At 63.4% G+C, this 113,564-nt stretch carries 108 protein-coding genes and 1 tRNA gene (2 of these 109 running past the window's edge); 54 read left to right on the forward strand and 55 right to left on the reverse strand.

The genetic code is table 11. The features are described from left to right. Positions 1–2,148, forward strand: partial view of a transcription-repair coupling factor gene (gene mfd, locus QA643_RS20015; RefSeq protein WP_283027636.1) — the 3' portion only. Its footprint begins 1,371 nt before the window's first position; 2,148 of the gene's 3,519 nt are visible here — the last part of the coding sequence; its start codon lies beyond the left edge, outside the window; its stop codon occupies positions 2,146–2,148. 145 nt (positions 2,149–2,293) lie between these two features. On the opposite strand, the gene QA643_RS20020 is transcribed toward mfd, so the two are convergent. From QA643_RS20020 to QA643_RS20030, 3 genes are all read right to left on the reverse strand, one after another. Further along, entirely contained in the window at positions 2,294–3,538 is a 1,245-nt protein-coding gene (locus QA643_RS20020; RefSeq protein WP_283027637.1) for a GGDEF domain-containing protein, read from the reverse strand. A gap of 92 nt (positions 3,539–3,630) precedes the next feature. Beyond that, a complete protein-coding gene (locus QA643_RS20025) occupies positions 3,631–5,136 on the reverse strand; it encodes a class I adenylate-forming enzyme family protein (protein WP_283027638.1) in 1,506 nt (501 codons plus the stop codon). Positions 5,137–5,178: 42 nt separating this feature from the next. Next, entirely contained in the window at positions 5,179–6,972 is a 1,794-nt protein-coding gene (locus QA643_RS20030; RefSeq protein ID WP_283027639.1) for an extracellular solute-binding protein, read from the reverse strand. Between the two features lie 293 nt (positions 6,973–7,265). Here QA643_RS20030 and QA643_RS20035 point away from each other — a divergent pair, with 293 nt between their 5' ends. Next, complete coding sequence (locus QA643_RS20035; RefSeq protein WP_283027640.1) at positions 7,266–8,039, forward strand: invasion associated locus B family protein; 774 nt, start codon at positions 7,266–7,268, stop codon at positions 8,037–8,039. A 70-nt stretch (positions 8,040–8,109) separates the two neighbouring features. Here the strand turns inward: QA643_RS20035 and hspQ are convergent, their stop codons facing one another. Continuing rightward, a complete protein-coding gene (gene hspQ, locus QA643_RS20040; protein WP_283027641.1) occupies positions 8,110–8,442 on the reverse strand; it encodes a heat shock protein HspQ in 333 nt (110 codons plus the stop codon). Positions 8,443–8,564: 122 nt separating this feature from the next. On the opposite strand from hspQ, the gene QA643_RS20045 reads away from it, so the two are divergent. Continuing rightward, on the forward strand, positions 8,565–9,518 hold the full coding sequence (locus QA643_RS20045; RefSeq protein ID WP_283027642.1) for an AEC family transporter: 954 nt from the start codon (positions 8,565–8,567) through the stop codon (positions 9,516–9,518). Positions 9,519–9,608: 90 nt separating this feature from the next. Here QA643_RS20045 and QA643_RS20050 read toward each other — a convergent pair whose 3' ends face one another. Then, positions 9,609–10,799 carry a UbiH/UbiF family hydroxylase gene (locus tag QA643_RS20050; protein ID WP_283027643.1) on the reverse strand — a complete coding sequence of 397 codons (1,191 nt, stop codon included), beginning with the start codon at positions 10,797–10,799 and terminating at the stop codon, positions 9,609–9,611. A gap of 179 nt (positions 10,800–10,978) precedes the next feature. Between QA643_RS20050 and pcsA the strand changes: the two genes are divergently transcribed. The 3 genes from pcsA (at position 10,979) to QA643_RS20065 (ending at position 13,450) form a co-directional block, all read left to right on the forward strand. Next, complete coding sequence (pcsA, locus tag QA643_RS20055; RefSeq protein WP_283027644.1) at positions 10,979–11,668, forward strand: phosphatidylcholine synthase; 690 nt, start codon at positions 10,979–10,981, stop codon at positions 11,666–11,668. Continuing rightward, positions 11,665–12,402 (forward strand): TerC family protein, encoded by a 738-nt coding sequence (locus QA643_RS20060; RefSeq protein WP_283027645.1) that lies wholly within the window; start codon positions 11,665–11,667, stop codon positions 12,400–12,402. The genes pcsA and QA643_RS20060 overlap by 4 nt, the downstream gene beginning before the upstream one ends. A 73-nt stretch (positions 12,403–12,475) precedes the next feature. Continuing rightward, complete coding sequence (locus QA643_RS20065; RefSeq protein ID WP_283027646.1) at positions 12,476–13,450, forward strand: quinone oxidoreductase; 975 nt, start codon at positions 12,476–12,478, stop codon at positions 13,448–13,450. Positions 13,451–13,554: 104 nt separating this feature from the next. Here the strand turns inward: QA643_RS20065 and QA643_RS20070 are convergent, their stop codons facing one another. From QA643_RS20070 to rimO, 3 genes are all read right to left on the reverse strand, one after another. Beyond that, positions 13,555–14,751, reverse strand: a complete 1,197-nt coding sequence (locus QA643_RS20070; RefSeq protein ID WP_283027647.1) for an acetylornithine transaminase — start codon at positions 14,749–14,751, stop codon at positions 13,555–13,557. A gap of 255 nt (positions 14,752–15,006) precedes the next feature. Continuing rightward, a complete protein-coding gene (locus tag QA643_RS20075; protein ID WP_283027648.1) occupies positions 15,007–16,278 on the reverse strand; it encodes a tetratricopeptide repeat protein in 1,272 nt (423 codons plus the stop codon). A gap of 153 nt (positions 16,279–16,431) precedes the next feature. After that, positions 16,432–17,757 carry a 30S ribosomal protein S12 methylthiotransferase RimO gene (gene rimO, locus QA643_RS20080; protein ID WP_283027649.1) on the reverse strand — a complete coding sequence of 442 codons (1,326 nt, stop codon included), beginning with the start codon at positions 17,755–17,757 and terminating at the stop codon, positions 16,432–16,434. A gap of 114 nt (positions 17,758–17,871) precedes the next feature. Between rimO and QA643_RS20085 the strand changes: the two genes are divergently transcribed. Next, positions 17,872–18,462 carry an ANTAR domain-containing protein gene (locus tag QA643_RS20085; RefSeq protein WP_283027650.1) on the forward strand — a complete coding sequence of 197 codons (591 nt, stop codon included), beginning with the start codon at positions 17,872–17,874 and terminating at the stop codon, positions 18,460–18,462. Next, positions 18,459–19,625 carry a CmpA/NrtA family ABC transporter substrate-binding protein gene (locus QA643_RS20090; RefSeq protein WP_283027651.1) on the forward strand — a complete coding sequence of 389 codons (1,167 nt, stop codon included), beginning with the start codon at positions 18,459–18,461 and terminating at the stop codon, positions 19,623–19,625. The genes QA643_RS20085 and QA643_RS20090 overlap by 4 nt, the downstream gene beginning before the upstream one ends. Positions 19,626–19,670: 45 nt before the next feature. Here the strand turns inward: QA643_RS20090 and QA643_RS20095 are convergent, their stop codons facing one another. Then, positions 19,671–19,979 (reverse strand): hypothetical protein, encoded by a 309-nt coding sequence (locus tag QA643_RS20095; protein WP_283027652.1) that lies wholly within the window; start codon positions 19,977–19,979, stop codon positions 19,671–19,673. Here QA643_RS20095 and QA643_RS20100 point away from each other — a divergent pair. The 3 genes from QA643_RS20100 (at position 19,978) to QA643_RS20110 (ending at position 23,689) form a co-directional block, all read left to right on the forward strand. Continuing rightward, positions 19,978–21,762 carry a NirA family protein gene (locus tag QA643_RS20100; protein ID WP_283027653.1) on the forward strand — a complete coding sequence of 595 codons (1,785 nt, stop codon included), beginning with the start codon at positions 19,978–19,980 and terminating at the stop codon, positions 21,760–21,762. The genes QA643_RS20095 and QA643_RS20100 overlap by 2 nt on opposite strands. Then, positions 21,759–23,357 carry a sulfite reductase subunit alpha gene (locus QA643_RS20105; RefSeq protein ID WP_283027654.1) on the forward strand — a complete coding sequence of 533 codons (1,599 nt, stop codon included), beginning with the start codon at positions 21,759–21,761 and terminating at the stop codon, positions 23,355–23,357. The genes QA643_RS20100 and QA643_RS20105 overlap by 4 nt, the downstream gene beginning before the upstream one ends. A gap of 179 nt (positions 23,358–23,536) precedes the next feature. Beyond that, on the forward strand, positions 23,537–23,689 hold the full coding sequence (locus tag QA643_RS20110) for a hypothetical protein (protein ID WP_247777853.1): 153 nt from the start codon (positions 23,537–23,539) through the stop codon (positions 23,687–23,689). Here the strand turns inward: QA643_RS20110 and QA643_RS20115 are convergent. Genes QA643_RS20115 through pxpB form a run of 3 tightly spaced genes read right to left on the reverse strand, consistent with a single transcriptional unit; the run spans position 23,686 to position 26,269 of the window. Continuing rightward, entirely contained in the window at positions 23,686–24,462 is a 777-nt protein-coding gene (locus QA643_RS20115) for a 5-oxoprolinase subunit PxpA (protein WP_283027655.1), read from the reverse strand. The genes QA643_RS20110 and QA643_RS20115 overlap by 4 nt on opposite strands. A gap of 29 nt (positions 24,463–24,491) precedes the next feature. Beyond that, positions 24,492–25,541 (reverse strand): biotin-dependent carboxyltransferase family protein, encoded by a 1,050-nt coding sequence (locus QA643_RS20120; RefSeq protein ID WP_283027656.1) that lies wholly within the window; start codon positions 25,539–25,541, stop codon positions 24,492–24,494. Further along, positions 25,538–26,269, reverse strand: coding sequence for a 5-oxoprolinase subunit PxpB (gene pxpB / locus QA643_RS20125; RefSeq protein ID WP_283027657.1), 732 nt, complete (start codon positions 26,267–26,269; stop codon positions 25,538–25,540). The genes QA643_RS20120 and pxpB overlap by 4 nt, the downstream gene beginning before the upstream one ends. Positions 26,270–26,497: 228 nt before the next feature. On the opposite strand from pxpB, the gene QA643_RS20130 reads away from it, so the two are divergent. Together QA643_RS20130 and QA643_RS20135 are read left to right on the forward strand one after the other, a co-directional pair. Beyond that, positions 26,498–27,196: a ribonuclease activity regulator RraA gene (locus QA643_RS20130; RefSeq protein ID WP_283027658.1), complete on the forward strand. Its 699-nt coding sequence runs from the start codon at positions 26,498–26,500 to the stop codon at positions 27,194–27,196. 23 nt (positions 27,197–27,219) lie between these two features. Beyond that, positions 27,220–27,624 carry a cupin domain-containing protein gene (locus tag QA643_RS20135; RefSeq protein WP_283027659.1) on the forward strand — a complete coding sequence of 135 codons (405 nt, stop codon included), beginning with the start codon at positions 27,220–27,222 and terminating at the stop codon, positions 27,622–27,624. A gap of 11 nt (positions 27,625–27,635) precedes the next feature. On the opposite strand, the gene QA643_RS20140 is transcribed toward QA643_RS20135, so the two are convergent. From QA643_RS20140 to QA643_RS20150, 3 genes are all read right to left on the reverse strand, one after another. Next, positions 27,636–28,013: a hypothetical protein gene (locus QA643_RS20140; RefSeq protein WP_283027660.1), complete on the reverse strand. Its 378-nt coding sequence runs from the start codon at positions 28,011–28,013 to the stop codon at positions 27,636–27,638. A gap of 104 nt (positions 28,014–28,117) precedes the next feature. After that, positions 28,118–28,951 (reverse strand): DUF2147 domain-containing protein, encoded by an 834-nt coding sequence (locus tag QA643_RS20145; RefSeq protein ID WP_283027661.1) that lies wholly within the window; start codon positions 28,949–28,951, stop codon positions 28,118–28,120. Positions 28,952–29,141: 190 nt separating this feature from the next. Then, positions 29,142–29,918, reverse strand: a complete 777-nt coding sequence (locus QA643_RS20150; RefSeq protein WP_283027662.1) for a transporter substrate-binding domain-containing protein — start codon at positions 29,916–29,918, stop codon at positions 29,142–29,144. 127 nt (positions 29,919–30,045) lie between these two features. Here QA643_RS20150 and QA643_RS20155 point away from each other — a divergent pair, with 127 nt between their 5' ends. Further along, entirely contained in the window at positions 30,046–30,558 is a 513-nt protein-coding gene (locus tag QA643_RS20155; RefSeq protein ID WP_283027663.1) for a DUF1993 domain-containing protein, read from the forward strand. Between the two features lie 15 nt (positions 30,559–30,573). On the opposite strand, the gene QA643_RS20160 is transcribed toward QA643_RS20155, so the two are convergent. The 7 genes from QA643_RS20160 to QA643_RS20190 all read right to left on the reverse strand — a co-directional run bounded on the left by QA643_RS20160 (position 30,574) and on the right by QA643_RS20190 (position 38,563). After that, a complete protein-coding gene (locus tag QA643_RS20160) occupies positions 30,574–30,981 on the reverse strand; it encodes a hypothetical protein (RefSeq protein ID WP_349253208.1) in 408 nt (135 codons plus the stop codon). A gap of 119 nt (positions 30,982–31,100) precedes the next feature. Further along, the gene (locus QA643_RS20165; protein ID WP_283027665.1) at positions 31,101–32,525 is read right to left on the reverse strand and encodes an amidase; all 1,425 of its coding nucleotides are present in this window, start codon (positions 32,523–32,525) and stop codon (positions 31,101–31,103) included. A gap of 621 nt (positions 32,526–33,146) precedes the next feature. Continuing rightward, positions 33,147–34,133, reverse strand: coding sequence for a hydroxyacid dehydrogenase (locus QA643_RS20170; protein ID WP_283027666.1), 987 nt, complete (start codon positions 34,131–34,133; stop codon positions 33,147–33,149). 28 nt (positions 34,134–34,161) lie between these two features. Then, positions 34,162–35,262, reverse strand: coding sequence for a sn-glycerol-3-phosphate ABC transporter ATP-binding protein UgpC (ugpC, locus tag QA643_RS20175; RefSeq protein ID WP_283027667.1), 1,101 nt, complete (start codon positions 35,260–35,262; stop codon positions 34,162–34,164). A gap of 4 nt (positions 35,263–35,266) precedes the next feature. Next, on the reverse strand, positions 35,267–36,178 hold the full coding sequence (locus QA643_RS20180) for a carbohydrate ABC transporter permease (RefSeq protein WP_283027668.1): 912 nt from the start codon (positions 36,176–36,178) through the stop codon (positions 35,267–35,269). Continuing rightward, positions 36,178–37,113 carry a sugar ABC transporter permease gene (locus QA643_RS20185; protein WP_283027669.1) on the reverse strand — a complete coding sequence of 312 codons (936 nt, stop codon included), beginning with the start codon at positions 37,111–37,113 and terminating at the stop codon, positions 36,178–36,180. Before QA643_RS20185 ends, QA643_RS20180 begins: the two co-directional genes overlap by 1 nt. Before the next feature lie 109 nt (positions 37,114–37,222). Continuing rightward, positions 37,223–38,563 carry an extracellular solute-binding protein gene (locus QA643_RS20190; protein WP_283027670.1) on the reverse strand — a complete coding sequence of 447 codons (1,341 nt, stop codon included), beginning with the start codon at positions 38,561–38,563 and terminating at the stop codon, positions 37,223–37,225. A gap of 461 nt (positions 38,564–39,024) precedes the next feature. On the opposite strand from QA643_RS20190, the gene QA643_RS20195 reads away from it, so the two are divergent. Continuing rightward, positions 39,025–39,819, forward strand: coding sequence for a Spy/CpxP family protein refolding chaperone (locus QA643_RS20195; RefSeq protein WP_283034859.1), 795 nt, complete (start codon positions 39,025–39,027; stop codon positions 39,817–39,819). Positions 39,820–40,115: 296 nt separating this feature from the next. Here QA643_RS20195 and QA643_RS20200 read toward each other — a convergent pair whose 3' ends face one another. After that, positions 40,116–40,517: a VOC family protein gene (locus QA643_RS20200; RefSeq protein ID WP_283027671.1), complete on the reverse strand. Its 402-nt coding sequence runs from the start codon at positions 40,515–40,517 to the stop codon at positions 40,116–40,118. 12 nt (positions 40,518–40,529) lie between these two features. Then, entirely contained in the window at positions 40,530–41,732 is a 1,203-nt protein-coding gene (locus QA643_RS20205; RefSeq protein WP_283027672.1) for an acyl-CoA dehydrogenase family protein, read from the reverse strand. Positions 41,733–41,948: 216 nt separating this feature from the next. On the opposite strand from QA643_RS20205, the gene QA643_RS20210 reads away from it, so the two are divergent. Beyond that, positions 41,949–42,236, forward strand: coding sequence for a PilZ domain-containing protein (locus tag QA643_RS20210; RefSeq protein WP_283027673.1), 288 nt, complete (start codon positions 41,949–41,951; stop codon positions 42,234–42,236). Between the two features lie 3 nt (positions 42,237–42,239). Here QA643_RS20210 and QA643_RS20215 read toward each other — a convergent pair whose 3' ends face one another. The 7 genes from QA643_RS20215 to fixL all read right to left on the reverse strand — a co-directional run bounded on the left by QA643_RS20215 (position 42,240) and on the right by fixL (position 48,126). Next, a complete protein-coding gene (locus QA643_RS20215) occupies positions 42,240–43,208 on the reverse strand; it encodes a tripartite tricarboxylate transporter substrate binding protein (RefSeq protein WP_283027674.1) in 969 nt (322 codons plus the stop codon). An 86-nt stretch (positions 43,209–43,294) separates the two neighbouring features. Then, positions 43,295–43,927, reverse strand: a complete 633-nt coding sequence (locus QA643_RS20220; RefSeq protein WP_283027675.1) for a thioredoxin domain-containing protein — start codon at positions 43,925–43,927, stop codon at positions 43,295–43,297. Positions 43,928–44,368: 441 nt separating this feature from the next. Then, complete coding sequence (locus QA643_RS20225) at positions 44,369–44,635, reverse strand: hypothetical protein (RefSeq protein ID WP_283027676.1); 267 nt, start codon at positions 44,633–44,635, stop codon at positions 44,369–44,371. 43 nt (positions 44,636–44,678) lie between these two features. Next, positions 44,679–45,389, reverse strand: a complete 711-nt coding sequence (locus QA643_RS20230; protein WP_283034860.1) for a helix-turn-helix domain-containing protein — start codon at positions 45,387–45,389, stop codon at positions 44,679–44,681. Between the two features lie 116 nt (positions 45,390–45,505). After that, the gene (locus QA643_RS20235) at positions 45,506–45,973 is read right to left on the reverse strand and encodes a response regulator (RefSeq protein WP_349253209.1); all 468 of its coding nucleotides are present in this window, start codon (positions 45,971–45,973) and stop codon (positions 45,506–45,508) included. A gap of 13 nt (positions 45,974–45,986) precedes the next feature. Next, the gene (fixJ, locus tag QA643_RS20240) at positions 45,987–46,601 is read right to left on the reverse strand and encodes a response regulator FixJ (protein ID WP_283027677.1); all 615 of its coding nucleotides are present in this window, start codon (positions 46,599–46,601) and stop codon (positions 45,987–45,989) included. After that, positions 46,588–48,126, reverse strand: a complete 1,539-nt coding sequence (gene fixL, locus QA643_RS20245; RefSeq protein WP_283027678.1) for a sensor protein FixL — start codon at positions 48,124–48,126, stop codon at positions 46,588–46,590. Before fixL ends, fixJ begins: the two co-directional genes overlap by 14 nt. Before the next feature lie 278 nt (positions 48,127–48,404). Between fixL and QA643_RS20250 the strand changes: the two genes are divergently transcribed. Beyond that, entirely contained in the window at positions 48,405–49,232 is an 828-nt protein-coding gene (locus QA643_RS20250) for a universal stress protein (RefSeq protein WP_283027679.1), read from the forward strand. A 26-nt stretch (positions 49,233–49,258) separates the two neighbouring features. Continuing rightward, on the forward strand, positions 49,259–49,684 hold the full coding sequence (locus QA643_RS20255) for a CBS domain-containing protein (protein ID WP_283027680.1): 426 nt from the start codon (positions 49,259–49,261) through the stop codon (positions 49,682–49,684). Positions 49,685–49,719: 35 nt separating this feature from the next. On the opposite strand, the gene QA643_RS20260 is transcribed toward QA643_RS20255, so the two are convergent. Continuing rightward, positions 49,720–50,442: a CBS domain-containing protein gene (locus QA643_RS20260; protein ID WP_283027681.1), complete on the reverse strand. Its 723-nt coding sequence runs from the start codon at positions 50,440–50,442 to the stop codon at positions 49,720–49,722. 172 nt (positions 50,443–50,614) lie between these two features. Here QA643_RS20260 and QA643_RS20265 point away from each other — a divergent pair, with 172 nt between their 5' ends. The 7 genes from QA643_RS20265 (at position 50,615) to QA643_RS20295 (ending at position 60,235) form a co-directional block, all read left to right on the forward strand. Beyond that, positions 50,615–51,598 (forward strand): zinc-dependent alcohol dehydrogenase family protein, encoded by a 984-nt coding sequence (locus QA643_RS20265; protein WP_283027682.1) that lies wholly within the window; start codon positions 50,615–50,617, stop codon positions 51,596–51,598. Then, a complete protein-coding gene (locus QA643_RS20270; RefSeq protein WP_283027683.1) occupies positions 51,595–53,166 on the forward strand; it encodes a bifunctional aminoglycoside phosphotransferase/ATP-binding protein in 1,572 nt (523 codons plus the stop codon). The genes QA643_RS20265 and QA643_RS20270 overlap by 4 nt, the downstream gene beginning before the upstream one ends. 2 nt (positions 53,167–53,168) lie before the next feature. Further along, entirely contained in the window at positions 53,169–54,068 is a 900-nt protein-coding gene (locus QA643_RS20275) for a CHAD domain-containing protein (RefSeq protein WP_283027684.1), read from the forward strand. Between the two features lie 123 nt (positions 54,069–54,191). Beyond that, on the forward strand, positions 54,192–55,025 hold the full coding sequence (locus QA643_RS20280) for a universal stress protein (RefSeq protein ID WP_283027685.1): 834 nt from the start codon (positions 54,192–54,194) through the stop codon (positions 55,023–55,025). Between the two features lie 157 nt (positions 55,026–55,182). Beyond that, a complete protein-coding gene (locus tag QA643_RS20285; protein ID WP_283027686.1) occupies positions 55,183–55,551 on the forward strand; it encodes a hypothetical protein in 369 nt (122 codons plus the stop codon). A gap of 186 nt (positions 55,552–55,737) precedes the next feature. Next, positions 55,738–57,414, forward strand: a complete 1,677-nt coding sequence (locus QA643_RS20290; protein WP_283034862.1) for an alpha/beta fold hydrolase — start codon at positions 55,738–55,740, stop codon at positions 57,412–57,414. Positions 57,415–57,541: 127 nt separating this feature from the next. Continuing rightward, positions 57,542–60,235, forward strand: a complete 2,694-nt coding sequence (locus QA643_RS20295; protein WP_283027687.1) for a bifunctional acetate--CoA ligase family protein/GNAT family N-acetyltransferase — start codon at positions 57,542–57,544, stop codon at positions 60,233–60,235. A gap of 58 nt (positions 60,236–60,293) precedes the next feature. Here the strand turns inward: QA643_RS20295 and QA643_RS20300 are convergent, their stop codons facing one another. The 5 genes from QA643_RS20300 to QA643_RS20320 are packed head-to-tail and all read right to left on the reverse strand — an operon-like array spanning position 60,294 to position 64,998. Further along, positions 60,294–61,133, reverse strand: coding sequence for a universal stress protein (locus tag QA643_RS20300; protein WP_283027688.1), 840 nt, complete (start codon positions 61,131–61,133; stop codon positions 60,294–60,296). Between the two features lie 25 nt (positions 61,134–61,158). Continuing rightward, complete coding sequence (locus tag QA643_RS20305) at positions 61,159–63,753, reverse strand: cation-translocating P-type ATPase (RefSeq protein ID WP_283027689.1); 2,595 nt, start codon at positions 63,751–63,753, stop codon at positions 61,159–61,161. Positions 63,754–63,756: 3 nt separating this feature from the next. After that, positions 63,757–64,182, reverse strand: coding sequence for a hypothetical protein (locus QA643_RS20310; RefSeq protein WP_283027690.1), 426 nt, complete (start codon positions 64,180–64,182; stop codon positions 63,757–63,759). Positions 64,183–64,229: 47 nt separating this feature from the next. Next, the gene (locus tag QA643_RS20315; RefSeq protein WP_283027691.1) at positions 64,230–64,721 is read right to left on the reverse strand and encodes a phage holin family protein; all 492 of its coding nucleotides are present in this window, start codon (positions 64,719–64,721) and stop codon (positions 64,230–64,232) included. 1 nt (position 64,722) lies between these two features. Then, positions 64,723–64,998 (reverse strand): hypothetical protein, encoded by a 276-nt coding sequence (locus tag QA643_RS20320; RefSeq protein ID WP_283027692.1) that lies wholly within the window; start codon positions 64,996–64,998, stop codon positions 64,723–64,725. Positions 64,999–65,175: 177 nt separating this feature from the next. On the opposite strand from QA643_RS20320, the gene QA643_RS20325 reads away from it, so the two are divergent. From QA643_RS20325 to QA643_RS20335, 3 genes are read left to right on the forward strand one after another with little or no spacing between them, the layout of a single operon-like run. Beyond that, on the forward strand, positions 65,176–66,312 hold the full coding sequence (locus QA643_RS20325) for an ABC transporter permease (RefSeq protein ID WP_283027693.1): 1,137 nt from the start codon (positions 65,176–65,178) through the stop codon (positions 66,310–66,312). Between the two features lie 2 nt (positions 66,313–66,314). Continuing rightward, complete coding sequence (locus tag QA643_RS20330; RefSeq protein WP_283027694.1) at positions 66,315–67,088, forward strand: ATP-binding cassette domain-containing protein; 774 nt, start codon at positions 66,315–66,317, stop codon at positions 67,086–67,088. A 3-nt stretch (positions 67,089–67,091) separates the two neighbouring features. Then, positions 67,092–68,195, forward strand: a complete 1,104-nt coding sequence (locus tag QA643_RS20335) for an MlaD family protein (protein WP_283027695.1) — start codon at positions 67,092–67,094, stop codon at positions 68,193–68,195. Positions 68,196–68,259: 64 nt separating this feature from the next. Here the strand turns inward: QA643_RS20335 and QA643_RS20340 are convergent, their stop codons facing one another. Continuing rightward, on the reverse strand, positions 68,260–68,577 hold the full coding sequence (locus QA643_RS20340) for a cytochrome c (protein WP_283027696.1): 318 nt from the start codon (positions 68,575–68,577) through the stop codon (positions 68,260–68,262). Between the two features lie 193 nt (positions 68,578–68,770). On the opposite strand from QA643_RS20340, the gene QA643_RS20345 reads away from it, so the two are divergent. From QA643_RS20345 to ccoS, 11 genes are all read left to right on the forward strand, one after another. Continuing rightward, positions 68,771–69,484 carry a helix-turn-helix domain-containing protein gene (locus tag QA643_RS20345; RefSeq protein ID WP_283034863.1) on the forward strand — a complete coding sequence of 238 codons (714 nt, stop codon included), beginning with the start codon at positions 68,771–68,773 and terminating at the stop codon, positions 69,482–69,484. A gap of 96 nt (positions 69,485–69,580) precedes the next feature. After that, on the forward strand, positions 69,581–69,721 hold the full coding sequence (locus QA643_RS20350) for a hypothetical protein (RefSeq protein WP_283027697.1): 141 nt from the start codon (positions 69,581–69,583) through the stop codon (positions 69,719–69,721). A 164-nt stretch (positions 69,722–69,885) separates the two neighbouring features. Then, on the forward strand, positions 69,886–70,134 hold the full coding sequence (locus QA643_RS20355) for a hypothetical protein (RefSeq protein WP_283027698.1): 249 nt from the start codon (positions 69,886–69,888) through the stop codon (positions 70,132–70,134). 153 nt (positions 70,135–70,287) lie between these two features. Then, positions 70,288–71,910: a cytochrome-c oxidase, cbb3-type subunit I gene (ccoN, locus tag QA643_RS20360; RefSeq protein WP_283034864.1), complete on the forward strand. Its 1,623-nt coding sequence runs from the start codon at positions 70,288–70,290 to the stop codon at positions 71,908–71,910. A gap of 12 nt (positions 71,911–71,922) precedes the next feature. Next, a complete protein-coding gene (gene ccoO / locus QA643_RS20365) occupies positions 71,923–72,657 on the forward strand; it encodes a cytochrome-c oxidase, cbb3-type subunit II (protein ID WP_283027699.1) in 735 nt (244 codons plus the stop codon). A 9-nt stretch (positions 72,658–72,666) separates the two neighbouring features. Next, positions 72,667–72,831 (forward strand): cbb3-type cytochrome c oxidase subunit 3, encoded by a 165-nt coding sequence (locus QA643_RS20370; protein WP_283027700.1) that lies wholly within the window; start codon positions 72,667–72,669, stop codon positions 72,829–72,831. A gap of 7 nt (positions 72,832–72,838) precedes the next feature. Then, positions 72,839–73,711 (forward strand): cytochrome-c oxidase, cbb3-type subunit III, encoded by an 873-nt coding sequence (gene ccoP, locus QA643_RS20375; RefSeq protein WP_283027701.1) that lies wholly within the window; start codon positions 72,839–72,841, stop codon positions 73,709–73,711. A 97-nt stretch (positions 73,712–73,808) separates the two neighbouring features. After that, a complete protein-coding gene (ccoG, locus tag QA643_RS20380; protein WP_283027702.1) occupies positions 73,809–75,272 on the forward strand; it encodes a cytochrome c oxidase accessory protein CcoG in 1,464 nt (487 codons plus the stop codon). Between the two features lie 20 nt (positions 75,273–75,292). Beyond that, positions 75,293–75,790: a FixH family protein gene (locus QA643_RS20385; RefSeq protein ID WP_283027703.1), complete on the forward strand. Its 498-nt coding sequence runs from the start codon at positions 75,293–75,295 to the stop codon at positions 75,788–75,790. Between the two features lie 12 nt (positions 75,791–75,802). Beyond that, entirely contained in the window at positions 75,803–77,995 is a 2,193-nt protein-coding gene (locus tag QA643_RS20390) for a heavy metal translocating P-type ATPase (RefSeq protein WP_283027704.1), read from the forward strand. Next, positions 77,995–78,195 (forward strand): cbb3-type cytochrome oxidase assembly protein CcoS, encoded by a 201-nt coding sequence (gene ccoS / locus QA643_RS20395; RefSeq protein ID WP_283027705.1) that lies wholly within the window; start codon positions 77,995–77,997, stop codon positions 78,193–78,195. The genes QA643_RS20390 and ccoS overlap by 1 nt, the downstream gene beginning before the upstream one ends. A 433-nt stretch (positions 78,196–78,628) precedes the next feature. On the opposite strand, the gene QA643_RS20400 is transcribed toward ccoS, so the two are convergent. Continuing rightward, complete coding sequence (locus tag QA643_RS20400; protein WP_283027706.1) at positions 78,629–78,919, reverse strand: hypothetical protein; 291 nt, start codon at positions 78,917–78,919, stop codon at positions 78,629–78,631. Between the two features lie 902 nt (positions 78,920–79,821). Between QA643_RS20400 and QA643_RS20405 the strand changes: the two genes are divergently transcribed. Beyond that, positions 79,822–80,010, forward strand: coding sequence for a hypothetical protein (locus QA643_RS20405; RefSeq protein ID WP_283027707.1), 189 nt, complete (start codon positions 79,822–79,824; stop codon positions 80,008–80,010). Positions 80,011–80,620: 610 nt separating this feature from the next. Here the strand turns inward: QA643_RS20405 and QA643_RS20410 are convergent. Beyond that, positions 80,621–80,710: transfer RNA gene (locus tag QA643_RS20410), tRNA-Ser, on the reverse strand. An 885-nt stretch (positions 80,711–81,595) separates the two neighbouring features. On the opposite strand from QA643_RS20410, the gene QA643_RS20415 reads away from it, so the two are divergent. After that, on the forward strand, positions 81,596–82,519 hold the full coding sequence (locus tag QA643_RS20415; protein ID WP_283027708.1) for a septal ring lytic transglycosylase RlpA family protein: 924 nt from the start codon (positions 81,596–81,598) through the stop codon (positions 82,517–82,519). An 86-nt stretch (positions 82,520–82,605) separates the two neighbouring features. On the opposite strand, the gene QA643_RS20420 is transcribed toward QA643_RS20415, so the two are convergent. Then, on the reverse strand, positions 82,606–83,550 hold the full coding sequence (locus tag QA643_RS20420) for an alpha/beta hydrolase (RefSeq protein ID WP_283027709.1): 945 nt from the start codon (positions 83,548–83,550) through the stop codon (positions 82,606–82,608). Positions 83,551–83,715: 165 nt separating this feature from the next. Here QA643_RS20420 and QA643_RS20425 point away from each other — a divergent pair, with 165 nt between their 5' ends. The 7 genes from QA643_RS20425 (at position 83,716) to QA643_RS20455 (ending at position 91,115) form a co-directional block, all read left to right on the forward strand. Continuing rightward, a complete protein-coding gene (locus QA643_RS20425; protein ID WP_283027710.1) occupies positions 83,716–84,978 on the forward strand; it encodes a D-alanyl-D-alanine carboxypeptidase family protein in 1,263 nt (420 codons plus the stop codon). 2 nt (positions 84,979–84,980) lie between these two features. Beyond that, entirely contained in the window at positions 84,981–85,667 is a 687-nt protein-coding gene (tmk, locus tag QA643_RS20430; RefSeq protein ID WP_283027711.1) for a dTMP kinase, read from the forward strand. Further along, entirely contained in the window at positions 85,664–86,704 is a 1,041-nt protein-coding gene (locus QA643_RS20435) for a DNA polymerase III subunit delta' (protein WP_283027712.1), read from the forward strand. Before tmk ends, QA643_RS20435 begins: the two co-directional genes overlap by 4 nt. A gap of 51 nt (positions 86,705–86,755) precedes the next feature. After that, positions 86,756–88,714 (forward strand): methionine--tRNA ligase, encoded by a 1,959-nt coding sequence (gene metG, locus QA643_RS20440; RefSeq protein WP_283027713.1) that lies wholly within the window; start codon positions 86,756–86,758, stop codon positions 88,712–88,714. 14 nt (positions 88,715–88,728) lie between these two features. Continuing rightward, complete coding sequence (locus tag QA643_RS20445) at positions 88,729–89,520, forward strand: TatD family hydrolase (protein ID WP_283034865.1); 792 nt, start codon at positions 88,729–88,731, stop codon at positions 89,518–89,520. Beyond that, the gene (locus QA643_RS20450; protein WP_283027714.1) at positions 89,517–90,314 is read left to right on the forward strand and encodes an MBL fold metallo-hydrolase; all 798 of its coding nucleotides are present in this window, start codon (positions 89,517–89,519) and stop codon (positions 90,312–90,314) included. The genes QA643_RS20445 and QA643_RS20450 overlap by 4 nt, the downstream gene beginning before the upstream one ends. 168 nt (positions 90,315–90,482) lie before the next feature. Next, positions 90,483–91,115 carry an antibiotic biosynthesis monooxygenase family protein gene (locus QA643_RS20455; RefSeq protein WP_283027715.1) on the forward strand — a complete coding sequence of 211 codons (633 nt, stop codon included), beginning with the start codon at positions 90,483–90,485 and terminating at the stop codon, positions 91,113–91,115. A 160-nt stretch (positions 91,116–91,275) separates the two neighbouring features. Here the strand turns inward: QA643_RS20455 and QA643_RS20460 are convergent, their stop codons facing one another. Genes QA643_RS20460 through QA643_RS20470 form a run of 3 tightly spaced genes read right to left on the reverse strand, consistent with a single transcriptional unit; the run spans position 91,276 to position 95,892 of the window. After that, positions 91,276–92,925 (reverse strand): acyl-CoA synthetase, encoded by a 1,650-nt coding sequence (locus tag QA643_RS20460; protein WP_283027716.1) that lies wholly within the window; start codon positions 92,923–92,925, stop codon positions 91,276–91,278. Between the two features lie 29 nt (positions 92,926–92,954). Further along, positions 92,955–94,853 (reverse strand): TRAP transporter large permease subunit, encoded by a 1,899-nt coding sequence (locus tag QA643_RS20465; RefSeq protein WP_283027717.1) that lies wholly within the window; start codon positions 94,851–94,853, stop codon positions 92,955–92,957. Positions 94,854–94,872: 19 nt separating this feature from the next. Continuing rightward, complete coding sequence (locus QA643_RS20470) at positions 94,873–95,892, reverse strand: TRAP transporter substrate-binding protein (protein ID WP_283027718.1); 1,020 nt, start codon at positions 95,890–95,892, stop codon at positions 94,873–94,875. A 429-nt stretch (positions 95,893–96,321) separates the two neighbouring features. On the opposite strand from QA643_RS20470, the gene QA643_RS20475 reads away from it, so the two are divergent. Beyond that, a complete protein-coding gene (locus QA643_RS20475) occupies positions 96,322–96,594 on the forward strand; it encodes a hypothetical protein (RefSeq protein ID WP_283027719.1) in 273 nt (90 codons plus the stop codon). Between the two features lie 3 nt (positions 96,595–96,597). Here QA643_RS20475 and QA643_RS20480 read toward each other — a convergent pair whose 3' ends face one another. Continuing rightward, positions 96,598–97,404 (reverse strand): enoyl-CoA hydratase/isomerase family protein, encoded by an 807-nt coding sequence (locus tag QA643_RS20480; protein ID WP_283027720.1) that lies wholly within the window; start codon positions 97,402–97,404, stop codon positions 96,598–96,600. A gap of 107 nt (positions 97,405–97,511) precedes the next feature. Then, positions 97,512–98,273: a hypothetical protein gene (locus QA643_RS20485; RefSeq protein WP_283027721.1), complete on the reverse strand. Its 762-nt coding sequence runs from the start codon at positions 98,271–98,273 to the stop codon at positions 97,512–97,514. 63 nt (positions 98,274–98,336) lie between these two features. Here QA643_RS20485 and nthA point away from each other — a divergent pair, with 63 nt between their 5' ends. From nthA to QA643_RS20500, 3 genes are read left to right on the forward strand one after another with little or no spacing between them, the layout of a single operon-like run. Continuing rightward, positions 98,337–98,984 carry a nitrile hydratase subunit alpha gene (gene nthA / locus QA643_RS20490; RefSeq protein WP_283027722.1) on the forward strand — a complete coding sequence of 216 codons (648 nt, stop codon included), beginning with the start codon at positions 98,337–98,339 and terminating at the stop codon, positions 98,982–98,984. Then, entirely contained in the window at positions 98,984–99,643 is a 660-nt protein-coding gene (gene nthB, locus QA643_RS20495) for a nitrile hydratase subunit beta (protein WP_283027723.1), read from the forward strand. Before nthA ends, nthB begins: the two co-directional genes overlap by 1 nt. Further along, complete coding sequence (locus tag QA643_RS20500; protein ID WP_283027724.1) at positions 99,643–100,026, forward strand: nitrile hydratase accessory protein; 384 nt, start codon at positions 99,643–99,645, stop codon at positions 100,024–100,026. Before nthB ends, QA643_RS20500 begins: the two co-directional genes overlap by 1 nt. A 31-nt stretch (positions 100,027–100,057) precedes the next feature. Here the strand turns inward: QA643_RS20500 and QA643_RS20505 are convergent, their stop codons facing one another. Together QA643_RS20505 and queC are read right to left on the reverse strand one after the other, a co-directional pair. Further along, entirely contained in the window at positions 100,058–100,555 is a 498-nt protein-coding gene (locus QA643_RS20505; protein ID WP_283027725.1) for a hypothetical protein, read from the reverse strand. A gap of 148 nt (positions 100,556–100,703) precedes the next feature. After that, on the reverse strand, positions 100,704–101,414 hold the full coding sequence (gene queC, locus QA643_RS20510) for a 7-cyano-7-deazaguanine synthase QueC (protein WP_283027726.1): 711 nt from the start codon (positions 101,412–101,414) through the stop codon (positions 100,704–100,706). 129 nt (positions 101,415–101,543) lie between these two features. Between queC and mazG the strand changes: the two genes are divergently transcribed. Next, positions 101,544–102,359, forward strand: a complete 816-nt coding sequence (gene mazG / locus QA643_RS20515) for a nucleoside triphosphate pyrophosphohydrolase (RefSeq protein ID WP_283027727.1) — start codon at positions 101,544–101,546, stop codon at positions 102,357–102,359. Positions 102,360–102,368: 9 nt separating this feature from the next. Here mazG and hflX read toward each other — a convergent pair whose 3' ends face one another. The 7 genes from hflX to dusB form a co-directional block, all read right to left on the reverse strand. After that, complete coding sequence (gene hflX, locus QA643_RS20520) at positions 102,369–103,745, reverse strand: GTPase HflX (protein ID WP_283027728.1); 1,377 nt, start codon at positions 103,743–103,745, stop codon at positions 102,369–102,371. A gap of 11 nt (positions 103,746–103,756) precedes the next feature. Further along, positions 103,757–104,005 (reverse strand): RNA chaperone Hfq, encoded by a 249-nt coding sequence (hfq, locus tag QA643_RS20525; protein ID WP_006020546.1) that lies wholly within the window; start codon positions 104,003–104,005, stop codon positions 103,757–103,759. A gap of 305 nt (positions 104,006–104,310) precedes the next feature. Next, positions 104,311–105,681 (reverse strand): sigma-54 dependent transcriptional regulator, encoded by a 1,371-nt coding sequence (locus QA643_RS20530; protein ID WP_283027730.1) that lies wholly within the window; start codon positions 105,679–105,681, stop codon positions 104,311–104,313. A 17-nt stretch (positions 105,682–105,698) separates the two neighbouring features. Then, complete coding sequence (locus tag QA643_RS20535) at positions 105,699–108,035, reverse strand: PAS domain-containing sensor histidine kinase (RefSeq protein WP_283027731.1); 2,337 nt, start codon at positions 108,033–108,035, stop codon at positions 105,699–105,701. Between the two features lie 457 nt (positions 108,036–108,492). Further along, entirely contained in the window at positions 108,493–109,935 is a 1,443-nt protein-coding gene (ntrC, locus tag QA643_RS20540) for a nitrogen regulation protein NR(I) (RefSeq protein WP_283027732.1), read from the reverse strand. Positions 109,936–109,944: 9 nt separating this feature from the next. After that, on the reverse strand, positions 109,945–111,120 hold the full coding sequence (locus QA643_RS20545) for a nitrogen regulation protein NR(II) (protein ID WP_283027733.1): 1,176 nt from the start codon (positions 111,118–111,120) through the stop codon (positions 109,945–109,947). Then, the gene (dusB, locus tag QA643_RS20550) at positions 111,117–112,118 is read right to left on the reverse strand and encodes a tRNA dihydrouridine synthase DusB (protein ID WP_283034866.1); all 1,002 of its coding nucleotides are present in this window, start codon (positions 112,116–112,118) and stop codon (positions 111,117–111,119) included. Before dusB ends, QA643_RS20545 begins: the two co-directional genes overlap by 4 nt. Before the next feature lie 285 nt (positions 112,119–112,403). Here dusB and QA643_RS20555 point away from each other — a divergent pair, with 285 nt between their 5' ends. Then, on the forward strand, positions 112,404–113,564 hold the 5' portion of the coding sequence (locus tag QA643_RS20555; protein ID WP_283027734.1) for a bifunctional 2-C-methyl-D-erythritol 4-phosphate cytidylyltransferase/2-C-methyl-D-erythritol 2,4-cyclodiphosphate synthase. Its footprint extends 36 nt past the window's final position; the window shows 1,161 of its 1,197 coding nt (coding positions 1–1,161); the start codon lies at positions 112,404–112,406; the stop codon falls past the right edge of the window.

The raw sequence follows: 113,564 nt of genomic DNA on the forward strand, positions 1-113,564 counted from the left end.
ATGGAGAGCGGTTTCGAAACCGACGAATTCGCCGTCATCAGCGAGCAGGACATTCTCGGCGACCGCCTGGTGCGGCCGCGCAAGGCGAGCCGCAAGCTCGAAAACTTCATCTCTGAGGTCACGAGCCTTGCGACCGGCGATCTCGTCGTGCATGTCGAGCACGGTATCGGCCGCTTCGTCGGCTTGCAGACGATCGAGGTCGGCGGCGCGCCGCATGACTGTCTCGAACTGCATTACGCCGCCGAAACAAAACTGTTTCTGCCCGTCGAGAATATCGAGCTTCTTTCGCGCTACGGTTCCGAGGGCACCACTGTCGAACTCGACCGTCTCGGCGGCAGCGGCTGGCAGGCCCGTAAGGCCAAGCTGAAGAACCGCATCCGCGAGATCGCGGGCGAACTGATCAAGATCGCCGCTGAGCGGCACCTGCACGAAGCGCCGAAAATGCCGGTGCAGCCGCATGTCTATGACGAGTTCTGCGCGCGCTTTCCCTATGAGGAGACCGAGGACCAGCTTGGGGCCATCACCTCGACGCTGAAGGACCTCGAAAGCGGCCGTCCCATGGACCGGCTGATCTGCGGCGACGTCGGCTTCGGCAAGACCGAGGTGGCGCTGCGTGCGGCATTCGCCGTCGCCCTCGAAGGCAAGCAAGTCGCGGTCGTGGTGCCGACCACGCTGCTGGCGCGCCAGCACAGCAGGAATTTTGCCGAGCGATTCCGCGGCTTCCCGGTCAATGTCGCGCAGGCTTCGCGCCTGATCCCGGCCAAAGAGCTGACGCAGGTCAAGAAGGGGCTGACGGACGGCAATGTCGATATCGTCATTGGCACCCATGCGCTGCTTGGCAAATCGATCAAGTTCAAGGACCTCGGGCTATTGATCGTCGACGAGGAACAGCATTTTGGCGTCAGCCACAAGGAGCGGCTGAAGCAGCTGCGGGCACAGGTCCATGTGCTGACGCTGAGCGCAACGCCAATTCCGCGCACCCTTCAACTAGCTTTGACCGGCGTGCGCGATCTCTCGATCATCGCCTCGCCTCCGGTCGATCGCCTCGCGGTACGCACCTTTGTGGCGCCGCATGATCCCCTGATGATCCGCGAGGCGCTGCTTCGCGAGCGCTACCGCGGCGGGCAGGCGTTCTACGTGGTGCCGCGCATCGAGGACCTCGCCAGCGTCAAGGACTTCCTCGACAAGAACGTGCCGGAGATGAAGGTCGCGGTTGCGCATGGCCAGATGCCGCCGACCGTGATCGAGGACATCATGTCGGCGTTCTACGACGGCAAATACGACGTCTTGCTCTCGACCACGATCGTCGAGTCCGGTCTCGACATCCCGAACGCCAACACGCTGATCGTGCACCGCGCCGACATGTTCGGCCTGGCGCAGCTCTATCAGCTGCGCGGCCGGGTCGGGCGCTCGAAGCTGCGGGCCTATGCGCTGTTCACGCTGCCGGCGCAGCAGAAGATCACTGCCCAGGCCGAACGGCGGCTGAAAGTGCTGCAGTCGCTGGAGACGCTGGGCGCCGGCTTTCAGCTCGCCTCGCACGACCTCGATATCCGCGGCGCCGGCAATCTGCTCGGCGAGGAGCAGTCCGGGCACATCAAGGAAGTCGGCTTCGAGCTCTATCAATCGATGCTGGAGGAGGCGATCCTCAACCTCAAGGCCGGCGTGGTCGAGCCCGCCGCCGATCGCTGGTCGCCGCAGATCACCATCGGCATGCCAGTCCTGATCCCCGAGGATTACGTCAACGACCTCGCGGTGCGGCTGTCGCTGTATCGCCGGCTCGCCGATCTCGAAACCGACGAGGAGATCGACAATTTCGCCGCCGAGATGCGCGACCGCTTCGGCGTGCTGCCGGACGAGGTCCGCTATCTCTTCAAGGTCGCGGCGATCAAGGCCTATTGCCGCAGGGCCAATGTCGAGAAGATCGACGCCGGGCCGAAGGGCGCGGTGATCACCTTCCGCGACAACAGCTTCGCCCAGCCGGACCGCCTCGTCGCCTTCATCCGCCAGCACGGCCAGGCCGCCAAGGTACGGCCCGACATGAAGGTGGTGTTCCTGCAGACCTGGAAGACGCCGGAGGAGCGGCTGATGGGCACGACCGAGATCATGCGCCAGCTCGCCAACCTCGCGGAAAGCAAGAAGGCGGCGTAGTTGGTCTTGTGTCCCGAACGCGGTGCGGCGCGAAGCGCTGCGCCGCAGAGCCGGGACTCACTTTCGGCTGCGGATGGACCCCGGATCAGCAGTCACCGCTGACGCGCTGCGCAGCGTCCGGGGAACGGTGCCGCCAGAGATAGGGCTACGACGCCACCCGGCGTCCATCCTCCTGCAGCCGCGACCGCAGCGATTTTGCGGAATCGTTCGGCAGCAGCGTTGCGACCGATACCGTTGGGTCCGAGGGCGTATCGCGCCTGCCGTGGCTGGTATGGCGCATCACGCTCGATAGGCGCCGCGCGATGGTATGGGCCGTCTTCAGGTCGGCCTCAGTGAACACCACGACCACGGAGCCGTCTTCCTGGGCGGCGCCAAAATCCATCCGCCGCATCAGGCGGCTGATGATCCGCGCGCCGTCGAATTGCGCGCGGGGATGGTCGGGATCGAACGCAAAGCGGGCGACTGACAATCCGCCGCCGCGTTGCTGGGTCTGGTAGACGGCGCTGGCGAAGTCGCGCTCGAAGGCCTCCACCGTGAGCAGTCCGGTCCGTGCGTCGATCAGGCCATCGGCATCGATGGCCTTCAATGTACGGGCGAGATGCGCCTCGAAGGCGTGCTGGCGGACCAGCGGCAGCGCCGTTGCCACCACGTTGGAGGCGTCGCCGGAGATCATTTCGAGGTTCGGCAGATCGTAGGTTGGCGCAAGGTCACCCACCGTCACCACGACCGGAAGGTTGCGGAAGCGGGCGTCCTCCGTCAGCACGGTCAGGAAGGCATCGATCACGCGAAGGCTGAAGCCTTCGCCGAGTACAATGCCGTCGATGTCGCGGGCGTTGAGATGTTTGGCCGCTGCTTCGATCGAGAGCGCGCCGACCACGCCGATGCGCTCGCCAAGCGCAACCGAAAGCGCGGGATAGGCGCCGCCGCGGCCCACCAGCAGCACCGTGGCGTCGCGCGCCGGGTCGATCTGCGACAGCGTCATCGGTGCCGCCGGGACGAGGCGGCGCATCACGGTCGCATGCAACGACCGTATGCGCAGCGCGGCGCGCAGGCGGCCCACCAGGCGGTCGATCCCGCCTTGTTGGGCTTGCGCGTCCTGGCTCTGAAAGAACGGAATGACATTGTCCGGAATGGCGGCCGGCGGGTCGACTGCGACCAGGGGCAGATAAGGCTGGCGCGCTGCGACCCGCGCTGCCAGCTCAGCCAGTTCGGCTTCGTTGGTGGCAGAGGGGGCGGCTAGCACGGCAGCGGGCTGCACCTGTTCGACGGCCCGCGCGGAATCCGTCCATTCGGTTTCGATCACCGGAAACAGCTTCGCGGCATCGAGCGCGGCGGCAAAAGGCGGCCGTCTCGCGGTCGACACGACGAGGATCGGGCCTTGCTGGGACATCTTGGAAACTCGGATCAGGCGCGGACTTGCGACCGCCCGATCCTAATTTGCGGCGCTTAATGCGCCGTCAACGGAGGACCATCAAAAGGTGCTCAGGCAGCGCTGCTCCGATCGCGAAAGGCTTCCACCATCAAGGGGTTAAGGCCTAGCTCTGTCAGCGCATCGCGAGCGCGGGCGTTGTCGAGCGCACGGCCGGCGAGGCGGTGGCCGCTCAGGCGGTCGGGCAGCGCGGTCAAGAGCGCCCCCTGGCCGAGCCGGCGCGCCCATTCCTGCAGGTCCTGGGCGAGGAAGCGGTAGCCGCCGACGGCCATCACGCCGGATGGCGGCGCGGTGATGTTGATCGCGCCGGTCACGCGGTCGAGCCGCGCCGCATAATCCGTATCGACATAGTCGCGCGGCGGCGCCGCGATCATGGAGTCGCTCGGCGGCGGAGGCGGCGCATAGGCCGCGACCGGCACCATCGGCCCGCGCAATCCCAGCGTTCCCCGCGTTGTCAGCAGGACTTCGCCCGCGATCGACGCCCCCGGCAAATCGCGTGGTGCGCCGTGGGGGCCGGGCTTAATCGGGGCCGGCGAGCCGTCTTCCGCGATCCGGCGTGCGCCGAACAGGCCGGCCTCGCCAAACAGATAGACGTCCGTCAGCGTCGCGTTTTTCGTCCCCCAGCCCGCGCTGGAGCCGACCTGCTCCGGCGTGCGCCACAGGCCGATGACATGGCGCAGGCTCGGCATCCGCGCGGCAAGGTCCATTTCGTCCAGCCGCAGCGCCAGCCCCGCCGGCGCAATCAGCGTGTCGCAACGCTGTTCGCTGACCTGCTGTTCGAGCACCTCGTCGTCGAACGGATGGTGCAGCACCAGCGTTCCGCCCGACAGCAGCCAAAGCGCCAGCGAGGAGGCGAGGCCGGCAAACGACATCGGCGAGAAGGCCGACAGTACGGTCGCGCCCTGCGGCACATCGCTTTCGAGTGAGATGGCAAGGCCGCCGGCAATCAGGCTGAGATGGGCGCGCGGCACCGGCCGGAAGCCGTCCGCGGTGACGTCGAAGGAAATCAGCGCCGGCTTGCGGCCGTCCTGGATCACGGCGCGCGCGGTCGGGGATTCCCGGAAGATCGCGTTATCGAGCGAGGCCATGCCTTCGGGCAGGTCGCTGCCGAAGCCGCAGACGTGGCGGATCGAGAACGCCTCGGCGGCGGCATTCATGGCGAGGTCCGAATAGATTACGCCGTCGACCTTGCCGATGGTCACGATCGCCCGCGCTGCGGTGCGATTGAGCGCCATGGTCAGTTCCGACTGCCGCCAGAGCAGCGGCAGCACCGCGACGACGAGGCCGGCGCGGAAGGCGGCAAGCACCGTGATCGCGAATTCGATGGTGTTCGGCAGCTGGACGGCGATCACCGAATTGGACGGCAGGCCGGATTCGATGAAATGCGCCGCGAGCGACGAAATCATGCGGTCGGCCTGCGCAAAGGTCAGGCGCTTCGGCGGCTGGCCGGTGATGCGCACCTTGTTGGGCGGATCGACCAGTGCCATCGCATCCGGCTGGCGTGCCAGATTCCGTTTGAACAGCGTATCGAGGGTTGGCGAAGCGGTGGGCTGGGTCACGGTGTTACGTCGGCTCTATGAGGGTTGCACCACGTGGTGAGTTCACTTCGCTTGCGGCTTGTGCCACCAAGTTTCCGGAAGGTAGCCGGATAGCGCAGTCGCTGCAGGAATTTCTATCCGATTCCACCGCGCAATCCATTGCTCCTGCACGTTAAACACAGGGATCGCGTAGAAACCTGAGATCAGGGCGCGGTCGAGCGCCCGCACGGCGGAAACGAAGGCGGGACGCTCGCGCGCCTCGAGCAGGGCTGCGATCATGGCGTCGATGGCGGGCTCTTTGGCGCCCATGTAGTTCCGCGTGCCCGTGATGTCGGCGGCTTGGCTGCCCCAATAGAAGGACTGCTCATTGCCGGGGGACAGCGACTGGTCCCAACGGTTCTGCAGCATGTCGAACTCGTAGCCGAGCCGGCGCTGGTCGAACTGCACGGGATCGACAGCGCGCACGCTGGCCTCGATGCCGGCGCGCTTGAGATCACGCTGATAGGCGAGCCCGATGCGCTCCTGGTCCCGCGTCGTCACCAGGATTTCGAAAGAGAGCGGCGTCTTGGTCGAACGCTGCCGCAGCACGGCCCCGTCGAGGTCATATCCGGCCTCCGACAACAGGCTCAGCGCCTGGCGCAGCGTCGTGCGATCGCGGCCCGACCCGTCGGTGACGGGCAGGCGATAGCTGCCATCGAGAATGTCGGGCCGGATGCGGTCGGCGAATGGCTTCAGCAGCTCGCGCTCGCGCTCGTCGGCAGGCCGGCCATAGGCGGACAGTTCGGATCCTGCAAAGAAGCCGGCTGAGCGGGCATACAGGCCGAAGAAATAGTTGCGGTTGATCCACTCGAAATCGAACAGCAGCGTCAGCGCCTGCCGGACGCGGATGTCCGAGAACATTGGCCGGCGGGTGTTGAACACCAGGAATTCCGACGGCTGCGGCATGCCGGTCTTGATGGTGTCGCGGATCAGATCGCCGCTTTTGGCCGCCGGAAAATCGTAGCCGTCGTGCCAGCGCAGCGGCTCGTACTCGACGCGAAAGTCATAGAGGCCGCGCTTGAACGCCTCGAACTGGCTGTTGGCCTCGCGGAAGTAATCGAGCCTGATCTCGTCGAAGTTCCAGAGGCCGCGGTTGACCGGTAGGTCGCGCCCCCAGTAATCGGGATTGCGGGTCAGCGTGACGCTGGCGCCGGGCTTGACGGCGGTGACGCGATAGGGGCCGGAACCGATCGGTCCGGTCATCGTGGTTTCCTCGAATGTCGCGGGATCGACCGCGTGCCGCGGCAGGACCGGCATCAGGCCAATGATCAGCGGCAGCTCGCGGTCGTTCGCACCGCCGAAATCGAACCGAACGGTGAGCGGATCGGTCGCCTCGGCTTTTGCGACTTTGGAATAATACTGGCGGTGGTTGGGGCGGCCCTTGTCGCGCAGCAGCGCCCAGGAAAACACGACGTCCTCGGCCGTCACCGGCTTGCCGTCGGAAAAGCGCGCCTTGGGGTCGAGATGGAAGGTGACGTAGCTGCGCGCATCGTCGGTCTCGACGCTCCTGGCCAAGAGGCCATAGAGCGTGAATGCCTCGTCATTGCCGCGCGTCATCAGGCTCTCGACCACAAAGCCCCGCATCTGCTGAACGGCGAGGCCGCGGACGATCTGGGGATTGAGGCTGTCGAAAGTTCCAAGAACGCCCCAGACCAGCCGCCCGCCCTTTGGCGCATCGGGATTGGCGTAAGGCATGTGCGTGAAACCGGCTGAGAGGGCAGGCTCGCCATGCATCGCGAGCGCGTGGCTTTCGGCCGCCTTCGCCGAACCAAGCGGCGCAAACAGGGTTACACCTAGCGCGAGGGCGCTCCACGCCACTACACGCAGCGGGATACGCCCGGAAGAGGGCACAGACAGGCGAAGATTTGATTCGAAAATTCGCACGAGGAAAGCTTTACCATAGGGCCGGCCCGGGCTTGCGAGGAACACCAAAGGAGCCTGTCGGCATTGATCTTTTCGCCCGCCGCTGTATTGAAGGCGGGCAGTTTGGCGGCGGGAGCGCCTGTCACGTATCCGCCTCAATTGCCAACGAGATAGCCGCCTCAGCGCGGGTAGAGGTGTCGGCGTCTGTAGCGGTTTCGGGCGCTCCGGTTCAGAAAGGGTTTTCCGCAATGAATTTCCGTATCTTGGCCGGGTCGGGCCAGCCGCGTGGGCAGTTTCTTTCCCTGTTGGCGGCTTCGGCACTCTCGGCAACGTTGATCGCTTCCGGCGCACAGGCCCAGCAGCCCGCGCCGGCCGCTCCGAAGGCGGCGCCGAAGGCAGCGCCCAAGGGTCCTGCACCCGCCCCGCAGCAAGCTCCGGCCGCCGGCGCGCCTGCCGCTGCTCCCCAGCCGCAGGAGCAGCAGGTCCAGCTGATCTACGCGCCCTGGACCAAGTTCTGCCTCAAGGGCCAGGAAGCTGGCGCCAAGCAGGTCTGCTTCACCGGTAAGGACGGCCGCATCGAATCAGGCCAGCCCGTCATTGCCGCCGTGATCATCGAGCCGGAAGGCGAGCCGAAGAAGCTGCTCCGCGTGACGCTGCCGCTCGGCATGCAGCTCGTGCACGGCACCCGGATCATCGTCGACAGCAACCCGCCGCAGCAGAGCCCCTATGTCATCTGCTTCCAGAACGGCTGCATGTCCGACTATGAAGCCACCCCCGAGCTGATTGCCAACCTGAAGAAGGGCCAGAACCTCGTTGTTCAGGCGATCAATTCCAACGGCGCGCCGCTGACGCTGCCGCTGCCGCTCGCCGGCGAATTCGCCAAGGCCTATGACGGCCCGCCGACCGATCCGAAGCAGTTCGAGGAAAACCAGAAGAAGCTGCAGGAAGAGCTGCAGAAGCGCGCCGAGGAGCAGCGCAAGAAGCTCGAAGGCGCGGGCGGCGCCAATCCGGCGGCGAAGTAAGCGCTGACAGCGATTCGCCAAACACAAAAGGCGCCCCGGTGGGCGCCTTTTTCGTTGCGGATATGGACGACTAATTCAGCGACGAGTTGCGCGGGCGGTAACCGCCGGACTTGTCCTTCACGAAAATCTCCGCGACCTGCGAATGCCGGATCGGCTCGCCGGAATCGTCCGGCAGCAGATTTTGTTCGGAGACATAGGCGACGTATTCGGACTCCGAGTTCTCCGCGAGCAAATGATAGAACGGCTGATCCTTGTGAGGGCGAACCTCCTCGGGGATCGACAACCACCATTCCTCTGTATTGTTGAATTCCGGATCGATATCGAAAATCACGCCGCGGAATGAGAACACCCGGTGGCGGACGATCTGGCCGATCTGGAATTTGGCGGTGCGCGCTTTGATCATGTTCCGTCGAATAGACCATGATTGTGGCCGATGCTAGGGGCAATAGGACGAATTAACCTTTACACAAGGTGGCGACTCTCGCCGCCATGCCCCCGAAATCACTGACGAAAAGACGTTTCGCGATGGCCGATATCCTCAACCTTGCGCTTCCCTATTTCGGCCTGATCTTCATCGGTTTCGCCTGCGGCAAGACAAAGGGGCTCCCGGAAGCGGGGCTTGCCTGGATGAATTTCTTCCTGCTCTACGTCTCGCTGCCGGCATTGCTGTTTCGCATCATGTCGGAAACCCCGTTTTCCGAGCTCAACAACCCACCGTTCCTGATCGCAACGACGCTGGCGACCGTGAGCGCCTTCGTGCTGGCGATGGTGGCGGGCCGCATCATCGGCGAGTTGTCGCTGCGCAAGGCGACCATCGCGGGCCTAGCCGGCGCTTATGGCAATATCGGTTACATGGGCCCAGGCCTCGCGCTGGCCGTGCTCGGCGCCAAGGCGGCGGCGCCGACCGCGCTGATCTTCTGCTGCGACAGCATCTTCCTGTTCACCATCGTGCCGCTGTTGATGGCGCTGACCGACCGCGAGCATAAGTCGTTCCTGCATGCCGTTGGCGTGGCCGTGCGGCAGATCGTGCTCAATCCGCTGATCATGTCGGCCGTTCTCGGTGCTCTCGTCGCCGCGTTCCACATTCCGTTGCCGACCGCGCTCGACCGGACGCTGCTGTTTCTGCAAAACGCCGCCGCGCCGACCGCGCTGTTCGTGCTGGGCGTTACGGTCGCGCTGCGGCCGTTCGACCGCGTGCCCTGGGAAGTGCCCGGCGTGATCGCGATCAAGCTTTTGATCCATCCGCTCATCGTGTTCGCCCTGATGCTGCTGTTCGGCCCGTTCGCGCAGCCTTGGGCCGCAACCGCGGTGCTGATGGCCGCGCTGCCGCCGGCGCTGAATGTCTTCGTGATGGCCCGGCAGAACAATACCTGGATCGAGCCGGCATCGGTCGCCGTCCTGATCGGGACCTTCGCCTCCGTCGTCACGCTGACCAGCGTGATGTGGTTCATCCAGAGCGGACGGCTGGCGTTTCCATAAAACGGGCGGCCGAAACACAAAATCGCGAAAACAACCCCATGCACAGTAGAGTTGGGCCGGGTTCGCAGCCCTCACGCGGGGCGGCCGGAGCTAGCTCACGCGCTTCCAGGTCGGCGCCAGCCCCTCGCGCATGGCAAGGCGCCGCAGCGGGCCGAACGAGCCGAGCAGGTGCATGCCCACCGCGCGCAGCGATTGCAGCCCTACGAAATCGCTGAGTAGTGAGCGGTTGGCGACATCGATGGCGATCAAGCGGCTGGCGACGTCGGCGCGGCGGGCGGACCGGTAACGCGCCAGCACCGACGACGATCCCGGATCTTCGCCGCGCGATAGCGCTTCGCCGGCGATGTCGGCGATATCGGCGGCATCGCGCAGTCCCATGTTGAGGCCTTGTGCGCCGATCGGCGGCACCACATGGGCGGACTCGCCGACCAGCGCGACGCGGTGGCTGGCGAACTGGTCGGGACGCTCGATCGTCAGCGGAAACAGGTTGCGTCCGGCCTCCACCTGGATGCGGCCGAGAATGGAGTGCGACTGCTTTTCTGCGGCTTCAGACAATTCGTCGTCGCTGAGCGACATCCGCCGCTCGGCTTCGCTGGTGGATGCGACCCACACCACACTGCAACGATTGCCGGGCAGGGGAACGAAGACGCAGGGGCCCTGCGCGGTGTGAAACTCGGTGGAAATCCCGTTGTGCGACCGCGAATGGCTGACGTTGAAGGTCAGCGCCGATTGGTGCAGGTCGCGGCGGCTGATCCCGATTCCGGCGGCCTTTCGCGAGGGCGATTGCCGCCCGTCGGCGCCGATCACCAGCCGTGCGGCGAGCGGTGCACCCTTGCTGGTATTGACCGTAACGAGTTCGTCCTGTGGGTCGATCGTAATAGCTTCATCGTCAAACCGGATGAGGTTCGAAAGCTCGGCGGCGCGTTCTTTGAGGGCCACCATCAGCGAGCGGTTGTCAATGTTGTAGCCGAACTGCTCGAGGCCGATCTCCTCCGAGGAGAAGTGGACTTCCGGCGCGCGGATCAGCCGGCCGGTGTCGTCGACGAGGCGCATGGTCCGCAAGGCGGCGGCCTTGTCCCGGCAGCGGGGCCAGACGTCCAGGCGCTCGAGCAGATCGGTGGAGGCGCCGAGCAGCGCCGTGGTGCGGTTGTCGGCATAGGGGAGGCGGCGCGCCAACAGGGCGGTTTTCGCACCCGTTACGGCCAGCGCCACGGCGGCGGTCAATCCGGCCGGCCCGCCGCCGATCACGGCAGCGTCATAAACTTGCGATGCATTGGTCATATCAGGACAATTGACGTTCGGGCCGGCATTTTCAAGCCATCAACTGGCCGAAATGTTTCCGCCCAATCGCGCGGCGGAACGCCGCAAGCGCCGATATGCAAATCGGAACGATTCCTGATAGCACTGCCGTAGCAATGGACCAGAGCACAGAGCCAGATTCCGTCCCGGTGAGCGGCCGAATGCGTACCGCCGCATTCGCCGTACATATTTTCACGGCAATGGGAGCGGGCATCGCGCTGCTGGCAATGATGGAGGCGGTGCGCGAGCACTGGGCCAGCATGTTCGCTTGGCTTGGCGTCGCCCTGGTCGTCGATGCAATCGACGGTCCGCTGGCGCGGAAGCTGCAGGTCGAGCGGTTGCAGCCGAACTGGTCGGGCGAGGTGCTCGATCTCGTTGTCGATTTCGTGACCTATGTCTTCGTTCCCGCCTATGCCATCGCCACGAGCCGGCTGCTGATGCCGGCGGCCGGGCCGCTGCTCGGTATCGGTATCGTCGTGTCGAGCGCGCTCTATTTCGCTGATCGGCGCATGAAGACCTCAGACAATCACTTCCGCGGCTTTCCGGCGCTATGGAACGCGGCGGCGTTTTATTTGTTCTTGCTGCATCTGCCGCCAATCCCGTCCACACTCGGAATTGCCATCCTGATCGCGCTCACCTTCGCCCCGTTTCACGTCCTGCATCCGGTCCGCGTGGTGCGCCTGCGCTGGCTGACCCTGTGGCTGATGGCAACCGGAGCCGCGCTTGCGATCTATACGCTGATCTGCGATTTCGATGTCGGCGCTCCCATCGTTGCCGCGCTTTGCGCCATTGGCGCGTACGTCATAGGAAGTGACGCCGTCATCCGGCAAATAAAGTCGTTCGGGGCATGATGGAATTACTGACGAGCCCGGAAGCCTGGTTGGCGCTGCTCACGTTGACGGCGCTGGAAATCGTGCTTGGCATCGACAACGTCATCTTCATTTCGGTGATCGTGTCGCGCATCCCGCCGGCGCAGGCCAAGCGCGCGCGCCAGATCGGTCTGTTACTGGCGCTCGTGTTTCGCATCGTCCTTCTCAGCGTGCTGGTGTGGCTGATCGGCCTGACGGAGCCTGTCATCACCGTGAAAAATGTCGAGCTGTCATGGCGTGACATCATCCTGATAGCCGGCGGAGCCTTCCTGATCGCCAAGGCGACGCATGAAATTCATGGTGAGGTGGAGGCGCGCGAGGGTGAGTCCGATGCCCAGCCGAGCGCCAGTGCGTTCTTTTGGGTGATCATGCAGATCATCGTCATCGACATGGTGTTCTCGCTGGATTCCATCATCACGGCGATCGGTATGGCGCAGGATCTCGAAATCATGGTCGCGGCCGTCGTGATCGCCTGCGCCGTCATGTATGTCTCGTCGGGTCCGGTGGCCCGCTTCGTGGCCAATCACCCGACCACCAAGATGCTGGCATTGGCGTTCCTGGTGCTGATCGGCGTGGCGCTGGTGGCGGACGGATTCAAATTCCACATCCCGCGCGGCTATATCTACTTTGCCATGCTGTTCGCGGCCGCCGTCGAAGTGTTCAACGTGCTCGCCAGACGCAACCGCCGGAAGGCGACCCGACGCCCGGCGAGTTGACAAGGCGGCGGCGATGGCCTTCGTTGCGCGCTCAAGGTGGGCGCTTGAGCCGAGACCCTAGGGAGAGACCGTCATGACCAAGGCCGTGCGCGTGCACAAGGTGGGGGGCCCGGAAGCCCTGGTGTACGAGGACGTGGAGGTGCCGGCGCCCGGACCGGGCGAGGTCCGCATCCGCCAGCACGCCGTCGGCCTGAACTTCATCGACGTCTATTTCCGCACTGGCCTCTACAAGGCGCCGGGACTGCCATTCATCGCCGGCAACGAAGCCGCCGGCGAGGTGGTGGCCGTCGGTCCGGGCGTCACCAATTTCCATCCGGGTGATCGCGTCGCCTATTATTTCACGCTCGGCGGCTACGCCAGCGAGCGAGTGATCCCGGCCGACAAGCTGGTCAAGCTGCCGGACCACATCACCTACGAGCAGGGCGCGGTGCTGATGCTCAAGGGGCTGACCGTCTGGTACCTCCTGCACAAGACCTTCAAGGTCGAGCCCGGCCATCGCGTGCTGATCCACGCGGCCGCCGGCGGCATAGGCCTATTGGCCTGCCAATGGGCGAAGGCGCTCGGCGCGCATGTCATCGGCACCGTCGGCTCCAAGGCCAAGGCCGACCTGGCGCTGTCCAATGGCTGCGACCACGTCATCCTCTATAACGAGGAGGATTTTGTCGCACGGGTGAAGCAGATCAGCCGCAACGAGCTCTGCGACGTCGTCTATGACGGCGTCGGCAAGACCACCTTCCCGGGCTCGCTGTCATGCCTGCGGCCCCGCGGCCTGTTCGTGAGCTTTGGCAATGCTTCCGGTCCGGTGCCGCCGTTCCCGCTGGCCGAGCTCAACAATCACGGCTCGCTGTTTGCGACACGGCCGAAGCTCAACGACTACGTCTCGACCCGCAAGGATCTGCTCGAAGGTGCCGACACGCTGTTTGCCGCCGTCATCAACGGCAAGCTCCACGTGCCGATCAACCACGCTTATGCGCTGAAGGACGCGGCGAAGGCGCATACCGAGCTGGAGAGCCGGGCGACGACGGGCGCGGCGATTTTAAGGCCGTAAGTAAGTCTCACCGTCATTCCGGGATGGTGCGTTAGCACCAGACCCGGAGTCTCGAGCCTCCGGGTTCGATGCTGCGCATCGCCCCGGAATGACAGGAGAGAGACTTACGCAACTCTCCTCGCCGCGCCTGCCTTGACTAAAATCGCATCGAGGCAATCGATCATCAGCGAGATCTCCTCGCGCGTGACGTTGAGCGCGGGCATGAAGCGCAGGGCGTCGGGCTGGGGCGAGTTGATGAGGACGCCGTCTGCCAGCGCTTCGGCCACGATCGCTCCGCCGATCGGCAGCTTGAGATCGAGTGCCAGCAACAAGCCGCGACCCCGCACTTCGCCAAGGCCGTGCCGTGCCGAGAGTTTCTGCAACTCGCTCTCAAGAAACAGGCCGGCATCGCCGGCCGCTTTCAAAAACTCCGGCTTCGACACTTCCTCAAGCACCGCGAGCCCGGCAGCGCACATCAACGGATTGCCGTTGAACGTGCCGCCCTGGTCGCCATGCTCGAAGCACGAGGCTTCCTTGGTCGCGAGCAGGGCCGCCAGCGGCACGCCGCCGCCGATGCCCTTGCCGAGCGTCATGATGTCGGGCGCGATGCCGGCATGCTCGTAATGAAACAGCTTGCCGGTCCGGCCCATGCCGGTCTGGATCTCATCGACGATCAGGAGCAGGCCGTGCTCTTTCGTCAGCGCGCGCAACGCCTGCAAGAATTGATCGGTTGCTGGCCATACGCCGGCCTCGCCCTGGATCGGCTCCAGCATCACCGCGACCGTGTTATCCGAGATCAGCGCCTTCACTGAATCGAGGTCGTTGAGCCTGGCTTTTCGGAAGCCCGACACTTTCGGCTCGAACAGCGGCTCGAACGCCTTCTTGCCCGATGCCGACATGGTCGCCAGCGTGCGGCCGTGAAAGCCGCCTTCGAAGGTGATGATTTCGAACGCGCCGTTCTTGTGCTTGGCGCCGTATTTCCGCGCGAGCTTGATCGCGCCTTCGTTGGCTTCCGCGCCGGAATTGGCGAAGAACACCTGGTCGAAGCAGCTCTTGTCGACCAACGCCTGCGCCAGCTTGAGGCTGGGGCCGTTGTAGAAGGCGGGGCTCGGCGTCAGCAGCAGTTTTGCCTGCGCCGCGAGGGCTTCGGCAACGACAGGGGGCGAATGGCCGAGGCAGTTGACGGCCCAACCCTGCATGAAATCGAGATAGCGCTTGCCGGCATCGTCCCAGAGATAGGCGCCTTCGCCGCGGACGAACACGGCCTGCGGGCGTGCCGTGATGTTCATCAGCGCGTCGAACGGATGGGCAGCAAGGGTCATGTCGATCTCCTCTGGGTTTTGCGGAAGGGGCAGGCCGAAACGCAAGAAGGCCGCACTTTTGAGGGTGCGGCCTTCTCGAAAACGTGGCTGAAACTAGCTGATCAGCATTGTCGTCGGACATGGCGCGCCCCATCATCGTCGCGGGAGCGACGACGCAGGCAGGCGCGGCGGTTGGTCCGGTTCAGCTTCATGCGATGGCCCATACAGCCGAACCGCGGGCCATGTCAAGCGACGGCTCGACGTGCGGTTGCGAACTCAGTCGATTCCATAATGGCGGAATTCGTCGGCGACGCCGGCATCGATTGCCTTGGCCGCCGCGATGTCACTTTCAGCTCCGCTCGCATCGCCTTGTTTTTGTTTCGCAAGTCCGCGCCCGTAAAGTGAGGGCGCAAGCTTCGGATTGACCTTCAAGGCCGTATCGTAACCCTCGATCGCGGCAGCGAATTCGCCGAGCTTGAGATAGCAGAAGGCGCGGCTGTCGAGCGTGTAGGCATCACCTGGCCGATGCTTGAGCGACTCCTCGCAATCCGCAAGGCCCTCGCGGGGGCTGCCGACAATGGCGCGGGTCAGGCAGCGCGAGTTGAGCGCCGCCGCGTATTTCGGATTGGCTTTGATCGCCCGATCATAATCCGGAAGGGCCCGCGCATAGTCGTGCCGGTCAAAGTAGATGGTGCCGCGGGCATAGGCGTCACGATAGCCCGCGGGATCAAGGCGCAGCGATTGGTCGAAATCGGCCAGCGCGCGGTCGATGTCGCCCTTGTCCCTGAACAGCCGTGCCCGGTTGCCGTAGGCGGCGGCATAGTTCGCATCAAACTGGATCGACATGTTGAGATCGGCGAGCGCCAATGCATCGTCACCATGGTTTCGGTAGGCGGTGCCGCGGTTGAAATAGGCGAGCGTAAATTTCGGATTGAGCTTGATCGCCTTGTTGTAGTCCGCCATCGCGCGCTCATAGTCGCGCTTGTCGATGTGGGAATTGCCGCGGTTGTTGTAGTACCAGGAATCGCGCGGATTGAGCTTGATGGCCAGATCGTAGTCGGCGATCGCATGATCCGGATCGCCCTTGTCGCTATAGGCGATCCCGCGATTGAACCAGGCGATGGCGTCTTTTTGATTGAGCGCGATGGCGCGATCGAAATCCGAGATCGCCCGGTCCAAATCGCCCTTGCGGCGATAGGCTTCGCCACGGTTGGTGAAGGCCGCGAAACGCTTCGGCTCGCGCCTGATCACCTCGCTGAAATCGTCGATGGCGAGGTCGGTGCTGTTGTTGCCGAGATAATGGGCCCCGCGATTGAGGTAGGCGTCGGTGAGCCGCTTCGCCGTAGCCTTTCCCGACGAGATGAGGGCGCTACAGCCGCCGATCCGCAGGTCGGTGGCAATCTTGGCGCTGGTGAAGCACCAGCTCCTGACGTCGGCCGAGGTAATTTTCGCAGCCTGCGCAACGGCTGGAACGGCCGTGAGCAATAGCAACGAGCAGCCAAGTGCCTTGAGATTACTGCCGGACCTGGTCCGCCGTGCCTTCGTCATGTCCAATCCCATGTCCGGCCGCGCAGCCGGCCTGCCAACAGCTTTGTGCGCGTTGAATGGGGATCAGTTCACGTACGGGAGATACCGCCTTGCAATTTCTGGAGGCGAATGCCCGGCCGATGCCAGGCGACCTGACCGACAATCAGGGCGGCTTCAGAACCCCGCGACGCTGCCGTGCAGGTCGTACTGATCGGACCGCTCGATCTTCGCGGTGACGATCTCACCGACTTTCAGAGGACGGCGGCTGGAAAGATAGACCGCGCCGTCGATCTGCGGCGCATCCGCCTTTGAGCGACCCTTTGCGACCGTCGGCCCGACTTCGTCGATGATGACCTGCTGCCGCGTGCCGACCCTGCGCTTGAGGCGGCGGGCGGAGATTTTCTGCTGCCGCGCCATCAGCGCGTTCCAGCGCTCCTGCTTGACCTCGTCGGGCACGGCATTACTGATCGCGTTGGAGGCGGCGCCGGCCACCGGCTCGTATTTGAAGCAGCCGAGACGATCGATCTCGGCCTCTTCGAGCCAGTCGAGCAGATAGGCGAAATCGGAATCGGTCTCGCCGGGGAAGCCGACGATGAAGGTCGAGCGCAGCGTCAGGTCAGGACATTCCTCGCGCCACTTCTTGATCCGCGCCAGCGTCTTTTCCTGCGCGGCGGGGCGCTTCATCGCCTTCAAAACTTCCGGGCTCGCATGCTGGAAGGGGATATCGAGATAGGGCAGGACCTTGCCCTCGGTCATCAGGCCGATGACTTCGTCGACATGCGGGTAGGGGTAGACATATTGCAGCCGCACCCAGGCGCCAAGTTCGCCGAGCTCCTTGGCGAGATCGAAGAATTTGGCGCGAACCTGGCGGTCCTGCCACGGGCTTTCCGCGTATTTCACGTCGACGCCATAGGCCGAGGTGTCCTGTGAAATGACCAGCAATTCCTTGACGCCGGCGCTGACCAGTTTCTCCGCTTCGCGCAACACGTCGGCCGCCGGCCGCGACACCAGATCGCCGCGCAGTTTCGGAATGATGCAGAAGCTGCAGCGGTTGTTGCAGCCTTCGGAGATCTTCAGATAGGCGTAGTGGCGCGGCGTCAGCTTGACGCCCTGCGGCGGCACCAGATCGAGATGCGGGTTATGCACCGGCGGCAGCGCCCGGTGCACGGCTTCCAGCACGCTCTCATATTGCTGCGGACCTGTGATCGAGAGCACGCCCGGATAGGCCGCTTCGATCTGCTCGGGTTCCGCGCCCATGCAGCCGGTGACGATGACCTTGCCGTTCTCGGCCATGGCGTCGCCGATGGCGCCGAGCGATTCCTGCTTGGCACTGTCGAGGAAGCCGCAGGTGTTGACGATGACGATGTCGGCGCCGTCATGCTTGCGGGCCAGCTCATAGCCTTCGGCGCGCAGCCGCGTGATGATGCGCTCGGAATCCACCAATGCCTTGGGACATCCAAGCGAAACAAAGCTGATCTTGGGCGCGGCGGCCTGTTGCATATCTAAATCTGCCTGATTGATGGGCACGAACTAGTCCCAATTACTCACAATTACAAGGCTTTGCGCCACCTTCTGACGTGCTATGGAAGCCCTGCCGGGTTAAAGAGTTGATCGATGAGCGCTGAGTCGTCGCCGAAAATCGTCATTGTCGACGAAAGCCCGATCCGGGCCGCGATCCTCGAAGAGGGGTTGCGGGAGGCGGGTTTTACCGGCGTCGTGCATATCAGCGAGATGCAGAGCCTTTTGGCGCGGATTTACGCTGTAGATCCCGACGTCATCCTGATCGACCTGGAAAACCCCAGCCGCGACGTGCTGGAACAGATGTTCCAGGTCAGCCGCGCGGTGCGGCGGCCGATCGCCATGTTCGTCGACCAGAGCGATGCCGCCTCGATCCAGGCCTCCGTCGAGGCCGGCGTCTCCGCCTACATCGTCGATGGGCTGAAGAAGGAGCGGATCAAGCCGATCCTCGACCTCTGCATTTCCCGCTTCAACGCCTTCGCCAAGCTGCAGGACGAACTCGACCGCACCAAGTCGGCGCTCGAGGAACGCAAGGTCATCGACCGCGCCAAGGGAATTTTGATGAAGGTGAAGGGCCTCACCGAAGAAGAGGCTTATGTGCTGATGCGCTCCACCGCGATGCGCGAGAAAAAGAAGATCGGCGAGATCGCACAGTCGATCCTGACGGCGTCGGAACTCCTGAAATGACCACACCGCTGCATATCGGCTTCATTCCGCTGGTCGACGCCTCCGCGCTGATCATTGCCGTCGACAAGGGCTTTGCCGCCGCCGAAGGGCTCGACGTTACGCTGGTGCGGGAAGTGTCGTGGTCCAACGTCCGCGACAAGCTCAATATCGGCATGTTCGACGCGGCGCATCTGCTGGCCCCGGTGGCGATCGCCTCCAGCCTCGGGCTCGGTCACGTCAAGGTGCCGATCGTGGCGCCGTTCAATCTCGGCCTCAACGGCAACGCCATCACGGTGTCGCCGTTGTTGCATGCCGCCATCATGGCGGAGATCGATGGCGACGCGCTCGATCCGATGGCGACCGCGCTGGCGCTCGCCCGCGTCGTCGCCAAGCGGCGCAAGAGCGGGGCGGATCCCCTGACTTTCGGCATGACTTTCCCGTTCTCGACCCACAATTACCAGCTCCGGTTCTGGATGGCGGCGGGCGGGGTCGATCCCGACGAGGACGTGCGGCTGGTGGTATTGCCGCCGCCCTACATGGTAGACAGCCTTGCCAACGGCCAGGTCGACGCCTTCTGCGTCGGCGCGCCCTGGAACTCGATCGCGGTCGATCTCGGCATCGGCCACATCCTGCATTTTTCGTCCGATATTCTGGTTCGTGCAGCGGAGAAGGTGCTCGCTGTCAGGCAGAGTTGGTCGGAGAAGAATTCGGAGGTGCTGGCGGCGTTGACGCGGGCCGCGGCGAAGGCGGCCGATTTTATCGAGCACCCGGAAAACCGCGCCGAAGCCGCGCACATCCTGGCCCGGCCGGGGCGGATCGGCGTCGATGCGGAGCTGATCCAGCGCACTCTCGATGGCCGGCTAAAGGTCTCGCCCGATGGAGCCAGACGCGAAAGCAGCCGCTATCTACTGATCGGCCGCGAGGGGGCGGGCCGGCCCGACCCCGCCCAGGCCGCCTGGCTCTATGCCCAGATGGTGCGCTGGGGGCAGGCGGAGGTGCGGCCCGATGCGCTGCAGACCGCGATCGGGGTCTTCAGGCCCGACCTCTTTGATGCCGCCATGGGACGTCCCCAGGCCGTCTCCGACGCCTCTGGCGCCATCGGCGCCTTTGTGGGACCCGCGTTTGACCCTGGCGACATCGCGGGCCATCTGGCGGCGTTCAAGATCGGCCACTGGAAGCCCTAAGCGAGCCGACTGAGGTAATATTAGGCAAAAGTCTCATGCGCCCAATCATTGGGCATTGTGCCTACGAAGCGGCACTGAAGCCGGCTTCATAGTTTTGAGTTTCATGCTCGGAACACATTGAAAATCATCGATATTTTTATCGAGCCTCTCTGGCACGCAACTTGAATGTTGCAGTGCGGTCGGCTCGTCGCTGAAGCCTGCTGACCGATGTCCAAGATGGATTTCCGCAGCAACGAAGCTGGCCGGGCCGCTTGCCAGAAATGCCGTCCGGCGCCTCCGCCGGATCGATTTTCCAAGCGGTCTTTCCCGTTCGTTGACGCCACCAGCCGTGGCCGCAGGAGCTTCGTCGCGCATGAAAATCGAAACGCTCTCAATCGACTTTACCGACGAGCAGAAGCGCTATCTCGAGGGCTTTACCACGGGCCTGCAGATCAGCCGGGTCGGGCGCGGCCTCGGTGGCGCTGCGGGCAAGGCGGCGGCCGAACCGACTGGGCCGGACGCCGCGCATATCAAGGCGCAGGACAAGGTCATCGCGTCAGGCAAGAAGCTCGCCGATCCCGAGAAGTTCAAGCGCGAGGAGCATCCGTTCGACGCCTATCCGCGGCTGAAGCAGCAGGCGCTCGACAATGCGCCGCCGAGCCCTGCGGACAATTTCCGCTGGCGCTATTACGGCCTGTTCTACGTCGCGCCGGCGCAGGACTCCTACATGTGCCGCTTGCGGATTCCGAACGGCATCCTGAAGCACTGGCAGTTTTCGGGCCTCGCCGATCTGAGCGAGCGGCTGTGCGGGCCGTTCTGCCACGTCACGACGCGGGCCAATTTGCAGGTGCGGGAAATTCCGCCGAAGCATGCGGTGGCGCTGATCGAGGGCATCCAGGATCTCGGCCTCTGTTCGCGCGGCACCGGAGCCGACAACATCCGCAATGTCACGGGGACGCCGACCGCCGGGATCGATCCGCAGGAACTGCTCGATACCCGGGAGTATGCGCGCGAATGGCACTATCACATCCTCAACGACCGCTCGCTCTACGGTCTGCCGCGCAAGTTCAACGTCGCCTTCGACGGCGCCGGCAAGATCGCCGCGCTGGAAGACACCAATGATATCGCCTTCACGGCGGTCGAGGTGAAGGACGGCTTTGGCGCCGAGGGAGGCATCTGGTTTCGCCTCGGGCTTGGCGGCATCACCGGGCACAAGGATTTTGCCAAGTATACCGACATCATCGTGAGGCCGGCCGACGCCACCAAAGTGGCCGACGCCATCGTCCGCATCTTCATCGATCTCGGCGACCGCACCAACCGCAACAAGGCGCGGCTGAAATATGTGCTCGACGGCATGGGCCACGAGAAATTCCTTGCGCTGGTCGAGGAGCGGCTCGGCAAGCCTTTCACCCGCGTGCCGGCGGAGGCGCTTTGCCTACGGCCGGCGTCCGACCGCATGGCGCATATCGGCGTGCACAAGCAGAAGCAGGACAGGCTGAACTGGATCGGCGTGTCATTGCCGCTCGGCAAGGTTACCGCCGAGCAAATGCGCGGATTGGCGAAGATCGCGCAGGATCTGGGCGACGGCGACATTCGCCTGACGGTGTGGCAGAACCTGCTGATATCAGGAGTGCGCGACGAAAATGTCGAACTGGCGATCGCCGCGATCCAGAAAATCGGGCTTGCGGTCGAGGCTTCGCACATCCGTGCCGGCCTGATCGCCTGCACCGGCAATGCCGGCTGCCGCTTCGCAGCTTCCAACACCAAGCGGCATGCCGCCGAGATCGGAGACTGGTGCGAGCCGCGCGTTGCCATCGACACGCCGATCAACATTCACGTCACCGGCTGCCACCATTCCTGCGCGCAGCACTACATCAGCGATATCGGCCTGATCGCAGCGCGCGTTCCCGTCGGCGAGGATGACGACACCGTCGAGGGCTATCACCTGTTTGCCGGCGGCGGCTTTGGTCCCGACGCCGATGTCGGGCAGGAGGTTTTTCATGACCTCAAGGCGGAAGATGCGCCGAAGGCGGTCGAGAAGCTGCTGAAGGCGTATCTCACCCATCGCGCATCATCCGATGAGACGTTCCTGACATTTGCGCGCCGCCATGACGGCGCGGGCTTGCGCAAGCTCGCCGAAGCCGAGGTGTCCGCATGAACCAGATCACGCCGCCACCGAAGATCGAGATCATTCCATCGAACGCGCCATTCTCCGAGGCGCAACGCTCCTGGCTGAACGGATTCTTTGCCGGACTGCTATCCGATGCAACGCCGTTGTCCGCCGAGCAGGGCGCCGCCGTGATGCAAGGCGCGGCTGGCGATGATGATGATGGCGAAGCGCCGTGGCACGACCAGACCATGCCGATGGCCGAGCGCATGAAACTCGCCGAGGGACGTCCGCTGCGGCGGCGGATGATGGCGGCAATGGCGCAGCAGGACTGCGGCCAGTGCGGCTATGACTGCCACAATTATTCAGAAGCAATTGCGAGCAAGAGCGAAGCGCGGCTCAACCTCTGCGTCCCCGGCGGCAAGGAAACCGCGCGGATGCTGAAGTCGTTGTATGAGGAAATCGACAAGGCTCCGTCCACGCCGTCAGCCGCGGCAGCGGCGGCTCCGGCTGCGTCTGCCGCCGTAGCAGAGCCGGGACGGTCGCGCGATAATCCGGTCGCGGCCACCTTCCTGTCGCGCCGGCTTCTGAACAAACAAGGTTCGGAAAAGGAGACCTGGCACATCGAGTTCGATCTCTCCGCCGCCGGTCTCGACTATGTCGTCGGCGATTCCTTCGGCATCTTTGCGCGCAACGATGTCGGGCTGGTCGATCAGATCATCGCGCTGCTCGGCGCGTCCCACACCACGGAGGTGAACGGCAAGACGCTGCGCGAAGTGCTGATGGACGACGTCTCGCTGTCGCCGGCGCCGGACTCGCTATTCGAGCTGATCTCGTACCTCACCGGCGGCGCCAGGCGCGAGAAGGCACGCGCACTGGCACAGGGCGAGGACCCCGACGGCGACGCCGCGACACTCGACGTGATGGCGGTGCTGCAAAAGTTTTCCGGCGTGCGCCCGCATCCCGAGGCCTTCGTCGAGGCGCTGGAGCCGCTGCAGCCGCGGCTCTATTCGATCTCATCGTCACACAATGCGACGCCCGGCAGATTGTCACTAACGGTCGACTGCGTGCGCTACGTGATCAACAAGCGCAAGCGTCTCGGGCTCGCCTCAACCTTCCTCGCCGAGCGCATCAATCCCGGCGACGAATTAAAGGTCTATGTGCAGAAGGCCCACGGCTTCGCGCTGCCGCAGGACCCGAAGACGCCGATCATCATGATCGGGCCGGGCACCGGCGTCGCACCATTCCGCGCCTTCCTGCACGACCGCCGCGCAACCGGAGCGCCCGGCAAGAACTGGCTGTTCTTCGGCCATCAGCGCAGCGATTGCGATTTCTTCTATGCCGATGAACTCAACGCGATGAAGACCTCGGGCCTCCTGACGCGGCTGTCGTTGGCGTGGTCGCGCGACGGCGACAAGAAATTCTACGTGCAGGATCGCATGCGCGAGGTCGGCCGCGAATTGTGGACCTGGCTTGCCGAGGGCGCGCATGTCTACATCTGCGGCGATGCCAAGCGGATGGCCAAGGACGTCGAGCGCGCGCTGGTCGACATCGTCGCCCAGTTCGGCGCCCGATCGACCGATGAGGCGGTCAGCTTCGTTGGCGAACTCAAGAAAAGCGGCCGGTTCCAGCAGGACGTTTACTGAGCCGGGTTCCGTCTAGTTCAAATCGGCCCAAATAAAATTCTCGCGCTCGGCGGGAAAAGGGGAATTTTCCCCTCAAAATGGCGGGGGTTAGAGCGTCCGCGTCGCTATTTCGGCCGGCATCTTGCGTCCTGATACAATCGATATTCCATATGCAGCCCATGCCGCGTTGGAGATCGATGATGCGCGAACTATCGGCGGAAGCCCGCCTGCACCTTTACGCACGTTCGGTGTCCCGCCGTTCCGGCACCGGCCTGCACACGGCCGCGCTGTACAGCGCGTTCGCGCTCATCGCCGCGATCGTGTTCGGCACGCTCTCGGTCCATCCGTTCTAAGTTGATGTTGCCGTCTTGAACGGCGCGACCGTAATTCCCGCGTCCTTCAACGCCTTTCGCACGCCGCGCGCGATGTCGACCGCGCCCGGCGTGTCGCCGTGAATGCAGACGGTGTCGGTGCGCATCTTGATCACCTTGCCGGTCACTGAGACGACCGCGCCATCCTGCACCATCCGCACCACGCGATCAGCGATCTCCTTCGCATCGTGCAGCACGGCGCCGGGCTTCTTGCGCGACACCAGCATGCCATTGTCCTCATAGGCGCGGTCGGCGAACACTTCATGCACCATCGGCAGGTTGGCGGCTTCGCCCGCCGTTACCAGCTTCGAATTGGCGAGCACCACGAAGATCAAATTGGGATCGACCGCCTTGATGCCGTTGGCGATGGCTCTTGCGGTCATGTCATCTTCGCAGGCGACGTTGGAGATCGCGCCGTGCGCCTTGACGTGAGTGACCTTGTAGCCGGCCGCGGTCGCAATCGCCTGCAACGCACCGATCTGGTAGGCGATGAGGTTTTCGATCTCCGACGACTTCAAGCCCGGCATCGGCCGCCGGCCAAAGCCGTGCAGGTCGCGATAGCCGGGATGCGCGCCGACGCTGACGCCGCGCGCTTTGGCAAGCTCGACGGTGTGACGCATGATGTCGGGATCGCCGGCATGGAAACCGCAAGCGACATTCACCGACGTCGCCAGCTCAATCATCGCGGCGTCATTGCCCATTTCCCACGCGCCAAATCCTTCGCCGAGATCGCAATTGAGGTCGATGCTTGTCATGTTGTTGGTCCGCTTCTCGTGAGTGGATTTCAGTCCGGTCCCGCAATGTCGGCGACCGCGTGCCAGGTTCCGACGTCGATGGCGTTGACGGCGTGGCCGGCGACATTGGCATCGTGCAGCGCCTCGATATTGAGATCAACGCTTTCGATGGCGCGCAGCCGGTCGGGCAGGGTGCGCAGCATATCAGCGAATTTGCGCGCCTCGGACTGTGCTTCCGCCATGCTGACGGCTAGAAAGCGAAAGGCGCGGCCGGCGGGGATCTGGGCGAGGCGTCCGAGATCGGCTGATATCACGGTTGCGATCTTCGGATAGCCGCCGCTGGTGCCGCGATCCGGCATCAGCACGATCGGCTGACCCATGCCAGGCACCTGCAGGCTGCCGTTGACGGTGCCGTCGGAAACGATGTTGTGGCCATGAAGGTGCCTGAGAACCGGGCCTTCGAGCCGGTAGCCCATGCGGTCGCTGGTTGCCGAGATCTTCCATTCGCTGTCGAGAAACAGCTTTTTGGTCTCATCAGTGAATTCGTCATCCTGCGGTCCGAAGACCACTCGGATCGGCGCATCGGTTGCCGCCGGAAGCTCGATCCGCCGTTCCGGCACGCCACTTGCGGCCTTGGTCTGCAACTCGTCACCGGCCTGCAGCGGACGGGGGTAGGGGCTGCCGAGCCCGGCGCGTGCGTTGACCGCAAGGCTGCCGAACATCGGCTCGCCGATAATGCCGCCTTCGATCGCCAGATAGCTAAACGAGCCGCCGCGCGCAAAGCCGAGCGTCAGCGTCTCGCCATCGGCAAGCGTCGCGGACGTGTCTGGCGCCACCGCGCGGCCGGCGATATCGGCATTGCGCGGCGCTCCGGCCAGCGCAATGCGCACGGTGCCGCCGCGCGCGATGAATTTTGCGCCGAACGGACCGACTTCAACGGCCGCCGTGAACGGTCCATTGCCAACCAGCGTATTCGCGGCCGCCAATGCCAGCCGGTCCATCGCGCCGCTCGGCACCAGGCCGTAGCGTTGCGCACCCGGACGTCCACCGTCCTGAACCGAACTTGCCGGGCCAATCGCTGCAATGACGAGCTTGCTCATGAGGCGATCTGCTCGGCAATGAATTCGCCGGATGCGGCGGCGCGATCCTGTTCGGCGAATGTCTTGGCATCGACGGGGACAAAGGTGACGTTATCGCCGGGCTCGAGCAGGAAGATCGGGTCGCGATGGAGCTGGTAGGTGCGGACCGCGGTCCGTCCCAGCAGATGCCAGCCGCTCGGGCCGGCGAGGCACTGCACGCCGGTCTGTACGCCACCGATCGAAATGGTGCCGGCGGGCGTGAGCAAGCGTGGATTTTGCCGCCGCGGCATGTGCAGGCTATCGGCGAGCCCACTGAGATAGGACCAGCCGGGCGTGAAGCCGATCATGGCGACCCGGTAGTCGCCGGCGACATGCCGCGCCACGATGTCGTCGGGCGTGGTGTTGAGGGTTTTGGCGACGTCCTCCAGGTCGATGCCATGCTCGCCGCCATAGACGACCGGAATGCGCCAGCGCCGCGTCCTGCTCGTTGCCGGCACCGGCCGCTGGGCGAGCGCGAGAATCCTCTCGCCGAGCTCTTCAAAATCGATCAGCACGGGATCGTAATGCACGAGCAGCGAGCGATAGGTTGGGACGGTCTCGGTGATACCCGCGATGGGCTCTGCCGCCAGCTCACGGTCGAGCGCCAGCACCCGCCGGTTGGCGGCATCGTCGATATTCCGGCTGAATTCCACCGTGATGGCGCTGTCGCCACTCGGCAAAAGGCGGGGCGGGGGTAGCGTCGCAGCCATGGCCTCTAAACGGTCTCGCAGCTTCTGTGCCGGCCTCAAGCTGTAGCGTGTTTCGGGCGGGAGTGGAATTCGCTTCGTGCGAAATCAGCAAGTAAGTTCAATAAATTAATCTGCACGCCGCTGATAAGATGTTGTGATCACGAAGCCCGTCGCGGGCCCTTGACGCGATGCCCGCACCTCGCAAGATGCGCTACCTTTTCATCCCTCTCTCCGGAGCCTTTAGCCCAGATGTCCCTGACCCCCGAAGCCATCGCAACCCTGTCCGGCGTGTCGACCGCCACCATCACCACCGTGCTCCTCAAGAAGGGCCTGCGAAACGTCTGGATGCGCGGCACCAAGCCGCTGCGGCCCGGCCAGGCCCGGCTGGTCGGCCCGGCCTTTACGCTGCGCTTCGTGCCCGCCCGCGAGGATCTCGCCACGCCCGAGTCCTGGTCGTCGCCGATTTCAACCCGCACCGCGATCGAAGCCATGCCGGCCGGCTGCATCGCCGTGGTCGATGCCATGGGCGTCACCGATGCCGGCATCTTCGGCGACATTCTGTGCGCGCGCATGGTCAAGCGCGGAGTCGCCGCGCTGATCACCGATGGCGTGGTGCGCGACGTCGAAGGCGTGCTCGGCACCAATCTTCCGGTCTGGTGCGATGGCTTCTCGGCGCCGCCCTCGGTCGCCGGGCTGACCTTCGTCGGCTGGGGCGAGCCGATCGGCTGCGGCGAGGTTGCGGTGTTTCCGAACGACATCGTCGTCGCCGACCAGGACGGCGCGGTACTGATCCCGCAGGCGCTGCTCGATCATGTGCTGGCCGAAGGGCCGGAGCAGGAGCGGATGGAGGCCTGGATCGTCAACGAGGTGAACAACGGCGCGGCGCTGCCGGGCCTCTATCCGATGAACGCCGAGACCAAGGCACGCTACGCCGCGTCGAAGAAGTAACAGCAACAGGCGGAGGCAACCCCATGGAAATCCATTTCGCTGGCTCCCGGCCGACGTGCAGGGCGCCGTCGGACTATTTCACCGGCACCGTGCTACAGGATCCGATCATTCAGACCGAGGCACCGGCACGGCTGGCCTCAACCCGCGTCTCATTCGAGCCGGGCGCGCGGACGGCGTGGCACACGCACCCGCTGGGGCAGACGCTCTACGTCATCTCGGGCGTTGGCCGGGTGCAGGCCAAGGGCGGACCCATCACGGAAATCCGGCCCGGCGACGTCGTCTGGATTCCGCCGGGTGAGAAGCACTGGCACGGCGCCTCGCCGACCAACAGCATGACTCACATCGCGATGCAGGAAGCGCTCGATGGCAGCTACGTCACCTGGATGGAGTACGTGACCGACGCGGAGTATTCCGCGAAGGTCGGCTGAACTGCCGCCAGTTACATGCGCTGCGCGGTCCAGGTACCGGAGCACAGGGCCGCGCGCCACGTGCCCGAGCCTGAGGTGCCGGAGAGAACGCCGGAGCCGACCGCGCGCTTCATACCGCTGGCCAGGGTTACGCGGATCGCGCCGGCATCGGCCACGTGGCCGGAGGCGGTGACCGCCGCCGTGTTCGAGGCGACTTGGCCGTTGCTGATGCCGATGGAGACCGAGGCGTTGCTTGGGCAGGCCGCGTTCGAGGAGGTGATCTGCACATTCCAGCCGCCATCGAAGGTCGTAGCGACGGATGGCGTTGCAAAGCCCAGTACAGCAAGCAGCGAAGCGGTGATTGCGGATTTCCGAGACTTGACCATGACGTGCCCCTTTGGTTTGGACACGCGCAGGCTCTCACAGGCGCTCCGTGATGACTGTGATTGCCATCACCATGAAAAAGCCCCGCGCAGTGGCGGGGCTTTTGTTCTGTGCGAAGGCTGTCTGTCGGTCAGTTGACGCGGGTCCAGGTCTGGCCGCCGCAGAACATGCCGCCGAAGGCGCAGCCCTGAACGCGCAGGGTGTCGGTGCCCTTCATCGCGATGGTGGAATCATAGGTGCTGCCGCTGTTCGGATCGAGAATCCGGCCGCTCCACTTGTCCTTGCCCGGCTTCATGTTGATCAGAACCTGCTCGCCATTCTGGTTCGACTTCTTGTCGACGGAATAGCCGCAGAGATTAGGGCCGCATTGCTCGATCCGCACCTTGCCCTCTTTCTCCTCCGTCAGCCACACGCCGACCGGTGAATTCGCTGCCGCAGGTGCTGATGCAGCGGGCGCGGCGGCCTGCTTTTGTGGCGGCGGTGCCGGCGCGGCGACGGGGGGCGGAGGTGCGGCCGGAACGGCGGCTTGTGGGGGTTGAGGCGCCGCAGCAGGTGCCGGCGCGGGCGCAGCGGCAGTATCAGCCGGTGCCACGGCCGCGGTCGCGGTTGACGGCTCGGTTGTTGCGGCTGGAGCGCTTGGAGCAGGGGCGGCAGGCGCTGGCGCCGCCGCTGGTGCAGCCGCCTGCTCAGCCGGCGCCGGGGCGGTCGCTTCGGGGGCGGCCTGAGGGGCGGTTGGGGCGGTCTTCGCCTGCTGCGGCACCTTCCGGGTCGGGCGATCGAGATCGCCTTCCTCGCCGCGCACACGCTTCTTCTTGGTGTTGTCGTAGACGCCGGGAATCGAAACCGTGCCGCGATCGGGATCGATCGTGATGGTGCGACCGTTATACTCAAAGGAGTACTGCGCCTGCGCGGCGGTGACGGTGCTCGCCAGCAAAAGCGCGGCGATAGCGAGGCACTTCTTCATTGTAACGACCTCCTGAGCAGGGAACCCCATCCCCGGAAGCTACTAGTCAGCAATAGCTTCAGCCAACGTGATCCAGATCACTTTCAAATGATGAGTCGTGTACTAGCGGCTTCGGTTCAAATTCGGCTGTGTAGAATAAATAGCAGCGAGTGGATGGTCAATTTTCCCGCAAAAACGGGCGTTTCCGCGGTCAATCGAACCAGTTGGCGTAGATTTTCTTGAAGCTGCCGTCCTGGGTCGCGATGTGAAGCCACTGGTCCACAAACGCCTTCAGCGCCACGTCACGCTGCAGCCAGTACGCCTTCTCGGAAAAGTCGAACGGCTTTTCCGGATGCACCGCGCAAAGCACGCCCGCGTGCTGCTTTTGCTGGTAGCGGGTCTCGGAAGCGTCGGTCATCATCAGGTCGGCGTTGCCTTTAGCGATCTCGTCGAAGATCGTGACGTTGTCGTTCCAGACCTTGATCTCGGCGTTCTTGACGTTCGCCTTGGCGAAGCGCTCATTGGTGCCGCCCGGATTGACGATGACGCGCGTGCCGGCCTTGTCGATATCGGCGATGGTTTCATACTTGCCCTGGTCGGCGCAGCGCGCGATCGGCGTCTTGCCCTCGCGCATGATCGGCGCCGAGAACAGTCCCTTTTTCTGCCGGTCGAGCGTGATCGAGACGCCGCCCATGGCGATGTCGAAATTGTCGGCTTCAAAGTCCTTCATCAGTTGCGGCCACGCCGTCTTGACGAATTCGACCTTGACGCCGAGCGCCTTGCCGAGCGCTTCGGCCATGTCGACGTCGAAGCCCTGGAATTTCGAGCTGTCCTTGTCGTAATAGGTGAAGGGACGATAGTCGCCGGTCATGCCGACACGCAGCGTGCCGCGCTTGATGATGTCGTCGAGGCGGGAAGCGGGCTGCTGCGCGTGGACCGAAACCGTCCACAGCACGATGGTTGCAAGGCTGGCCAACACCCGAAACATCACGTCTTCTCCACGCGCAAAATTGATGACATCCTCAAAAGCGACGGCGCGGATTTAGACCAGATCGCCGCGCCTTACCAGCCGAAGAATCGCCAGCCGAAGAATCGCCAGCCGGAGAAATCGAAACGTGACCATCTCGCTCCACGATGCCTCCGTCGGCGTGTTCGTGCCGTATCTCGGAAACCTGTCCATTCTTCTCGACAAGGCCTCGGCGCATGCTGAAGCTCGAAACATCGATCCGAATGTGCTGCTGAATATGCGGCTCTCGCCCACCATGTACAATTTGAAGCAGCAGGTGGCGGAAGCCAACCGGCATGCCGTTGTCGCAGGCGCGCTGCTGGCCGGCCGCGCACCTCACACCTTTTCAGAGAGTGATCCCGACATCGCCGAGCTCAAGGCGCGGATTTCAGCGGCGATCGATTTCGTGCAGGCCTTGCCGCGCGCCAAGATCGATGCCGCCGCCGACAAGGAGGTCGCGTTCACGTTCAAGAATGGCGGCCAGCGGACATTCACCGGCAAATCGCTGCTGCTGACGTTCAGCGTTCCGCAGTTTTTCTTTCACGTCACCACGGCGTACGACATCCTGCGCCATGCCGGCCTCGATCTGGCCAAGAAGGACTTTCTGGGGCCGCCGCGATAGCGGCCACGCGGGCGGCTACGCTTCGCTGCTCTCCTTCGCGGCAGTAAGTCCGGCCATCTCGCTTCTCAACTGCTCGAAGCGACGGCGGGCATCGCCTTCGCGATCGTCCACCATCTGGATCGCGGCTTCCCGCGACATCGGACCGGACACGATCGGCGTGGAATTCTCCCCGATGGTCTCGTCCACATAGTAGTCGCCATTGTCGAGGCGGACGGTCCATTTGAAACGGATCGCGGCCATCGGGCCGGGACCGAACTTGGTATAACCGTGCGCCTCGAGCGGCGGAGGGGCCGCGGGGATCGGGGGCGGCGTGGCAGGCTTTGGCTCGGCGGCCGCCGCCTTTTCGGATCCACGACGGGCTTCCTGCGGATCAAGAATGCTGGCGATGGTCGCCAGTGCGTGGTCGGTAGGGTCGCTTTGCATCACGGGTAAGCCTCCGGATCGACCCGTGGGCAGAATCAGCGTCGTTGCTGCCCCGGGCCCTTGCCTTTGCTTCCGAAGAAAGCCGGGCTTTGTCAATCCGTGGCTTTTTTGGGGCGTGCTTAGGCACAGATTGGAGGTATTTTGTTCCTCCATGGCCGCGCCTGTTCGAGCTGGCCGGCGAGCCGGAACAGGGTGGCCTCGTCGCCGAACCTGGCTGAGAACATCATGCCGAGCGGCAACCCGGCCTTGTTCCACGCCAGCGGCACCGACATCGCCGGCTGCCCGGACATGTTGAACATCGAGGTCCCCGGCATATAGCGGCGCAGGATCGGGGCGATGTGCGACAGGTCGTTCGACATGGTGTTGAGTTCGCCGATGCGCAGCGGCGGCGCGCACAATGTCGGAGACAGGAAGACGTCGCAGTCTTCGAAGAAGGCCGCCAGCGCGCGCGAGATCTGGAAGGCGGCGAGCTGGGCGGCGACATAGTCGGTTGCCGTGTTCTTCCTCGCGTTGTGCGAATGCGCCAGCGTCAATATTTCGATATCCTTGTCCGTCATTTCCCGGCCAAACCGCTGCTCGAGCAGCCGCACCGTGAGCGCGGTGTTGCCGCCGACGATCGTGGTGATGGTCGCCGCGGGATCTGCGGGGAGTTTCGGCGCGCGTTCCTCGACGCGGTGGCCAAGCCCCGCGAGCAGGCCTGCGGTTTCACGTACGGCCGCCGCGATTTCCGGATCGATGGCCTCGCCATAAGGCGATTTGTCGGTGAAGGAGATGCGGAGCCGGCCGGGGTCGCGGCCGACCTCCTGCGAAAACGGCCGCTCCGGCGGCGGCGCGACATAGGGGCTCGACGCTTCAGGACCATGCACCGCGTCCATCATGACCGCGCTGTCGCGGACGCTGATGCTCACGACATGGCCGCAGGAAAATCCGCCCCAGCCTTCGCCCCGATCGGGCCCAAGCGGATTGCGGGCGCGCGTCGGCTTCAGGCCGAACACGCCGGAGGCCGAGGCGGGGATGCGGATCGAGCCGCCGCCATCGCTGGCATGGGCGACGGGGAGGATGCGGGCGGCGACCGCCGCTGCCGCGCCGCCCGACGAACCGCCGGAGGAATGTTCGAGATTCCAGGGATTGCGGGTCGGACCGAACAGCCGCGACTCTGTCGTCGGCATCAGGCCGAATTCGGGACTGGAGCTCTTGCCGAAGATGGCGACGCCGGTATCGAGGAAACGCTGCGTCAGCGTCCCGGTGTGGTCGGCGACATAGTCCTTCAGCACCGTGGCGCCCGAGGTGGTGCGCGTGCCCTCGAGCAGATCGAGGTCCTTCAGGAGAAACGGTACGCCGGTGAAGGGACCATCGGGCAGGCCGCGGGCGACCTGGCGCTCGGCATATTCGTAATGCTTGACGACGACCGCGTTGATCTGCGGATCGATCTTCGCGGTGCGGGCAACGGCCTCGTCGAGCAATTCCCTGGCCGAGACTTCCTTCTTCCGAACCAGATCCGCAAGGCCGACCGCGTCGTATTCGCCGTATTCCTTGAAGGCCATGCGGATACCTCATTTGCTGGCGGGTCGATGATGGACCGGGCGACCTTTGCTTTTATGAGTGAGGTCCTTGACCCGGGTCAATAAAGGACATGACTTTAAAGGACATGACTTTCTAGACTCCCATAAAGGGTGGAGTTGGCGGACAATGACCACAGAACAAACAACCGTGATGGCCGATCAAACATACCGCTCTTCAAACAGTCCGCCGCGGGTAATTCTCGCAGGTGCGGTATCCGCAGTGATTTCAATGGTGCTTATGGGACTTCTCTGGAAGGAGAAACCGTTCTTCGCTGGTGCCGCGATAGCGCTTTATCTCATGGGTGGCATGAGGGGCTTTCCATGGAAACGCCGATTCGAAAAGCGATCTCCATTGGCATATTTGTTGGTATTGTTGCCTCCAGCGCAATATTCTATTGGGAGATCCGATCGGATGTGGTCTCGCATCCGGGATAAAGGCTTGACGCGGCATCCTTCTTTCTTGCGTAGGTCTGCTCGTCCGTCTCGTGACTAGCCTGGCAAGGTATGAAGTATTTCGCATGTCGTTACCCGTGTGATTACCCCGCGGGTTTTTACGGCTCGTATTGTGCGAAATTACTCATTCATATCAATATCTTACTAAAGTTACAGAACATCCTGATTGATCACGTTCTGCCGCAGCGGGTCGCCATCGAGTACGCTCAGAATGTTGCGGGCGGTCTGCTCGCTCATCCTATCAACGGCTTCCACCGTGACGCCGGCGACATGCGGCGCCGTGATGACATTCGGCAAGGCCAGCAGGGCCTGGCCGGCCGGCGGAGGCTCCTGCGCAAAAACGTCGAGGCCGGCGCCGGCGAGCTTGCCTGATGTCAGCGCCGTGTACAGGGCGGCCTCATCCACGATGCCGCCGCGCGCCGTGTTGATCAGATAGGCGGCCGGCTTCATCCGCTTCAGCCGGTCGGCATTGAACATGCCGACGGTCTCCGGATTTTTGGGGCAATGGATGGTGACGAAGTCGGCGCGCGGCAGCACCGCGTCGAGGTCGGCGACCGGCTCGCAGCCGGCGGCCTTGATGTCCGCGGCAGGCTTGTAGGGATCGAACACCTGGACGTTCATTTCCATCGCGAGGCAGCGCTTGGCGGTGCGGCTGCCGATGCGGCCGAAGCCGACGATGAGAACCGTCTTGCCGAAGAGGTCATAGGGCAGCATGCCGAGCCGATCAGCCCATTTGTTGTCCCTGACCAGCGAATGCATTTCCGTGGCGCGCTTGGCGAGCGTCAGCATCATGAACAGCGCGCATTCGGCGACGGAGGGTGAATTGGCGGTGCCTGCCACCATCAGCGGGATCTTGCGGCGGCTGAGGGCGGGCACGTCGACGGCGTCAAAGCCGACGCCGATCCGCGTCACGACCTGCATATCCCCGGAGGATTCGAGCTCGGGCTCGCCGAAGCGGGTGCCGCCGAGTGCGACGCCATGGACCGGTGCATGCTGCTTCAGCTTGATGTTGAAATCTTCCTGCGAGACCATATTGGGAAATTCGACGAGTTCGATGTCGTCTCGCGCGTGCAGCAGCGCTCTTCCCTGCTGTGACATCGATTCCGTGATGAAGATTTTCTTCTTGTTGGTCGCCATTTCCTGCCCTTGGGTCTCCTGTGCGTCGTCAAAGGACGACGCCGGTCACCTCGTTTAGCAGGTGCATATTGTTGAGGTCCACAGCCAATCGGAGGGGGGCGCCATCCTGCGCGCCGGCATTGGGATTGACCCGGCCGCAGACCTGACTGCCTTCCATCGTGAAGTAGATCAGCGTTTCCATTCCCATCGGCTCGGTGACATCGAGCACCGCATCGAAAGGTTCGACGCCGGCTGCAGCGTGCGGCTTGGCTTCGGTGATATGCTCGGGCCGCAGCCCGAGCAGCAATTTTTCGGCGCGCGGAATGCCCTGATAACGGGCAGCGCGGGCCGGCGGCAGCGGGAAGGCGATGCGATCGGTCAGCCGGACGTGCAGCTTGCCGGAGATGTCCTCCAGGCGGCAGGGAATGAAATTCATCGCCGGCGAGCCGATAAAGCTGGCGACGAATTTGGTCGCCGGCTTGTGGTAGAGCTCGTTCGGCGTGCCAATCTGCTCGATCCGGCCATGGTTCATCACCACGACGCGGTCGGCCAGCGTCATCGCTTCGACCTGGTCGTGCGTCACATAGACCGTGGTGGTGCGGACCTTCTGATGCACTTTCTTGATCTCGATCCGCATCTGCACGCGCAGCTTGGCGTCGAGGTTGGACAGCGGCTCGTCGAACAGGAACACCTTCGGGTTACGCACGATGGCCCGGCCCATCGCGACGCGTTGACGCTGGCCGCCGGACAATTGCTTCGGCTTGCGGTCGACCAGCTCGGTGATGTCGAGCATGCGCGCGGCTTCCTGGACCCGGCTCTTGATCTCGGCCTTGGGGTAGCGCTTCAGCCGCAGCCCGAACGACATGTTTTCGGCAACCGTCATGTGCGGATAGAGCGCGTAGTTCTGAAACACCATCGCGATATCGCGATCCTTCGGCGGCACGTCGTTGACGACGTCGCCGCCGATCATGATGTCGCCGTCGGAGATATCCTCCAGGCCTGCGATCATCCGCAGCGTGGTCGACTTGCCGCAGCCGGAAGGTCCGACCAGCACGACAAACTCATGGTCGGCGATGTCGAGGTCGATGCCGCGCACCGCCTCGACCTCGTCGTAGCGCTTAACGACCTTACGCAACGTCACGTCCGCCATGAAATCAGCCCTTTGTCGCGCCGGCGGTCAGGCCGGCAATGTAGTAGTCCATCAGGAACGCATAGATGATGAGCGGCGGCGCGGCGCCGAGCAGGGCGCCGGTCATGATCTGCCCCCAGTTGAAGACGTCGCCCTTGATCAGCGTGGTGATGATGCCAACCGGCATGACGAGCTGATCGGTCGACGTCGTAAACACCAGCGGATAGAGGAATTGCGCCCAGGAGACCGTGAAGGCGAAGATCGTCGCCGCGATCAGACCGGGCAGCGCGACCGGGATGAAAATGCGGGTCAATGTCTGGAACCAGGATGCGCCGTCGATGATGGCGGCTTCATCGAGCTCCTTCGGGATCGAAGCGAAATAGCCGATCATGATCCAGGTGCAGAACGGCACCGTCAGGGTCGGATAGATGATGAGCAGCACATACCATTTGTTGATGAGCTGGATGCCGGTGAAGTCTCCGATCGATGCGAACATCTTGAACAGGGGAATGAACAGCAGGGTTTCGGGGATCAGATAGGTCAGGAACACGCCGGTCGCGAGCGTCACCGAGCCCCAGAACCGCATCCGCGATAGCGCAAACGCTGCGGGGACCGCGATCAACATGGTGATGGTGACGACGAAGATGGAGACGATCGCCGAATTCCAGAAGAAACGCAGGAACTGGTTCGATGTCAGAAGCGAGATGTAGTTGTCCAGGGTAGGGTGGAACACCCACCACGGATTGGTCGCCGCCGAAATTTCCGCGCTGCTCTTCAATGAGGTGATGAGCATATAGATCGGCGGCGTCAGGAAGAAGATCACAAAGATCACCAGGAAGAAATACGACCAGCGCAGCGCCCAAGCGCGGTCGCGGCTCATGCTGCCGTACTTCACCTTGCGGGTCGGTGCGGCCTTGTCGATGGTCACCGTGGTCATCAGGCTTCATTCCCGCGTTTGGAGATATCGCGCAGGATGAAGATCGCTGCGACTGCCAGGATCGGCACCATGAAGAGCGACACGCTCGCGCCGAGCGGAATGTCGCTGCCTTCGATACCGACGCGGAATGCCCAGGTGGCGAAGATGTGGGTATGGTCGAGTGGGCCGCCCGCGGTCAGGATGCGCACGATGTCGAAATTGGCGAAGGTGACGATCAGGGAGAACAGCGTCGTGATCGCGATGATGTTGCGCATCATCGGCAGCGTCACGTACCAGATCCGCTGCCACCAATTGGCACCGTCGATGGCGGCGGCTTCGTAGAGCTGATCCGGCACCGATTTCAGCGCCGCCAGGTACATGATCATGAAGAACGGCGCGCCGACCCAGATATTGACGAGGATGACCGAGAAGCGCGCCCACATCGCATCGCCGGTCCAGGGGATCGGCCCGGCGCCGAACAGGCCAAGGGTATAGTTGAACGCGCTGTAGGAGGGATCGAACAGCCATAGCCAGGCGAGCGTGCTCATCGCCGGCGGGATCACCCACGGCACCAGCAGCATGCCGCGCCATTTGCGCTGGCCCTTGGCGGGTATGTTGTGAACGAAATGCGCGATGATGAATCCAAGCACCGCTTTGAAAATGACGGCCGTGATTGCAAAGATGCAGGACTGTTTGACGACCAGCCAGAACGTCTCGCGCTTGAACAGGAACTCGAAGTTGCCGAACCCGACAAAGCGGGCCATCGATTTGTTCAACGTGGCAAGGTGCAGCGCGTAGAATGCCGGATAGATGACGAGAAGCGTAATCAGCAGGATCAGCGGCAGCGCCATCAGGAAGGCGATGGTCGATTTCCGGCCGAGCACATTCCTCAGGGTGCGCTTGCGCGCGGCCTGCTTGGCGGCCGTCCGGCTCGACTGCAAGGCGACGTCAGCCATGGTGCGTTTCCCCGTAAATTACCGGTCCGAAGCAGGCAGGCTTGCAAGCTTGCCCGCGATTGTGCGGAGGCGGCCCGCCGTATGACGAGCCGCCTCGAACTCCGCCGTGTCAGCTCCGCATGAAGCCTTCGCACTCGCCTTCCGCCCAGGCGAGCGTCTTTTCCATCGCTTCGCCTTGCGCGTAGCGCAGGCACATCTTGGTCAGCGTGGCCTGCGTGTAGATCTGCTGCGCGACCTTGGGCGGCGCGGGCGCCGCGGCGATCGAAAGGACCTGGTGGTTGTGCGGATTCGGATAGTGATAGAGCGTGCCCTTCGGAGGCCCTTCCTCCTGCCACACCTTCAGCGTGGTGAGCTTCTCCCAGCAGGGCAGGTCGTAGCCGCCGCTCGCTACGCACATTTTCTCGATCGCAGCCGGCGTGGTAAGCGCGCGAAGCACGCCCTTGGCTGCTTCCTTGTTCTTGGAGAACGACCATGTGCCCCAGAAGTAGCCCAGGTAGGGCGCGAAGCGGCCCTTCGGCCCGGACGGGAAGCCGTGAGTCCAGCACTGCTCAGCGACCTGCGGCGCGTCGCGCTTGGCGACCGCCCAGGCACTCGGCGGATTCATGATCAGCGCGCCCTTGCCGGAGACCAGCCACTTGTTGTTGGAGGCGTCATCCCATGCACCGACATCCGGCGGCAGGAAGGAGATCAGCTTCTTGTAGAACTCCAGCGACTGGCGCACCGCATCGGTCTTGACAGTGAGGTTGCCCTTCTCGTCTACGAGCGCTGCACCGTGAGCCTGGAAGAATGCACCGGCGGAGTCGACATTGTCGCTGGTCTCACCGAGCCCGATGCCGAAGGGAACGCCGGCCTTGTGGCAGGCTTCGGCGGCCTTCAGGAAGGTTTCCAGAGTCCAGCTGTCGGCCTTGGGTGCCTGGCCGGCAGGATAGAGCGCCTGGACGTCGATGCCGGCATGTTGCTTCATCAAGTCGATGCGCGAGCAGGGCCCCTTGATCTGGCTGCCGACGCTGGCAGGGACCGCTAGCCACTGGCCCTTGGACTGGCCGAGATATTTCACCGTGCCGTTGGGTTCGCCGTTCTGCTTGATGAGGTCGGCCACCACGTCGTTCATCGGTTCCAGCAGTTCGGACTGCGCATGCGGCCACCAGGTCGGCATGGCCAGAATGTCGTGACCTGATTTCGCCTGCGCTTCGGCAGCGATGGTCAGGAGGTTCTTGTTGCCCTGGCTCGGAATGTAGTCGATCTGAACCTCGACCTTTTCCTTCTCGGCCCAGGCATGGACGATATCGGTGGAGGCCTTGTTAGCGCCGGGAACCCAGTGGTCCCAGAAACCGATCGAGAGCTTGCCGGCGGCATGCGCGCCGCGCACATAAGGCGCGGTAATGAGGGCTGCGGATGATAGCGCTGTCGCAGCAACGAATTGTCGGCGAGAAAGCTTCCTGCGTGACATTGGGCGTTTCCTCTTTGCTGAGCCAGATTTTGCTTTTTATTTTTTATTCTCCGTCTGGGGACGCTGCGTCGAGGCAGCGGCCAGCGGAGATTTTGTAGTTGGATCAGACCAGAATTGTTTGGTCCTGTCGAGAAAACACATTGCCGCTGTCATTGAACTAACGTTGCGTGGAATTTCCGGGCAGCGGGAGCGACGATGGCGTGTCGTTGCGGATCGTCGATAATGTGCGCGGCAATATTGCGCCGCACACTTTGTCTTCGATATTGCTTGGGGTGTGCGCTTGCGCCGCAGCGAAGCGGTCGCGCGTGTCGTTTCTCGCGTCGAGCGGCGGTTCGAGCCGTGGAACCGGCAGGCGCAAGTGTGGACGAGTTTGGGGCGGAAACGATAGTTTAGGCTCGGGATTCTCGGCGCGGCCTCGCGATCGCATGCCGAATTTCCCGATCGATGATGGAGACCAAATAATGGATCGTTCTCAGCACATTGCGATGCCATCGCGATTGCTCGTTGCGCTTGGCGCGATCGTCATGCTGGCCGTAGCGGTGCCCGCGACCGCCAACGCGCAGGGGCTGGTACAGGGCGTGCAGCAGGGGGCACGAGAGGGCAACAAGGCTGCCGGTCCGGTTGGTGGCGTGCTGGGCGGCGCGATCGGCGGCGTCGTCGGCGTGGTCACCGGCGTTACCGGCGTTTTCACCGGAGGCAACAACAAGGGCGGGCAGGCGCCTGCGGCGAAGGATGCCAAACAGGGGGAGCCTTCCAAGCAGGGCGAGGTCCCGAAGCAGGGTGAAGCCGCAAAACAAGGCGATGCGCCGAAGTCCGCGAAGGGCAGCAAGGCGACGAAGACCGCCGCCAGGCAGCCACCGCAGCAGCCGGCCGTACTGACCCAACCCGGTGCGCCGCAACTGACGGCCGAGCAGATCGTCGCCACCAGCGACGCCAATATCGAGCGGATCAAGAAGGAGCTGAACCTCACGCCCGAGCAGGAAAAGCATTGGGCCGGCTTCAACAGTGCGATGCACTATCTCGGCCATAACGGTGCCGAGCGCCTCAATCTGCGGGTCGCCCGCGCCAAGCGCGATCCCCCCGATGACATTATCGAGCAGATGCGCAACGAGGCCCAGTTCCTCAACGACCGTGCCGTTGATCAGCGCAATGTGGCTGACGCGGCCGAGCCGCTGTTCGCCAGCCTGAGCGACAAGCAGAAGGAATTTTTCATTCAGGAAATGGTCAAGCTGAGCCACGAGCGCGGGCTCGATTAGCGCCAAGACTAGCGGCGAGCGAATAGCCGGGTACGCAGGCCCTGGGGTAGGATGAAAGGCGCGGCACCCGGCTACTCTGCCGCAGCGGCGCGGCTCCCCCAATCTCATTGCAATGATGGAGGAACCCTGACGGACTGGCGCCTTAGTCGTGGCGCAGTTGCGGCGTTGTCAGGAACTTCGTTGTTTGGCAGGCAGTGTTGCCCCGCAACATCAGGTGCAGCCCGAGCGTGCCGTGCTGTGCCGCGAAGCGAAGCAGGCCAGGGCCATCGCCCGATTGAGCCTCGACCGCAAAGCCCTCAGGCTTTCGGAAAGTTGAGCTCGACGCCGACGCCGTCGGGATCGTACAGGAAGAATTGCGTATCGCCGGTCCGCGGCACGATGCTCTCGCGGAATTTGACGCCCTTCGACTGCAGCCGCTCGCGCATCCCCTCGACATCGGTCGCCGCAAAGGCGATGTGGTCAAACCGGCCGGTATCATCATACTTCCGCTCGGTGCCGCGCACCACGATGCCTTCGCGCGGCTTGCGCGTGCCCATCAGATGCACCGTGGCGGTGCCGCCGGAATAGAGCCAGTAGCCCGGGAAATCGAGCGGCGGGCGGTCGCCGTTCTCCAATCCGAGCACGTCGCAATAAAATTCCCTGGAGCGCTCGAGATCGGCGGGTTCGATGGTGAAGTGCTGCAAGCCGCCAAGTGCCATGGTCACTCTCTCCTACACAAAGCTGAGGTCAGTCTCGACGCCCATCATCCAGGCGCCGACGGTTTCAAAGTGCCTGAGCTGGCCCTGCAACTGCTGGGTTACGGTATGGATGTCGCGGAAGCGGCGCTCCAGCGGATGATCCTCGAAGATCGCTGTCGCGCCGGCGGCGTTGTAGGCGAAATCGACCGCCTCGCGCGCCTTGTGAATGGCGTTTGTCGAAGCCATGCGGATGTTCATGCGTTGCGCCACGGTAATTGTCGCGCCCGCCTTGAGATCTTTCCAGGTATCGGCCATCGACTGCAGCACGTAACCGCGCGCGGCGCGAAGATTGACTTCGGCCTGGGCGAGGTTGCTCTGAACCACCGCATTGTCGCGCAATGATACCCTGGCGCCGCGCGGCACCTTGTTGCGCATGGTCTCGACGAAATTGTCGAGCGCAGTGCGGGCGATACCGCAGGCGACACCGGCAAAGCCGACTTGGTAACAGGTGTGGTTGCTCATCCGGTACAGCGGGCCGCGCTCGCGGCATTCGCGGTCGAATTCGCGGATGATCGAATGGTCGGCGCGCACGAAGAAATCGTCGAGCGCGAACTGGTCGCTGGCAGTGCCGCGCAAACCCACGGTGTTCCAGATGTCGGTCCACTCGACGTCTTCGGCGCGTACCAGCATGGTCCGTTCGAGCGGCACGCCATTGGCATCGTATTTGGGCGAACCGTCGGCCGCATAGATCGGGCAGTGCGCGCCGAGCCAGGTCGCGTGCCGGCCCCCGGATGCAAAGGACCACACCCCGGTGACCCGGTAGCCGCCCTCGCATTCCACCGCGCGCACCTTCGGACCAGGCCCCCATGCCAACACCGCGCGCGGATCGCCAAAGATCGCTTGCGCCACCGGCAGGTCGAGATAGGCCGCCGACATCGCGCAGCCACCGGCCTGGCTCAGGCACCAGGCGGTGGAGGCATCTGCTTTCGCTATGGTTTCGATGACATGGAAGAACGTAACGGGATCGGTTTCGATTCCGTTCGTCGAGCGGGGCAACAACAGGCGGAACAATTGGGCGTCGTGCAGTTTGTCGAGCAGTGCGGGTGGCAGCCGGCGCGCGGTTTCGATCTCGTCGGAAGCGGCCGCGACATCGGCGCGTATGGCTTCGGCCCGGGCAATCACGGCGGGATCGCCGGCAAGATCGGCGGAGTTTGCGACTGTCGTATTCAGGGCCATGCCTGCCGATCCACTGCCTTCTATGCGCTGATCATTGGTGGAAGGCTATCGTGCCATTGCTGCTATCGGCAAGAGCATGGTGGCACGAAGCACCTGTGCGTACATGATTGGGGTTTTGTGCCGCTCTGCACAATCGGGCCCGGCGCACGCGCCGACTTGTTTAACATTTCGAGATAGCTTTGCGATCAGGCTGGGATCGATCCGGGACGGAACGAGATGGAAGAGAAACGAAAGTATCCGCGAACGGAGATCAGCGAGCCCGCCTACGTTTCGTCGGGCGGTTCCGTCATTCCCTGCGTGGTGCGGAACATCTCGCGCGAGGGGGCGGCGATCGATGTCGATAATCCCGCTTTCGTCCCGCAGCATTTTCGGCTGGTGATGGCAAAGGATCCATCGATCGTGCATGCATGCCGGGTGACCTGGATTCAGCAGAACCGCGTGGGCCTGACCTTTATCGGCACCGACGCGGCTGCGGAGCCGCCACCGCCGGATGGCGGGCGCTGAGTGCTATTCGATGCGCAGCTTCGCGTCGCGCACGACCTTGCCCCACTTGTCCATTTCCAGCCTGATCTGCTCGCGAAACTCCTCCGGCGTATTCGCAACCGCCTTGAAGCCGAGCGTGGTGAGACGTTCCTTGACGTCGGGCTGGGCAACGATCTTGGCGATCTCACGATAAAGCAGATCGACGATCTCTTTCGGCGTCCCCGCGGGCGCGACGATGCCCGTGAGCGTGTCGGCCTCCTGATCCTTCACGCCCTGTTCGGCGAAGGTCGGCACGTCGGGCATCCCGGCCGCACGTTCGGCGGATGCGACGCCCAGCGCGCGCAGTTGTCCGCTCTGCACCGCCGACAGGGCAGGCGGCAGCGCGGTAAAGGCGATCGGCGTATGTCCGCCGACCGTTGCCTGGATGGCCGGCCCTGCACCCGTGAAAGGCACGTGCACCAGATCGAGCTTGAAGGCGAGCCGGAATAGCTCGCCGCCGAGATGCGGCGTCGATCCGACCCCAGGGCCGGCAAAGCTGTATTTGCCGGGATTGTCTCTGACGAGCTGCACCAGTTCCGGCAGCGTCTTCGCTGCGACCTGCGGATTGACCACCACGACGTTCGGCGAGACTGCGACCAGCGTCACCGGTGCGAAATCCTTGACCGCATCATACGGCACCTTGGCGTAGAGGCTGGGATTGACGACGAAGCCGGTGCTGATGGCCATGATGGTATAGCCGTCCGGCGTCACGCGGGCGACCTGGCCGGCTGCGGTGTTGCCGCCGGCGCCGCCGATGTTTTCGACGTAGAATTGCTGGCCGAGATTGTCGGTCAGTTTCTGTGCGACGATGCGGGCGATGGCGTCGGTTGGTCCGCCGGCGGGAAAGCCGACCACGACGCGGACCGGCTTGCTCGGATAATTTTCTGCCGCCGCCGCCGTGATGCCGGCCAGCAGCCACGCCGCTGCCAATACTGCCCGTAAAGCCGCGGCCATGGCGCTCTCCCCGATGTGTTTGTTTCAGACATCATCGGCGAGACCGCGGCGCCCGGCAAGGGGTACCAACGGGGAAGCAGGCTGGGCTATTTCAGCAGCGGCTTGATCCGTTCTTCCAGTTCCTCGAACGACATCGAGCCCTGCAGCCGCATGCCGTTGACAAAGAAAGTCGGCGTTGCCGCGATTTTTACTTCCCGGACGGCGTATTGCTGGTCGGCATTCAGCTTGTCGAATTGCGCCTTGTCCTCCTCGCAGGTCTTGACGTCCTCTTCGCTCATGCCGTGCTGCCTACCGACATAGAGCAGCGTCGCCTTGGTCTGCGCCATCAGCTGGTCCTGCAGCTTGAACAGCATCTCGACGGCGGCGAGGTACTTTTCGGAATCGCCCTTGCCAATGCAGCGCGCCAGTATCGAAGCCGCGGCGGCCTTGATATCGAGCGGAAATTCGCGGAACACGAAACGCACCTTGCCGGTATCGATATAGTTCGACCGCAACATCGGGAATACGTTCTGGCCGAAGGCTGCGCAGTGCGGGCAGCTCATCGACGAATACTCCGTGATGGTGATCGGTGCGTTCTCGGATCCGATGGCAATGTCCGGCAGCGAAACCGGTTTGGTGACTGCTGCGGCAATCGCGCTTTGTGCGAGGGCGGCGGCCGGGACAGCCGGCGATGCAAAGGCGAGGAGGGCGGCGAAGGCAATGCGACAGCGAACGTTCAACGGCTACTCCGAAACGTATTGGAAAAGGCGAGCGAGCAAAGCTGCGGCCTGTCCGAGACTCTACTGGCTTTACGGGCCAAAGGCCATCTGGGCCGGATCGCAGTTGACCGTAAATTGATCACGATCCAATCACGCAAGCAGCCAAGGGAGACTGCCTCAACGGTCAGGGCGCGGTCATGGTGGAGCTGCCGAGGATGTGCGAACCGGCATCGATCAAATAAAAATGCCCCGCAACGCGGTCTTCGACCAGCGATGGCGGGGCAGTCTTAGGAGAAAACGGCGAGATCGCCGAATGATGCGGACATCGTCGTCGGGCATCATGTCGTGTAATCCTGCACCCGCTCGGCGGTGTCAGCATTGACGTGGATCAAACGCCGGTAGCCTGAAAAGGTGCATGTTGGACCCGCGCGCGTACACGGGCTGTTTCGATCCATGATGGGCTCAGTCTGTCGCCCGGGGCTGTTCCATGTGGGACTTATGGGTAACGGCCGCATGGTCTGCCCGCTGTTCGAACTCGTGATGGCCGGGCAGGTGCATGACCTCGACGCAGTCGGCGTTGAGGCGTTCGTTGTCGACCAGCCGCTCGGCCAATATCAGCGCCTGAGAAGGTCCGTCCGACTGGACCTCGATCTGGCGCTGCAGGCATTTGAACCTATGGCCGTCGGAATTGCAGAGATCCTTGTAGAAGGAGACGCGATAACTATTCATCTTGCACTCCCGCTTCTTCCGGCATGCTGCTTATAGCTTACTCTCATGCGTCCATATCTGCCAGACGCTGGCGGTTACGCAGCACGATTTGACGGGCGCTCGAAAACATCAGGATGCCCTGGTCGCTGAGCTGCGACAGCGCGCGCGAGACGGTCTCCAAGGTCAGGCCGAGATAGTCGCCAATGTCGCGGCGGCACATCGGCAGGGCCATCATGCCCGTCTTGCAGAGCCGACGGTCCATTTCCAGCAGGAACGTTGCAACCTTTTCCATCGCGGTCTTGCGGCCCAGCAGCAACATATGGTCTTCGGCGTGCCGGAGATCGCTCGCGGTCATGGTCCAGAGGTTGTGGGCGACCTGGACATTCGAACCAGCGGCGGCTTCGAGGTTGCGGCGCTTGACCAGGCGGACAGTGGTATCGGCGATCGCTTCGGCGGTCAGGCGGTGGGCCGAGCCGGTATCCAGGCCGAACACGTCGCCGGGCAGGTGGAACGCGCCGATCTGGCGGCGGCCGTCGCTGAGAAGCTTGTAGGTGCGAACCGCGCCCCGGACGACCTGATAGACGTATTCGCAAGGCTCGCCCTCGCCGTAGATTTCTTCATCCTTGCGGTAGGTGAACTCGCTGGCAATCACACCCGCGCAGGTCGCGATGACGCTGAACTGGTCGAGGGCCGGTGCAGTCTGGGCGCGCGGGGCGGTGAAAACCTTGGCTGCCGAAACTGCCGGGGCGGTGATCGTCTGGGTGAGCATTGCCATCTCCTCGATGCGGGATGGCATTGGTGTAACTTGGAACTCCGCCGCCCGATATTTGGGTCGATATCCTAAGGGGAGGCCCTTACGGGGTTTTACGGAGGCGGCTGCGAGCGGCGTTTTCAGGCCCAACCTGCTGCATCCACCGTGTCGATCGCTTTGCGGACGCAATCGACCAGATTGCCCTCGAGATTAGGCTTCAAGAGCACTTGCCGCACGCCGGCGGAGGTCGCCTTGGCCGCGATGTTTTCGTCCGGATAGCCCGTAATCAAGATAATTGGCGTGGAGACGTCGAGCCGGCGCAGCCGAAGAGCCAGTTCCAGACCGTCGAGTTCCGCCATCTTGTAGTCGATGACGAGGCAATCGGCGCGACTGCGGGTGGCAGAGCCGAGCAGGGCGACCCCGCTACGGAACGTACGGACATCGAACCCTTCGGTCTCCAGCAGAAAGCGCAGCGACGTTCGGACGTCGTAGTCATCATCGACGACGTAGATCATCGATTTTCTGGGCGCTGCGCTAAACTTGGCTTCGCTGGCGGCGCTGTCTTGAGGCTCGGTCATGCCGACAAAATAGACGTTTTGCCGGCCCACGAATTGACTTGGCTCAATCCTCGACAATGCCTGCCCGGATTGCAAACCGCACCAGCTCGGAAAGGTTACCGGCCTGCATCTTGGTCATCACATTCGCCCGATAGACCTCGACGGTGCGCGGGCTGATATCATACTCGCGGGCAATGGCCTTGTTCGATTGCCCCGTCACCAGCCCCTGCATGACCTGGCGTTCACGCTGGGTAAGACTGGCGACGCGCGCGGCCATATCGGCCAGCAAGGCCTCGCTTTTCGACCCGCTTTCACTCTCCGCCAGCGCTGTTTCCACCATGTTGATCAGCCGGTCGTCCTCGAATGGTTTTTCGAGAAAGTCGAGCGCACCCAGCTTCATCGCCTCGACGGCGAGGGGGACGTCGCCATGACCGGTCATCACGATCACCGGAAGCTTGTGCGGGCCTGAGCTCAGCCGGCGCAGCAGCTCCATGCCGTCGATGCCCGGCATGCGCACGTCCGTGACTACGCAGCCGGCTTCCAGACCGGCCACCTCATCCAGGAAAGCCTGCGCCGAATCGAACAGACGCACGTTGAAGCCGGCGGAGCCGAGCAGGAAATCCAGCGAGTCGCGCATCGCCGGATCGTCGTCGATGACGTAGACCTTAGCGCTCGGCATCGGTCATATCCTTGCCGTGCGCGGCAGGCAGCGTGAAATGAAAAGTCGCGCCGCCGGATCCATTGGTTTCCGCCCACATCCGGCCGCCATGGGTTTCGATGATGGTGCGGCTGATGGAAAGGCCGACGCCCATGCCGGTCTCCTTCGTCGTGAAAAACGGTTGGAACAGGTGCGCCAGCGCATCGCCCGCGAAGCCGGACCCGGTGTCGGAAACGGAGACTTCGATCATATCATCTGCGGCCCTGGTGTTTGAGGCAATCAGCTCACGGTGCGTCGAGGATGCCATCGCTTCAAGCGCATTGCGGAACAGGTTGACGAGAACCTGCTGAATCTGAACCCTGTCGGCCAGCACGAGGTCGCAGCTCGGATCGAGGTTGAAGCGCAGGAACACGCCCTGTTCGCGGGCCCCGGTGAGGCCCAGCGCGCCGGCCTCCTCGATCATTTTTGAGAGGCTTTCGACGCGTTTTTCGGAGGCGTCGCGGGCCACGAAATCGCGCAATCGCCTGATGATGTCGCCGGCTCGAATCGCCTGCTCCGCGGCGCGATCGAGCGCTGCTCCGATCTTGGGCGCGTTGGCGTCGGTACTGCCGGCCAGCAGGCGCCGCGATCCTTTCATGTAGTTGCTGATCGCCGACAGCGGCTGGTTGAGTTCGTGGGCGAGCGCGGATGCCATTTCGCCCATCGCGCTGAGGCGGGATACGTGGACCAGTTCGGACTGCAGTTCCTGCAGCCGCGCCTGGGTCTGTTGCTGCTCGGTGAGATCGCGCACGAAGCCGGTAAAGAAGGGCTTGCCGCCCGAACGCATTTCGCCGATCGTGAGATGCATCGGAAACGTGGTGCCGTCCTTGCGCATGCCGGTGACGATACGCCCGATGCCGATGATACGCCGCTCGCCCGTCTTCAGGTATCGCGCGATATAGGCGTCATGGCGGCTGCGATCAGGCTCCGGCATCAGCACGCTGATGTTCTTGCCGATCGCCTCGGGTTCGCCGTAGCCGAACTGACGCTCGGCGGCACTGGAAAAGAACTGCATGATCCCGTGCTCGTCGATCACGATCATCGCATCGGGGATCGTATCGAGAATCGAGCGAAAGTGCCGCTCGCGAGTCGTAACCGCTTCCTCGAGGCGCTTCTCGCGGTTGACGTCGAGCATGATGCCGCTCAACCGGGCGGGGGTGCCGTCAGGACCATTGATGGTCGTGCCCAGCGCGCGAACCCAGTGACCGTCTGCGGAATGCCGGTTGACCCGGTACTGGACGTCGAAACTGCGGCCGGTGTCGATCGATTGTTGCACGGCTTGCGCCGTGCGATCGCGATCCTGCGCATCGAGCAGGGAGAGAAACAGCTCGTAATTGACCGGCGTATCCGGCCCGAGGCCAAACAGCTCACGGGTGGCGGAGGACCAGCTCAGTTTCCGGGTCGACAATTCGAGGTCCCAGGCTCCCACGCCGGAGCCCTCGGCACCGCTGCGCGCGTGCTGGTCGAGTAACCCCTCATCATAGAAAAGTCGGTCGGCGTCGATCATGCTTCGCTTCTGGACTGCGCTTGCCTACCAGATAGCGCATTCGATCGGGCGTGTGAAATGGCCGCGAACCGAAATCGCGAAATGCGCATATCCGTTTGATAACGCACGACGTTTTCAATGGCTGCCGGCCCCGAAATCACCCCACGCCGAATTTACAGATGTTCGAAAAGAGCCGACAGGGATTCTTGATCTAGGTCAGCTTCAAACCGCGCCTGCCATCTAGGATGAACGCTGTGGGCACGGCCCATGCATTTCACCCCCGAGATGTGGAGCAGTCGATGGACTACAAGACCGTCATGGTTGGCCTGGCGCTGGACCGGCCGAACGATGCCTGCCTCCGGGTGGCCGGCGACTTGGCCGAGCGGTTCGGCGGCCGGATCATCGGGGTCGCCGCCTCGGACTTGCGGCCGCCGATTTATTTCGCCGACGGCGACTTCGCGCAAAAGCTGCTCGACCAGGAGGCCAGCGCCATCGAGACGCGCCTGTCGGAGCTTGAATCGGAGTTTCGCGCCTCGGTCGAGAAGCGCGCGAGCGCGGTCGAATGGCGTGCCGCGCGTGCCTTGCCGGGCCCCTACATCGTGCAGCAGGCACGAGCCGCTGATATCCTCGTGGTCGGCGCCCGTTCCGAGACCCTGGTCGATCCCTGCGCGGCCCCTGATCCGAATGACCTGGTGATGCAGGCGGGCAGGCCGCTCATGGTGGTGCCGCCCAGAACCGAGTGGCTCGACCTGAGAAGCGTTCTGATCGCCTGGAAGGACGTGCGGGAAGCGCGCCGGGCCGTGTTCGATGCGCTGCCGATTCTGGCCGCTGCGAAGGAAGTCACGATCACCGAGGTTCCCGAACAGGACGGTCGCCGCGCCGACGCACTGTCTCGCGTCGCCGACGTCGCGGCGTGGTTGCGCGGCCACGGCATCGCGGCGAATACCGTCGTTCCCGAAAAGGCCGGCGATGTAAGCGAGCAGATCGAAAAGATCGCGTCCAATGTCGGAGCGGGCGCCGTGATCGCCGGCGCCTACGGTCACTCGCGCTTCCGGGAATGGGTGCTCAGCGGGGTTACGCGCCATCTGGCAACCGAATCGCGGCGTTGCGCGTTTCTGTCTCGTTGAGGGTCTAAGATAGCGAGGGCCTCCCCGTGCATAAATTTCTCGAAGCGACCGCAGGGCAGTACATGACGCGCAAGGTGAAGACCGTCGCGCGCGACACGACGATGCGCGAGCTGCACAAGATGTTCGAGGCTGATGATTTCAACTGCTATCCCGTGCGGGAAGGCGATGACGTCGTTGGCGTCGTGAGCAACTTTGACTTCCTCAAATGTTTTGCGTTCAATCCCGGCCGGATGGTGCCGGCCTATGACGATCTGTTGTCGCGGATGGTGGTCGACGTGATGACGCCGGCGTTCATCTATGTCGACCCGGCCACGAAGCTGACCCGCGTCCTTCAGCTGATGGTGGACCACCGGATGAAGAGCCTGCCCGTGCTGGATGCCGACCAACGCCTCGTTGGGATCATCGCGCGCGGGGACATCATGCGCGCGTTGACCGAGAGCGCGCGCGGATAGCCGAAGCCTTCCTTTTGTCGAATGTGCCGGCGGACCTAGCCCGCCTTTGCCATTTCAATGTCCTCAGGCGATTTCAGAAACATCCCGGACATGGTGTCGACCCAGCACAGGTGGTCGCGAACCTTTTTGACGCCGGCAACATTCTGCGCCGCCACGATTGACGCTTGCCGCGAGCGCTCGTCGGTGATCACGCCGCTGAGATGGACGATGCCGTCACGCACGATCACGCTGAGGCCGAACGGGCTCCAGTCGTTCTTGTTGATCGCGGCGACGACGCGGCTGCGAATATGGTCGTCGTCGGCGGTCGGGTCCGGAATTTCGCGGGCCAAGCTTGCGACCGCGTGCATGAGATTGGCACGCGACACGAGCCCGACAAGTTGCTCGCCGCGCAACACGGGCAGACGCTTCACCCCGTTGGTTTCCATCGCATCGACGATCTCTTCCAGGGTCGCGTCTTCGGTGACCGTAATCGGGTCGCTGGTCATGACATCGCATACCCGGCGGCCGTACTCGTGCACGTAATCGACCGCGGAGTCGCCGAGCAGGACCTTGAGCCAGCGGCCACGCTTGCGCTGGGTGGCGATCTCCCTGCGGCGGATGAAGTCGCCCTCCGATACGATTCCAACGAGCTTGCCGGCGGCATCGAGGACGGGGAGTCCGCTGACGTGATGCTGGAGCATGACATTGGCGGCCTCTAGAATGGTGACGTCGGGGCCGATCGTGATGACCGAGCGGGTCATGATCTGGTGGGCGCGCATGTGACGGTCTCCTGTTCCATGCCATCAAGAGATGGCTGAGCGCCACGGCTGGTGCAGCGCGGTTGATGCAGTCATGCTAGAGAAAGCCGGCTTGGATGCGATTGATGCGGATCAAACGCGGTCGGGTCGCACCGGATAGGCTGCACACGCTTGCGTGAGGATATCGGACGAAATGCACGCCATGGTCCTGACGGCGCCCGGATTGCCGCTGCGCCTTGAGACGCGGGAGGACCCGGCGCCCGGGCCCGCTGACGTGTGCGTCGAGGTCGCAGCCTGCGGCGTGTGCCGGACCGATCTGCATGTCGTCGATGGAGAATTGCCCAATATCACCTATCCAATCGTGCCAGGCCATGAGGTGGTCGGACGGGTGACGGCCCTTGGCGCCGGCGTGAGGTCGCTTGCGATCGGTGAGAGGGTCGGCGTTCCCTGGCTCGGCTACACCTGCGGTGAATGCCCGTATTGCCGCAACGGCCGGGAAAACCTCTGCGACCGGCCGCGCTTCACCGGTTATACGCGCGACGGCGGCTTTGCCACGCATATCGTCGCCGACGCCCGCTACTGCTTTCCGCTCGGCGAAGCCGGCGACGACATTGCCATCGCGCCATTGCTTTGCGCCGGCCTGATCGGATGGCGCTCGCTCGTCATGGCGGGCGAAGGCAAACGGCTCGGCATCTTCGGTTTCGGCGCGGCCGGCCACATCATCGCGCAGGTCGCCCGCTGGCAGGGCCGCTCGGTCTACGCGTTCACCCGCGCAGGCGATGTCGAGGCACAAGGTCTTGCGAAATCGCTCGGCGCCGAATGGGCCGGCTCATCGGTGGATCCGCCTCCGGTGCCGCTCGATGCTGCGATCATTTTTGCGCCGGTCGGCGGCCTCGTGCCGCTGGCCTTGCGCGCCGTGCGCAAAGGAGGGCGCGTGGTCTGCGCCGGCATTCACATGTCGGATATCCCTTCGTTCCCTTACCAGCTTCTCTGGCAGGAGCGCCAACTGCTTTCGGTGGCCAACCTCACGCGTGACGACGGGATCGAATTCTTCAAGATCGCCGCGCAGGCGGACATCAGGACGCACACCAGCGTCTTTCCGTTGCGGGAAGCCAATGAAGTCCTCGCAAAATTGCGAGCCGGCGAGATCACCGGTGCGGCGGTGCTGCAGCCGTGACCCAGCGACCGCCCGCCGACATTGCCGTCTCCGACGCTGATCTGCAGCGGCAGGTGCTGGATTTCCTCGATGGCTCGAACTTCGGGCCGGCGCAGGGCGGCAAGCGGATCGATACGCACGCCTCCATGGTTTTTCTCGGCACCGATCGGGCATTGAAGATCAAGCGTGCCGTGCGTCTGCCGTTCCTGGATTATTCGACGCTGGAGAAGCGCAAGCGCGCCTGCGAGGAGGAGCTGAAAGTCAACGCCGGCAACGCCCCCGAGCTCTACCGGCGCGTCGTCGCCATTACACGCGAGCCCGACGGCGCGTTCGCAATCGACGGGGCCGGCACGGCGGTTGAATGGGCGGTCGAAATGACGCGGTTCGACGAGACGCAGTCGCTCGATCAGGTTGCGTCGTCGAAGACAATCGAGCCGTCCCTTGCTGCGGCACTCGCCGACGCGATCCTGCGCTCGCACGCCAATGCACCGCGCAGGAATGGTGAAAGCTGGCTTTCGTCGATCCTACCCATCATCGAGCGCAATACCGCAAAATTTCGTGCCGCGCGCGGGCTCGACACCGGCGCCGTCGATCAACTCGATGCTGCGAGCCGCGATTGGGTGACGAGATTGCAACCGCTGCTCAGGCAGCGTGCCGAGCAAGGCTACGTGCGCCGTTGCCACGGCGATCTGCATCTCGCCAATGTTGCTTTGGTGGGCGGCCGGCCGCTGCTGTTCGATGCCATCGAATTCGATCCCGTCATCGCCACGACAGATGTGCTTTACGATCTGGCGTTCACGTTGATGGACCTCATCCACTTCGAGCAGGCGGCGGCGGCAAATACCGTATACAATCGGTACCTTGCGGGGGCAGGGAAGGAAGGCCTCGATGGCCTGCACCTGCTACCGCTCTTCCTGTCGATCCGGGCGGCCATCCGGGCGCATGTGCTGTTCGTCAAGAGCGAAAGCGCGACAGATGGCGAAAGCGCCCGGCAGCAGGCGAAACGTTATTTCGATTTGGCGGGACGGCTCGTCAAGCCCAATCCGCCGCTGCTGGTTGCGATCGGCGGGTTGTCGGGCACCGGGAAATCGGTGCTGGCGCGGCAACTTGCGAGTCTTGTCGAGCCACTGCCCGGGGCGCTCATCGTGCGCTCGGACGTGGTTCGTAAGCATCTCTTCGGCACCAATGAATCCGTCGCGCTGCCGGAATCCGCCTATCGGCCCGACACTTCGAAACGGGTATATGACGAACTCTTGGACACCGCGCGTCACGTCCTCGTTCAGGGCTGCTCGGTCGTGGTCGACGCCGTATACATGGAGGAGGCCGAGCGGACAGAAATTGCCGATCTGGCCGCCAAGCAGGGGGTAGGCTTTCTCGGCCTGTTTCTGACGGCCGACCTTGAGACACGGCTGGCGCGCATCGAACAGCGCAAGGACGATGCCTCCGACGCGACACGAAATGTCGCACTGAAACAGGAAGCCGCAGCGATCGGCGCGGTAAACTGGCATAGGATCAACGCCTCGGGAACGCCGGACCAGACGCTGGCGGGTGCCCGGATTTTCCTGCCTGCACAGCCTGGTGAGCGTTGAAGATGCGAGCCGATCCGGCCAGAACGCCGAGCCGACGCAAGGCCGCTGGGGCCCCGGATATCGACTGTGCGACGGCATTTCAGACGATAGCGCTGGACTGCGTCGCGGCCATCGAGACGAACCACGGTAGCGCATGCGCGGGGGACGCCGAGGCCGTGCACCAGATCCGGGTTGCGATCACGCGGTTACGTGCCGCCGTGGCGTTTTTCGCACCGATCGTGGTCGATGCGGAATGGCTACGCCTCAAGAAGGAAATCGCCTGGCTGAATGGCCCGCTCGGTGCCGCCCGCGACAGCGATGTCGTCGTGGAATATTCGCGCCGCAAGCGCTATCGCGCCTGGACGCAGCGCATGATTGGCCAGCGCCTCGACGAGCGGCAGATGCGCGATCATCGCCGCCTGGTGCGCTGCCTGCGCTCGGGGCGGACGCAGCGCCTGGTAACGGCGCTGGCCGGCTGGATCAGGCGGGGAGCCTGGCTGGAGCGCTACCGGCGGAGCCAGAACAAGGAGGCCTTGCAAGGTTATTGCACAGGTGAGCTTGGCCGCTGGCACAAGCGGCTGGTCCGCAAGGGCCGGCACTTGAAAACGTTGGGCGCGTCGCCCCGTCACCGGCTGAGGATCAAGGCCAAGCGTTTGCGCTACATGCTGGAAGCGCTGAGGGAAACGGACGCGCTCCGGGGGCGTGACGAATGGCAGCAACTTCACCGGCCGGCAAAGCAACTGCAGCGCACATTGGGTGATCTCCGCGATCTGAAGCGATTTGCCGACCATGCCGACACATCGCCGTCCGCAAACGGCAAAGGCGCCAAGACGCATCCCCCAGCCTATCGTCATCGCACAGAAAAACTGCTGGACGCAGCTATTGCGGCCTACCGCGACCTCAAAAACGCCGAGACCACCTGACGCCTTCATGTGCGTGGGGCCACCGCCGGGTTTGATGTGCGTCAATTTCGGCTGGTCATTATCAATTACCGTATCGCCGCCAGGGAAGGGGCGCAGCCCTCACGAATCAATGGGAGAATGGCGATGTTCAGGAACATTCTGGTTCATATTCCCTCCGAGCGCCCGGTACGGCCGGTGATCGATGTTGCCGTCGCACTGACCATCGCCCGCCGCTCGCATCTCGATGCCATATCCGCCGGTTACGAATCGATGACCGCGGCCGGGATGATCGTGGATGGCGGCGGCGCTGCCGTTGCCGCGGTGATGGGCGCCGAACAGGAACGTGCGCAGGAAAGGGCGGACGCGGCCATTGCGGTGTTCGAGATCGAAGCCAAGCTGGCCAAGATTGCCTATGGCACCAGGACGCTGGTGGCGATCCCTGCCGAGGCCGGACAGACCATCAGCGCGCTGGCGCGGCTTTACGACATGACGATCGTGCTGCAGCCGGAATACTCCAGGGCCAGCTATGACAATGAAATTCCGCAGCAGATCCTGTTCAACTCCGGCGGACCGATGCTGATGGTTCCCTATATCCATAAGGGGCCGCTCGATGCCCATCATGTCGGGATCGCCTGGGACGGCAGCCGCCTCGCCGCCCGTGCGCTGCACGATGCCATGCCGTTCCTGATGGGTGCGAAGGCCGTCACCGTGATTGCAATCAATGAGCAGGCGGGTGAAGCCTCGTCGGATCAGATCGTCGCGCATCTGGGTCGACGTGGCATTCCAGCCAGGGCACAACAGTTGATCACGGATCACAGCGACATCCAGAGCGCCATTCTGTCGATTGCTGCGGAGAGCAACATAGGCCTGCTCGTGATGGGTGGTTACGGCCATTCGCGACTGCACGAGCGCATTCTGGGCGGCGTCACGCGCAGCATGTTCGACTGCATGACCGTCCCGGTGCTGATGTCGCATTGAACTTGAATGCGCAGGGCGTGGCCTTTAGCCACGGCGGGTTCCTGGTGCCGATCGGCTTGATTGCGGCCGACGTCGCAAAGCCGCCAGTTTGATGCACCTCAATGTCCGAACCGACACCGGCCAATATCGTTCGGCGGAACTCAGATCGGAGATTGTCATGTCAGAGCTGTCTGTGCGGGCCGCTTCCAGGTCCCTTCCGGAAATCGCGAATGCGGAAGCTGAAGCCACCAGGCTGAACCAGGGCGCGCTCGAGTTCATGCTCGGCGCGCAGCGGATGATGTTCGAGGAGATGGTATTCCTCGGCGACCAGATGCTGGAGCGAACGCGGACCGAAATGCATCTGTTCACGGAGTTCGTCGCTAAGATGGCGGCAGCGCATTCCGTAAGAGACATCAAGACGATGTGCCAGGAATGCGGCCAGCATCAGCTTGATTTCTGCCGCCGCGACTCCGAACGGCTGTTCAAGCACGGCGAGCGGATGATCGCGGCCACGTCGAACCTGATCAATGGCCGGTCCCTAAACTGATCGGTCAATAGCATGCACGGGAAATCGCACCCGCCGACGGCGGAAGCTGTCGTTTTGCCGCTTCGCCAGCGTGCACCTGAAGGCAAGGGCGGTAAATCGACTGGTCCGGCCGAGCCGCAGCCGTCAACGCCGGCCGAAGGGACAGGCGGAACCGAGAGGTATCAGGCCGATCGCGCCGTGCACGCGATGCTGGCCCGCCTCAGCGCCGGCATTTCGCCGGCTGCGCTCTTGCTGGCCTACTCCGACTGGCTATTGCATCTGGCCTCGTCGCCGCAGCGGCAAATGGAGATCGGGCACGAGGCCCTGCTCGACGCCAAGCGCCTCCTCGACGCCACGCAGCGCTTCTTCTTGCCGGGGCAGGGGCCGTGGTCGCTGATCAGGCCACAGCCGCAGGACAAGCGATTCGGCCGGCCGGAATGGGAGCAGCCGCCATTCAATCTGATGGCGCAGGCGTTTCTGCTCGGCGAGCAATGGTGGCACAATGCGACCACCGGCGTGCGTGGCGTCTCGAAGCAGAACGAGGCGATCGTCGAGTTCTCGATAAGGCAGATGCTTGACGTGATGTCGCCTTCCAACTTCGCCGCGACCAATCCGGAAGTGCTGCGCAGAGCGTTCGAGAGCGGCGGCAACAATTTCGTGCGTGGTTGGCACAATTTCTGCGACGATTGGGTACACCTGGCGTCGGCGGAGCTCGGCCCTGTCGCGACGGGCAATTTCGTCGTCGGCGAAACCGTCGCCACCGCGCGCGGCAAGGTCGTGTTTCGCAACGAGCTGATCGAGTTGATCCAATATTATCCGACCACGGAGAAGGTGCATGCGGAGCCGATCCTGATCGTGCCGGCATGGATCATGAAATACTACATTCTCGATCTATCGCCGCAGAACTCGCTGGTGAAATATCTCACGGGTGAGGGCTTCACCGTCTTCTTGATCTCCTGGCGAAATCCCGATGCCGCCGACCGCGAGATCGCATTTGATGACTATCGGAAGCTCGGCGTCGAAGCCGCGCTCGATACGATCGGCAATATCGTTCCGGACCGACAGGTGCACGCGCTGGGCTATTGCCTCGGCGGCACGCTGCTGTCGATCGCGGCCGCCACCATGGCGCGCGATGGCGACAATCGGCTGAAGTCGATCAGCCTGCTCGCCGCGCAAACCGATTTCACCGAGGCGGGCGAGCTGACGCTGTTCATCAATGAGAGCCAGGTTGCGTTCCTGGAAGATATGATGTGGGAGCGTGGCGTGCTCGATACCACGCAAATGGCGGGTGCATTCCAGCTGCTTCGCTCGAACGACCTGATCTGGTCACGGCTCACCCGTGACTATCTGATGGGCGAGCGAGCGCCGCCGAGCGACCTGATGGCCTGGAACGCGGATGCGACCCGGCTGCCATACCGGATGCATTCGGAATATTTGCGCGAGCTGTTCCTCAACAACGACCTTGCCGGGGGACGCTATGTCGTCGACGGCAAGCCGATCTCCTTGTCGGACATTCACACGCCGATGTTCGTCGTCGGCACCCTCCGCGACCACGTCGCACCGTGGAAGTCCGTCTACAAGATTCATTACCAGGTCGATGCCGACGTGACGTTTCTTCTGACCAGTGGCGGCCATAATGCGGGAATTGTAGCGCCCCCTGGCGAACCGGGGCACACCTATCGCATCAAGACCAAGACGGCGGACGCCACCTATGTCGGCCCCGACGAATGGCTGAACACGGTACCGCAGGTCGAGGGATCGTGGTGGCCCGAATGGACCCAGTGGCTCTCTGCACGGTCCGGTGAACCGTCCGGGCTGCCCTGCATCGGTGTCGACGCTTCAAAGCACCTGCCTGACGCACCCGGCGAATACGTTCGCCACTAGTTCCACGATCCTGACCAACACGATTCACGCAGCGACCGTTCCGGGTTAACCTGTCGCCAAGGTCGCTTTGCGTCGAACATCTGCCTCGCGTCACAGAACGTCCGCAACCGCCTGATATCAGAGAACGATGTCTACATATCGCTTGAACAAGCTGCTTTCGCCGCATTCCGTTGCGCTGGTCGGGGCCAGTCCCCGCCACGGCTCGGTCGGCCGCGCCATTCTCAACAATATTCGCAAAGCCCAGTTCAAGGGTGAGTTCGGCCTCGTCAATCCGCGCTATCACGAGATCGATGGTGTCGCGACTGCCCGCAGCATTGCCAAACTGGCGTTTGCGCCGGAGCTTGTTGTGCTCACTGCACCGGCTCGGACCATCCCGGATCTGATCGATGAGGCGGGCCGGCGCGGTACGGCGGGAGCGGTCATTGTCAGCGCGGGGCTCGGCCACGGAGCAGGCTCGCTGGCGGAAGCCGCGGAGCGGGCGGCGCATAACTACGGCATGCGGCTGATCGGCCCGAATTGCTTGGGCATCATGATGCCGGGCGTCAGCCTCAATGCCAGCTTTTCAGCGCACATGCCGGCGGCCGGACATCTGGCGCTGATTTCGCAGTCCGGCGCTATCGCCGCAGGAATGGTCGACTGGGCGGCGCAGCGGGCCGTCGGCTTTTCGGGCATCGTGTCGATCGGTGACCAGCTCGATGTCGATATCGCCGATCTGCTTGATTATTTCGCGCTGGATGAAAAGACCCACGCCATCCTGCTCTACATCGAGGCGATCAAGGATGCCCGCAAGTTCATGTCGGCGGCGCGCGCCGCCGCCAGGATCAAGCCGGTCGTGGTGGTCAAGTCGGGCCGGATGGCGCAGGGCGCGCGGGCGGCTGCAACCCATACCGGCGCGCTGGCTGGCTCCGATGCGGTTTACGACGCTGCGTTTCAACGCGCCGGCATCCTGCGCGTGTCGGACTTGCGCGAATTGTTCGACTGCGCCGAGACCCTCGGACGACTGAAATCGCCTCCCGGAAAGCGGCTTGCCATCCTCACCAATGGCGGCGGCATCGGCGTGCTGGCCGTCGATCGCCTGGTCGAGCTCGGCGGCATTCCCGCGGCCATCTCGCCGGCGATCCGCGAGAAACTGAATGCCGCATTGCCGCCGACATGGTCGAAATCGAATCCGGTCGATATCGTCGGCGATGCCGATGCGGCGCGTTATGCTGCAGCGCTCGAAGCGCTGCTGGCCGATCCCGAAAACGACGCCGTGCTGGTGATGAACGTGCAGACGGCGATCGCGCGCGCCGACGAGATCGCGGCGGCCGTGAAGGAAGTTGTGCAGGAATATCGCGCGGGCCGCCGCATGTCGCCAAAACCCGTCCTCGCGGTCTGGGTCGGCGCCGAGCCTTCGATCGGCGATCTCCTGAGCGGCGCGGGCATCCCGAACTATCCGACCGAAGATGATGCCGTGCGCGGCTTCATGCATCTGGTCCGGCATCGCGAGGTGGTGGAGGCGCTGGCGCAGGTTCCGCCCGCGATGCCGAGCGAGTTCGTGCCCGACGTCGATGCCGCACGGCAGATCGTTGCCGCGGCGCTTGCCGACAGCCGCTCCTGGCTCGATCCGATCGAAATCAAGCGGCTGTTCGACGCCTACGATATCGCTGTCGTGCCGACCTTCGCCGCCGCAGATGCCGAAGAGGCGGTCACGCATGCGAACGCGCTGTTCGCACAAGGCTCGACTGTTGTGCTCAAGATCATGTCACGCGACATCGTGCACAAATCCGACGTCGGTGGCGTGGTGCTCAACCTCACCAGCGCCGATGCCGTGCGAAAGGCCACGGCCGAGATTCTCGAGCGTGCCCGGTCGCTGCGTCCGGAGGCGCGGATTTCGGGCGTGATGGTGCAGGCGATGGTGGTGCGGGCCAAGGCACGCGAGCTCATTCTCGGCCTTGCCGACGATCCGATTTTCGGAACCGTCGTCGTATTCGGCCGCGGCGGGACGGCGGTCGAGATCATCAACGACAAGGCGCTGGCATTGCCGCCGCTTGACCTGCAGCTGGCACGCAGCCTCATCGAACGCACCCGCGTGTCACGGCTGCTGCGCGCCTATCGCGACGTGCCGGCGGTCAAGCAGGACGCGGTTGCGATGGTGCTGGTGAAGCTGGCGCAGATGGCAGCGGACGTTCCCGAAATTCGCGGGCTCGATATCAACCCGCTGCTCGCGGACGAGGCCGGCGTGCTGGCGGTCGATGCCCGAGTCGTGATCGGGCGGGTAGAGCGCAAGTTCCGCGGTTCAGGCCCGGCGAATTTCGCCGTGCGGCCGTATCCCTCGCAATGGCAACGGCACATCGAGGTGAAGGACGGCTGGCGCGTGTTCGTCCGTCCGATCCGGCCCGAAGACGAGCCGCTGATCCACCAGATGCTCAAGCACGTCACGATGCACGACCTGCGGCTGCGGTTCTTCGCCCCAATGAAGGAATTTTCCCATGAGTTCATCGCCCGCCTGACCCAGCTCGACTATGCGCGAGCCATGGCGTTTGTCGCCTTCGACGAGACGACGGGCGACCTCGTCGGCGTAGTCCGAATCCATTCGGACTCGATTTACGAGAGCGGCGAATATGCGATCCTGTTGCGGTCCGATCTCAAGGGCAGGGGGCTCGGATGGGCGCTGATGCAGATGATCATCGAATATGCGAAGTCCGAGGGGCTGAAGGCCATTTCAGGCGATGTTCTGGCGGACAACACGGTGATGCTGTCGATGTGCCGCAGTCTCGGCTTCGACGTGAGGTCGGACCCTCAGGAGCACGACATCTGCAACGTCAGGCTGAGGCTTTAGCTACGGCTCGAGCGCCGCAGCCGCGTCGTTGGTGGGGCGTCCAGGCGACGGCTGGCCATCAATGCGAAAACAGAATCGGCAGCGGCGGCTTTGACAGTAGGCTCTTGGTGGCGCCACCCAGGATGAACTCGCGCCATCGTGCATGGCCATAGGCGCCCATCACGAGGACATCCACCTTGTGCGAGGCGGTGTAGGCTTCGAGCACCTCGCCTATCCGCCGGCCGGCCGCGTCGACCTTGTCGAGCACCACGTCGATGCCGTGGCGCGCGAGGTTCCTGGCCAGCGCTTCAGCAGAATGCTTGCTGTCCAGCTTCTTCTCGTTGGTGACGGTGACGATGCGCACCTGCTTGGCTTTTTCCAGGAGCGGCATTGCGTCGGAAACCGCACGGGCGGCGGCACGGCTGAAATCCCAGGCGACAGCGACGGTCCGGAGTTCGAAAGGACGCGCCCGCGGCGTCTCGGGCAGCACGAGGGTGGGCCGTCCCGATCCGAAGATCACGGCTTCGGCGTACCACTGGTCGCAGCTCTCTGGCACCGGGACGACGGTGAGGTCGCGAAGCCTTGCGTGATCTACCAGCAGATCTGGTACGGCGTAGGTCGGGCATTTTTCGAGATAGGTTTCATGCATGATGCCCGACTTCTCGGCGGTGGCATCGAATGCGGCAAGCATCGCCCTGGCATTGCTCCGGCTCTTTTCGGTCTCGCCGGCGATGATCCCGGGGATGTTGGCCGTGGCGCCGGAGAGGAAGTGCCCGGGCACTTCGACATGCACCTCGCAGGCCACGGCCGACAAGTGCGCCCCGAAAGCGGCCGCGATCGCAACGGCGTCCTCGGCGACCGAGGCGGGAGTGGGATCGGGATAGCTCGTTAATGTCAGCAGAATGTCCTTGAACGCCATGGGACTCTCCTTTTCGAAAGGTAATCTAGAGCTCCGTCGGCGTGGGCGTTTGATCCATCGCAAGCGGCCGGGTTTGGCGAGCTGCGGCGTGCAGCCGCGGGTGCAATAGCGGTTTGATCATCTCCAGCACGAGCAGCGCGACAAGGCCGGCGCCGAGCGTCAGGGCCAGATCGTCGGCGTGAAGCGGACCGAAGGCGAAGAGATGGTTTGCAAATGGCCAGAGCAGGGTGAGGGCTAGGATGATCGCAACGACGATCAGCACCACGGCGAGGGCGCGGTTTGGCCGCCGCAGCGCTGTCAGTAGCGATGCGCTGAAGGAGCGGTTGACCAGAATCAGGCTGACGATCACGACAACCAGCGAAAAGAACGCCAGCGCCCGCACTTCGGGCACAGGCATGCCCCATCGCAGCGCCATGATGAAAATGGCGGCGACCGCCGCAAACGCCAGCAGTCCCTGCAGCAGGCTCCAAAGCACCAGCGCGCGCGAGAACAGCGGCTCGTCGGAAGCGCGCGGCGGACGCCGCATGACATCGTCTTCCTCTGTCTCGGCCTCGAACACCAGCGAGCAGACGGGATCGATCACCATTTCGAGAAAGGCGATGTGGATCGGGCCGAACAGGATGGGCAGCCCGAACACCAGCGGCAGCAGCGCCAATCCCGCGATCGGGACGTGAACGGCAAAGATGAAGCTCATCGCCTTGCGCAGATTGTCATAGATGCGCCGCCCGAGACGGATCGCCTTGACGATGGAGCCGAAATCATCGTCGAGCAGCACTATGGCGGAAGCCTCGCGCGCCACATCCGTTCCGCGCCCGCCCATCGCGATGCCGATATGGGCTGCCTTCAGCGACGGGGCGTCGTTGACGCCATCGCCGGTCATCGCGACGACCTCGCCTTTGCTCTTGTAGGCGTTGACGATGCGAAGTTTCTGGTTCGGCGAGATGCGCGCGAAGACCGCTGCGGTTTCGACCCGGTCGGTCAATTCCGCCTCGCTCAGCTTCTCGAGCTGTTCGCCGGTAATGAGATCGCCGCGTTCGAGCCCGGCCTGGTGCGCAATCGCCTTGGCGGTTGCCGGATAATCCCCGGTGATCATGACGGTCTTGATGCCGGCGGACCGGCATTCTCGGACCGCCGCGACGATGCTGGCGCGCAAGGGATCGGCAAGGCCGACGAGGCCCAGGAACTCGAATTCGATTTCCCGTGGGGAGGCCGGCCAGGGCGGCCCGGCATGAGTGGCGCGCGCCACGCCAAGCACGCGCAGGCCGGCGGAGGCCATGGCGTCGCTCGATCGCGTCAGCGCGGCTCGGTCGGCCGCGCTTAACCGGCAAAGGCCTACGATCGCTTCGGGAGCTCCCTTGGTGGCGACGACATATTCCGGCTGATCGGCATCCGCTTGCCAGAGGTGCGTTACGGCAAGCAGGCCGGGCCGAAGGCCGTAGGAATGCGCCAGCTTCCAGTTCGGATGCTGATATGAGGCCTCGCTCAGCCGCTCGCGCGCCAGCGTGTGGAAGGCACGCTCCATTGGATCGAAAGGCTCGGGCGCGCTCGCCAGTAGGCCGAATTCGCTCAAATCGCGGAATAGCTCTGGCATCTCCGATTTGCCAGACGGCTGAAAGACGGTTCCATCCTTTAGCCTGAGCTCGACGATGGTCATCCGGTTTTCGGTCAGCGTGCCGGTTTTGTCGGTGCACAGCACGGTCGCAGAGCCCAGCGTCTCGATGGCGGCGGCGCGCCGCGTCAATACGCGCGCCAGCGAAATGCGCCAGGCGCCCATGGCCATGAAGACGGTCAGGACGACCGGAAATTCTTCCGGCAGCATCGACATGCCGAGCGCAATGCCGGCCAGCACGGCGTCCAGCCACCCGCCGCGCATGAAGCCGTAGAGCAGGACCGCCAGCAGGCTAACGCCGCCGCCGAGAACGGCAAACAGGCGCACAACGCGTCTTGTCTGCGCCTGCAGGCGTGGCGGCTCAGTTTCGAGGGTGGCGAGCGACTGGCCGATTTTGCCGATCTCGCTTTGCACGCCGATCGCAGTGACTTCCGCCAGCCCCGAGCCTCGCACCACCAGCGAGCCGGAGAAGACCTGCGGCAGGTCATCGCCGCCCGGATGCTGCGGTTCGGATCTGGCGCGGTGGTCCCAAGCGACTTTGCGCACCGGCACGGATTCGCCTGTCAGCATCGACTCATCCGCCTGCAGGTCATTGCAGCGCAGCAGGACGGCGTCGGCGGGCACCCGGTCGCCTTCCGAGAGGATGATGAGGTCGCCGCGCACGACGTCCCGGCCGGCGATCCGCTTGCGTTCGCCGTCCCGAATGACGAGCGCGCGCGGGCTCGTCAGGTCGCGCAGCGCTTCGAGCACCCGCTCGGTGCGCGTCTCCTGCACCACGGTGATCACGATCGACATGGTCGCGAAGGCAACCAGGATGATCGCCTCCTTGAGGTCGCCGAGCACCAGATAGACGATGCCCCCGACCAGGAGCAGCGCCAGCATCGGCTCGCGCAGCACCTCGATCGCGATCCGGAATGGCGTGCGCCGATCCGCTTGCGGGAGCTCGTTGTACCCCTCGGCCCTTCGCCGGGCCGCTGCGTCGGCTTCACTAAGGCCGGAAAACGGTGTCATCACTCAAAGATACGAGACCGCCGTGACCCGATAGGTGTGCATCTTGCCACCTTCGTTGAGCGAAACATACTCGCCGACGACAAAGCGTTCGTCCGCGAAGTGATAGCCGACTTCGTCCGGCACGCTGGTTTCGCCGTCATCATAGTGGAAGGCCCAGCCGCCGCCGGGCCGGTGAACCAGGTGTCCATGCTTGTCGCGCTCATCCGGCCGCTGGCGCACGACCCGGCAGGCCTCGCGATGCTCGCGCCACAATTTTGCATCGATGCGATCTTCGGAATCGAGCGGCGCGACGATGATGTAGGCCACGTCGGCGTCGCCCTCGGGATGGCTGGGCTCGCGGGCCAGCGCGAAACGGAACTGCCGGAATTGCCGCGGCAGAGAGCTGTTTAGGATCGGTTGCGGCTGGGTCTTGGTTCTGGTCTTGGACATCTGATGTAGCTCCTTGGCTGTTCGGGGTGAGGCGAGGGCCGTCGCGATCATTGCGGCTCGGCTGCGGCCTTTGCCTCTGACGCGTGTGCTCTGGATTTCTTCAGGCTCTTGATGATCATCGTGATCAGCGGCACCAGAACGACCGGCAACGCGCTGTTCAGGGGATGATGCACCATGCCGGTGAACTGCGACTGCAGCGCGCGGGCCTCGATCTGTAGCGCTTCGACCGAGGAGCCGTGAATCTCGGTGGCCAGCTCGAGCTCGCGACCCGCGGGCGGTCGTCCGCCGATCACGAACAGGACGGCTGCAATCACGAAATTGACGACGCCGAGAATCGCGGCCGCGGAGATCGCGCTCCAGACCTGCACCAGCGCGAAATAGGCCGACAGCTCCAGCATCAACAGGCCGAACGCCGCAATCAGCGCGGCAAACGCCCGCATGCCGAGCCCGACCAGCATGTGCCGCATCCGGATTTCGGCGATGATGCGATCGGTGCGCCAAAGCGCGCGCAAATGCTTGACGACGTTTTCGCTGTTCACGTCACTGTCTCCTCAACATGTAGCCGATCGTGATACCAAGCGCGAAGGCGGAGGTCAGCGCCGCAATCGGCCGCTCGGCAACCAGCTTCTCGACATGCGCCTCTTCATGGCCCAGCGTTTCGCCGAGTTCGCCCAAGGCGGCCTTGATCTGGCCGATCAGCGCTTCGGATTCGCTTTTCGCGGCGCCAAGCATGTCGTCGGCGGATACATGCAATAGGCGCGACATCTCGCTTTTCAGCGCCTGCAGCTCATCACCCAAATCGCCCGATCCAAACATCGTCTTTGCTCGCTTTTCCCGTGGCGCTAACCCTAGGCGAGCCGGCCGTAACATCACTTGATTTGGGTCAACCGCAGCTTTTTTGGACCCGCAGCCGATGCCTTGAGGCAGGTCAACATGGGCTCTGGGCCAGCGGCCTAGAGAAAAAGCGGAATGCTCAGTTGAGGGAATACCATCTTGGCGACCGCACCTCTGCTAACGGCGACGCCATCGGGCGATGTGCTCGAATTGCGTCCAACCGGTTCCTGGACGGCGGCGAACGCGGCAACGCTGGAGCAACTTTCCAGTGACGTTGCGCCCCAGCTTGATCGGGCTGCCGCCCTCAAGGTCGACATGGCCGGGGTACGCGAACTCGACACGATCGGCGCCTGGCTGTTGGAAAAACTGTCGCGGCGGGCTGCCGCCGCCGGTCACCGTGCGGATATTGTCGGCATTGCGGAGAATTACAGCGGCTTGATCGACGAGGTTCGCCAGGTCAATCGCCGAACGCCCGCGTTGCCGCGAGCAGGCAATCCAGTCATCGCCAAGCTTGGCGATATCGGCCGCGCCACGATCGGCGCCAGCGAGGACATCGCCGCATTCCTGCAGATGCTGGGCGCGCTGTGCTTTGCCATTCTCGGCGTCCTGCGCCGGCCGAGATCGCTGCGGGTGACATCGCTGACCTACCAACTTTACCGCGTCGGCTGGCAGGCGATACCGATCATCGTCCTGATCACCTTCCTGATCGGCGCCATCATCGCGCAGCAAGGTATCTTCCATTTCCGCAAATTCGGTGCGGATTCCTACGTCGTCGACATGGTCGGCATCCTCGTTCTGCGCGAGCTTGGCGTCCTGATCGTCGCCATCATGGTCGCGGGACGGTCGGGCAGTGCCTACACGGCCGAGCTCGGTTCGATGAAGATGCGCGAGGAGATCGACGCGCTTTCGACCATGGGGCTGGACCCGATCGAGGTCCTGATGCTGCCGCGAATTCTGGCGCTGGTCTGCGCGCTGCCGATCCTGAGCTTTATCGGCTCGGTGGCGGCGCTCTACGGCGGCGGGCTCGTCGCCTGGTTCTACGGCGGCATGGGACCGGCGATCTTCCTGGCACGGCTGCATGAGGCGGTTTCGGTCACCCATTTCGAGGTCGGCATCATCAAGGCGCCGTTCATGGCGCTGGTGATCGGCATCGTCGCCTGCAGCGAAGGCCTGCGCGTCAAGGGCAGCGCGGAATCGCTCGGCAAGCAGACCACCACCTCGGTCGTCAAGTCGATCTTCCTGGTGATCGTGCTCGATGGGCTGTTCGCGGTGTTCTTTGCGTCGCTCGGAATGTAGCGATGCAGGAAGCTGCACAGCCCTTTGCTATCAGGGTACGCGATCTCGTGGTCGGCTTCCGCCGTCACACCGTGATCGACCATCTCGCGCTGGACGTGCGCCGTGGTGAAATCCTCGGCCTGGTCGGCGCCTCCGGCGGCGGCAAGTCCGTCCTGATGCGGACCATCATCGGCCTGATCCCGCGCCAGGGCGGCGAGATCGAGGTGATGGGTTCAAAGATCAATCATGACCGCACGACGCGGAGCGCGGCCGGGCGATGGGGCATCCTGTTTCAGCAGGGCGCTCTGTTCTCGTCGCTGACAGTGCGCCAGAACATCCAGTTTCCGTTGCGCGAAAATCTCGATCTGTCGGAAGCCCTGATGGACGAGATCTCGACCGCCAAGCTCGAAATGGTCGGACTGACGGCGGAAGATGGCGACAAGTTTCCCTCCGAACTGTCCGGCGGCATGACCAAGCGTGTAGCACTGGCGCGGGCGCTGGCGCTCGATCCTGCGATCGTATTCCTGGACGAGCCGACCTCTGGGCTCGATCCGATTGCCGCCGGCGACTTCGATGCGCTGATCAAGACGTTGCAGAAGACGCTGGGCCTGACCGTGTTCATGGTCACCCACGACCTCGCCAGCCTCAATACCGTCTGCGACCGCGTCGCGGCGCTGGCCGACGGCAAGATCGTCGCCGTCGGTCCCATGCAAGAACTGCTTCGATCCGAGCATCCCTGGGTGCGGGCCTATTTTCACGGCAAGCGCTCCCAGATGCTGCAACCCTCAGCGAGCTAACAGATGGAAACCCGCGCTCCCTTCGTCATTGTCGGCGCCTTCGTCCTCGCAGCCATCGTGGCCGTATTCGGCTTTGTCTATTGGCTGCAGAATACCGGCGGGCTTGGCCCGCGTGCCAGCTATCGCGTGCAGTTCGAGGGCTCGGTGCCCGGACTGCTTGTCGGCGCTGCCGTGTTGTTCAACGGCATTCGGGTCGGCGAAGTCACTGAGCTTGGCCTCACGCCCGGCAACCCGCGCGGCGTCCATGCGATCATCTCGGTTGCATCGACGACGCCGGTGCGCGCCGACACCAAGGTGGGCCTGGAGTTCCAGGGCCTGACCGGCGTGCCCGTGATCGCACTCGAAGGCGGCACCCAGGTCGCACAGGGCGGGGAAGTGCCGACGCTCATCGCCGAGCCGGGTGCAGGGCAGGGCATGACCCAGGCGGCGCGTGACGCACTTCGCAAGGTGGATACGGTGCTGTCGGAGAATTCGGGCGCGCTGAAGGACACGATCACCAATTTCAAAGTGTTTTCGGAGGGCCTGGCGCGCAATACCGGCAAGCTCGATGGCATCGTCGCCGGCCTCGAACGCATGACCGGGGCCACCAGCCCGCCGCCGAAGATCACCTATGATCTGCGCGCGCTGCAAGATCCGGGTCCGGTCGGCAAGGTGATCAATGTGCAATGGGCCATTCCGGAACCGACGGCCATCGCCATGCTGGAGACGCAACGCTTCCTGTTTTCGCCAGCGCAGGAGCATCCGGGCTTTGCGGAGGCGATGTGGGCCGATGCGCTGCCGAAGCTGATCCAGGCGCGACTGGTCGAAAGTTTTGAAAATTATGACATCGCGCATGCGCCGCTGCGCGCGGCCGATATCGGGCAGGCCGAATTCCAGTTGCTGATCGACGTCAGGCGATTCCGCATCGCCGTTGAGCCCGGTCCGACGGCCGAGATCTCGCTGTCGGCGAGGATCGTCGACAAGAACGGGAAGGTCGTTGCCTCACGATTATTCGAAGAACGCGAGAAGTTCGCGACCATCGCGCCGGCGGAAGCCGTCGCCGCGTTCGGCGACGCATTCGGCAGAATTGCAAAGGGCATGATTGCCTGGACGGTGCAGGCTTACTAGGTGCTGGAACCACTGCTCATGAATCGGGGGGAGGGGAGGGGCAGCCCTGCCCCGGATCGTCCGTCTATTCAAGCGTCTTCAGATAGGCCAGCAGATCGCCGATCTGGTCGGGCTCGAGCTGGAACGCCGGCATCGTCGGATGGCCAGTATAGATTCCCTCCGCCAGCGCCTCTCCGAGCGTCTCGATCGGGTAGCGCTTGTGCAGCGTGCGGAACGGCGGCGCGATCTTGAGCGGGCTCGGCGACACTTTGTCGATCGAATGGCACTTCGCACAATTGTTGAGCGCAAATGTCTTGCCGCGCTGCTCCTGAGGCGAAACCGCCATCGCCGGCGTCAGAGAGATGAACGTAAACGCAAGCGGAATCAGAATTCGTCCGATCATTGCAGCTTCAGCTCCGTGGAAAAATGCGCTTCCAGCCCAAAGCCCACTGTGGCTGCTTTATCGCCGGTCAACTTGATCTGGATCAACTGGCCGGCGGTGGATCCGCTACAATGAATTATATCTCCTGATCGTCGGGTCCCGCCGTAATCGCATGAGACATCGCGTCGATCCGACGCTCGAACAGGCAGCGGTAATGATACGAACCATCTCTCCGAATCGGGCAAGTTTCGGCCGCTGCTCAGCCTGTACCGTTCGCTCTCTCAGCATCTGTGGCGCACTTGACCAGAACGATCTTGCGGAGTTCGAGCGGATCGCCCGCCATCTTCATCTTGCCCCCAATGAGGCGCTGTTCACGGCGGGTCAGCTCGCGCATTCGGTCCATAGCCTGACCTCCGGCGTTGCGCGATTGTACAAATTGTTGCCGGATGGGCGGCGTCAGGTGATCGGTTTCGCGCTGCCGGGCGATTTTCTCGGCACCGCGCCGTCCGATCGCTATACTTTCTCGGCGGATGCCATCGATGCCGTGACGGGGTGCCGTCTTTCCAGAGAAGCATTCACGCAATTTATCGAACAGCGACCGCATTTTCTGCTTCGGATCAATGAGTTCGCGGCGCGCGAGCTCATGCTGGCCCAGGAACAGATGTTGCTGCTCGGGCGGCGCACGGCGGAAGAGAAGGTCGCCTCCTTCATCGTCGGCTGGCGCGAACGCCTGGCCCAGATCGGCGACACCAGGCAAACCATCGCACTGCCGATGAGCCGGCAGGACATCGCTGATTACCTGGGACTGACGATTGAAACCGTGAGCCGCACGCTCACCCGGTTTGAACGCGAGAAGATGCTTATCATCGTCGCCGGCGGTGTCCGTCTGTTGGACGCGGACCGCGCCGCCGCCATGGCTGCAGCTTAGAAACATCAGCGCAAATCGCGTCGCGTTTGACGCAGGTCAAAGCCCCGGCTCCGGCTCGCAGGCATGTTTTCTCCGTCATAGGAGGAGGTCAGCCGCATGCCTATCGATTCATTACTCGTGACCATCTGCATCGTCGCAGCGTTCGCGATTTTTGCTGCCGTGCTGTACTGGGGCGACATGCAAACACGCCCGAAGCAATTGGCCGATTCGTCATCGGCGAAGCGTCGCCCATTCTGATCGCATTCGGGGAGGGGCAGTTATCCTTCCGAACATCATTTTGGGCGCAGGCCATTCCGCAGATCCGCGCTGCGGGTCTGCAATGATCTCAATTCATTGATCCACCTCAAGACGTCGAGCGCCGGACCGCGCTTTTGTTTCGCTTGGTCCTGTGAGGTCTCGTTGTGACGATCATGTTCGCAGATATTGAAAGACTGGCTGCCGCTGTCGCTCGCCGCATGCGCGCCGTCGCGGCGAGGTTCAAGCCGAAGGTATCAGCCGAAGCGTGCGATCATTCGCATCCGGAACTTTACGGGCTTTCGACGAGACGCGATTCGACAAGCGCCGTGAAAGAACGTGCGAACCAGCTTGATGATGCTCCGGAACAGGGCAGCGCGCAGACCTACCTGCCGATCGGCCCATGCTGTTGCTGAATTCGCTCGGTTCCAACTCCACCCCACACCGATCTCAGCAAATCGGACGGAAATTGACTTCGATCAATTAGCGCATCGCGAAGCTGTGATCAGTGAGACCGGTATCCGCAGAAGAGACTCACACCCATGATCCAATCTCCAACCGCAAAATCGATGACACACGGCGAAGCCGGTCTGGTGCTGGTCTTTTCGCTGTCCGCGTTCCTGTGCCTGTTCGCCATGGCGAAGGCGCTCGATCCGGCATTTGCCTTCCATGCAGCGCTTTCGGCCGCCGCCAGCCTTGCGGCGGTGATTGCCATCGGCAACCGGTATTTCGCGCGCCCGGCAGCCTTGCCGCCGCAGGAAATCAACGGCCGGCCAAACTACAACATGGGCCCGATCAAGTTCTCGGCCGTGATGTCGGTATTCTGGGGCATCGCAGGATTTGCGGTCGGGCTGTTGATTGCCTCCCAGCTCGCATGGCCTTCGCTCAATCTCGATCTGCCATGGACCAGTTTCGGCCGCCTGCGGCCGCTGCACACCTCCGCGGTGATCTTCGCCTTCGGCGGCAATGTGCTGATCGCAAGCTCGTTATACGTCGTGCAGAAGACCTGCCGCGTGCGCCTGGCAGGCGATCTGGCACCGTGGTTTGTCGTCATCGGCTACAACTTCTTCATCCTCGTCGCGGGCACCGGCTATTTGCTCGGTGTCACCCAGTCAAAGGAATATGCAGAGCCCGAGTGGTACGCGGATCTCTGGCTGACGATCGTCTGGGTGGTCTATCTGTTGGTCTTCCTGATGACGGTGATCAAGCGGAAAGAGCCGCACATCTTCGTCGCCAACTGGTTCTATCTCGCGTTCATCGTCACCATCGCCGTGCTGCACCTTGGCAACAATCCTGCGCTGCCGGTCTCGGTGTTCGGCTCGAAGTCCTACATTGCCTGGGGCGGCGTGCAGGACGCCATGTTCCAGTGGTGGTACGGCCATAACGCGGTCGGCTTCTTCCTGACCGCCGGCTTCCTCGCCATCATGTACTACTTCATTCCGAAGCGGGCGGAGCGGCCGGTCTATTCCTATCGGCTGTCGATCATCCACTTTTGGGCGCTGATCTTCCTCTACATCTGGGCCGGCCCGCACCATCTGCACTACACGGCGCTGCCGGACTGGGCGCAGACGCTCGGCATGACGTTCTCGATCATGCTGTGGATGCCGTCCTGGGGCGGCATGATCAACGGCCTGATGACGCTGTCAGGCGCCTGGGACAAGCTCCGCACCGATCCCGTACTGCGCATGCTCGTGGTGTCGGTCGCCTTCTACGGCATGTCGACCTTCGAAGGGCCGATGATGTCGATCAAGGTCGTGAACTCGCTGAGCCACTATACCGACTGGACCATCGGCCACGTGCATTCAGGCGCGCTGGGCTGGGTCGGCTTCGTTTCCTTCGGCGCGCTGTACTGCCTGATCCCATGGCTGTGGAATCGCAAGGGCCTCTACAGCCTGAAGCTCGTCAACTGGCACTTCTGGACCGCCACTATCGGCATCGTGCTCTACATCTCGGCGATGTGGGTGTCGGGAATCCTGCAGGGCCTGATGTGGCGCGCCTACACCTCGCTCGGCTTCCTCGAATACTCCTTCATCGAAACCGTGGAGGCGATGCATCCCTTCTACATCATCCGCGCCGCTGGCGGAGCGCTGTTCCTGATCGGGTCGTTGATCATGGCCTATAATCTCTGGATGACGGTGCGGGCAGGCGAAGCGGAAGTGCAGTCGTCCGTCGTTCTTCAGCCGGCGGAATGAGGAGCGATAGACATGTCTTTCTGGTCACGCCATCAAATCTTCGAAAAGAACTCGATCGTCCTGATCGCGGGCATCCTCGTGGTGATCGCGATCGGCGGCCTGGTCGAAATCACCCCGCTGTTCTATCTCAAGAGCACGATCGAGAAGGTCGACGGCGTGAGACCTTACACGCCGCTCGAGCTTGCCGGGCGCAACGTCTATGTCCGCGAAGGCTGCTATCTCTGCCACTCGCAGATGGTTCGTCCGCTGCGCGACGAGATCGAGCGCTATGGCCATTATTCGCTCGCGGCTGAGAGCATGTACGATCATCCCTTCCAGTGGGGGTCGAAGCGCACCGGTCCCGATCTGGCGCGCGTCGGCGGCAAATATTCCGACGAATGGCACGTCACGCATCTGAACAATCCGCGCGCGATCGTGCCGCAGTCGGTGATGCCCGGTTACGCCTTCCTGTCGCGGACCGAAGTCGACGAAGCCGGCATTGCGGCCCATCTGCGCACCAACCGCACGGTCGGCGTGCCCTATTCGGAAGACCAGATTGCCAACGCCGTCGCCGATCTCAAGGCGCAGGCGGACCCGGACAATCCCGGCGTTGATGCGTTCACCAAGCGTTACCCGAAGGCGGTTGCCCGCAATTTCGACGGCAAGAGCGGCGCGCCCACGGAAATGGACGCGCTGGTGGCGTACCTGCAGATGCTCGGCACGCTGGTCGACTTCAAGCTCTACAACGAAAAAGCAAATCTTCGCTGAGGCAGAACGATGAAAGCAATCCTCACGGCCCACAACATCGCATCGGACCTCGTCACATCGATCTGGACGCCGATTTTCGTCGGTATCTTCATTGCAATTCTGACCTACGCCCTTTGGCCGCGCAACCAAGCCGTCTTCGACGAAGCGGCGAAAATGCCTTTGCGCGAGGAGTGAGCCGATCATGACCGAACACAGCGATATCGATCACGTCTCCGGAACGTCGACCACCGGGCACCAGTGGGACGGCATCAAGGAGCTCAACACGCCACTGCCGCGCTGGTGGGTGATCACTTTCTATCTGACCATTGTCTGGGCGATCGGCTACTGGATCGTGTATCCGGCCTGGCCGCTGCTCTGGAGCCATACGACCGGCATCTGGAACTACTCGACCCGCGCCGACGTCGCCACCGAACTCGCCAATCTGGAAAAGATCCGCGGCGACAAGATGGTGGCGCTCGGTAACGCCTCGCTGGAGGAGATCGAGAAGAATCCGGCCCTGCTGGCCTTGGCCCGTGCCCGCGGCAAGACGGTGTTCGGCGACAACTGCGCGCCGTGCCACGGCAGCGGCGGGGCGGGGGCCAAGGGTTATCCCAACCTGAACGACGACGAATGGCTATGGGGCGGCAGCCTCGACCAGATCATGCAGACGATCCAGTTCGGCGCGCGCTCCGGCCATTCGAAGGCCCATGAGGGTGCCATGCTGGCCTTCGGCAAGGACGGCATTCTCAAGAAGGACGAGATCGTCACCGTCGCCAATTACGTGCGGTCGCTTTCGGGCTTGCCGACGGCCGCCGGCTACAACGCGGCCGCCGGCGCAAAACTCTTCGCGGACAATTGCGTCGCGTGCCATGGCGACAATGGCAAGGGGAACCAGGAGCTCGGCGCGCCCAACCTGACCGACAAGATCTGGCTCTACGGATCGGACGAGGCAACGCTGATCGAGACCATCAGCAACGGCCGCGCTGGCGTCATGCCGGCCTGGGTGGGCCGGCTCGACCCGTCCACCATCAAGGCCCTGACGGTCTATGTGCACTCGCTCGGCGGAGGCAAATAGCCGCCGCGCGATGCTGCGGCACCGCCTCCTTTGAGGTGGATCAAACGTGGTTGCGGGGCTGGGTCTACAGTGAATGCCTTAAGAGATAGACCCAGCGATGAACAAGACCGTGAACCCGACCGACCTTGAGCTTGATGACAACGCGCCGCTTTATGCGGCGCGCAAGAAAGTCTACCCGCAAAGCGTCTCCGGCACCTTCCGCCGGACTAAATGGGGGCTGATGGCGTTCTGCCTCGGCGTCTATTATTTGCTGCCGTTCGTGCGCTGGAACCGCGGTCTCGGCGCGCCCGACCAGGCGGTGCTGGTCGATCTGCCGAATAGCCGCTTCTATTTCTTCTTCATCGAGCTGTGGCCGCAGGAAGTCTATTACTTCACCGGCCTGCTGATCGTAGCCGCGCTAACGCTGTTCCTGATGAACGCCGTCGGCGGCCGCATCTGGTGCGGCTATCTTTGCCCGCAAACGGTCTGGACCGACCTGTTCTACGCCGTCGAGCGGTTGATCGAGGGCGACAGGCGCGAGCGCATGCGCAAGGACGCAGCCAAGGGCACGATGAAGCTCGAGCGTTTCGCCGAAATGCTGCTGAAGCATTCGATCTGGCTGATGATCGCCTGGTGGACCGGCGGTGCCTGGGTGCTCTATTTCAACGACGCGCCAACCCTGGTGAAGCAGCTCATCACCTTCCAGGCGCCGATGATTGCCTATATCTGGATCGGCATCCTGACCGCGACGACCTACATTTTCGCCGGCTGGATGCGCGAGCAGGTCTGCGTCTACATGTGCCCGTGGCCGCGCATCCAGGCGGCGCTGACCGACGAATGGGCGCTCAACGTCACCTACAAGTACGATCGCGGCGAGGCGCGCACGTCGCTGAAAAAGGCGAACGAGCTGCGCGCGCTCGGCCAGCCGGTCGGCGATTGCGTCGATTGCTATCAATGTGTGGCGGTCTGCCCGACCGGCATTGACATCCGCAACGGCTCGCAGCTCGACTGCATCCAGTGCGGCCTTTGCATCGACGCCTGCGACACGGTCATGACCAAGATCGGCCGGCCGACCCGCCTGATCGGTTACGACAATGACATCAACATTCACCGCCGCCAGGAAGGCAAGCCGCCGATCTATCGCATCGTGCGGCCCCGCACCATCACCTATGCCGCGTTAATCGCCGCCGTCGGCGCCATCATGCTCTATGCGATGCTGACGCGCACGCTGCTCGACATCAACGTGCTGCATGACCGCAATCCGGTCGCTGTAAAACTCTCTGACGGATCGATCCGGAATGCCTATACCGTGCGTTTTCTGAACAAGCGCGGCTTCGACCGCGCCATTGCGATCGATGTCGATGGCCCGGTCAATGCCACGCTCCACATCGTCGGTGCCGATTCGGTAACACAGGATCGACCGGTGATCATCCTGGCGCGCGACACGACGACCGAACTGCGAATCCTGGTCACGGCGCCCGCGGAGAACAATCCCGAGAAGTCCGTCCCGGTGAACTTCCGCGTCACTGATATCGGGCTCGGCGAGGTTGCCTCTGCCACCGATCATTTCGTGTCGCCATGAATTCTCTGAGGAGCGTCCAGATGTTTCCGGCCCAACCGTCACGACCCGTTACCGGGCGAATGGTGTTCTTCACGATGGTGGCGTTCTTCGGCGTGGTGATCGGCGTCAACGTCATCATGATGCGGCTTGCGATCCAGACCTTGCCAGGCACCGAGGTGGACAGCGCCTACAGCGCCAGCCTTGCCTATCAAAAGGAGATCGCGACCGCGCAGGCGCAGAGCGCGCGCAACTGGAAGGTCGAGGCCCATGTCGAGCGCAGCGGGCAGGGTGGTGCGACAGTGCAGGTCGAAGCGCGCGACAATCTGGGCCGGCCGATATCCGGCCTGAAATTCCAGGGCCGGTTCGAGCGGCCGACCGACCGCCGCGCCGACCTCTCGGTCTCGCTCGCCGAAGTCGGGATCGGCATCTATCGCGGAAATGCGGAAGCCATCGCGCCAGGTCAATGGGACCTCGTGGTCGAAGGCGCGGCGGACGGCCAGCGGCTGTTTCTGTCCAAGAACCGCGTGTTGTTGCACTAGGAAAGCTTGATTATGCAGGCGACGCGGGACTTTTCACATTACGTGCGGCACCTCGGATCGGGGCTGGCCCATATCGATCTGGCGGTCGAGGGCGTTAGTTGCGCCGGCTGCATGTCGAAGATCGAGCGCGGTCTTTCCGCGCTTCCGGACGTGACGCTGGCGCGCGTCAACCTGACCGACCGCCGCGTGGCGCTGGAATGGAAGGAGGGCGCGCTCGACCCTGTCAGTTTCATCGATCGTCTGGCTGAGCTTGGCTACAAGGCCTATCCGTTCGAGCCGGTGCGCGCGGAAGCGGTCGAGACGGCGCAGGCGAGCTTTCTGCTGCGCTGTCTCGGCGTCGCCGCCTTCGCCGCCATGAACATCATGATGCTGTCGATCCCGGTGTGGTCCGGCAACGTCACTGACATGATCCCCGAGCAGCGCGACTTCTTCCACTGGCTGTCGGCGCTGATCGCCCTGCCGGCGGCGGCCTATTCCGGACAGCCGTTCTTCCGGTCGGCTTGGGCCGCCTTGCGGGCCCGCCGCACCAATATGGATGTGCCGATCTCGATCGGCATTGTGCTGGCGCTGGCGATGTCGGTGATGGAAACGATCCATCATGCCGAACATGCCTATTTCGATGCCGCGCTGATGCTGCTCGCATTCCTGCTGGCCGGCCGCTACCTCGACCAGAGCATGCGCCGCAAGACCCGTGCGGTCGCCGGAAACCTCGCCGCGCTGAGGGGAGAGACCGCGACCAAATTCGTCGGCACTGATGAAATCAGCGTGGTGCCGATCGCCGCGGTGCATGCCGGCGACATCGTGCTGCTGCGTCCGGGCGAGCGCGCGTCGGTCGACGGCGTCGTGATCGACGGGCAGTCCAAGATCGACCAGAGCCTGATCACAGGCGAAACCATGCCCGCCAAAGCGGGGCCGGGCACGGCCGTTTATGCCGGCACGCTCAATCTGTCAGGCGCCTTGCGGGTGCGGGTGTCGGCAGCCTCCGAAGGCACGCTGCTCGCGGAGATCAGCCGGCTGCTCGACAATGCCGTGCAGGCGCGCTCCCGCTACGTACAGCTCGCCGACCGCGCCTCGCGGCTCTATGCACCCGTCGTGCATGCGGCGGCGCTGCTGACCATGCTGGGATGGGTGGCTTATGGCGTGACCTGGCATGATGCCATCGTCATCGCGATTTCGGTTCTCATCATCACCTGTCCCTGCGCGCTGGGGCTCGCGATCCCGGCGGTGCAGACGGTCGTCTCCGGTGCCCTGTTCCGTACCGGCGTGCTGCTCAATTCCGGCGATGCCATCGAACGCCTGGCCGACGTCGATCGTGTCGTGTTCGACAAGACGGGAACGCTGACACTGCCCGAGCTCGACGTCACCAATGACGTCGATATTCCCGGGGACGTCTTTGAACTCGCCGGACGGCTCGCGCTTGCCAGCCATCACCCGGTCGCGGCCGCGGTGGCGCGGGCATCGGGCGCAAAGACGCCGCTCGCCGGGATCGAGGAGGCGGCGGGCCAGGGCGTGCGCGGCACCATCGATGGGCTCGAGGTGCGGCTGGGCAGGCCGTCATTCTGCGGCGCGGACCAAATCGCCAATGATATCCTGTGCAGGGATCCGGAGGCTTCCGTCGTCGCTTTCCGTCACGGCGAGACGCGGTACGTCTTCGCCGTCCGGCAGCGCCTGCGGCCCGATGCGGCCGACGCCATCGCCACGTTGTTCAAGACCGGGATCCAGGTCGAGATCCTGTCCGGCGACCGTGAGCCGGCTGTTCGCCACGCGGCCGGGCAACTCGGCATTCACGAATGGCGCGCGGGCGTGACGCCGGCGGACAAGATCGCCCGCATCGAGGAACTGAAGCGGCAGGGCGCCAAGGTTCTGATGGTCGGCGACGGCATGAACGATGCACCGGCGCTGGCGGCCGCGCATGTCTCGATGTCGCCGGTCAGCGCGACCCATTTGAGCCAGGCGACCGCCGATCTGGTCTTCCTCGGCGACCGCCTCGCACCCGTCGTCGGCGCGATCGGTTTCGCGCGCAAGGCGCTGCGTCTGATGCGGCAGAACCTGTGGCTCGCCGCCGGCTACAACGCACTTGCCGTCCCGCTCGCCATCGCAGGCCTCGCCACCCCGCTGGTCGCCGCCGCCGCGATGTCCGGCTCCTCGCTGCTGGTGATCCTGAACGCGCTACGCGCCCATCGCGGCGCCAGGGAGTTTGGCTGATGGAAGTTTTGGTGTTTCTCGTGCCGCTCGCGCTGACGCTCGGTGCGCTTGGCTTGATGGGTTTTCTGTGGTCGCTCAAGAACGGCCAATACGACGACCTGGAAGGGGCAGGGTGGAGGGCGATTGCGGATGACGAGCCGGCCGTGGAGCAGCCGGTGTACTTTCGACAGGAAGCGGATGCCGGGCGACCGCCGCGGTAGGTACGATGCTTGGTGCAGGAACGACGACCTCGTGGGTTCGGTGAACCAGTAAAGGCAGTGAGCGGAATATGGAGCGCGAGCGGCTTGACCGCCGGCACCTGGACGACGATCAACCTGCTTTATGTGAGATCCTTTGGCCCTGGCGTTAAGAAGCCCGGCGAAGTCGTACGCCGGAAGATGTTCGCTGCCGCGTCGGAAACTTCCGTCACGTCGAGCACCTTCACCGATACAAGCGCGGCTAACTTCATCGACGTCCGCATTGCCGGCAAGCTTCGCAACAGCAACGGCAATGCCACTAGCGCCAATCTTCAATTGGTGCGGGGCTCGACCGCCATCGGCCCGGAGGCGCTGCACAGGGGTCTACCGGAGGGGTTATTGCGACCAACGTCGGCACGGCCTGGCTCAATCGTCCGAACACGACGTCATCGACCACCTACAAGATGCAGATCAACAGCTCGGACAATACGACCGCCGTGCAATTTCCCCGGGCGCCAAATGGAGCACCCTTGTTGACCCTGACGATGAGAGCCCATTCCACCGCCGCCACGGTCGAAGCTGGCACTATTTCGTCATCCGCAACATCGTGACGTGTCTTGAAGGCTTGACCGCCTAGGCGGCGAGGGTCGGCCCGCCGGTTCACGCTGGCGGGAACAAATAGCAAGAGCCGCTCGATGATCGCCCAGGGCGGCTCTTGTCGCAATTGCCGGTTCGTGACCGATTCCATTGCGTGAATTTCGGCGAGGCCGTGAAGATCGCCCTCTTCGGACCAGCCTCTGATCGTTCGGGTATGCGCCCCGCTTCGACTGACGATGAGAATAATCGATAAAATTTTAACGACAATCGAAACACAAAATTAACGTTACTCTGTCGGCGAAACCGACCCAACTGTGGCGAATGTCCTGATTCAAAACCTTCCCGTAGTCTGCAGTCCCGTATAACTACCGGTAAACCAAGCCTCATTCTTTCGCTGTTCCGGTTCGGAACACGGTTGTACGTTTGCACGTAAATGCACTGCAGGGTTGTAATTCAACTCGGGAGAGTGCGGTGGGGCGATATTATTTCGACCTCCATGGTGCCCAGAGCGCCCATGACTCAGGCGGCTTAGCATTCGAAACCGACATGGAAGCTTTCAATGCTGCTAAGCGACTGGCTGAAGAGTTGGCTGCCGCGCGACCAAATCTAAGGGGCAATACCTGTGTGGTGCTCACCCGAAGGGGTGCGGAAGATGCTTATTGGATAAGCGTCTAAGGCTGGCTCAGTTGGTGGCCTCCTTTATGCCACAAGCGCAAGCCGTCAAGTCAGTTAAAACCTTGCACACCTTACTCGGAGCGGCTTCTGCAAGACGCGTTATCGTAGATGCAGCCAGCAAACATGGAGGCAACGTGACATGGACAATCGGATCATTGCCGGTGTTGTCGCGGCCGTTATCGTTGTTCTTGGGCTGATAGGTTGGACTGGCGGCTGGTTCGGGGGTGAGACACCGGCGCCAACGACGCCACCAGCCGGGCAACAACCGCCGAAGTAGAATCACGGATATTGCGGATCGCCCGGCCGGTTGCCGGGCTTTTCCTGTCTTTCCAGCGGCAGTTGCGGAGAGTTTGTTGCGGCTTCCTAGAGGAGGCTGCCATGAGCACAGAGCTCGGTATTGCGATGCTGGTTGCCGCCGTGTTGCTGATCTGGTTCGGCCTCCCGGATCGCCAAGGCGCTCATCGTCGTTTCCTGCGATTCAGCGCAGCACAAGTTCTCTACCCGCCCGTGATCCTTGCATTAATTGCGCTTGGGTCGGCGGCACTGATTTCCAATCTGGCAAACTAAAAGAGCTGGCTGGGCCGATCGGGAAATCGGACCTCGAAGCTGCCGCAGTCAGGGACAGCCGCGTGTTTGGTGATGCGGGTGCAGTCTGGCATGCGCCCAATTCTGCCAAGAATCAGACCGAGCTTGAATAGGCCATTCGGGGGCGCCTCGCATGGCAAAGGCCCGGCGTATGTCGTTGGTCCCGTCGTGCGTCGGGCCGCTTACAAGAGAGCCAGCCACAGGACAATTAAAGCCCACAGCGAGAGCAGGCCAATACAGATTGCTCGCAGCAGCCAATGGGTTCCGCTGCTGAACACGAGGCCAGCAACTCACCAACATATAGCAGTGCGATCATGCGCTGACCCCAGGGGGATCTAAGGCGGTGATAGATCCACCGCGCAATACGCAAGTAGATCGTATGTCGCACGGTGTCGCTCACTGGACGTTGGGCGGGTCACCCAACGAACGAGTGTCGCTGAAGTTTCTGAGGCGATCAGGTATCCGGCGGAAAGTAGTGTCGGAGCGTCAGACGGATTGCCGCGTAGAGGAGGGCGCAAACTGCTAATGCAATCAAAATCGTTTGTACGCCTGATTGTGCGTACAAATCCTGTACTAGTGTTATCAATGGATTTGGCGGAAGGGGTGGGATTCGAACCCACGGTACCCTTGCAGGCACGCCGGTTTTCAAGACCGGTGCCTTAAACCACTCGGCCACCCTTCCTTGCCTTTGTCATCAAGCGCTTAGCCGATGCGCAGGTGGAAACACAAGAGAAGAAAGTGGGATTATCGGGGAACGCCCGGATTGCAGGACGTAATCGCTGGCCTCGTTGGCTCGCCAGCTTGTGCCCGTTGCCCATCAAGAGGAATTAACGTGGTTTCACCGGGCATCGCTGCGCCAGCACCACTATCGCAGCAGGCGCTGTTCAGCCGAATGCCACCGCCAGCAGGCTCGAGCACAGGAGCACGAAGCTGGCCGTCGTCAGGGCAAGAAATCCGTTGGAGACAATGTCGTGGTTGCGCATGAGACACCTACCACACCGGATGCTCGTCCGAATTTATTAAAGCTTTACAAATTTCAGGTCGAAATCACTAAGCCGTACGTCCGAGGCCCGGCGGTCCCCAGAACCGCCAGACGTTCAAAGCTCAGGCCCTGTAACGATAGCCTTCAAATGCATGAGCCAGGAAAATGCCTGCGCTCACCAGACCCATCACCGCTGTAACCGTCTCAATCATCGCACACGTCCTTATGCGCCCCTGCACGCACAGAACGACTCCACCCTTGCACAGTCAAAAAGATTCACGGACGGATTCGTAGAACGGCCGTGAGTGATGATTTGCTGCAACAGATTGTCTGAAAGCGGCACAATACACGGTGTATCTTGCCTATACCGATAGACATATGCCCGTAAGTCAACGGATGCGCACAGCAACCATTCATTCACCACGCAGCGCCAGATCATTCACCGCGCAGGGTCGCTCCCCATTTCCGCCGTGTTCCGGTTGCGATATCTTCATCACGTGATGCGGAGGGTGGGCCGCATCTTGGGGGTTTCGGCCCGCATGCTTCATCGTAGGCAGCAGGCCGCTGAAAATGGTAATTGGGGTGATGGGGATTCGACGGCCAACAACGATCGTTCTGGCAGTCCGTGGGACGGTTGCCGCGGCAACATGCTTTGTCCTCGCCAACTGCGCCTCATCCGACAAATTCGCCAGGCGCATCGATCCTAAATACGGCGTTTCGTCGAGCCCCCGCGTGGTGGAGTTCGGCGAGCCGGTGCCGAAGGGCGGGGGGACCTATCGGGTCGGCAAGCCCTACACGGTGGCTGGCCGGGTCTATGTGCCGGAAGAGGACCCGAACTACCGCGCCGAGGGCTTGGCCTCCTGGTATGGCGACGACTTCCATGGCCGGCTGACCGCCAATGGCGAAGTCTTCGACATGGCCTCCCTGACGGCGGCCCATCCGACGCTGCCGATCCCGAGCTACGCCCGCGTCACCAATATGCGGAACGGCAAGTCGCTGATCGTGCGGGTGAATGACCGCGGCCCCTATCACGGCAACCGCCTTATCGACGTCTCGAATAAGGCGGCGGAACTCCTTGAATTCAAAGCGAATGGCGTCGCCAAGGTCCGGGTCGAATATGTCGGACGGGCACCCCTGGAGGGTTCCGACGACCGCCAGTTGCTGGCGACCCTGCGGACCGGCCAGCCGGCTCCCTCGCCGTCGACGGTCCGGGTCGCTTCGGCCCGTCCGTTCGTTCCCGAAATCCCGTCCTCCGCGGCCCGCATCCGGGGCGAGGTTCCGCTGCCGGAAGGGCGGCCCTACAACCTTGGCAATACCTCGGCGGACTACGCCTCGATCAACGCGACCTCGGAAATGTCGGCCTCCAGCCGTTCGCGCGGCCGGTCGGCGGAAAACCCGCGTGCCGTGTCCTATGAGAACGACGCCGGTTACGCGGCCACCGGCCTGGCCTACCGGCCGGTCGATCAGCGGGGCCCGAGCGAAGTCCTCAGCGGCCGCGGGCTGTATTAGATAGCGTTTTCAAGCGAAAGTCTGCCCCGGACTTGATCCGGGGTGGCAGCCGGTTCGCGTCAAGAAAATGCGTCAAACAAAAAGACTTATCCCTTCAAAAAGGCGGTCAGGGCGGCGTTGACCTCATCTGGCCGCTCCTGCTGGATCCAGTGGCCGGCGCCATCCAGAATCAGCTTCTGCCGCAGGTTCGGCAGCACCCGTTCCATTTCCTTGACCTGCTTGGCGCCGATCAGTCCGGTAATAACGCCATCCTTAGATCCCGCAATGAACAGGGCAGGCTGGTGGATTTGCGCGCCCTGCCAAGGCGCGGTCAGCTCCCAATTGCGGTCGATATTGCGATACCAGTTGAGTCCACCGCGAAAGCCGGACTTTTGGTAGATCGCCGCGAAATAGGCGACGTCGGCCTCGGTCAGCCAGCTCGGCAGCGGCCGATTCGGGTCGGCGCCGCCAAGAAATCCCTTGCCGTCCTGAACGAATTGATGGGCCGCCGGATCGGCAAGCCCGCGGCCGCCCAGCACGATACGCATCGTGGCCGTAACATCGCGCTCGAGTTCGGCCTCTGCCTCGCCCGGTGTCTGAAAATACTGCCAGTAGAAATTGGTAATCCCGTTCTGCCGCAGGGTTTCGAGTGGAAGGCCACGGCCACGGAACGGCGGCGGAACACTCAGGCCCGCAACTTTGGTGAATATATCAGGGCGGAACATCGCGGCGTGCCAGGCGACCGGCGCGCCCCAGTCATGGCCGACGATGATCACCTGCGTCTCGCCGAGCGCCGCCACCAGCGCGACCATGTCGCCAACATTGTGCAAGAGGGTATAGGCGCCGATGGCGGCTGGCGCCGTGGTCCGTCCGAACCCGCGCATGTCAGGCGCAACGACGTGGAAGCCGGCTGCCGCGATGGCCGGAATCTGGTGCCGCCAGGAATAGGATAGTTCAGGCCAGCCGTGGCAGAGCAGCACCAGCGGACCTTGACCTTCCTCGACAATGAAGAAGTCCAGCCCGTTGGCGGAAATAGTGCGTGAGGATGGCATCGCGTTTCCGCCCTGTTTTTCGTATCTTGTCGGCAAGTTACAGCATCGCCACGATACGTTCCCGGGATGGGTGCCGCAATCCGATCGGCACGCCCGGCGCATCCAAAACCTGTGTTGTTTGCGATACTTCCATTTGTTAGAACGCGCGGATTCAGGACATTGCCGATGGCAGCAGAGACTTCCGTTCCCCGCAAATTCCGCACCGCGGGCCTCATCCCGTGGCGCGGCCTGATGGCGGCCGCGCTAGCGCTTGCGGTCGGCTGGGGCGGGATCGTGTATGCGGCCAACAACAGCGTGCAGGGCGCGCCGAAGAAGGAGGATGGCGGCTTCGACGGCGACGCGCCGACCGCGATCCTGATGGAGGCCTCCAGCGGCAGCGTGCTGTTCGAGAAGAACGCCGACGAGTTGCGCGCGCCGTCGAGCATGATGAAGCTGATGACGGTGGAGGTGGTGTTCAACGCCATCAAGGAGGGCAAGGTCAAGCTGACGGACGAATACCGGATCAGCGAGAATGCCTGGCGCAAGGGCGGCGCGCCGGCCGGCGGCTCCACCATGTTTGCCATTCTCAACAGCAAGGTGTCGGTCGATGACCTCCTGAAGGGTGCGATCATCCAGAGCGGCAATGATTCCTGTATCGCGCTCGCCGAGGGCATGGCCGGCAACGAGCGGATCTTTGCCGCCGACTTCATGACCAAGCGCGCCCGCGAGCTCGGCCTGACCAAATCGACGTTCGGCAACTCCAACGGCTTGCCCGACCCCGCCAACAAGATGACGGTACGGGAGCTCGGCAAACTCGCCCGCCACCTGATCCTGACCTATCCCGACATGTACAAATTGTTCGGCGAGCGGGAGTTCACCTGGAACAAGATCCGGCAGCAAAACCGTAACCCACTGCTGAATTCGCTGAACGGCGCCGATGGACTAAAGACCGGCTACACCAAGGAGGGCGGCTACGGCATGGTCGGCTCCGCGGTGCAGAACGACACGCGGCTGATCGTTGTGATCAACGGGCTCGAGGATCCCGACGATCGGGCTTCCGAGGCCAAGAAGATGCTGGAATGGGGATTCCGCAACTTCGAGACGCGCACGCTGTTCGCGGCCGACCAACCGATCGGCTATGCAAAGGTGTTCGGCGGCGAAAGCCGATCGGTGAAGCTTTCAAGCCCGGTGCCGGTCAAGGTGATGGTGCCGAAGAGCGGCGGCGAAAAGCTGATCGCGCGTATCGTCTATAACGGCCCGGTGCGGGCCCCGGTGCAGGCTGGCCAGCCGGTCGGCGTCGTCCGGGTGTGGCGCGGCACCCATGTCGCCGGCGATACTCCGGTCTATGCGGCGGAATCGATCGGCACCGGCTCGACCATGCGCCGCGCGCTCGATGGCGCCAGCGAGCTCGTCATCGGCATGTTCCGCGCCAGTGCAGAGAAGCTCTGAGCATGAACCAGGCAACGCTGCAGCGGCCTTCCGGACGCGGGAAGTTCATTACCTTTGAAGGCGGCGAGGGCTCCGGCAAGTCCACCCAGATCAAGAAGCTCGCCGAGCGCCTTGCGGCAGCCAAGCTCCGCGCCATCGTCACCCGCGAGCCCGGCGGCTCGCCGGGCGCTGAAATCATGCGCCATCTCGTGCTGTCGGGAATGGGCAAGCTGCTCGGGCCGGATGCCGAGACCCTGCTGTTTGCCGCCGCGCGCGACGATCACGTTCGCACGGTGATCCAGCCCGCGCTCAACCAGGGAACATGGGTGCTGTGCGACCGCTTTTACGACTCGACCCGTGCCTATCAGGGCCGCCTCGGGCAGGTCTCGCCCGGCGTGCTCAACGCCATGCAGCGCGTCACCATCGGCGATCTCAAGCCGGACCTCACCATCATTCTCGACATCCCGGTGGAAGTCGGGTTGCAGCGCGCGGCAGCCCGCCGCGGCAGCAGCGCGCCTGACCGTTTCGAGGCAGAAGATCTGCAGTTTCATCAGGGGTTGCGCGACGCCTATCGGCAGATCGCCGCTGAGGACCCGCGGCGCTGCGTGCTGATCGATGCCAATGCCGATGCGGATACGGTCAGTGCGCGCGTCTGGACCGCGCTGCGCGACCATGTGCTCGCGGCGCCCACCCCGGCGGGGACAGCATGAGCGCACGCAAGACCGAGCCGGAGATGGCGGTCAGGCATCCCCGCGAAACGACTGAGCTGTTCGGCCATCGCGAGGCCGAGACGGCGCTATTGAACGCCTATCGCAGCGGGCGCATTCCGCACGCCTGGCTGATCGGTGGCCCGCAAGGCATCGGCAAGGCGACGCTGGCCTATCGCATGGCGCGCTTTGTACTCGCCCATCCGCGGCCGGATGCACCTTCGGTGCAGCGCGCCGAGACGCTGGCGATCAACCCGGACGATCCCGTCGCACGCCAGGTCACGGCCGGCGCGCATGGCGGGCTGCTCGTGCTCGAGCGTGGCCTCAACGATCGCGGCGTGATGCGAACCGTGATCACTGTCGATGAGACGCGCGAGACGATTTCGTTCTTCGGCTCGACCGCGGCGGTCGACGGTTGGCGCGTCTGCATCGTCGACACCGTCGACGAACTCAACCCGAACGCCGCCAATGCGCTGCTCAAAATCCTCGAGGAGCCGCCGCTGCGATCGCTGTTTCTGCTCGTCAGCCATTCGCCGGCACGGGCCCTGCCGACCATCCTGTCGCGCTGCCGCAAGCTGCCGCTGCGGCCGCTTGCGACTGATGACGTCATGCGCGCGGCAGCAAGCGCCGCCGACATCGCGCCCGGGGATGCAGCGCTCTCGGAGGCCGCCGATGCCGCAGAAGGCAGTGTATCCCGCGCGCTGACGCTGCTCGGCGGCGACGCGCTGAAGCTGCAGCAACGGACGGCGGCGCTGCTGGCGACGCTGCCGCAGGTCGATCCACGCGAATTGCATGCGCTGGGCGAAGCACTCGGGACCAGCGACCGGGTGGCGCTGGCGGCCTTCATCGACGGCGTCGATCGCTGGATCGGCGAAAAGCTGCGCGCGGGCGACGCCAACGCGAATCTGCCCCGCCTTGCACGGCTGGCGGAGGTGTGGGAAAAGATCGTCCGCGCCGCGCGTGACACCGAATCCTACAATCTGGAGCGAAAACCGCTGGTTTTCTCGGTGTTCGGAATGCTCGCGGAAGCAACGCGGTAACGCACCGTCCGACAACAATCCCGACAGTTTTTGAAATAAAAGGAATTCGTGGTGGCGAAGGCTGGAAAAAAAGCTTCGAAAAAGCGCAAGGCGAAGAAGGTTCGCAAGTCGCCGCCACCGCGCGCCTCCAAGAAGGCTGCAGCGAAGAAGCGGGCGGCCAAGGCCACCAAGAGCAAGCGCGTCGCGAAGAAGGGCGGCAAGGCGCCCAAGAAGGCTGCCGGTAAAGTTGCGAACAAAGCGCCGAAGAAGGCAGCGAAGAAAGTCGCCAAGAAGGCGGCCAGGAAAGCCGCCGAAACGTCAACCAACAAGACGCCCGCTGAAAAACCCGCCAAGAAAGCCGCAGCGAAGAAGCGCGTTTTGGCGCCTGAAGTGAAGCCCGAGGTGCAGGCGACGCCCGCCGCAAAACCTCCCAAGAAGGCTGCTCCGCCACGCGCAGCAGAGGCTCCGGCGGCTGCGCCAACGGTTGCGGCCGAGCGCAACACCTATTTCATCACCACCGCGATCGCCTACCCGAATGGCCTCCCGCATATCGGTCACGCCTATGAGGCGATCGCAACCGACGCGCTGGCACGCTTTCAGCGGCTCAACGGCAAGGACGTGTTTTTCCTGACCGGCACCGACGAGCATGGTCTGAAGATGGTGCAGACGGCCGAGGGCGAGGGACTTGGCGTTGCTGAACTCGCCGAGCGGAATGCCGGCCGCTTCAGGGAGATGGACCAGCGTCTCAACGTATCGTTCGACCGCTTCATCCGCACCACCGAGCCCGACCATCATCGCTCGGTCCAGGCGGTGTGGAATCGGATGCAGCAGAATGGCGACATCTATATCGACACCTATTCCGGCTGGTATTCGGTGCGCGACGAGGCCTATTACGCCGAGGAGGAAACGGTCCTCGGCGAGGACGAAGTGCGCCGTGGCCCGCAGGGCACGCCGGTCGAGTGGGTCGAGGAGAAGAGCTACTTCTTCCGCCTGTCGGCCTATCAGGACCGCCTGTTGAAGCTTTATGAGAGCCAGCCGGATTTCATCGGCCCGGACTCGCGGCGCAACGAGGTCATCAGCTTCGTCAAAGGCGGGCTGAAAGATCTGTCGATTTCGCGCACGACGTTCGACTGGGGCGTGAAGGTGCCTCATGATGCCGAGCATGTGATGTATGTCTGGGTCGATGCGCTGACCAACTACATCACCGGCGTCGGCTTCCCCGACGAAAGCGATCCGAACTGGCGCTACTGGCCGGCGGACGTGCATATCATCGGCAAGGACATCATCCGCTTCCATGCCGTGTACTGGCCGGCATTCCTGATGTCGGCAGGCATTCCCGTGCAGAAGCGCGTCTATGCGCACGGCTTCCTGTTCAACAGGGGTGAGAAGATGTCGAAGTCGGTCGGCAACGTCGTCGATCCCTTCAATCTGGCCGATCAGTACGGCGTCGACCAGGTGCGCTATTTCTTCCTGCGCGAGGTGCCGTTCGGACAGGACGGCAACTACAACCATGAAGCCATTGTCGCGCGCATCAACGCCGATCTTGCCAACGGCCTCGGCAACCTGGCGCAGCGCTCGCTCTCGATGATCGCCAAACAACTGGGCGGCGTGCTGCCGGAGCCCGGCGAGTTCACTGACAACGACAAGGAGATTCTGGCGGAAGCAGATGCCATGCTGGGGGCGTCGCAGACGGCGATGGCCAGCCAGCAGATCCATCAATGGCTGAACGTGGTGTGGTCCGTGATCGCGGAGGCCGACCGCTATTTCGCGGGCGAGGCGCCGTGGGCGCTGGCCAAGACCGATCCGGCAAGGCAGAAAACGGTGCTCTACGTGACCGCGGAAGTCGTGCGCCAGGTTGCGATCCTGACGCAGCCGGTGATGCCGGAAGCCTCAAGCAAGCTGCTCGATAGTCTCGGCGTTCCGCTGGAGGCGCGGGATTTCAAGGCGCTCGCCACTCGGATCACGGCCGGCGTGACCTTGCCGCCGCCGGTCGGTGTATTTCCGCGTTACGTCGAACCAAAGGCGGATTGAGCCGTTTGCAAGCCATGCTCGTCGACAGCCATTGCCATCTCGACTTTCCGGATTTTGCCGAGGATCTCGACGCGCTCGTCGCGCGCGCGGAAGCCGCGGGCATTGGCCGCATGGTCACCATCTCGACCCGGGTGAGGCGGCTCGGCGGCCTGCTCGCGATCGCCGAGCGGTTTCCGAGCGTCTATTGCTCGGTCGGGACCCATCCGCATCATGCCGATGAGGAAGACGGCATTGCCGCCGGCGAGTTGATCGAGCTGGCCAAGCATCCGAAGGTCGTGGCGCTCGGCGAGGCGGGGCTGGACTATTTCTACCAGCACGGCTCGCGCGAGGCGCAGGAGCGCGGCTTTCGGGCCCACATCGCGGCGGCGCGCGAAACCGGGCTGCCCCTGGTGATCCACACCCGCGAAGCCGACGCGGATTGCGGCCGCATTCTCGAAGACGAAGTCGCCAAAGGGCCGTTCCGCGCGGTGCTGCATTGCTACACCGGCGGTCGCGAACTGGCGATGAAGGCGATCGATCTCGGCCTGTCGATCTCGTTCACGGGCATTTTGACCTTCAAGAAATCCGAGGCGCTGCGCGCGCTCGCCGCCGAGCTGCCGGCCGACCGCATCATGGTCGAAACCGATGCGCCGTATCTGGCGCCCGGCAAGTTTCGCGGCAAGCGCAACGAGCCGTCCTACGTGGTCGAAGTCGCAAAGGTGCTGGCGGAAACGCGCGGTGTTTCGCTGGAGGAGATATCGCGGCAGACGACCGAGAACTTCTTCCGCCTGTTCTCGAAAGTCCCTGCGCCGAAGGCGATCGCATGACGGTGACGCTGACGATTCTCGGCTGCGGCTCCTCGGCCGGCGTGCCGCGCCCGGCGCTCGGCTGGGGTGCCTGCGATCCCAACAACCCGAAAAACCGTCGCCGCCGCTGCTCGCTGCTGGTGGAGCGCACGGGCGCGCACGGCACAACACGGATCGTGATCGACACTTCGCCAGATCTGCGCGAGCAGTTGATCGACGCCGAGGTCGACCATATCGACGCGGTGTTCCTGACGCATGAGCACGCCGACCAGACCCACGGCATCGACGACCTTCGCTCGGTCGTGCTGCACCAGCGCCGGCGGATTCCGGTCTACTTCAACCAGTCGACCGCCAAAGACATCATGGCGCGCTTCTCCTATTGCTTCATCTCGCCCGAAGGCAGTGACTACCCGCCGATCCTGACGCGCCACTCGATCGAGGCGGGTGAGAGTCACACCACCGAAGGGAAGGGCGGCCCGGTCAAGCTATCCGCCTTCCTGGTTCAGCACGGCAGGATTCCCGCGCTGGGATTCCGCGTGGGTAACGCCGCCTATACGCCTGATCTCCACGACATTCCCGAGGAGAGCTGGCCGGCGCTGGAAAACCTCGACCTCTGGATCGTCGACGGACTGCGTTATGCCGGCCATCCCAGCCATTTCAGCGTCAACGATGCGCTGTCATGGATCGAGCGCTTCAAGCCGAAGCACGCCGTCATCACCAACATGCACTCCGACCTCGATTACGAGGTGCTGCGGCAGAGCCTGCCAGCTGGCGTGATCCCCGCCTATGACGGGATGCGGCTGGAGCTTGGCTAGGGAAGGGAGGCGCGTGGTCGACGCCGGTTCTCACAACTCATTCTAGACTAAAAGACACCGCGGCAGGGCCTTTCGCCGGTCCTCGTACCGGCCTATGAGGGAACCAGGCTGGCCCTGAGAAATTAGTCGCGCATCGCACACCCGATCGCATGCCGCGGAGGAATGTCGATGATTGGCCTGTTCTTTGAAGTCCAGACAAAGCCCGGGCACCGCAACCAATACCTCGACCTTGCGGCCTCGCTGAAACCCGACCTCGAGGCGATGGGCGGCTGCCTGTTCATCGACCGCTTTCGAAGTCTCTCTCGGGAGAACCTGCTGCTTTCCTATCAGATCTGGCAGGACGAGGCGGCGCTGACGGCCTGGCGTGCGCATGCACGGCATCATGATGTCCAGACCATCGGCCGCGCGCGCGTGTTTTCGGACTACCGCATCCGCGTCGCCCAGGTCATCCACGAGCAAAAGCCGGGACAGCCGGTCTGGCAGCCCGAGCGGCGCACACCCTACAACGATCCGGCAAGGCGCAAGCCGACCTACATTCTCATCGCTGAATCGAAGCACGCCACGTTACCGGTCGAGACCGGATGGCGCCGCGATACTTTTGCGAGCGTCTATCGCGATGAGCATTTTGCACATCTGGTCGACCTGCCGGACGACCGCGCCGGTGTCGAATTCGGGCCACGCCTGTTTGCCGATCCGACAGTCCAGTATTTTCGCGTCCTCGAAGTGATGCGCGACTACGGAATGCACGAGCGAACCGAAGCGCCGCAGTATTATCCGCCGGTCGGAAGCGAGCAGACCTAGCTGTCGCAGGGGCAAAGCCAGGTTTCATTGCGAGCCAACGGGTCGCGCGAATGCGCGCCCGATGACAGGCTCCGCGAAGCAATTCATCGGGCGACCGGCGCAAGAGGAGAGATGGATTGCTTCGTCGCTAGCGCTCCTCGCAATGACGACGGTAGGCGAACTAAGCCGATATCGCCTTCGCCGATTCCACTTGGTTGCGCAGCATGAATTTCTGGATCTTGCCGGTGGACGTCTTCGGGATCGGGCCGAACACGACGGCCTTCGGCGTCTTGAAGCCGGACATGTGGGTGCGGCAGAAGGCGATGATCTCGGCCTCCGTCGCCTTAACGCCTTCCTTCAACTCGACGAAGGCGCAGGGTACTTCGCCCCATTTGGAATCGGGTTTTGCGACCACGGCGGCGAACAGCACGGCCGGATGCTTGTAGAGGATGTCCTCGACCTCGACGGAGGAGATGTTCTCGCCGCCTGATATGATGATGTCCTTGGAGCGGTCCTTGATGATGACGTAGCCGTGCTCGTCGAGCACGCCGAGATCGCCGGTGTGAAACCAGCCGCCGGCGAAGGCTTCCTGGGTCGCCTTCTCGTTCTTCAGATAGCCCTTCATCACGATATTGCCGCGGAACATCACCTCGCCGATGGTTTCGCCATCTCGCGGCACCTCCTGCATCGTCTCGGGATCGAGCACGGTGACCGCTTCTTCCAGCGGGTAGGGCACGCCTTGCCGGCGCTTCATCTGGGCGCGCTGGTCGGCAGGCAGATCGTCCCAGCCCGGTTGCTCGGCGCAGACGGAGGCCGGGCCGTAGACTTCGGTCAGCCCATAGACATGCGTCAGCTTGATGCCGATGCTTTCGGCGCCTTCGAGCACGGCGACCGGCGGAGCTGCGCCCGCGATCAATCCGACCACGGGACGGGCAGCCTTGCCCTTGTGCGCGCCCGGCGCGTTGATCAGCGTATTGTAGACGATCGGCGCGCCGCACATGTGGGTGACGCCGTGCTTGGGGATCAGCTCGAAGATCTTGGCCGGGTCGACCTTGCGCAGACAGACATTGATGCCGGCGGCGGCAGCGACGGTCCACGGAAAGCACCAGCCGTTGCAGTGAAACATCGGCAGCGTCCACAGATAGACCGGATGCTGGCCGAGATTACCGGCCAGAATATTGCTGACGGCGTTGAGATAGGCGCCGCGGTGATGGGTCACGACGCCCTTCGGATTTCCCGTGGTACCCGACGTATAGCTCAGTGCGATCGCGTCCCATTCGTCTCCGGGAAGTCGTGCGACGAAGGCCGGATCGCCCGCCGCGACCGCCGCCTCGTATTCGATTTCGCCGATCCGTTTGCCGCCGGCAAATGCGGCGTCGTCGACATCGACGACGAAAGGTTTTGGGCCCTTCATCAAGGTCAGCGCTTCAGCGATCACGCCCGCAAATTCCGGATCGACCAGGATGATTTTCGCGCCGCCATGATCGAGCTGGAAGGCGATCGACGGCGCATCAAGCCGGATGTTGAGCGCGTTCAGGACGGCGCCCGCCATCGGCACGGCAAAATGCACTTCGTTCATGGCCGGGACGTTCGGCAGCATCGCCGCGACCGTATCGCCGGTCCCGATGCCACGACCTGCGAGCCATGACGCAAAACGCCGGCAGCGTTCATAGGTTTCGGCCCAAGTAAAACTGCGGCCTTCATAGACGGTGCTGACGTGATCGGGGTAAACGGCGGCGCTGCGCGCGAGAAAGCTCAGCGGCGTCAGTGGCACATAGTTCGCCGGCGTCTTGTCCAATCCGATGGAATACTGGTTCTGGGCTGCGCTCATCGGCTGTGTCCCATTCAATAAGTCTTACTCTACAAGAACCCGATGGAGATCCACGGGAAGATCGCCACGATGATCAGGCCGACCATCAGCGCCAGCAGGTAGCCCCAGATCGGCCGGATGCCCTCGGCCGGGTCGACGCGTCCGATGGCGCAAGCCGCATAATAGCCTACTCCGAAGGGCGGCGCGAATAGCCCGATACCCATCGCGAGAATAACGATCATTGCGTAGTGGACCTCGTGGACGCCGACCGCGCGGGCGATCGGAAACAACAGTGGCCCGAACAGCACGATCGCCGGTATGCCCTCGAGCACGCTGCCGAGGATCACGAAGGCCACGATGGAAACCGCGATGAAGGTCGCCGAGCCACCGGGCAGGCCGGTCATGGCGGCCGCCAGCGTCCGCGAAAAGCCTGATTGCGTCAGGCCCCAGGCCATGCCGGTGGCGCAGCCGATGATCAGCAGGATCGCGCCGGACAGGCACGCGGTCTCGACCAGCATTGGCACGATCCGCCGCCAGTCGAAATTGCGGTAGATCAACAGGCCGTAGATCAGGTAGCCGACGATGAAGGCGTAGACGATACCAATGGTCGAGACCTCGGTCGCGGTCGCGATGCCTTCGACCACGGCATAGCGGATGACGAACGGCAGGGCGATGGCGGGAAGGGCGATCGCAAACGCCCGGGCGATCTCAGTCGCGCTCGCCCGCGTGACGTGCCTGAGGTCCTCGTTCCGGTAGCGCCACCACACCAAGGCCGACAGCGTGATCGCCAGCACCAGCCCCGGCAGCAGGCCGCCGGTGAACAGCGCGGCGATCGAAACGCCGGTGACCGAGCCGATCGTGATCAGCACCAGGCTCGGCGGTATGGTCTCGGTCTGCGCGCCGGTGGCCGAGAGCAGGGCGACCAGATCGCCCGGCTTGGCGCCCCTTGCCTTCATTTCCGGAAACAGCACCGGCGCGACGGCGGCCATATCGGCGGCCTTGGAGCCCGAGATGCCCGAGACCAGATACATCGCGCCAACCAGCACGTAATGCAAACCGCCGCGCACATGCCCCAACAGGCTTGCCAGGAAGGCCACCATGGCGCGCGCCATGCCGGTCATCTCGATCAGGAGACCGAGGAAGACGAAGAGGGGCACCGACAGCAAAATGAGGTGGCTCATGCCCTCGTCCATGCGGCCGACCAGCACCATCAGCGGCGTGCCCGTCGTCAGCGCCAGATAGCCATAGGTCGCAAGCCCGAAGCCGAATGCGATCGGCACGCCGGCGAACACGCACAAGCCTGCGACGCCGACAAAGAAAATGATCAGGTTGAGATTGCCGAGCGGCTTCAGCGAGCCGCGCAGCAGCCAGAATACCCCGATGATGAGCGCGACCGACAAAACCGCGCCCAGCATCGTCCTTGTATTGCCCGAACGTGCCAGCCGCAGGAACGCAAACAACGCCATCAGGGCGATGCCGACCGGCAGCGCCGCCGCGCGCCAGATATTGCTGATCTGCAGCGCCGGCGTCGTGATGTAGCTTTCCTCGTACGCGTATTCGTAGGCCGGCCATGCGATCAGGATCAGGAAGGCCAGCGCAGCCGCCGTGGCGATGAAATCGAGATAGGCGCGCATCGCCGGCCTAGCGCTCGCCACCACCGCCGTCATCCGCATGTGCTCGGCGCGCCGGAAAGCCACCGCGGCGCCCAGCATGGCAAGCCACAGGAACAGGATCGAGGCCAGCTCGTCCGACCAAATCAACGGCTGGTGCAGCGCATAGCGCGCCACCACGCCGGCAAACAGGATGACGATTTCGGCGACGACGAGCAGCGCCGCCGGTATCTCGACCAGCATGCCCAAGGCATGCTCGACCGACGCCAATAGGTGATGGCGGCGAGGGGGCTGCCCCACCTCTCCGCCAACGCCCTCACTCAGTTCGGCGTGAGCCATCTCGGCCCCTCAGATGGTACTACGACAGCTTGCCGACGGACTTTTCGAGCAGCTCCCAGGCCTGGTCGCCGTATTTGCCCTTCCATTCGGCGTAGAAGCCGGCGGAACGCAGCTTGTCGCGGAACGGCGTGACATTGGGCTGGTTGAAGGTCAGGCCTTTGCCGGCCAGTTCCTGCTGCAGCCCGGCGTTCAGCTTGGCAACGTCCTCGCGCTCCTTGACGGCCGCCGCATTAATATTCTTGGCGACGATGGTCCTGACGTCCTCAGGCAGCTTTTCCCAGGCGCGGCGGTTCGCCAGGAACCAGAAGCCGTCCCACATATGATTGGTCAGCGAACAGAATTTCTGGACTTCATACAGCTTCGCCGTCGAGATGATCGCCAGCGGATTTTCCTGTCCCTCGACGATCTTGGTCTGCAGTGCGGAGTAAACTTCGCTGAAATTAATTGAGGCGGGCGCCGCATCGAACGCTTTGAACATGGAGGTCCAGAGCGGCGAGACCGGCACGCGGATCTTGAAGCCCTTGAGGTCCTCCGGGCCGTTGATCGGCTTGGTCGACGACGTGGTCTGACGGAAGCCGTTGTCCCAGATCTTCTCCATCACCACGAGGTTCGCCTTGACGATCTCGGCACGGATATGGGCACCCAGGCCCCCGTCCATGGCTTTCCAGACCGTGTCGTAGTCCGGAAACGCAAAACCGATGCCGCTGATCGATGCCGCCGGCACCAGGGTCGCCAGGATGAGGCCTGAGAGCGTGAAAAACTCGACGCCGCCGGACCTGATCTGGCTCAGCATGTCGGTATCGGAACCAAGCTGATTGTTCGGGAAGATCTGCAGGTCGAACCGGCCATTGGTCTCGGCCTTGATCGCCGCCGCCATCTCCTTGGCGCGGGCGTTCATGGGATGGCCGTCAGGCAGGTTATTGGCGTACTTGTAGGTAAATTCCGCGGTCTGGGCCCGGGCCACCGATGGCGCGCCAATGCCGCCCAACACCGCTGACGCAGCGGAGACCTTGAGAAGCGTGCGTCGTGAAAAACTCATTCCAGTTCTCCCTTGAGGGTTCTTGTTATTGCGACGACCCGATAGCTGAGTCATCAGCGATGTCGCGCTTATTGCAGCGTCCGCAGGCGACGGCAACACAGGCTTTGGCGGATCAGGATTGCCCGGGTCGAACCCAGCGCCTGGAAAGCCGCAAAGCTGGCTTGGCGTGCGAGAAGAACCAGCTAAATATATGATCTAATTGTACATATAGATATTCCATAATATACCTTATGCGAATTACGGGTATTTCCGTGGAGGTGATCAGGTGCGCCTGTCTCGCCGACCTTCTCCGCTGATCTCTGGCGAGCAAATCCTGCTTTGCCGGAGTGGCCCATCAATCGCGTCTCAGTTCAGGCTTGATCTCGCTCAACCCGATCGCCGGACAAACGTCGTAGAAATCAACGTCACCGCCAGAAAGGCTCGTCGAGGATGTCCATCGCTGCAGAAGCCGACAATCTGGAAGCTGCAGTTCGCGCCGCGTTATTGACGACACGCGCCACCACAATTTGCCCGTTCCACGCCAACGTCACGGTCCGGGTCGGCGATGACGCGGCGGAAACCCACGCGTTCTATCGCGCCCGGAACCTGGTGAAGCACGATGGCACGGGCTGGGATCATGAACTGCTGCTGGCTGAAATTGCGCGCCAGCTTGCCGAGGCTGCCGATGGCGTTTGCCCTTGCTGCTCGGCAGACCAGGCCTGAGTGCTACCTGCCCCTGAACCGGGGTTTGCGGCGCTCCAGGAAGGCTGCCACGCCTTCCTTGTGATCCTCGGTCATGCTCGCCAGCGCGAATTGGTCGAGGTCCATATGGCTGGCGAGGTCGTCAAGCGCGTGCGCGAGGCGGTTGACGGTCAGCTTGGTCATGGCGACCGATAGCGGCGGCTGGGCAGCGACCTTGGCAGCGAGCGCCATCGCGGCATCGAACGTCTTCCCCGGATCAGCCACCTCCTCGACCAGCCGCCATTCGTAAGCCTCGTTGGCCGAGATGCGCTGGTCAGCCAGGATCACAGCCTGCTTGGTGCGCGCCGGGCCCATCAAATGCAGCATCCGCGGCACGCTCTGCCAGCTCATGTTCATGCCGAGCCCGATCTCGGGCACGCGCATATGGGCGTCACGGGCCATGACACGGAAATCCAGCGCGACTGCCAGCGCCACACCGCCGCCGACGCAAAAGCCTTCGATGGCGCCGATCGTGACCTGCTCCATGTCCTGCCAGGCCCGCGTCAGCCGCGGTCCGAGCTTCAGGTGGCGGCGCAAGGCGCCTAGATCCATGGACTTGCGGGAGCTTCCTTCCGGATCTTTCAAATCGAAACCAGCGCTGAACGAAGTGGCGCCGCCGGTGAGCACGACGACCGAAGTTTCGCCATCGTCCTCAAAGCTGCGCGCGGCGTCCGTAAGCTGGCGCATCGCGTCAGGCGATAGCGCGTTGATGCCGTCGCCGCGATCGAAACGTACGACGGCGATCCGGCCATCCGGTCCCAGGCCTTTTTCGATTTTGACGAACTCAGCCAACGCATTGCCTCCCTTCCCTCAGGTTCTTCAAAAACCTTAGCCCAAAAATCCCCAAAAGAATCCCTTGGGGAGGTGGCAGGTGTCGTCAGCAACCGGTCGGCCCCCCCTTACAGATGTCCCGTACGATGGTGATCCGGCCTGCCGCCGGGTACCGGAAAGCGGATCGTGGTGCCGAGCGTGATCCAGTTGGCGTTTTCGCCCGTGATGTTGCGGCCATAGATCAGGTCGACCGAGAAAATCTCGTTGGGCCGGTAGCGCAGACCGGTCTGGAACCGCGGCTGCACGACGCTTGGCGTATCCGAATGGCCCGCCTGCCCGAACGCCTCGATGGTCCACTGCAGCGTCTCCGTGAACTTCCAGTCGAACCCGATCCCATAAAGTAGGTAATGACGGCCGACGCTGCGATCCCACAGCCAGCCGCCGTTGAGATTGAGGCGCGTGTTTTCGCTGAGCCGGAAGGTCGCCGGCGCCACGGCGAAGGCTGTGAGGTTCTCCCCGGTGAGTGCGTCGAACGAGCCGCCGGCGTAAATGGAATAGCCGAGCCTGCCGACACCCGTCGGTGCGATGTTCATCTTCGCCTTCGGCTGGAGCGTCATGCTCCACTCGCCGTCGCTGCGCGCGCGGTTGGTGAGCATGCTCAGCTCGACCGGCTGGAACGGATTGACCACGCAGGACGGATTGGCGACCGCCGAAAAATCGGTGTTGGAGGCCGCCGATAGCCAGCTCTCGAGCTTGCACGAACCAGCCTCGCCGATATCGGCCGCGTCGACGGCATAGGCGCCATTCGCGGCCCACGCCGCTCCTCCCGGAAGCCAGGCCACAATGCCTGCCGCAATGGCTGCCGCGATATGCCCTGCCCCGATCCCCATCGGGCAAATGCTAGCAGAGTCCCCGCCTCGACATAGCCCGGATTTTGCGCCTATCCTCACCCCATGAGCGACCACGATCACGACCACCACGGCCACCATCACCACCACGATCACGACCATTCCGAATTGTCGGAGACCGAGCTGCGCGTACGCGCGCTGGAGTCGATCCTGACCGAGAAGGGCTATGTTGATCCCGCCGCGCTCGACCTGCTGATCGATCTCTACGAGACGAAGATCGGCCCGCGCAACGGCATCCGCGTGGTGGCCAAGGCCTGGAGCGATCCGGCCTATCATGCGCGGCTGATGAAGAATGCGTCGGCTGCGATCGCCGAACTCGACTATTCCGGCCGCCAGGGCGAGCACATGGTGGTGGTGGAGAACACCCCCGAGCAGCACAACATGGTCGTGTGCACGCTGTGCTCCTGCTACCCGCATCCGGTGCTCGGGCTGCCGCCGGTCTGGTACAAATCTGCGCCCTACCGCTCCCGCGCTGTCTCCGATCCACGCGGTGTCCTGAAGGATTTCGGCGTGACGCTGCCGGAGACGACCAAAATCCGGGTCTGGGACTCCACCGCCGAAATCCGCTACCTCGTGCTGCCGATGCGGCCTGCGGGCACCGAGGGCTGGAGCGAACAACAGCTCGCCGAACTCGTCACCCGTGACAGCATGATCGGCACCGGCCTGCCGAAACAACCTGGCGAGATTGCGTGATGGACGGCGCGCATGACATGGGCGGCGCCAAGGGTTTCGGCCCGGTCGTACCTGAACCGAACGAGCCGGTGTTTCATGGCGATTGGGAACGCCGCGCCTTTGCGCTGACGGTCGCGATGGCGCGCCCGGGCGGCTGGAATATCGACATGTCGCGGTTTGCGCGCGAGAACCGGCCGCCCGAGGATTACCTCAGCAAAAGCTATTTTCAGATCTGGCTGGCAGGCCTCGAAACGCTGATGATCGAGCGCGGGCTGGTGACGCGCGAGGAGATCCAAGCCGGCAAGGTGCTCTCCCCTCCCAAGCCCGGCATCAAGCCGATCGCGCCCAATGAGGTCACGCCGGCGATCAGGCGCGGCGGCCCGACCGAACGCGCGCCGAAGGCGCCGGCGCTGTTTGCGATCGGCGAGACCGTGCGGATGAAGGACATCCACCCGATAACGCATACGCGGCTGCCGCAATATGTTCGCGGCCATCTCGGCACCGTCGAGCTCAATCACGGCTGCCACGTCTTCCCCGACACCAACTCGCTCGGCAAGGGGGAGGACCCGCAATGGCTTTACACGGTACGGTTCGACGGGCCGGAGTTGTGGGGCAAGGACACCCACCCGACGCTGAGCGTCTCCGTCGACGCCTGGGAATCCTATCTGGAGCGCGTGTGATGGGCCTGACCCCGCAGCAGGCGATGCGGGCGGCCGTCGCTGTTCCCGGCGTCCCCCGTGACGAGGACGGCCCGGTGTTTCGCGAGCCGTGGGAAGCCCGCGCTTTCGCCATGGCGCTGGCGCTGCATGAGGCCGGCGTGTTCACCTGGAAGGAATGGGCGGAGACGCTGGGGGCGCAGATCAAGCGGGCGCAAGCGGCCGGCGACCCTGATACGGGCGAAACCTATTATCAGCATTGGCTCGCAACATTGGAGACACTGGTCGCCGCCAAGGGCGTTGCGACGTCGGATCTACTTCATCGCTACCGCGATGCCTGGGATCACGCCGCGGAACGCACCCCGCATGGTGCACCGATCGAGCTGACGCCCGGGGATTTTGGTTAACCCAAACGATATGTTCCGTTGCCTCGCGCGATCACGGCGAAACACCGGCTTCCAATGGTCTTCGACTAGAGTTTCCAGCTAACCGCCTGGGATCCCTCAAAGCGTGCTTGAACTCCGACCGGGAAATGAACGGCCATGCGAGACGATCGCCGGCCGCCAGAAACTCGGCTGCATGTTCAGGAGAGATCGCATTGGGCCAGCTCAGCCACCTCAATAGCGCCGGCCGAACCCGCCGAAATGGCTGCACTCCGGGCAGGTACATCTTTGGCCAGTTGTATTGAAAATCGCTGTCGAGGAACAGGACCCAGCGCAGCACTTCCCGGCGCGTTCTCGACTCCGCGTAACGTCCGACCAGCCGGTGGCCGGACACGTCACTGTAGAGCAGCCAGGTCATGCCCGCGAACGCCATGATCGCAGCATCGCTGGTCTCGGGGATGCTATCCTCGAATTGGTCGCTGCTGATCTTTCCTGAAACGAGAAGCCTGATGTTTCGGGAAAGCTGGTCGCGGGCTGGCCGATCTATCATCATTCCTGTCACGTTCGCGTCGATCGACGTTACGCAAAGATATACGAAACCCGTATTTTCCCCGTCTTAACCACTTAGTTCAAACCCTATCGATTTGGTTCAGAACCCGGCCTCCGGAATACGGCCGGCAGACGATGGAACGGCCCCCCTCTCACTTTGCCGCATATTCGCGCCAGCCCTTGGCCCGCAACGCGCAGGCCGGGCATTCGCCGCAGCCATAGCCCCAATCGTGCCGCGCGCCCCGTTCGCCAAGATAGCACGTGTGGGAGTACTCGCGGATCAGATCGACCAGCCCTGTCCCGCCGAGGTCATGTGCGAGCTTCCAGGTGGCGGCCTTGTCGAGCCACATCAGCGGCGTATGCAGCTCAAAATTCTTCGCCATGCCGAGATTGAGCGCGGACTGCAGCGCCTTGATCGTCTCGTCGCGGCAATCCGGATAGCCGGAATAGTCCGTCTCGCACATGCCGCCGACGATGTGGCGGATGCCGCGCCGGTAGGCCAGCGCCGCGGCGAAGGTGAGGAACACCAGGTTGCGGCCGGGGACGAACGTATTGGGCAAGCCGTCCTCGCCCATCCTGATCTCGACATCGCGCGTCAGCGCGGTGTCGGAAATTTCTGCCAGTGTCGGAATTTCCAAAGTATGGCTCTCGCCGATTTTTGCCGCCCAATCCGGCCGCAGCGATGTGATGCCCGAAAGCAGTCGTTCGCGGCAGTCAAGCTCGATCGCATGGCGTTGGCCGTAGGCGAAGCCTAGCGTTTCGACACGGGCAAAGCGCTGCAGAGCCCAGGCGAGGCAGGTGGTGGAATCCTGTCCGCCGGAGAACAGCACCAGCGCGGTTTCGGAGGAAAATGGATCGGTCATGAGGGCCCAATAGCACTCCCGGGCTTTGAGGCCAATCGGTGGAAATTGCCTCGATCTTAGCGCGTTCCGCTGGGATCGGCGCGCCGCTTGCGGCATAAAGCGACGGCCTTCCTCGACGACGGACGATCCATGACCCCTTCCCGCGATATTTCACGGCTCATCGAAATCATGGCGGCACTGCGCACGCCCGTGACCGGTTGCCCATGGGACCTCGAGCAGGACTTTGCGACGATTGCGCCCTATACCATCGAGGAGGCTTATGAGGTCGCCGATGCCATTACGCGCGGCGACCTCGACGACCTGCGCGAGGAACTCGGCGATCTCCTGCTGCAGGTCGTCTACCACGCCCGCATGGCGGAAGAGCAGAACGCTTTTGCTTTCGGCGACGTGGTCGAAGCGATCACGCGGAAGCTGATCCGCCGCCACCCGCATGTGTTCGCCGACAAGGACGGCAACATCGCGCCCGCCGGCGTCAAGAGCGCCTGGGAGCGCATTAAGGCCGAGGAAAAGGCCGAGCGCGCGGCGCGGCGGCCGCCGGAAGAAACTTCGCACCAGTCGCTGCTCTCAAGCGTCAAGGCGGGACTGCCGGCGCTCACCCGCGCCGTGGAATTGCAGCGCAAGGCCTCCACCGTCGGCTTCGACTGGAACGATCCCCGCGCAGTGCTGAGCAAGATCCGCGAGGAGGCCGACGAGATCGAGGCGGCGCTCGATCGCAATGACAAGCAGGAGCTGGCGGAAGAGACCGGCGACCTGCTGTTCGCGCTGGTCAATCTGGCACGCCATGTCGGCGCCGATCCGGAGGCGGCATTGCGCGGAACCAACGCCAAATTCGAGCGGCGTTTCGCCTATATCGAGCGTGCGCTCGCGGCGAAGGAACGCTCGCTCGACGACGCTAGCCTCGAAGAGATGGACGCGCTCTGGAACGAAGCGAAGCGCGCGCGTTGAGCTTTGAATTCACGCCACGTGCGGCACGGCCGCGAAGCGATTGACCACGATATCGCGCTTGGTCTCGTCGACGCGCACCGTCATGTCGAAGCGGCCGTCGTGAAGTTCCTTGGCGAGCACTTCAGCATTGCGATGAAGCCAGCTGATCCCGGCGCCATCGGCGGCATCGATCGACAGATCGAGTGTCGTGCGTGTAGTGGCCAGCCGCTCCTCGATCGCGGTCAATAGCTCGTTGATCCCCTCCCCGGTGGCGGCGGAGACCAGAAAACATGGCCGCTCCGGCGGGCGGCGGGATGCGATGTTGCGCAGGTTCTCGCGCTCGTCGGAATCGAAGCGGTCGATCTTGTTCCAGACTTCGAGGATGCGTCCGCCGGCGTCAGGATCGATTCCAAGCTGGCGCAGCACGGCATCGACATCGCGCTCCTGCGCCTCGGCGTCCTCATGCGAGATATCGCGGACGTGGAGAATGATGTCGGCCTCCAGCACCTCTTCCAACGTGGCACGGAATGCGGCGACGAGCTGCGTCGGCAGGTTGGAGATGAATCCGACGGTGTCCGACAGCATCGCCTTGCCGCCATGCGGCAGGCTCAGCGCGCGTAAGGTCGGATCGAGCGTCGCAAACAGCATGTCCACCGCCTGCACGTCGGCGCGCGTCAGGCGGTTGAACAGCGTCGACTTGCCGGCATTGGTGTAACCGACCAGCGCCACCACGCGGTACGGCACACGCTGCCGGCCGGCGCGATGCAGCCGCCGCGTCGCCTGCACCTTCTTCAGCTCGCTCTCCAGCCGCGTGATGCGGTCGCCGATCAGCCGGCGGTCGGCTTCGATCTGGGTCTCGCCGGGGCCGCCCATGAAGCCGAAGCCGCCGCGCTGGCGCTCCAGATGCGTCCAGGACCGTACCAGGCGGCTGCGCTGATAGTTCAGATGCGCCAGCTCGACCTGCAGCGCGCCTTCCTTGGTCTTGGCGCGGCGGCCGAAGATTTCCAGGATCAGGCCGGTGCGGTCGAGCACTTTGGTGCTCCAGGCCTTCTCGAGATTGCGCTGCTGGATCGGCGACAGCGCGCAGTCCATCACCACCAGCTCGATGTCATGGCCCGCGATCAGGCCGGTGATCTCCTCGACCTTGCCCTTGCCGAGATAGGTCGCCGGCCGGATCTGGCCGACCGGCGCGATCACGGCATCGGCGATCATGAGGTCGATGGCCCGCGCGAGCCCGGCGGCTTCATCGAGCCGGGCTTCGAAATCGCGCACGGAATCGTTCGCCTGCGCATCGGCATCGCCACGGCGCATTCGCAAGTAAGGGCCGATGACGACCACCCGCCCGCTTTGTTGACCCTCTGCCGACCGCGGACGGTCGGCGTTCCCTTTACGGTCGAGGGGTTCCAATCAGTTCACTCTCAAGCCGGAGCATCCTCGCCGCCTTCGAACAGCTGGATCGGAGCCCCCGGCATGATGGTCGAGATCGCATGCTTATAGACAAGCTGCGAATGACCGTCGCGCCGAAGCAGCAAGCAGAAGTTGTCGAACCAAGTAACAATCCCTTGCAGCTTTACTCCGTTGACCAGGAAGATCGTCAGTGGCGTTTTTGTTTTTCGAACGTGATTAAGGAAGGTGTCTTGTAGGTTTTGTGCGCGGTCTGCCGCCATTGTTTTTTGTCCCGCCGTCTCGTGTTTCTTGTTGTTAAGCCGGTTGTTGCTCTCTCACGGAGCCTGCCCCGACTCGCCGGCTTCCCCTGAGATCCCCCTCCGGTAGGCTCGGCGGTTTGATTAGAAGGTACGCGCGGTTCTAAGGCAAGCCGGTTCGGGCTCCGCCTGCTCGGAACCCAGTGGCCATTCTCCGCAAAACTGCCGAAAGAGATAAATATTCCAAAGCAAGTGCATGGATCGGCGCCAATGACGCGATTTGAGGCGCGAATTGCGGTACCTCGCGAACAAGCGATTCACTGAGGGCCTCAACCGACTCCAAGCGCCTTCAACTTGCGGTGCAGTGCCGAACGCTCCATGCCGACGAATTCGGCGGTGCGCGAGATGTTGCCGGAGAACCGGCTGATCTGCGCGATCAGGTAGTCACGTTCGAACACTTCCCGCGCCTCGCGCAGCGGCAACCCCATGATGTGCTCGCCGTTGTTGCTGGTCGGCATCGCCGGCACCATCGACCCGACATCCTGCGGCAGCATGTCGGCGGTGATGATCGCTTCAGGCCCGCCACCGGCCAGAATCATGACCCGTTCGACATTGTTGCGGAGCTGGCGGACGTTGCCGGGCCAGACATGGGACTGCAGTACCGCCATCGCGTCCTGGCCGATCTGCCGCTTCGGCAGGCCGGTCGCCGCCGATATCTGGTCCATGAAATAGTCGATCAGTTCGGGGATGTCCTCGCGGCGCTCCGACAGCGGAGGAACCCGGATCGGCACCACCGACAGGCGATGGTAGAGATCCTCGCGGAAGCGCCCTTCCGCGATCTCTTCCTCCAGGTTGCGCGCCGTCGAGGAGATGATGCGGACATCGACATGGATCTTGGCCGTGCCGCCCGAGCGCTGGAAGGTCTGGTCGACCAGCACGCGCAGGATCTTGTTCTGGGTCTCGCGCGGCATGTCAGCGATTTCGTCGATGAACAGCGTGCCACCGTGGGCCTCTTCCAGCGCGCCCGGCTTGCGCGGATGCTCGCCGTTGGTCTGTTCGATACCGAACAGCTCCACCTCCATCCGCTCCGGCGTGATCGCCGCGGCGTTGATGACGACGAACGGTCCTTCTGCACGGCTCGATGCATTGTGGAGCGTGCGCGCGACCAGTTCCTTCCCCGAGCCGGACGGGCCGACGATCAGGATGCGGCTGTTGGCCTTCGCCGCGCGGTCGATGGTCTGGCGCAACTGATTCATGCAGGCGGAGCGTCCGGTGAGAACGCTCGCGGTGGGCGCCAGCTGTTTCAGCTCCTTCACTTCGCGCTTGAGGCGTGAATTCTCCAGCGCCCGCGTCGCCACTAGGATCAGCCGGTCGGACTTGAAGGGCTTTTCGATGAAGTCATAGGCGCCGCGCTTGATCGCAGCGACGGCGGTCTCGATGTTGCCGTGCCCGGAAATCATCACCACGGGAACGTCGGCATGCTCCTTCTTGACCTGCTCGAGCAATTGCAACCCGTCGAGCTTGGAGCCCTGCAGCCAGATATCGAGAAACACCAGATGCGGCCGGCGGCTGGAAATCTCGGCCAGCGCCGAATCGCTGTCGCGCGCAGTACGCGTATTGAAGCCTTCGTCCTCCAGGATGCCCGCAACGAGGTCACGAATATCGGCTTCGTCATCGACAATCAGAATGTCACTGGCCATGGGTTACACCTGTCTTGTCAGTTGCCTGTCGCGGCTTCGGTTTTTGCTTGATCATTGGTCGCGGATGCCGCCGCATTGGTTTCGCTTGACGACCCTTTTGTTTCACTTGCCCGCCGACCTGCTTCCGCAGTCGGCGGCTTCGCCTGGCCGGAGACGGCGAAGCGCAGCCGCATCCACGCCCCGCGCTGCCCGGGCCGGAAATCGGAAGCGTCCTTGAGTTCGATGCGGCCGCCATGGTCTTCCAATACGCGGCCGACAATGGCGAGCCCGAGTCCAGTGCCCTTTGCCCGCGTCGTCACATAGGGCTCCAGCAGCCGCGCACGGCTCACCTTGGGCAGTCCGATGCCATTGTCGACCACGTCGATCACGATGTCGTCGTTTTCGCGGGCGGCGACGACGTCGATGCGGCCCTTGCCGAGTTCTTCCGGCGGCACCTGCTCGATCGCCTCGGTCGCGTTCTTGATGATGTTGGTCAGCGCCTGCGAGATCAGCCGGCGGTCGAACTGCGCGCGCATCGGATCCTGCTTGATATCGGCCTCGATATCGAGATCGGGATGGCCGACCTTCATGAGAAATACCGCCTGCCGCACGGTATCGGCGACGTCCTCGCCTTCCATGACCGGCTTTGGCATCCGCGCGAAGCGGGAGAATTCATCGACCATCCTTCTGATGTCGTCGACCTGTCGTACGATGGTTTCGGTACATTGTTCGAAGATGTTCTTGTCTTCGATGATGACCTTGCCGAATTTACGGCGGATTCGTTCCGCGGAGAGCTGGATCGGCGTCAGCGGGTTCTTGATTTCATGGGCGATGCGCCGCGCCACGTCGCCCCATGCCGAGGTTCGCTGCGCCGAGACCAGCTCGGTGATGTCGTCGAGCGTGATGATGTAGCTGTCGCGCGAGCCGCTGGTCTGCTCGGCGCTGACGCGGACCGACAGGTTGCGCTCATGGCCGTCGCGCATGATCGTGATCTGGCCCTGCACCAGGCGCTGCGCTCCTTCGCGCGCGGTCTTCATCATGTCGTCGAGCTCGGGCAGCACGTCCGACAGCGGATGGTCGAGCGTCTCGGATTCGGCGTGGCCAATCAGCTTCTCGGCCGAGCGGTTCAGAATGCCGACGCTGCCCGACGCATCGACGCCGATGATGCCGGCGCTGGCCGAGGACAGCACCGCCTCGATGAAGCGGCGGCGGCTGTCGATCAGGTCAGACGCGCTGACCAGCTCGTCGCGCTGGCTGCGCAGTTCGGCCGTCATCTTGTTGAAGGTCTCGCCGAGCTGCGCGAGGTCGCCCTCGGATTTGTGGACCGGCACCTGGACGTGCAGATCGCCGGTCGAGACGATATTGGCCGCGCTCATCAGATTGCGGATCGGCGCCACCAGCCAGTTGGCAAAGTTCAATCCGATCAGCACCGACGCCATCAAGATCGTCAGCGCAATCACTGCAAACATCAGCGCGAAGGTGACCTGGATGCCGAGCCGGCGCGCCTCGATCTGGGCATATTCGGCAACGCTTGCCTGCGTCTGCTTCAGCTGGCTGACCACCCGGGGTTCGAGCAGCCGGGCAACATAAAGGAAAGTGTCGGTAAAGCCGCGCAGGCGAATGACGGCAGCGACATAGTTTTCTTCCGGAAAGACCCCGATCTCCGGCTTGGTTTCGCTGACATCGTTGAGGAACTCCTGGGGCGGCGTCGCAAATTGCTGGTTGATGCCGGTTTGCGCCGTCACCAGAACGTTGCGATCCTTGTCGATCAGCATCGCGCCGGGCAAATTGCGCGATGCCGCATTGCTGGTCAGCAACTCCAAAAATGACTGCCGGTCCTGGTCGTAAAGCGGCCGCGCATTCGAGAGGTCGTTGGCCATCCCGAGGATGTCGCTGTTGATCAGATAGGCGTGCTCATTGACGTAGGCCCGGGCAATGTTCAGCGAGTTCTCGATCGCGGCGCGCGTCGGCCCGGAAAACAACCTATCGAGGCCGCGATCGAGGGTGACATTGGCGACAATGGCAACCACGACCGCCGGGAGTACGGCGATGACGGAGAACAGGCCGACGATCTGGACGTGCAGCCGCGCCGCCGCCCGGCCGCGCCGCCGCGCCTGGATCACCAGCCAGACTTCGCGGACGATGATGCCAACCAGCAGCAGGACGGTCGCCGCATTGATCAGCAGGAACGAATAGACAACGTGCCGGGTCGGCTCGATCGGTGTCAGGCCGGCCAGGACCATGAAGGTCAGAAACGCCGACAGCAGCGCGATCGCAACCGCAAACGGCGCCACCCATTTCCGCAGGATCCCTCCTCCGGATTCGGCAAGCGACGGGTCTAATGATGGTGCCGAGGTCGTCTCTGCGGTGGTCATTCCGGCAATCGGTGAGCTGAAGGGCGTAGGCCCGCCTGTTCGCGGACTGATGCATTCATATCACAATGTTGCCGAAATGCGGCATCAGTAAGATGTTCGCTTTATCAACAGCTTACGGGCGTTATTTTCAAGCAAGTGGTAAAATTGCCAGAACGCCGAATCACGAAATCCGGCCCTCACCGGTTTATTGCGAAGCTGCCATCGGCAAGCTTAATCGGACAAGGCATGGGGGATTTGGGAAAGACGCTCAAACTTTTCTGCGCCAGAACCGTGCAGCAACGTTTCAACCGCGAGGTCCCATCCTGCCCAAGTTCCCGCGGCGCTGCCAGCGCCCCTTCTGATCAGGGTGGGGAGGTCACGAAATCGGGTAGCTTCACCAAGCCATCGCGCGTGCAAGGCGCGTACTCATAGCGAATAATGAGTGCGCGCCCCCAGTCCCCGATGGGTTCATGATTCGCTACCCGCCGCTCCGATAGACCTGGATATCGAGGTCTCTGATCTTCTTGCGCAGCGTATTGCGGTTGAGGCCGAGCAGGTCGGCGGCGCGAATCTGGTTGCCGCGCGTGGCTGCCAGCGCTGCGGTGAGCAGCGGCACCTCGATCTCCTTGAGGATGCGGTGGTAGAGTCCCGGCGGCGGCACGCCGTTCGGGAAACCCGAGAAGTGTGAGGACAGGTAGGCCTCGACCGCCCCACCGAGATTCTCAACACCGATCGGCGCGTTGCCGCCTGAGGTGACGGCGGGCGGCGCCAATTCGCCATCGATCACCGAGGCCGTGATGACGTCCTGCGGGTAGAGCGCGGCCAGCCGGCGCGCGAGGTTTTCGAGCTCGCGGACGTTGCCAGGCCAGCGGTGCTGCTTGAGGCGCTCCAGCGCCAGCGCGTCGAGCTTCTTCGGCGGCAGGCCGTCCTTCTCGGCGAGCGAGAAGAAATGCCTGATGAGGTCAGGCAGATCCTCGATCCGCTCGCGAAGTGGCGGCAGGCGCAGCGGCACGACGTTGAGTCGGAAGAACAGGTCCTCCCGGAACAGCCCCTGCTGGATCAGGATGCGCAGATCCTTGTTGCTGGCGGCCACGATCCGGACGTCGGTCTTGATCGGGGTGCGGCCGCCGACCGTGGTGTATTCTCCCTGCTGCAGCACGCGTAATAGCCGCGTCTGCGCCTCCATCGGCATGTCGCCGATTTCGTCGAGGAACAACGTCCCGCCCTCGGCCTGTTCGAACCGGCCGGAGGCTCGGGTATTGGCGCCGGTGAACGCGCCGCGCTCATGGCCGAACAATTCGGATTCGATGAGGTCGCGCGGGATCGCCGCCATGTTGACCGCGACGAACGGGCCGTTACGGCGCTTGCCGTAGTCATGCAGCGCGCGGGCAACCAGCTCCTTGCCGGTGCCGGACTCGCCGGAGATCATCACCGTGAGGTCCGTCTGCATCAGCCGCGCCAGCACGCGGTAGATTTCCTGCATCGCCGGCGAGCGGCCGACCAGGGGGATCGAGTCGAACTCGGAATCATCGGCCGCACTCGTCACCCGCTCCTTCGGCTCGGCGAGCGCCCGGCCGACGATGGTGATGAGCTCCTTCAGGTCGAACGGTTTCGGCAGGTATTCGTAAGCGCCACGCTCCGAGGCGCGGATCGCCGTCATGAAGGTGTTCTGCGCGCTCATGACGATGACGGGAAGGTTTGGCCGCATCTTCTTGATGCGCGGCAAGAGGTCGAACGCGTTCTCGTCTGGCATCACCACGTCGGTGATGACGAGATCGCCCTCGCCCTGGCTGACCCAGCGCCACAGCGTCGCGGCGTTTCCGGTCAGGCGCACTTCGTATCCGGCGCGCGAAAGCGCCTGGTTCAGAACCGTGCGGATGGCGGTGTCGTCATCGGCAACGAGTATGCTACCTGCGGGCATCACTATTCCTCATCTTGCGTCCTGTGAGGCAGGCGGCAGCGTACCCGGAACGCCGTCGCGGTTGCTTTGGTCGAACTGTTTGGCTGGATTGAACATCGGCATCAGCACGCGGAACGTCGTCTTCCGCGGCTGGGATTCGCATTCGATGATGCCGCCGTGATCGCCGACGATCTTGGCGACCAGCGCGAGCCCGAGCCCGCTGCCGGTCTGCTTTGTCGTCACGAAGGGATCGAACAGGTTCGGCAGCAAGTCTTCCGGCACGCCGGAACCATTGTCCTTGACGCAGAACTCGAGCGGCAGCGACACGCGCGATTTCTTGCCCGGCACCGACAGGCGGACACCGGGACGGAAGGCGGTGGTGAGCTGGATCTCCGCATCGCTGCCGAGATCGGCAACGGCTTCCGCGGCGTTCTTGACGAGGTTGAGGAACACCTGGATGAGCTGATCCTGATTGGCCAGCACCGGCGGCAGCGACGGATCGTATTCCTCGATAAAGCGGATGTTGCGGGCGAAGCCGGATTGCGCCAGCCGTTTGACGTGATCGAGCACGGAATGGATGTTGACCGGCCCGCGCGCCACCGGGCGGTCGTCGCCAAACACTTCCATGCGATCGACCAGCGTGACGATGCGGTCGGCTTCGTCGCAAATCAGCCGGGTCAGCATGCGGTCTTCGGAGGATGCCGCCTGCTCCAGCAATTGCGCTGCCCCGCGAATGCCGGACAAGGGATTCTTGATCTCATGCGCCAGCATCGCAGCCAGCGCGATCACCGAGCGCGCCGCGCTGCGGTGCGTGAGCTGCCGGTCCATCTTGTCGGCGATGGTGCGCTCCTGCAGCATCACGACGATGTGGCCGGGCCGTTCGGTGAGCGGTGCGACGTGAAGATCGACCTGGCGATCGCCACCGATACGGGGCGTGCCGAGGTCGACCTTATATTCGTTGACCGGCGAACCGCTCGCGCGCACCTGGTCGATCAGCGCCAGCAGTGGACTACCGAACGGTACCAGCTCCTTGAGGGATTGACGGCGCAGGAACTGCGCCGAGATTTCGAAAAAGGATTCGGCGGCGATATTGGCATCAACGATGCGGCCATCGGGCGCCACCAGCAACACCGGATTGGGCAGCGCGTTGAGGATGGCCTCGCTGTCGGTGGGCACGGCGCGGCGATGCTCTGCGGCTGAGGTCATGCAGCAGCACTCCATGCGAAATCATCGAACGCATCCTGCAGCGATCGATGCACGCGGCGTGGGTCCTCCGACGTCAGAATCTTCTGCCGCCAGCCCTTCAGCGTCTCTGCCGGCGTACGGCTGTATTGGGCGGCGGTTTCCAGCGCCCAGCCGAGATGCTTGCGGGCGTGCTTGAGCCCGATGCGCAGCCCGTAATGGCTGCAAACCTCGTCATAGAGGGCGCGCACATGGGCGAGCTGTTCGGCGAGCGCCGGAGCGGTCTCGGCCTTACCGGTTTCGAGCCGACGCGCGATCTGTCCGGGCAGCCAGGGTTGGCCCTGCGCGCCGCGCCCGATCATCACGGCGTCCGCCCCCGAGGCCTTCAGCGCCTGTACAGCCTTGTCGAACGAGGTGATATCGCCGTTGACGACAAGCGGTACGGAGACCGCATTCCTGACCGCGCGCACCGCATTCCAGTTCGCCTCGCCTTTATAGAACTGGCAGCGCGTGCGGCCGTGCACGGTGATCATCTGCACGCCAGCGCTTTCCGCGCGGCGCGCCAGTTCGGGCGCGTTGAGCGATCGATCGTCCCAGCCGAGCCGCATCTTCAACGTCACCGGAACCTTGACCGCAGCAATCGTTGCTTCGATCAGCTTGAGCGCATGATCGAGATCGCGCATCAGCGCCGAGCCCGACTGCCCGCCGGTGACGTGACGCGCCGGACAGCCCATGTTGATGTCGATGATGTCGGCGCCGCCGGCTTCCGCAACGCGGGCGCCCTCCGCCATCCAGCGCGCCTCGCAGCCCGCCAGCTGAACAACGTGCGGTCCGATCCCAGCTCTCTCGCAGCGCAGAAGCGACATTGGCCTGCCGTGCACAAGTTCGTCGCTGGCGGTCATCTCGGAGACGACCAATCCGGCGCCGAGGCGGGCAGCCAGGCGTCTGAAGGGGGCATCGGTGACGCCGGACATCGGCGCCAGGAGAACCCGGTTGGCGGCAGCAATTTCGCCTATTTTCAACGGCTTAGAGCGCGAACTTTCCGGGCCGGTCACGGCGTTCTCATGGTTGGGGCGGCGGCTTCATTGCAACCGTCGACGCCTATTTTGAGCACAAATCTTGGGCAGTCAAGCTTCTTGCCTACACTTTAGACAGAACTATCATTTGTGCAAGTGCACTGCAACAAAAACTGCTTTTCCCACAGGTGACGGGAATCACTCTGCTTTCGGTATTCGGCATGGTAAGGGCTGTGCGCCGGCGCGGCCGACACCCTCCTTAACCCTCGATTCCTTTGTATTTGAGACCAGATGCCCAGACCTGAGCGCACCGCCGCCATCCTCGTCGCAGCCGGACGCGGGCTTCGCGCCGGCGCCGGCGGACCCAAGCAATATCGCGAGATCGGCGGGCAGACGGTGATCTTCCGGGCCATGCAGGCGTTCTGCCAGCATCCGGACGTGTTCGCCGTGCAACCGGTGGTCAATCCCGATGATGCCGCGATCTTCAATGAAGCCGTCGCGGGACTACGCCATCAGCCGCCAACCAATGGCGGTGCGACTCGCCAGGCATCGGTGCATGCCGGGCTCGAGGCGCTGGCGGCGGAAAAGCCCGACATCGTCCTGATCCACGACGCGGCGCGGCCGTTCGTTACACCGGATGTGATTTCGCGCGCGATCGATGCTGCCGGCCGGACCGGCGCCGCCATCCCGACCGTTGCTGTTGCCGACACGATCAAGCAGGTCTGTGATGCCGGCAACGTCGAGGCGACGCCGGACCGTGCGAGACTGCGGATCGCGCAAACGCCGCAGGCGTTTCGCTTCGATGTCATTCTCGATGCCCACCGCCGCGCCGCGCGCGAGGGCCGCAGCGATTTCACAGATGATGCGGCACTCGCGGAATGGGCGGGATTGACGGTGGCGACCTTTGAAGGCGATCCTGCAAACATGAAACTGACAACGCCAGAAGATTTCGTCCGCGAGGAAGCCCGCCTCGCCGCCCAGCTCGGCGACATCAGGACCGGCACCGGCTATGACGTGCACGCCTTCGGCGATGGCGATCATTTGATGCTTTGCGGCGTCCGCGTACCGCACACCCGCGGGTTTCTTGCCCATTCCGACGGCGATGTCGGCCTGCATGCCCTGGTCGACGCCATTCTCGGCGCGCTGGCGGATGGCGATATCGGCTCGCACTTTCCGCCGAGCGATCCGCAATGGAAGGGTGCCGCTTCGGACAAGTTCCTGAAGTACGCTGTCGACCGCGTCACGGCGCGCGGCGGCCGCGTAGCCAATCTCGAAGTCACGATGATCTGCGAGCGTCCCAAGATCGGGCCGCTGCGCGACGTCATGCGGGCCCGCATTGCTGAGATCACCGGGCTTGATATCTCCCGCGTCGCGGTGAAGGCGACGACCAGCGAACGGCTTGGCTTCACCGGTCGCGAGGAAGGCATCGCCGCCACCGCGAGCGCCACCATC

Source organism: Bradyrhizobium sp. CB3481 (genome assembly GCF_029714305.1).
Lineage (GTDB): Bacteria > Pseudomonadota > Alphaproteobacteria > Rhizobiales > Xanthobacteraceae > Bradyrhizobium.

Excerpts from the sequence above, each read along its gene's own strand:
- QA643_RS20500 (WP_283027724.1), top strand. The coding sequence starts at position 99,643 with ATGGGCCTGACCCCGCAGCAGGCGATGCGGGCGGCCGTCGCTGTTCCC.
- QA643_RS20070 (WP_283027647.1), bottom strand. The coding sequence starts at position 14,751 with ATGACCCTTGCTGCCCATCCGTTCGACGCGCTGATGAACATCACGGCA.
- rimO (WP_283027649.1), bottom strand. The coding sequence starts at position 17,757 with ATGCAACAGGCCGCCGCGCCCAAGATCAGCTTTGTTTCGCTTGGATGT.
- QA643_RS20460 (WP_283027716.1), bottom strand. The coding sequence starts at position 92,925 with ATGAGCGCAGCCCAGAACCAGTATTCCATCGGATTGGACAAGACGCCG.
- QA643_RS20085 (WP_283027650.1), top strand. The coding sequence starts at position 17,872 with ATGAGCGCTGAGTCGTCGCCGAAAATCGTCATTGTCGACGAAAGCCCG.
- QA643_RS20310 (WP_283027690.1), bottom strand. The coding sequence starts at position 64,182 with ATGTCCAAGACCAGAACCAAGACCCAGCCGCAACCGATCCTAAACAGC.
- QA643_RS20060 (WP_283027645.1), top strand. The coding sequence starts at position 11,665 with ATGATGGAATTACTGACGAGCCCGGAAGCCTGGTTGGCGCTGCTCACG.
- ntrC (WP_283027732.1), bottom strand. The coding sequence starts at position 109,935 with ATGCCCGCAGGTAGCATACTCGTTGCCGATGACGACACCGCCATCCGC.
- QA643_RS20295 (WP_283027687.1), top strand. The coding sequence starts at position 57,542 with ATGTCTACATATCGCTTGAACAAGCTGCTTTCGCCGCATTCCGTTGCG.
- QA643_RS20545 (WP_283027733.1), bottom strand. The coding sequence starts at position 111,120 with ATGACCTCAGCCGCAGAGCATCGCCGCGCCGTGCCCACCGACAGCGAG.
- QA643_RS20165 (WP_283027665.1), bottom strand. The coding sequence starts at position 32,525 with ATGGCCTTCAAGGAATACGGCGAATACGACGCGGTCGGCCTTGCGGAT.
- QA643_RS20275 (WP_283027684.1), top strand. The coding sequence starts at position 53,169 with ATGCGAGCCGATCCGGCCAGAACGCCGAGCCGACGCAAGGCCGCTGGG.
- QA643_RS20345 (WP_283034863.1), top strand. The coding sequence starts at position 68,771 with ATGATACGAACCATCTCTCCGAATCGGGCAAGTTTCGGCCGCTGCTCA.
- QA643_RS20265 (WP_283027682.1), top strand. The coding sequence starts at position 50,615 with ATGCACGCCATGGTCCTGACGGCGCCCGGATTGCCGCTGCGCCTTGAG.
- QA643_RS20190 (WP_283027670.1), bottom strand. The coding sequence starts at position 38,563 with ATGTCACGCAGGAAGCTTTCTCGCCGACAATTCGTTGCTGCGACAGCG.
- QA643_RS20420 (WP_283027709.1), bottom strand. The coding sequence starts at position 83,550 with ATGCCATCCTCACGCACTATTTCCGCCAACGGGCTGGACTTCTTCATT.
- tmk (WP_283027711.1), top strand. The coding sequence starts at position 84,981 with ATGAACCAGGCAACGCTGCAGCGGCCTTCCGGACGCGGGAAGTTCATT.
- ugpC (WP_283027667.1), bottom strand. The coding sequence starts at position 35,262 with ATGGCGGACGTGACGTTGCGTAAGGTCGTTAAGCGCTACGACGAGGTC.
- QA643_RS20135 (WP_283027659.1), top strand. The coding sequence starts at position 27,220 with ATGGAAATCCATTTCGCTGGCTCCCGGCCGACGTGCAGGGCGCCGTCG.
- QA643_RS20305 (WP_283027689.1), bottom strand. The coding sequence starts at position 63,753 with ATGACACCGTTTTCCGGCCTTAGTGAAGCCGACGCAGCGGCCCGGCGA.
- QA643_RS20210 (WP_283027673.1), top strand. The coding sequence starts at position 41,949 with ATGGAAGAGAAACGAAAGTATCCGCGAACGGAGATCAGCGAGCCCGCC.
- QA643_RS20120 (WP_283027656.1), bottom strand. The coding sequence starts at position 25,541 with ATGAGCAAGCTCGTCATTGCAGCGATTGGCCCGGCAAGTTCGGTTCAG.
- QA643_RS20390 (WP_283027704.1), top strand. The coding sequence starts at position 75,803 with ATGCAGGCGACGCGGGACTTTTCACATTACGTGCGGCACCTCGGATCG.
- QA643_RS20050 (WP_283027643.1), bottom strand. The coding sequence starts at position 10,799 with ATGACCAATGCATCGCAAGTTTATGACGCTGCCGTGATCGGCGGCGGG.
- QA643_RS20450 (WP_283027714.1), top strand. The coding sequence starts at position 89,517 with ATGACGGTGACGCTGACGATTCTCGGCTGCGGCTCCTCGGCCGGCGTG.
- QA643_RS20370 (WP_283027700.1), top strand. The coding sequence starts at position 72,667 with ATGAAAGCAATCCTCACGGCCCACAACATCGCATCGGACCTCGTCACA.
- QA643_RS20215 (WP_283027674.1), bottom strand. The coding sequence starts at position 43,208 with ATGGCCGCGGCTTTACGGGCAGTATTGGCAGCGGCGTGGCTGCTGGCC.
- hfq (WP_006020546.1), bottom strand. The coding sequence starts at position 104,005 with ATGGCGGCAGACCGCGCACAAAACCTACAAGACACCTTCCTTAATCAC.
- QA643_RS20110 (WP_247777853.1), top strand. The coding sequence starts at position 23,537 with ATGCGCGAACTATCGGCGGAAGCCCGCCTGCACCTTTACGCACGTTCG.
- QA643_RS20290 (WP_283034862.1), top strand. The coding sequence starts at position 55,738 with ATGCTGGCCCGCCTCAGCGCCGGCATTTCGCCGGCTGCGCTCTTGCTG.
- QA643_RS20035 (WP_283027640.1), top strand. The coding sequence starts at position 7,266 with ATGAATTTCCGTATCTTGGCCGGGTCGGGCCAGCCGCGTGGGCAGTTT.
- ccoG (WP_283027702.1), top strand. The coding sequence starts at position 73,809 with ATGAACAAGACCGTGAACCCGACCGACCTTGAGCTTGATGACAACGCG.
- QA643_RS20330 (WP_283027694.1), top strand. The coding sequence starts at position 66,315 with ATGCAGGAAGCTGCACAGCCCTTTGCTATCAGGGTACGCGATCTCGTG.
- ccoS (WP_283027705.1), top strand. The coding sequence starts at position 77,995 with ATGGAAGTTTTGGTGTTTCTCGTGCCGCTCGCGCTGACGCTCGGTGCG.
- QA643_RS20150 (WP_283027662.1), bottom strand. The coding sequence starts at position 29,918 with ATGTTTCGGGTGTTGGCCAGCCTTGCAACCATCGTGCTGTGGACGGTT.
- QA643_RS20445 (WP_283034865.1), top strand. The coding sequence starts at position 88,729 with ATGCTCGTCGACAGCCATTGCCATCTCGACTTTCCGGATTTTGCCGAG.
- QA643_RS20115 (WP_283027655.1), bottom strand. The coding sequence starts at position 24,462 with ATGACAAGCATCGACCTCAATTGCGATCTCGGCGAAGGATTTGGCGCG.
- pxpB (WP_283027657.1), bottom strand. The coding sequence starts at position 26,269 with ATGGCTGCGACGCTACCCCCGCCCCGCCTTTTGCCGAGTGGCGACAGC.
- nthA (WP_283027722.1), top strand. The coding sequence starts at position 98,337 with ATGAGCGACCACGATCACGACCACCACGGCCACCATCACCACCACGAT.
- QA643_RS20205 (WP_283027672.1), bottom strand. The coding sequence starts at position 41,732 with ATGGCCCTGAATACGACAGTCGCAAACTCCGCCGATCTTGCCGGCGAT.
- QA643_RS20280 (WP_283027685.1), top strand. The coding sequence starts at position 54,192 with ATGTTCAGGAACATTCTGGTTCATATTCCCTCCGAGCGCCCGGTACGG.
- QA643_RS20285 (WP_283027686.1), top strand. The coding sequence starts at position 55,183 with ATGTCAGAGCTGTCTGTGCGGGCCGCTTCCAGGTCCCTTCCGGAAATC.
- QA643_RS20335 (WP_283027695.1), top strand. The coding sequence starts at position 67,092 with ATGGAAACCCGCGCTCCCTTCGTCATTGTCGGCGCCTTCGTCCTCGCA.
- QA643_RS20185 (WP_283027669.1), bottom strand. The coding sequence starts at position 37,113 with ATGGCTGACGTCGCCTTGCAGTCGAGCCGGACGGCCGCCAAGCAGGCC.
- ccoO (WP_283027699.1), top strand. The coding sequence starts at position 71,923 with ATGTCTTTCTGGTCACGCCATCAAATCTTCGAAAAGAACTCGATCGTC.
- QA643_RS20350 (WP_283027697.1), top strand. The coding sequence starts at position 69,581 with ATGCCTATCGATTCATTACTCGTGACCATCTGCATCGTCGCAGCGTTC.
- QA643_RS20260 (WP_283027681.1), bottom strand. The coding sequence starts at position 50,442 with ATGCGCGCCCACCAGATCATGACCCGCTCGGTCATCACGATCGGCCCC.
- mazG (WP_283027727.1), top strand. The coding sequence starts at position 101,544 with ATGACCCCTTCCCGCGATATTTCACGGCTCATCGAAATCATGGCGGCA.
- hspQ (WP_283027641.1), bottom strand. The coding sequence starts at position 8,442 with ATGATCAAAGCGCGCACCGCCAAATTCCAGATCGGCCAGATCGTCCGC.
- QA643_RS20195 (WP_283034859.1), top strand. The coding sequence starts at position 39,025 with ATGGATCGTTCTCAGCACATTGCGATGCCATCGCGATTGCTCGTTGCG.
- QA643_RS20170 (WP_283027666.1), bottom strand. The coding sequence starts at position 34,133 with ATGGCGACCAACAAGAAGAAAATCTTCATCACGGAATCGATGTCACAG.
- QA643_RS20385 (WP_283027703.1), top strand. The coding sequence starts at position 75,293 with ATGTTTCCGGCCCAACCGTCACGACCCGTTACCGGGCGAATGGTGTTC.
- QA643_RS20145 (WP_283027661.1), bottom strand. The coding sequence starts at position 28,951 with ATGAAGAAGTGCCTCGCTATCGCCGCGCTTTTGCTGGCGAGCACCGTC.
- QA643_RS20400 (WP_283027706.1), bottom strand. The coding sequence starts at position 78,919 with ATGGAATCGGTCACGAACCGGCAATTGCGACAAGAGCCGCCCTGGGCG.
- QA643_RS20095 (WP_283027652.1), bottom strand. The coding sequence starts at position 19,979 with ATGCGCGACGAAGCTCCTGCGGCCACGGCTGGTGGCGTCAACGAACGG.
- QA643_RS20485 (WP_283027721.1), bottom strand. The coding sequence starts at position 98,273 with ATGGGGATCGGGGCAGGGCATATCGCGGCAGCCATTGCGGCAGGCATT.
- QA643_RS20530 (WP_283027730.1), bottom strand. The coding sequence starts at position 105,681 with ATGGCCAGTGACATTCTGATTGTCGATGACGAAGCCGATATTCGTGAC.
- QA643_RS20230 (WP_283034860.1), bottom strand. The coding sequence starts at position 45,389 with ATGGCAATGCTCACCCAGACGATCACCGCCCCGGCAGTTTCGGCAGCC.
- QA643_RS20535 (WP_283027731.1), bottom strand. The coding sequence starts at position 108,035 with ATGACCACCGCAGAGACGACCTCGGCACCATCATTAGACCCGTCGCTT.
- QA643_RS20020 (WP_283027637.1), bottom strand. The coding sequence starts at position 3,538 with ATGTCCCAGCAAGGCCCGATCCTCGTCGTGTCGACCGCGAGACGGCCG.
- fixL (WP_283027678.1), bottom strand. The coding sequence starts at position 48,126 with ATGATCGACGCCGACCGACTTTTCTATGATGAGGGGTTACTCGACCAG.
- QA643_RS20065 (WP_283027646.1), top strand. The coding sequence starts at position 12,476 with ATGACCAAGGCCGTGCGCGTGCACAAGGTGGGGGGCCCGGAAGCCCTG.
- QA643_RS20250 (WP_283027679.1), top strand. The coding sequence starts at position 48,405 with ATGGACTACAAGACCGTCATGGTTGGCCTGGCGCTGGACCGGCCGAAC.
- QA643_RS20130 (WP_283027658.1), top strand. The coding sequence starts at position 26,498 with ATGTCCCTGACCCCCGAAGCCATCGCAACCCTGTCCGGCGTGTCGACC.
- QA643_RS20045 (WP_283027642.1), top strand. The coding sequence starts at position 8,565 with ATGGCCGATATCCTCAACCTTGCGCTTCCCTATTTCGGCCTGATCTTC.
- QA643_RS20200 (WP_283027671.1), bottom strand. The coding sequence starts at position 40,517 with ATGGCACTTGGCGGCTTGCAGCACTTCACCATCGAACCCGCCGATCTC.
- QA643_RS20435 (WP_283027712.1), top strand. The coding sequence starts at position 85,664 with ATGAGCGCACGCAAGACCGAGCCGGAGATGGCGGTCAGGCATCCCCGC.
- QA643_RS20405 (WP_283027707.1), top strand. The coding sequence starts at position 79,822 with ATGAGCACAGAGCTCGGTATTGCGATGCTGGTTGCCGCCGTGTTGCTG.
- QA643_RS20320 (WP_283027692.1), bottom strand. The coding sequence starts at position 64,998 with ATGTTTGGATCGGGCGATTTGGGTGATGAGCTGCAGGCGCTGAAAAGC.
- QA643_RS20475 (WP_283027719.1), top strand. The coding sequence starts at position 96,322 with ATGTCCATCGCTGCAGAAGCCGACAATCTGGAAGCTGCAGTTCGCGCC.
- QA643_RS20100 (WP_283027653.1), top strand. The coding sequence starts at position 19,978 with ATGAAAATCGAAACGCTCTCAATCGACTTTACCGACGAGCAGAAGCGC.
- queC (WP_283027726.1), bottom strand. The coding sequence starts at position 101,414 with ATGACCGATCCATTTTCCTCCGAAACCGCGCTGGTGCTGTTCTCCGGC.
- QA643_RS20455 (WP_283027715.1), top strand. The coding sequence starts at position 90,483 with ATGATTGGCCTGTTCTTTGAAGTCCAGACAAAGCCCGGGCACCGCAAC.
- ccoP (WP_283027701.1), top strand. The coding sequence starts at position 72,839 with ATGACCGAACACAGCGATATCGATCACGTCTCCGGAACGTCGACCACC.
- QA643_RS20340 (WP_283027696.1), bottom strand. The coding sequence starts at position 68,577 with ATGATCGGACGAATTCTGATTCCGCTTGCGTTTACGTTCATCTCTCTG.
- QA643_RS20415 (WP_283027708.1), top strand. The coding sequence starts at position 81,596 with ATGGGGATTCGACGGCCAACAACGATCGTTCTGGCAGTCCGTGGGACG.
- nthB (WP_283027723.1), top strand. The coding sequence starts at position 98,984 with ATGGACGGCGCGCATGACATGGGCGGCGCCAAGGGTTTCGGCCCGGTC.
- pcsA (WP_283027644.1), top strand. The coding sequence starts at position 10,979 with ATGCGTACCGCCGCATTCGCCGTACATATTTTCACGGCAATGGGAGCG.
- QA643_RS20105 (WP_283027654.1), top strand. The coding sequence starts at position 21,759 with ATGAACCAGATCACGCCGCCACCGAAGATCGAGATCATTCCATCGAAC.
- QA643_RS20505 (WP_283027725.1), bottom strand. The coding sequence starts at position 100,555 with ATGATGATAGATCGGCCAGCCCGCGACCAGCTTTCCCGAAACATCAGG.
- fixJ (WP_283027677.1), bottom strand. The coding sequence starts at position 46,601 with ATGCCGAGCGCTAAGGTCTACGTCATCGACGACGATCCGGCGATGCGC.
- QA643_RS20470 (WP_283027718.1), bottom strand. The coding sequence starts at position 95,892 with ATGAGTTTTTCACGACGCACGCTTCTCAAGGTCTCCGCTGCGTCAGCG.
- QA643_RS20465 (WP_283027717.1), bottom strand. The coding sequence starts at position 94,853 with ATGGCTCACGCCGAACTGAGTGAGGGCGTTGGCGGAGAGGTGGGGCAG.
- QA643_RS20075 (WP_283027648.1), bottom strand. The coding sequence starts at position 16,278 with ATGACGAAGGCACGGCGGACCAGGTCCGGCAGTAATCTCAAGGCACTT.
- QA643_RS20300 (WP_283027688.1), bottom strand. The coding sequence starts at position 61,133 with ATGGCGTTCAAGGACATTCTGCTGACATTAACGAGCTATCCCGATCCC.
- QA643_RS20425 (WP_283027710.1), top strand. The coding sequence starts at position 83,716 with ATGGCAGCAGAGACTTCCGTTCCCCGCAAATTCCGCACCGCGGGCCTC.
- QA643_RS20180 (WP_283027668.1), bottom strand. The coding sequence starts at position 36,178 with ATGACCACGGTGACCATCGACAAGGCCGCACCGACCCGCAAGGTGAAG.
- QA643_RS20160 (WP_349253208.1), bottom strand. The coding sequence starts at position 30,981 with ATGCAAAGCGACCCTACCGACCACGCACTGGCGACCATCGCCAGCATT.
- QA643_RS20225 (WP_283027676.1), bottom strand. The coding sequence starts at position 44,635 with ATGAATAGTTATCGCGTCTCCTTCTACAAGGATCTCTGCAATTCCGAC.
- ccoN (WP_283034864.1), top strand. The coding sequence starts at position 70,288 with ATGACACACGGCGAAGCCGGTCTGGTGCTGGTCTTTTCGCTGTCCGCG.
- QA643_RS20090 (WP_283027651.1), top strand. The coding sequence starts at position 18,459 with ATGACCACACCGCTGCATATCGGCTTCATTCCGCTGGTCGACGCCTCC.